The organism is Streptomyces sp. NPDC048644 (assembly GCF_043199105.1).
GTDB lineage: Bacteria > Actinomycetota > Actinomycetes > Streptomycetales > Streptomycetaceae > Streptomyces.
Genome location: NZ_JBICVO010000005.1, coordinates 1 through 112,958 on the forward strand (window position 1 = coordinate 1; position 112,958 = coordinate 112,958).

General features: G+C 71.7%; 100 protein-coding genes, 2 tRNA genes and 1 riboswitch (1 of these 103 running past the window's edge). Of the genes, 47 read left to right on the forward strand and 55 right to left on the reverse strand.

Annotated elements, in window-relative coordinates; all coding sequences use genetic code 11:
- On the reverse strand, positions 1–135 hold a 135-nt coding region (locus ACGFNI_RS12385; protein ID WP_393683847.1), incomplete at its 3' end, for a hypothetical protein.
- Positions 136–390: 255 nt separating this feature from the next.
- On the opposite strand from ACGFNI_RS12385, the gene ACGFNI_RS12390 reads away from it, so the two are divergent.
- Positions 391–1,728 (forward strand): diaminopimelate decarboxylase, encoded by a 1,338-nt coding sequence (locus ACGFNI_RS12390; RefSeq protein WP_393683069.1) that lies wholly within the window; start codon positions 391–393, stop codon positions 1,726–1,728.
- Between the two features lie 52 nt (positions 1,729–1,780).
- On the opposite strand, the gene ACGFNI_RS12395 is transcribed toward ACGFNI_RS12390, so the two are convergent.
- From ACGFNI_RS12395 to ACGFNI_RS12410, 4 genes are all read right to left on the reverse strand, one after another.
- On the reverse strand, positions 1,781–2,371 hold the full coding sequence (locus ACGFNI_RS12395; RefSeq protein ID WP_393683071.1) for a hypothetical protein: 591 nt from the start codon (positions 2,369–2,371) through the stop codon (positions 1,781–1,783).
- Positions 2,372–2,507: 136 nt separating this feature from the next.
- Positions 2,508–3,602, reverse strand: coding sequence for a MurR/RpiR family transcriptional regulator (locus ACGFNI_RS12400; protein WP_393683073.1), 1,095 nt, complete (start codon positions 3,600–3,602; stop codon positions 2,508–2,510).
- Between the two features lie 119 nt (positions 3,603–3,721).
- Positions 3,722–5,266 carry an aromatic amino acid ammonia-lyase gene (locus tag ACGFNI_RS12405; RefSeq protein ID WP_393683075.1) on the reverse strand — a complete coding sequence of 515 codons (1,545 nt, stop codon included), beginning with the start codon at positions 5,264–5,266 and terminating at the stop codon, positions 3,722–3,724.
- Positions 5,267–5,466: 200 nt separating this feature from the next.
- Positions 5,467–6,501, reverse strand: a complete 1,035-nt coding sequence (locus ACGFNI_RS12410) for a LacI family DNA-binding transcriptional regulator (RefSeq protein ID WP_393683077.1) — start codon at positions 6,499–6,501, stop codon at positions 5,467–5,469.
- A 248-nt stretch (positions 6,502–6,749) separates the two neighbouring features.
- On the opposite strand from ACGFNI_RS12410, the gene ACGFNI_RS12415 reads away from it, so the two are divergent.
- The 4 genes from ACGFNI_RS12415 (at position 6,750) to ACGFNI_RS12430 (ending at position 10,253) form a co-directional block, all read left to right on the forward strand.
- Positions 6,750–7,664, forward strand: coding sequence for an amidohydrolase (locus tag ACGFNI_RS12415; RefSeq protein ID WP_393683079.1), 915 nt, complete (start codon positions 6,750–6,752; stop codon positions 7,662–7,664).
- On the forward strand, positions 7,661–8,206 hold the full coding sequence (locus ACGFNI_RS12420) for a cysteine dioxygenase (protein WP_393683081.1): 546 nt from the start codon (positions 7,661–7,663) through the stop codon (positions 8,204–8,206). The genes ACGFNI_RS12415 and ACGFNI_RS12420 overlap by 4 nt, the downstream gene beginning before the upstream one ends.
- 127 nt (positions 8,207–8,333) lie before the next feature.
- A complete protein-coding gene (locus tag ACGFNI_RS12425; RefSeq protein WP_393683082.1) occupies positions 8,334–9,761 on the forward strand; it encodes a purine-cytosine permease family protein in 1,428 nt (475 codons plus the stop codon).
- A 72-nt stretch (positions 9,762–9,833) separates the two neighbouring features.
- Positions 9,834–10,253, forward strand: coding sequence for a hypothetical protein (locus ACGFNI_RS12430; RefSeq protein ID WP_393683083.1), 420 nt, complete (start codon positions 9,834–9,836; stop codon positions 10,251–10,253).
- Between the two features lie 285 nt (positions 10,254–10,538).
- Here the strand turns inward: ACGFNI_RS12430 and ACGFNI_RS12435 are convergent, their stop codons facing one another.
- Positions 10,539–11,927, reverse strand: a complete 1,389-nt coding sequence (locus tag ACGFNI_RS12435; RefSeq protein WP_393683084.1) for a cystathionine beta-synthase — start codon at positions 11,925–11,927, stop codon at positions 10,539–10,541.
- 186 nt (positions 11,928–12,113) lie between these two features.
- Between ACGFNI_RS12435 and ACGFNI_RS12440 the strand changes: the two genes are divergently transcribed.
- The 3 genes from ACGFNI_RS12440 (at position 12,114) to ACGFNI_RS12450 (ending at position 16,090) form a co-directional block, all read left to right on the forward strand.
- The gene (locus tag ACGFNI_RS12440) at positions 12,114–13,127 is read left to right on the forward strand and encodes an SGNH/GDSL hydrolase family protein (RefSeq protein WP_393683086.1); all 1,014 of its coding nucleotides are present in this window, start codon (positions 12,114–12,116) and stop codon (positions 13,125–13,127) included.
- Positions 13,128–13,321: 194 nt separating this feature from the next.
- Complete coding sequence (locus ACGFNI_RS12445; protein ID WP_393683088.1) at positions 13,322–14,542, forward strand: acetyl-CoA C-acetyltransferase; 1,221 nt, start codon at positions 13,322–13,324, stop codon at positions 14,540–14,542.
- Between the two features lie 618 nt (positions 14,543–15,160).
- A complete protein-coding gene (locus tag ACGFNI_RS12450) occupies positions 15,161–16,090 on the forward strand; it encodes a hypothetical protein (protein WP_393683090.1) in 930 nt (309 codons plus the stop codon).
- A gap of 22 nt (positions 16,091–16,112) precedes the next feature.
- Here the strand turns inward: ACGFNI_RS12450 and ACGFNI_RS12455 are convergent, their stop codons facing one another.
- Complete coding sequence (locus ACGFNI_RS12455) at positions 16,113–16,433, reverse strand: hypothetical protein (protein ID WP_393683092.1); 321 nt, start codon at positions 16,431–16,433, stop codon at positions 16,113–16,115.
- 97 nt (positions 16,434–16,530) lie between these two features.
- On the opposite strand from ACGFNI_RS12455, the gene ACGFNI_RS12460 reads away from it, so the two are divergent.
- Positions 16,531–16,758: a DUF4287 domain-containing protein gene (locus tag ACGFNI_RS12460; RefSeq protein WP_393683094.1), complete on the forward strand. Its 228-nt coding sequence runs from the start codon at positions 16,531–16,533 to the stop codon at positions 16,756–16,758.
- A 100-nt stretch (positions 16,759–16,858) separates the two neighbouring features.
- Here the strand turns inward: ACGFNI_RS12460 and ACGFNI_RS12465 are convergent, their stop codons facing one another.
- The 9 genes from ACGFNI_RS12465 to ACGFNI_RS12505 form a co-directional block, all read right to left on the reverse strand.
- The gene (locus tag ACGFNI_RS12465; RefSeq protein WP_393683096.1) at positions 16,859–17,725 is read right to left on the reverse strand and encodes a Bax inhibitor-1/YccA family protein; all 867 of its coding nucleotides are present in this window, start codon (positions 17,723–17,725) and stop codon (positions 16,859–16,861) included.
- Between the two features lie 213 nt (positions 17,726–17,938).
- A complete protein-coding gene (locus ACGFNI_RS12470) occupies positions 17,939–19,192 on the reverse strand; it encodes a CynX/NimT family MFS transporter (RefSeq protein ID WP_393683098.1) in 1,254 nt (417 codons plus the stop codon).
- Positions 19,193–19,304: 112 nt separating this feature from the next.
- On the reverse strand, positions 19,305–20,087 hold the full coding sequence (locus ACGFNI_RS12475; RefSeq protein ID WP_393683100.1) for an MBL fold metallo-hydrolase: 783 nt from the start codon (positions 20,085–20,087) through the stop codon (positions 19,305–19,307).
- Positions 20,088–20,198: 111 nt separating this feature from the next.
- Positions 20,199–21,017, reverse strand: a complete 819-nt coding sequence (locus tag ACGFNI_RS12480; protein ID WP_393683102.1) for an SAM-dependent methyltransferase — start codon at positions 21,015–21,017, stop codon at positions 20,199–20,201.
- Positions 21,018–21,048: 31 nt separating this feature from the next.
- A complete protein-coding gene (locus tag ACGFNI_RS12485) occupies positions 21,049–21,519 on the reverse strand; it encodes a MaoC family dehydratase (protein WP_393683103.1) in 471 nt (156 codons plus the stop codon).
- Positions 21,519–21,758 (reverse strand): acyl carrier protein, encoded by a 240-nt coding sequence (locus ACGFNI_RS12490; RefSeq protein ID WP_393683105.1) that lies wholly within the window; start codon positions 21,756–21,758, stop codon positions 21,519–21,521. Before ACGFNI_RS12490 ends, ACGFNI_RS12485 begins: the two co-directional genes overlap by 1 nt.
- Positions 21,730–22,143 carry a holo-ACP synthase gene (locus ACGFNI_RS12495; protein WP_393683107.1) on the reverse strand — a complete coding sequence of 138 codons (414 nt, stop codon included), beginning with the start codon at positions 22,141–22,143 and terminating at the stop codon, positions 21,730–21,732. Before ACGFNI_RS12495 ends, ACGFNI_RS12490 begins: the two co-directional genes overlap by 29 nt.
- An 11-nt stretch (positions 22,144–22,154) precedes the next feature.
- Entirely contained in the window at positions 22,155–22,985 is an 831-nt protein-coding gene (locus ACGFNI_RS12500; RefSeq protein WP_393683108.1) for a hypothetical protein, read from the reverse strand.
- Positions 22,982–23,887, reverse strand: coding sequence for a diiron oxygenase (locus tag ACGFNI_RS12505; RefSeq protein WP_393683109.1), 906 nt, complete (start codon positions 23,885–23,887; stop codon positions 22,982–22,984). The genes ACGFNI_RS12500 and ACGFNI_RS12505 overlap by 4 nt, the downstream gene beginning before the upstream one ends.
- A 713-nt stretch (positions 23,888–24,600) precedes the next feature.
- Here ACGFNI_RS12505 and ACGFNI_RS12510 point away from each other — a divergent pair.
- Together ACGFNI_RS12510 and ACGFNI_RS12515 are read left to right on the forward strand one after the other, a co-directional pair.
- On the forward strand, positions 24,601–25,692 hold the full coding sequence (locus ACGFNI_RS12510; RefSeq protein WP_393683111.1) for a LysR family transcriptional regulator: 1,092 nt from the start codon (positions 24,601–24,603) through the stop codon (positions 25,690–25,692).
- A gap of 32 nt (positions 25,693–25,724) precedes the next feature.
- Positions 25,725–25,946, forward strand: a complete 222-nt coding sequence (locus ACGFNI_RS12515) for a DUF2180 family protein (RefSeq protein WP_393683113.1) — start codon at positions 25,725–25,727, stop codon at positions 25,944–25,946.
- Between the two features lie 162 nt (positions 25,947–26,108).
- On the opposite strand, the gene ACGFNI_RS12520 is transcribed toward ACGFNI_RS12515, so the two are convergent.
- On the reverse strand, positions 26,109–27,200 hold the full coding sequence (locus tag ACGFNI_RS12520; RefSeq protein WP_393683115.1) for a trypsin-like serine peptidase: 1,092 nt from the start codon (positions 27,198–27,200) through the stop codon (positions 26,109–26,111).
- A gap of 393 nt (positions 27,201–27,593) precedes the next feature.
- Positions 27,594–27,675: transfer RNA gene (locus ACGFNI_RS12525), tRNA-Leu, on the reverse strand.
- A gap of 456 nt (positions 27,676–28,131) precedes the next feature.
- Between ACGFNI_RS12525 and ACGFNI_RS12530 the strand changes: the two genes are divergently transcribed.
- On the forward strand, positions 28,132–28,914 hold the full coding sequence (locus ACGFNI_RS12530; protein ID WP_393683116.1) for an ABC transporter ATP-binding protein: 783 nt from the start codon (positions 28,132–28,134) through the stop codon (positions 28,912–28,914).
- Positions 28,915–28,968: 54 nt separating this feature from the next.
- The gene (locus tag ACGFNI_RS12535) at positions 28,969–31,503 is read left to right on the forward strand and encodes an ABC transporter permease (RefSeq protein ID WP_393683118.1); all 2,535 of its coding nucleotides are present in this window, start codon (positions 28,969–28,971) and stop codon (positions 31,501–31,503) included.
- 84 nt (positions 31,504–31,587) lie between these two features.
- Here the strand turns inward: ACGFNI_RS12535 and ACGFNI_RS12540 are convergent, their stop codons facing one another.
- Together ACGFNI_RS12540 and ACGFNI_RS12545 are read right to left on the reverse strand one after the other, a co-directional pair.
- A complete protein-coding gene (locus tag ACGFNI_RS12540) occupies positions 31,588–32,898 on the reverse strand; it encodes a class I SAM-dependent methyltransferase (protein ID WP_393683120.1) in 1,311 nt (436 codons plus the stop codon).
- Between the two features lie 198 nt (positions 32,899–33,096).
- Positions 33,097–34,473, reverse strand: a complete 1,377-nt coding sequence (locus ACGFNI_RS12545; protein ID WP_393683121.1) for an NAD(P)/FAD-dependent oxidoreductase — start codon at positions 34,471–34,473, stop codon at positions 33,097–33,099.
- 539 nt (positions 34,474–35,012) lie between these two features.
- On the opposite strand from ACGFNI_RS12545, the gene ACGFNI_RS12550 reads away from it, so the two are divergent.
- A complete protein-coding gene (locus tag ACGFNI_RS12550) occupies positions 35,013–35,285 on the forward strand; it encodes a type II toxin-antitoxin system Phd/YefM family antitoxin (protein ID WP_393683123.1) in 273 nt (90 codons plus the stop codon).
- Positions 35,282–35,551, forward strand: a complete 270-nt coding sequence (locus ACGFNI_RS12555) for a type II toxin-antitoxin system RelE/ParE family toxin (protein WP_393683124.1) — start codon at positions 35,282–35,284, stop codon at positions 35,549–35,551. Before ACGFNI_RS12550 ends, ACGFNI_RS12555 begins: the two co-directional genes overlap by 4 nt.
- Positions 35,552–35,607: 56 nt before the next feature.
- On the opposite strand, the gene ACGFNI_RS12560 is transcribed toward ACGFNI_RS12555, so the two are convergent.
- The 8 genes from ACGFNI_RS12560 to ACGFNI_RS12595 form a co-directional block, all read right to left on the reverse strand.
- Complete coding sequence (locus ACGFNI_RS12560; protein ID WP_393683126.1) at positions 35,608–36,561, reverse strand: exopolyphosphatase; 954 nt, start codon at positions 36,559–36,561, stop codon at positions 35,608–35,610.
- Positions 36,558–37,127: a DUF501 domain-containing protein gene (locus ACGFNI_RS12565; RefSeq protein WP_393683127.1), complete on the reverse strand. Its 570-nt coding sequence runs from the start codon at positions 37,125–37,127 to the stop codon at positions 36,558–36,560. Before ACGFNI_RS12565 ends, ACGFNI_RS12560 begins: the two co-directional genes overlap by 4 nt.
- Before the next feature lie 110 nt (positions 37,128–37,237).
- Complete coding sequence (locus ACGFNI_RS12570) at positions 37,238–37,696, reverse strand: septum formation initiator family protein (protein WP_393683128.1); 459 nt, start codon at positions 37,694–37,696, stop codon at positions 37,238–37,240.
- A 252-nt stretch (positions 37,697–37,948) separates the two neighbouring features.
- The gene (eno, locus tag ACGFNI_RS12575; protein ID WP_393683130.1) at positions 37,949–39,235 is read right to left on the reverse strand and encodes a phosphopyruvate hydratase; all 1,287 of its coding nucleotides are present in this window, start codon (positions 39,233–39,235) and stop codon (positions 37,949–37,951) included.
- Between the two features lie 493 nt (positions 39,236–39,728).
- A complete protein-coding gene (locus ACGFNI_RS12580) occupies positions 39,729–40,412 on the reverse strand; it encodes a transglycosylase family protein (protein WP_393683131.1) in 684 nt (227 codons plus the stop codon).
- Positions 40,413–40,416: 4 nt separating this feature from the next.
- Positions 40,417–40,625: riboswitch (cyclic di-AMP (ydaO/yuaA leader) on the reverse strand.
- Between the two features lie 218 nt (positions 40,626–40,843).
- Positions 40,844–41,827: a transglycosylase family protein gene (locus tag ACGFNI_RS12585; protein WP_393683133.1), complete on the reverse strand. Its 984-nt coding sequence runs from the start codon at positions 41,825–41,827 to the stop codon at positions 40,844–40,846.
- Between the two features lie 355 nt (positions 41,828–42,182).
- The gene (locus ACGFNI_RS12590) at positions 42,183–43,535 is read right to left on the reverse strand and encodes a cytochrome P450 (RefSeq protein ID WP_393683134.1); all 1,353 of its coding nucleotides are present in this window, start codon (positions 43,533–43,535) and stop codon (positions 42,183–42,185) included.
- Positions 43,536–43,617: 82 nt separating this feature from the next.
- Positions 43,618–44,493 carry a LysR family transcriptional regulator gene (locus tag ACGFNI_RS12595; protein ID WP_393683136.1) on the reverse strand — a complete coding sequence of 292 codons (876 nt, stop codon included), beginning with the start codon at positions 44,491–44,493 and terminating at the stop codon, positions 43,618–43,620.
- 145 nt (positions 44,494–44,638) lie between these two features.
- On the opposite strand from ACGFNI_RS12595, the gene ACGFNI_RS12600 reads away from it, so the two are divergent.
- A complete protein-coding gene (locus ACGFNI_RS12600) occupies positions 44,639–45,988 on the forward strand; it encodes an MFS transporter (protein ID WP_393683138.1) in 1,350 nt (449 codons plus the stop codon).
- Here the strand turns inward: ACGFNI_RS12600 and ACGFNI_RS12605 are convergent.
- From ACGFNI_RS12605 to ACGFNI_RS12615, 3 genes are all read right to left on the reverse strand, one after another.
- Positions 45,978–47,015 (reverse strand): nucleoside triphosphate pyrophosphohydrolase, encoded by a 1,038-nt coding sequence (locus ACGFNI_RS12605; protein WP_393683140.1) that lies wholly within the window; start codon positions 47,013–47,015, stop codon positions 45,978–45,980. The two genes, ACGFNI_RS12600 and ACGFNI_RS12605, sit on opposite strands and share 11 nt — an antisense overlap.
- Before the next feature lie 86 nt (positions 47,016–47,101).
- Positions 47,102–47,743, reverse strand: coding sequence for a SurA N-terminal domain-containing protein (locus ACGFNI_RS12610; protein WP_393683141.1), 642 nt, complete (start codon positions 47,741–47,743; stop codon positions 47,102–47,104).
- Positions 47,744–48,029: 286 nt separating this feature from the next.
- The gene (locus ACGFNI_RS12615) at positions 48,030–48,779 is read right to left on the reverse strand and encodes an HNH endonuclease family protein (protein WP_393683142.1); all 750 of its coding nucleotides are present in this window, start codon (positions 48,777–48,779) and stop codon (positions 48,030–48,032) included.
- A gap of 181 nt (positions 48,780–48,960) precedes the next feature.
- Here ACGFNI_RS12615 and ACGFNI_RS12620 point away from each other — a divergent pair, with 181 nt between their 5' ends.
- A complete protein-coding gene (locus ACGFNI_RS12620; protein WP_393683144.1) occupies positions 48,961–50,481 on the forward strand; it encodes a DUF2079 domain-containing protein in 1,521 nt (506 codons plus the stop codon).
- An 18-nt stretch (positions 50,482–50,499) separates the two neighbouring features.
- Entirely contained in the window at positions 50,500–51,036 is a 537-nt protein-coding gene (gene cpt, locus ACGFNI_RS12625) for a chloramphenicol phosphotransferase CPT (protein WP_393683146.1), read from the forward strand.
- 46 nt (positions 51,037–51,082) lie between these two features.
- On the opposite strand, the gene mfd is transcribed toward cpt, so the two are convergent.
- The gene (mfd, locus tag ACGFNI_RS12630; protein WP_393683148.1) at positions 51,083–54,679 is read right to left on the reverse strand and encodes a transcription-repair coupling factor; all 3,597 of its coding nucleotides are present in this window, start codon (positions 54,677–54,679) and stop codon (positions 51,083–51,085) included.
- Between the two features lie 367 nt (positions 54,680–55,046).
- Between mfd and ACGFNI_RS12635 the strand changes: the two genes are divergently transcribed.
- A complete protein-coding gene (locus tag ACGFNI_RS12635) occupies positions 55,047–56,753 on the forward strand; it encodes an MFS transporter (RefSeq protein WP_393683849.1) in 1,707 nt (568 codons plus the stop codon).
- A 22-nt stretch (positions 56,754–56,775) separates the two neighbouring features.
- On the opposite strand, the gene ACGFNI_RS12640 is transcribed toward ACGFNI_RS12635, so the two are convergent.
- From ACGFNI_RS12640 to ACGFNI_RS12655, 4 genes are all read right to left on the reverse strand, one after another.
- On the reverse strand, positions 56,776–57,906 hold the full coding sequence (locus tag ACGFNI_RS12640; RefSeq protein ID WP_393683150.1) for a cellulose-binding protein: 1,131 nt from the start codon (positions 57,904–57,906) through the stop codon (positions 56,776–56,778).
- Between the two features lie 154 nt (positions 57,907–58,060).
- Positions 58,061–59,080, reverse strand: a complete 1,020-nt coding sequence (locus ACGFNI_RS12645; RefSeq protein ID WP_393683151.1) for an LCP family protein — start codon at positions 59,078–59,080, stop codon at positions 58,061–58,063.
- Between the two features lie 136 nt (positions 59,081–59,216).
- Complete coding sequence (locus ACGFNI_RS12650; RefSeq protein ID WP_393683851.1) at positions 59,217–61,967, reverse strand: SUKH-4 family immunity protein; 2,751 nt, start codon at positions 61,965–61,967, stop codon at positions 59,217–59,219.
- Between the two features lie 5 nt (positions 61,968–61,972).
- On the reverse strand, positions 61,973–62,950 hold the full coding sequence (locus ACGFNI_RS12655) for an HNH endonuclease (RefSeq protein WP_393683152.1): 978 nt from the start codon (positions 62,948–62,950) through the stop codon (positions 61,973–61,975).
- Positions 62,951–63,231: 281 nt separating this feature from the next.
- Here ACGFNI_RS12655 and ACGFNI_RS12660 point away from each other — a divergent pair, with 281 nt between their 5' ends.
- Positions 63,232–63,744 carry a YwqJ-related putative deaminase gene (locus tag ACGFNI_RS12660; protein ID WP_393683153.1) on the forward strand — a complete coding sequence of 171 codons (513 nt, stop codon included), beginning with the start codon at positions 63,232–63,234 and terminating at the stop codon, positions 63,742–63,744.
- An 8-nt stretch (positions 63,745–63,752) separates the two neighbouring features.
- Positions 63,753–64,322: an SUKH-3 domain-containing protein gene (locus ACGFNI_RS12665; RefSeq protein ID WP_393683155.1), complete on the forward strand. Its 570-nt coding sequence runs from the start codon at positions 63,753–63,755 to the stop codon at positions 64,320–64,322.
- 61 nt (positions 64,323–64,383) lie between these two features.
- Here ACGFNI_RS12665 and ACGFNI_RS12670 read toward each other — a convergent pair whose 3' ends face one another.
- The gene (locus ACGFNI_RS12670) at positions 64,384–65,910 is read right to left on the reverse strand and encodes a sensor histidine kinase (protein WP_393683157.1); all 1,527 of its coding nucleotides are present in this window, start codon (positions 65,908–65,910) and stop codon (positions 64,384–64,386) included.
- Positions 65,911–66,230: 320 nt separating this feature from the next.
- Here ACGFNI_RS12670 and ACGFNI_RS12675 point away from each other — a divergent pair.
- The 5 genes from ACGFNI_RS12675 (at position 66,231) to pth (ending at position 70,493) form a co-directional block, all read left to right on the forward strand.
- Positions 66,231–66,302 (forward strand) — tRNA-Gln (locus ACGFNI_RS12675).
- Positions 66,303–66,433: 131 nt separating this feature from the next.
- Positions 66,434–67,891, forward strand: a complete 1,458-nt coding sequence (gene glmU / locus ACGFNI_RS12680; protein WP_393683159.1) for a bifunctional UDP-N-acetylglucosamine diphosphorylase/glucosamine-1-phosphate N-acetyltransferase GlmU — start codon at positions 66,434–66,436, stop codon at positions 67,889–67,891.
- Between the two features lie 72 nt (positions 67,892–67,963).
- Complete coding sequence (locus ACGFNI_RS12685; protein ID WP_393683161.1) at positions 67,964–68,938, forward strand: ribose-phosphate diphosphokinase; 975 nt, start codon at positions 67,964–67,966, stop codon at positions 68,936–68,938.
- A gap of 204 nt (positions 68,939–69,142) precedes the next feature.
- Positions 69,143–69,730, forward strand: a complete 588-nt coding sequence (locus ACGFNI_RS12690) for a 50S ribosomal protein L25/general stress protein Ctc (RefSeq protein ID WP_393683163.1) — start codon at positions 69,143–69,145, stop codon at positions 69,728–69,730.
- A 175-nt stretch (positions 69,731–69,905) separates the two neighbouring features.
- The gene (gene pth, locus ACGFNI_RS12695) at positions 69,906–70,493 is read left to right on the forward strand and encodes an aminoacyl-tRNA hydrolase (protein ID WP_393683164.1); all 588 of its coding nucleotides are present in this window, start codon (positions 69,906–69,908) and stop codon (positions 70,491–70,493) included.
- Between the two features lie 12 nt (positions 70,494–70,505).
- Here pth and ACGFNI_RS12700 read toward each other — a convergent pair whose 3' ends face one another.
- The gene (locus ACGFNI_RS12700) at positions 70,506–71,108 is read right to left on the reverse strand and encodes a Uma2 family endonuclease (protein WP_393683166.1); all 603 of its coding nucleotides are present in this window, start codon (positions 71,106–71,108) and stop codon (positions 70,506–70,508) included.
- Positions 71,109–71,231: 123 nt separating this feature from the next.
- Between ACGFNI_RS12700 and ACGFNI_RS12705 the strand changes: the two genes are divergently transcribed.
- Positions 71,232–71,756 (forward strand): hypothetical protein, encoded by a 525-nt coding sequence (locus ACGFNI_RS12705; RefSeq protein WP_393683167.1) that lies wholly within the window; start codon positions 71,232–71,234, stop codon positions 71,754–71,756.
- 73 nt (positions 71,757–71,829) lie between these two features.
- Here the strand turns inward: ACGFNI_RS12705 and ppc are convergent, their stop codons facing one another.
- Positions 71,830–74,619 carry a phosphoenolpyruvate carboxylase gene (ppc, locus tag ACGFNI_RS12710; protein ID WP_393683168.1) on the reverse strand — a complete coding sequence of 930 codons (2,790 nt, stop codon included), beginning with the start codon at positions 74,617–74,619 and terminating at the stop codon, positions 71,830–71,832.
- 419 nt (positions 74,620–75,038) lie between these two features.
- Here ppc and ACGFNI_RS12715 point away from each other — a divergent pair, with 419 nt between their 5' ends.
- The 6 genes from ACGFNI_RS12715 (at position 75,039) to ACGFNI_RS12740 (ending at position 80,410) form a co-directional block, all read left to right on the forward strand.
- The gene (locus tag ACGFNI_RS12715; RefSeq protein ID WP_393683170.1) at positions 75,039–76,019 is read left to right on the forward strand and encodes an acyl-CoA desaturase; all 981 of its coding nucleotides are present in this window, start codon (positions 75,039–75,041) and stop codon (positions 76,017–76,019) included.
- A gap of 7 nt (positions 76,020–76,026) precedes the next feature.
- Complete coding sequence (locus ACGFNI_RS12720; protein WP_393683172.1) at positions 76,027–76,713, forward strand: TetR family transcriptional regulator; 687 nt, start codon at positions 76,027–76,029, stop codon at positions 76,711–76,713.
- A gap of 287 nt (positions 76,714–77,000) precedes the next feature.
- Entirely contained in the window at positions 77,001–77,291 is a 291-nt protein-coding gene (locus ACGFNI_RS12725; protein ID WP_393683174.1) for a WXG100 family type VII secretion target, read from the forward strand.
- Positions 77,292–77,330: 39 nt separating this feature from the next.
- Positions 77,331–78,578 carry a WXG100 family type VII secretion target gene (locus tag ACGFNI_RS12730; protein ID WP_393683175.1) on the forward strand — a complete coding sequence of 416 codons (1,248 nt, stop codon included), beginning with the start codon at positions 77,331–77,333 and terminating at the stop codon, positions 78,576–78,578.
- Positions 78,579–78,711: 133 nt separating this feature from the next.
- Positions 78,712–79,737 carry a hypothetical protein gene (locus ACGFNI_RS12735; RefSeq protein WP_393683177.1) on the forward strand — a complete coding sequence of 342 codons (1,026 nt, stop codon included), beginning with the start codon at positions 78,712–78,714 and terminating at the stop codon, positions 79,735–79,737.
- A 40-nt stretch (positions 79,738–79,777) separates the two neighbouring features.
- Positions 79,778–80,410, forward strand: a complete 633-nt coding sequence (locus ACGFNI_RS12740) for a hypothetical protein (protein ID WP_393683179.1) — start codon at positions 79,778–79,780, stop codon at positions 80,408–80,410.
- Here the strand turns inward: ACGFNI_RS12740 and ACGFNI_RS12745 are convergent.
- Together ACGFNI_RS12745 and ACGFNI_RS12750 are read right to left on the reverse strand one after the other, a co-directional pair.
- Complete coding sequence (locus ACGFNI_RS12745) at positions 80,400–80,774, reverse strand: VOC family protein (RefSeq protein WP_393683180.1); 375 nt, start codon at positions 80,772–80,774, stop codon at positions 80,400–80,402. The genes ACGFNI_RS12740 and ACGFNI_RS12745 overlap by 11 nt on opposite strands.
- 64 nt (positions 80,775–80,838) lie before the next feature.
- On the reverse strand, positions 80,839–81,654 hold the full coding sequence (locus tag ACGFNI_RS12750) for a trans-aconitate 2-methyltransferase (RefSeq protein ID WP_393683182.1): 816 nt from the start codon (positions 81,652–81,654) through the stop codon (positions 80,839–80,841).
- Positions 81,655–81,819: 165 nt separating this feature from the next.
- On the opposite strand from ACGFNI_RS12750, the gene ACGFNI_RS12755 reads away from it, so the two are divergent.
- From ACGFNI_RS12755 to ACGFNI_RS12765, 3 genes are all read left to right on the forward strand, one after another.
- Complete coding sequence (locus ACGFNI_RS12755) at positions 81,820–82,317, forward strand: MarR family winged helix-turn-helix transcriptional regulator (RefSeq protein ID WP_227046123.1); 498 nt, start codon at positions 81,820–81,822, stop codon at positions 82,315–82,317.
- Between the two features lie 111 nt (positions 82,318–82,428).
- The gene (locus tag ACGFNI_RS12760) at positions 82,429–83,223 is read left to right on the forward strand and encodes an SDR family NAD(P)-dependent oxidoreductase (protein WP_393683184.1); all 795 of its coding nucleotides are present in this window, start codon (positions 82,429–82,431) and stop codon (positions 83,221–83,223) included.
- A 125-nt stretch (positions 83,224–83,348) separates the two neighbouring features.
- Positions 83,349–85,346, forward strand: coding sequence for a beta-galactosidase (locus tag ACGFNI_RS12765; protein ID WP_393683185.1), 1,998 nt, complete (start codon positions 83,349–83,351; stop codon positions 85,344–85,346).
- On the opposite strand, the gene ACGFNI_RS12770 is transcribed toward ACGFNI_RS12765, so the two are convergent.
- From ACGFNI_RS12770 to galT, 4 genes are all read right to left on the reverse strand, one after another.
- Positions 85,343–86,116 (reverse strand): LuxR C-terminal-related transcriptional regulator, encoded by a 774-nt coding sequence (locus ACGFNI_RS12770; protein ID WP_393683187.1) that lies wholly within the window; start codon positions 86,114–86,116, stop codon positions 85,343–85,345. The two genes, ACGFNI_RS12765 and ACGFNI_RS12770, sit on opposite strands and share 4 nt — an antisense overlap.
- 299 nt (positions 86,117–86,415) lie before the next feature.
- A complete protein-coding gene (gene galK / locus ACGFNI_RS12775; protein ID WP_393683188.1) occupies positions 86,416–87,648 on the reverse strand; it encodes a galactokinase in 1,233 nt (410 codons plus the stop codon).
- A gap of 16 nt (positions 87,649–87,664) precedes the next feature.
- Complete coding sequence (gene galE, locus ACGFNI_RS12780; RefSeq protein WP_393683190.1) at positions 87,665–88,633, reverse strand: UDP-glucose 4-epimerase GalE; 969 nt, start codon at positions 88,631–88,633, stop codon at positions 87,665–87,667.
- On the reverse strand, positions 88,630–89,703 hold the full coding sequence (gene galT, locus ACGFNI_RS12785; protein WP_393683191.1) for a galactose-1-phosphate uridylyltransferase: 1,074 nt from the start codon (positions 89,701–89,703) through the stop codon (positions 88,630–88,632). The genes galE and galT overlap by 4 nt, the downstream gene beginning before the upstream one ends.
- Before the next feature lie 279 nt (positions 89,704–89,982).
- On the opposite strand from galT, the gene ACGFNI_RS12790 reads away from it, so the two are divergent.
- Positions 89,983–91,653 (forward strand): sodium:solute symporter family protein, encoded by a 1,671-nt coding sequence (locus ACGFNI_RS12790; RefSeq protein ID WP_393683192.1) that lies wholly within the window; start codon positions 89,983–89,985, stop codon positions 91,651–91,653.
- Between the two features lie 19 nt (positions 91,654–91,672).
- Complete coding sequence (locus ACGFNI_RS12795) at positions 91,673–91,981, forward strand: hypothetical protein (RefSeq protein ID WP_393683193.1); 309 nt, start codon at positions 91,673–91,675, stop codon at positions 91,979–91,981.
- A gap of 52 nt (positions 91,982–92,033) precedes the next feature.
- Here ACGFNI_RS12795 and ACGFNI_RS12800 read toward each other — a convergent pair whose 3' ends face one another.
- Complete coding sequence (locus ACGFNI_RS12800) at positions 92,034–92,708, reverse strand: response regulator transcription factor (RefSeq protein WP_393683195.1); 675 nt, start codon at positions 92,706–92,708, stop codon at positions 92,034–92,036.
- Positions 92,709–92,880: 172 nt separating this feature from the next.
- The gene (locus ACGFNI_RS12805) at positions 92,881–94,677 is read right to left on the reverse strand and encodes an ABC-F family ATP-binding cassette domain-containing protein (protein WP_393683197.1); all 1,797 of its coding nucleotides are present in this window, start codon (positions 94,675–94,677) and stop codon (positions 92,881–92,883) included.
- Positions 94,678–94,839: 162 nt separating this feature from the next.
- On the opposite strand from ACGFNI_RS12805, the gene ACGFNI_RS12810 reads away from it, so the two are divergent.
- Positions 94,840–95,217, forward strand: a complete 378-nt coding sequence (locus ACGFNI_RS12810; RefSeq protein ID WP_393683199.1) for a hypothetical protein — start codon at positions 94,840–94,842, stop codon at positions 95,215–95,217.
- Positions 95,218–95,445: 228 nt separating this feature from the next.
- On the forward strand, positions 95,446–95,730 hold the full coding sequence (locus ACGFNI_RS12815; protein WP_393683201.1) for a hypothetical protein: 285 nt from the start codon (positions 95,446–95,448) through the stop codon (positions 95,728–95,730).
- A gap of 403 nt (positions 95,731–96,133) precedes the next feature.
- Here ACGFNI_RS12815 and ACGFNI_RS12820 read toward each other — a convergent pair whose 3' ends face one another.
- Complete coding sequence (locus ACGFNI_RS12820; RefSeq protein ID WP_393683202.1) at positions 96,134–96,349, reverse strand: hypothetical protein; 216 nt, start codon at positions 96,347–96,349, stop codon at positions 96,134–96,136.
- Between the two features lie 235 nt (positions 96,350–96,584).
- Between ACGFNI_RS12820 and ACGFNI_RS12825 the strand changes: the two genes are divergently transcribed.
- Together ACGFNI_RS12825 and ACGFNI_RS12830 are read left to right on the forward strand one after the other, a co-directional pair.
- Positions 96,585–97,439, forward strand: a complete 855-nt coding sequence (locus ACGFNI_RS12825; protein ID WP_393683204.1) for a helix-turn-helix domain-containing protein — start codon at positions 96,585–96,587, stop codon at positions 97,437–97,439.
- Positions 97,440–97,449: 10 nt separating this feature from the next.
- Positions 97,450–97,650 carry a DUF397 domain-containing protein gene (locus ACGFNI_RS12830; RefSeq protein ID WP_393683206.1) on the forward strand — a complete coding sequence of 67 codons (201 nt, stop codon included), beginning with the start codon at positions 97,450–97,452 and terminating at the stop codon, positions 97,648–97,650.
- Here ACGFNI_RS12830 and ACGFNI_RS12835 read toward each other — a convergent pair.
- From ACGFNI_RS12835 to rsmI, 5 genes are all read right to left on the reverse strand, one after another.
- A complete protein-coding gene (locus ACGFNI_RS12835; protein ID WP_393683208.1) occupies positions 97,647–98,546 on the reverse strand; it encodes a 4-(cytidine 5'-diphospho)-2-C-methyl-D-erythritol kinase in 900 nt (299 codons plus the stop codon). The two genes, ACGFNI_RS12830 and ACGFNI_RS12835, sit on opposite strands and share 4 nt — an antisense overlap.
- Positions 98,543–99,460 carry a 16S rRNA (adenine(1518)-N(6)/adenine(1519)-N(6))-dimethyltransferase RsmA gene (gene rsmA / locus ACGFNI_RS12840; protein ID WP_393683210.1) on the reverse strand — a complete coding sequence of 306 codons (918 nt, stop codon included), beginning with the start codon at positions 99,458–99,460 and terminating at the stop codon, positions 98,543–98,545. The genes ACGFNI_RS12835 and rsmA overlap by 4 nt, the downstream gene beginning before the upstream one ends.
- Positions 99,461–99,592: 132 nt before the next feature.
- Positions 99,593–100,462 (reverse strand): TatD family hydrolase, encoded by an 870-nt coding sequence (locus tag ACGFNI_RS12845; RefSeq protein ID WP_393683212.1) that lies wholly within the window; start codon positions 100,460–100,462, stop codon positions 99,593–99,595.
- A gap of 88 nt (positions 100,463–100,550) precedes the next feature.
- Complete coding sequence (locus ACGFNI_RS12850; RefSeq protein WP_393683214.1) at positions 100,551–101,021, reverse strand: hypothetical protein; 471 nt, start codon at positions 101,019–101,021, stop codon at positions 100,551–100,553.
- 201 nt (positions 101,022–101,222) lie between these two features.
- A complete protein-coding gene (rsmI, locus tag ACGFNI_RS12855; protein ID WP_393683216.1) occupies positions 101,223–102,104 on the reverse strand; it encodes a 16S rRNA (cytidine(1402)-2'-O)-methyltransferase in 882 nt (293 codons plus the stop codon).
- Positions 102,105–102,278: 174 nt separating this feature from the next.
- Between rsmI and ACGFNI_RS12860 the strand changes: the two genes are divergently transcribed.
- From ACGFNI_RS12860 to ACGFNI_RS12875, 4 genes are all read left to right on the forward strand, one after another.
- Positions 102,279–104,006 carry a dolichyl-phosphate-mannose--protein mannosyltransferase gene (locus tag ACGFNI_RS12860; RefSeq protein ID WP_393683217.1) on the forward strand — a complete coding sequence of 576 codons (1,728 nt, stop codon included), beginning with the start codon at positions 102,279–102,281 and terminating at the stop codon, positions 104,004–104,006.
- 216 nt (positions 104,007–104,222) lie between these two features.
- Positions 104,223–105,863, forward strand: a complete 1,641-nt coding sequence (locus ACGFNI_RS12865; RefSeq protein ID WP_393683219.1) for a penicillin-binding transpeptidase domain-containing protein — start codon at positions 104,223–104,225, stop codon at positions 105,861–105,863.
- A gap of 100 nt (positions 105,864–105,963) precedes the next feature.
- Entirely contained in the window at positions 105,964–106,473 is a 510-nt protein-coding gene (locus tag ACGFNI_RS12870; RefSeq protein WP_393683221.1) for a YbaK/EbsC family protein, read from the forward strand.
- Positions 106,470–107,321, forward strand: a complete 852-nt coding sequence (locus ACGFNI_RS12875) for an EamA family transporter (protein WP_393683223.1) — start codon at positions 106,470–106,472, stop codon at positions 107,319–107,321. The genes ACGFNI_RS12870 and ACGFNI_RS12875 overlap by 4 nt, the downstream gene beginning before the upstream one ends.
- 286 nt (positions 107,322–107,607) lie before the next feature.
- Here the strand turns inward: ACGFNI_RS12875 and ACGFNI_RS12880 are convergent, their stop codons facing one another.
- Positions 107,608–108,807, reverse strand: a complete 1,200-nt coding sequence (locus tag ACGFNI_RS12880; RefSeq protein WP_393683225.1) for a serine hydrolase domain-containing protein — start codon at positions 108,805–108,807, stop codon at positions 107,608–107,610.
- Between the two features lie 237 nt (positions 108,808–109,044).
- Between ACGFNI_RS12880 and ACGFNI_RS12885 the strand changes: the two genes are divergently transcribed.
- Positions 109,045–112,356: a S41 family peptidase gene (locus ACGFNI_RS12885; RefSeq protein ID WP_393683853.1), complete on the forward strand. Its 3,312-nt coding sequence runs from the start codon at positions 109,045–109,047 to the stop codon at positions 112,354–112,356.
- Between the two features lie 84 nt (positions 112,357–112,440).
- Here ACGFNI_RS12885 and ACGFNI_RS12890 read toward each other — a convergent pair whose 3' ends face one another.
- Positions 112,441–112,958 carry the 3' portion of an SDR family oxidoreductase gene (locus tag ACGFNI_RS12890; RefSeq protein ID WP_393683227.1) on the reverse strand. The gene runs 364 nt beyond the window's last position, so only the last 518 of its 882 coding nucleotides appear in the window; the start codon falls outside the window, past its right edge; it ends in the stop codon at positions 112,441–112,443.

The window sequence follows — 112,958 nt, forward strand, 5'->3', positions numbered from 1 at the left end:
CACCAACTTCTCCGGATGCTCAGCCACCTCCGGATCCAAGTTGTTCTGCAACATCCGCAACGCAGCCTCCTGCTGCCACCCCAAGGTGTTCAGCTTCGTTCCGCGCGGTGCTTGCACGGGTCGCGGTCCCGACATGGCTGGTGCCTCCCTGACGTCGAATGGATCGAGCTATTCACATAGTGGCTTCGCTGAATATGCCCAGTCAACAGGGTGCCGCGCCCGGCGCCCCCGAGGCACACCTACCGGCCACCCGGACATCGGCCACCCGCCACCACATACCGCGCCTGCCGCGCCGGCCACGCATCCGCCCGTACATTCACCCGGCCCCCATGGCGCTCCGGCCGGTGGCAGTGATGGAGTAGCGGCATGACTGGCCTCCAGACTGGTTCCATGACCGGCCCTGTTGCGACGGACCGGGACCGTGCCGTACAGGCAGCCGTGGCGCAGGGGCTCATCGGCCCCGCCCAGCCCGTCGCCGGGCTCCTGGATGTGGCGGGTATCCGCCGCTCGGCGGCCGAACTGCGGTCCGCCTTCGAGGAGTTCACCGCACCCGGCACACCCGTGCTGCACGCGTTCGCGGTGAAGGCCGCCTCGCTCGTGCCGGTGCTCCGGCTGCTCGCCGACGAGGGCCTTGGCTGTGAGGTGGCCAGCCCCGGCGAGCTGGCACTGGCCCGCGCGGCCGGGGTGCCGACCGCCCGCACGGTGCTGGACTCCCCCGCCAAGACCCCCGCGGAGCTGCGCGAAGCGCTCGCCCTCGGCATCGCGGTGAACGCCGACAACCCCGAGGAGCTGGCCCGTATCGACGGTCTGGTGGCCTCCGCGCCGACCGGCGCTCCCCTCGGCCTGCGCGTCAATCCGCAGGTCGGCGGCGGCAGCATCGGCGCGATGAGCACCGCGACCGAGACCTCCAAGTTCGGTGTGGGGCTACGGGACGCGGGGGCCCGCGACTGGGTCGTGCGGGCCTACCTGGACCGCCCGTGGCTGACCCGGCTGCACGCCCACGTCGGCTCGCAGGGCATGCCGTTGCCGCTGATGGCCGAGGGTGTGCGGTCCCTGTTCGACCTCGCCGAAGAGATCAACGCGAAGGCCGGGCGACCGCAGATCGACACCCTCGACATCGGCGGCGGGCTGCCGGTGAACTTCGCGTCGGACGTGGCCGCCCCGACGTACCGGGCGTACGCGGAACTGCTCAGCACGGCCGTGCCTGGCCTGTTCTCCGGGCGGTACGGGCTGGTCACCGAGTTCGGCAGGTCGCTGCTCGCCAAGCACGGCACGATCGTGGGCCGCGTCGAGTACGCGAAGTCGGCGGGCGGCCGGCCCATCGCGGTCACCCATGCCGGCGCCCAGGTGGCGACCCGTACGGTCTTCGTCCCGGATGCCTGGCCGATCCGGGTCGCGGCGTACGACGCGCGGGGGCTCCCGAAGACGGGCGAACCGGTCGCCCAGGACGTCGCGGGTCCTTGCTGCTTCGCGGGCGACCTGGTCGCCGAGAACCGCACGCTCCCGCCGCTGGAATCCGGCGACCACGCCGCCCTGCTGGACACCGGCGCCTACTACTTCTCCACCCACTTCGCCTACAACTCCCTGCCGCGCCCCGGGGTTTACGGCTATGTGGCGGACCCGTCGGGCGCCGTCCGCTTCACGACCGTGCGCACCCCGCAGACCCTCCAGGAACTGGCGGCGGAAAGCGGCGCGGCCCACGCCGACGGCATGCGCACGTTGAAGTGAGGTGACGTGACGAGGCGGGTCAGCGGGAGGTGAGGTGAGTCGGCGCCGTCGGCTACCCTCGCCCGCCCCTGCCTCCCGCACCGCCCCGGAGACGGGCACCCCCCGGCCCCGCGTCCCCGGCGGCCACCCCCGTCGTCAGGTAGCCGCTGACCTTCTTGCCCGCCGCGCCGCCGTGCGCCGCGGCCTCCGTGCGGACCCACAACAGCGCCTCGTGTTCCCGCTCCCAGCGGCCCAGCCACAGGGACTTGGCCCAGAGTCCGACGGCGCTGCCCGCCATCAGCAGTCCGCCCGCGGCGGGCAGCGCCCACGACGAGCCGACCGCGGCCAGGAAGGCGAGCAGCAGCCACCAGCGGTGGGCCCGGCGCCAGATCCGTACGGTGACCCCGCGGTCCTGGAGGATGACGGACCTGCCCGCCCGGGAGGCGCCGCCCGCCAGGGCCGTCAGGCGGCGGCGCCGCGTCAGGAACACGGCGCAGGCCGCGATCAGGGCGAGCGCCGCCCCCGCGAGCAGCCCGATGCGCCGTCCGGTCAGCCCCGGCAGCAGCGCCCCGATGCCCGCCGCCAGCAGTCCTGGCCACCACAGCAGGCCGGCCGGTGCCCGTACGATCACGGCCACCCTCGCCAGCGCATACGCGCGCCCCACGTCGGTCCTCCTCACGTCGAGCCCGCGACGTCACACCGGGCGTCGCGGCGCTACGTCACACCTGTACGGCGGCGGATCGTAGCCAGCCCGGATGAGGATTTCCTGAGACGGCCGGAGGACGGCCCGAAGGCGGGCCTCACTCCACGAACAGCCCCCTGGCCGCCGCCTTCGCGTCGAACTCCTCCAGGCGGGACTGGGCGTCGGGCAGCGCGTCGCACATCGCCTCCAGCAGGACGCGGCCCAGGAGCATGGGGGCGCAGACCGTGTCGAAGGCCAGGCCGGTGCCCACCGGGGCGGGCAGCAGGAGATCGGTGTGCCGGGCGACGGGTGCGAAGGCGCTGTCGGCGACGGTGACGACGGTCAGGCCCGCGGCGCGCGCGTACTCCAGGGCTTCGACGACCTCGCGCGGGTGGCGGGGCAGCGCGAAGCAGAGCAGGGTGCTCGCGCCGGCCCGTACGGCGGCGTCGATGCGGTCGGCGAGCAGGGTGCCGCCCTCGTCCAGGAGGCGGACGTCCGGGTGGACCTTGCGGGCGAAGTACACGAATCCGGCGGCCTGTGCGGTGGCCGCGCGCAGGCCGAGTACCGGCAGCGGCCTGGACGCGGCGAACAGCCGGCCCGCGCGGACGACCGGGGACGGGTCGGCGAGTGCGGCGGCGAGGTGGCGGAGGTTGTCGATCTCCGCCTGGACGGCCTGCTGGTATTCGTTGGCGGTGCCGTCGCCGCCCGGCGGTTCGGCGGGGGCGACCTCGCGCAGGTGGCGGCGGAGCGCGGGGTAGCCGTCGAAGCCCAGGGCGACGGCGAAGCGGGTGACGGACGGCTGGCTGACGCCGGCGAGTTCGGCGAGTTCGACGCTGGAGAGGAACGGCGCGTCGGCGGCCCTGCGCACCATGCAGTGCGCGATGCGCCGCTGGGTGGGGGTGAGCCGGTGCCCTTCGAAGAGTTTTTGCAGGCGGGCGGCGGTGCCGGCGGCGGCGTCCGGGAAGGCCGGTGCCTTCGCTTCGGGTCCGTGGTCCGTCCCGGCGGCCCGCTCCGCCGCGTCCGCGTCCGCCTCGGCCCTCGCCGCCTCGGCCCTCGCCGCGTCCGCGCGCCTGCGTGCCCGATCGGCGGGTGTGCCACCGGTCCCGGCCTGCGCCGTCGGCGTCCCCTGAACCGCTCCTGTCACGTCCGGCTCGCCGGCCGCCCGTGCCGCGCCCGTCGCCCCGGCCGCCGCGCCGCCGTTGTCCCCGCTCATCGCCTCTTCCTCCCGGCCCGGTCAAGGCCGTCTCGTGTACCGACCGACTGTACGGACCTCCTGGCCCGCAGCCGCCCTCTCCGCCCGTCGCGGGGCCCCGCGAGGCCGCGCCGCCCGCGCTACACCTCCGCCAGGCGGTCCAGCAGCCGCTCGGCCACCGCGACGTCGTCCGTCAGGGGACGGTCCGCCATCCTGGCGTCCAGCGCCTCGGCCGCCAGGGCGTAGCCGACGGCGACCGGGGTGCCCGGTTCCGGTTCCAGCGAGCGCATCCGCAACGCCCGTACGCAGGCGACGAGTTCGCAGGCCAGGACGTGCCGGAAGGAGACGCAGGCGCGCAGTGTCTGGCGAGCGCCGAGTGAGGCGAAGCCGGCCTGTTCCTCGACGCCGCGGGAGAGCACGGCGTGCCCGAGGGTGGCGGGCTGGGAGACGGCACGCAGCTCGCCGAGTGCCGCGCCGGCCGCGTACTCCAGGATCATCACGCCGGAGCTGGCGGGCGCCGCGTCGCCGAGGAACGGCCGCAGCCGGGTGAGGCCGGGTTCGGAGAGCGCGGCGAGCCGGGCGGCGGAGAGCTGCGCGGTCTGGAGTACGGCCAGCCGGAAACCGTCCAGGGCGAGCGCGGCGTGGGCGGCGTAGAAGTTGCCGTGGTGGTAGGCGGCCTGGTCGTCGACGCTGATCAGGGGGTTCTCCGCGGCGGCGTTGAGGTCGGCGGTCAGCACCTGTTCCAGGGTGTCGGCGGCGTCCAGCGCGGGGCCGTGGACCTGCGGGATGCAGCGGAATCCGTACGGGTCCTGGATGCGGCCCAGCGGCGGCGCGGGGCGGGCGGGGACGCCGGAGAGGGTGCGGATGCGGGCGGCGGCGGCCGATGAGCCGGCGTGCGGCGCGGCGAGCATGACGGGTTCGGCGAAGGGTTCGTACGAGCCGCCGACCGCGAGGAGGGAGAGCGCGGCGACCGCGAGTGACGCCGCGAGCAGGCCGCGCAGTTCGTCGAGTGCGAGCGATGACTGCCCGAGGGTGAGGGCGTTGCTGCTGATCAGGGCGAGTGCGTCGTTGCTGTCGAGGGCGACGGGCGCGGGGGCGTGAGCGCCGGACGGGCATTGCCAGGGGTGCTCGCCCGCCAGCGCCAGGCCGGTCTGGGCGAGGGCGGCGAGGTCGCCGGTGCCGACCGCGCCGAGTTCGTTGACGACCGGGTGGGCGCCGGTGTCCAGGGCGGCGATGAGTGCGGTGACGACGGCGGGGTTGAGTCCTGCGCCGCCCGCGAGGAGCTGGTTGGCGCGGACCGCGAGCATGGCGCGGACCTCGCGGGCGGGCAGCGGGTCGCCGATGGCTCCGGCGTGGCTGCGCAGCAGCCGGAGTCCGTGTGCGGCGTCGGCGTACTGGACGACCTCGGTGCGGTTGGCGCCGACGCCGGTGCTGCGCCCGTAGACCCGGCCGGTGGCGGCGAGGCGGCGCGCGGTGTGCCAGGACTCCTCGGCGCGGTGCAGGGCGTCGGGGTCGGGGGGTCCTGGGCGTGCGGTGCGGGTGGCGAGGGCGGCGACGTCGGCGGGGCGCAGGCCGCGGCCGTCGAGGGTGATGCGGGGCGTGCCGGGCCTGCGGTCCTGCGGCGCACGGCCGCGAGTTCGGCCGGTACCTGCACCCCGGCCGGGGTCCGCCGCGGGGGAAGGCATCGCGCTCAACTCCCTTCTGGCGCGCCCTTGGTGGCCGGAATCCCGGCACCGCGTCGCGTACGGCGGGCCGGAGCACCGGGCGTTCCGCACCGGCCCACCGACTCCCATTCACTCACCTATGACTCTGCATGAGCATATGCAGACCGGCAAGGAACAGCGATCAATCCCCGCCATCGCGGCCGTGCCGTAGCCACGGCGGCTCAGGCAGGGCCACGTCCCAGCGCCGAGCCCCGCTCCGACAGCCGCGGCGCGCACAGGATGCGCTTGCGACGGACCCGGCGGCCCTCGATGGCCGCGACGGCGAGCCGCGCGGCCTCCTTGGCGATCTGGGCCAGGCCCCAGTCGAGGGTGGTGAGGGGCGGGGTCAGGATCCGCGAGACGGGGTGGTCGTCGAAGCCGACGACGGAGAGGTCACGGCCGACCGCGAGGGACGCCTCGGCAGCCGCCGCGTAGACGCCGTAGGCGATGGAGTCGGAGAAGCAGAAGACGGCGGTGGGCGCGGCGTACCGGGCGCCCCCGCCGCCTGTGCCGTCCAGCACCCGCCGGGCGACCTCGGTCGCCTCCCCCAACTCCTGTGCGCAGGGCAGCACTTCGACCGTGAGGTGCAGCCGGTCGGCGGCCTCGCGGACGTAGACGTCGGCGGGCCGGTCGGGGGTGGAGGGCCCGGTGGGGGTCAGGACCGTGATGCGGCGGTGGCCCAGGGCCCTGAGGTGGTCGAGGACCGTGTCGATGCCGGCGCGGTTGTCGAAGAGCACCTCGCCCGCCGTACGGGCGCGGCGCAGCGAGTCGCCGATGGAGACGACGGGCACCGCGTCGGCAATCGCCGCCCAGCCCTCGGCCGAGGGGTCGACCGGCGACACCAGGAGGCCGTCCACGCGCTGGTCGCGCAGCTGCTTGGCCAGCGCGAGTTCGCGTGCCGGGTCGCCGCCCGCGTCGAGGATCAGCGCATAGCGGTCACCGGCCAGCAGCTCGCGGCCTATCGCCGCCATCAGCTGCTGCTGCCAGAGGTCCTGGAGGTCGCCGGAGAGCACGCCGACCATGCTCGTCCGGCCGCCCGCGAGGGCGCGGGCGATCGGGTCGGCCTCGTAACCGAGGTCGGCGGCGGCCTTGCGCACCCGCTGCTCGGTCTCCTTGGAGACGTGCTTGCCGCGCAGCGCGTAGGAGACGGCCGCGGTGGAGAGTCCGGTGGCCTCGGCCACCTCGCGGAGGGTGGTGCGCTTGTTGGGCCTGGCCATGCCGTGAGCCTACCCAAGGCGGGCGGGCGGCCCGTCGGCCACCGGCCCGCGGGCGGCGGGCCCGGCCGTCCGCCGCGCCCGCTCCGGCCCCCGCACCGGCCCGGCCGACCCTTGACACCACCTCACGTTAAGCGATTCACTTAATCGCATCAGTGAAGCGGTTAAGTTCCGTGGCCCAACGGGCGGTCCGCCCCCTTCGCGCCGCCCACGACCGACACCGGGACACCGCCCGTCACCGAGGGAGACGCGTGCCCGCCGACGTCCACCAGCACTTCTGGCCGGCCGAGTTCACCGCCCTGCTGCGCGCCCGCAGCGCACCGCCGCGGCTGGACGGCTGGACGCTGCACCTGCCGGGCGAGGCCCCGTACGCCGTCGACCCGGCCGACCACGACACCGGCGCCAGGCAGCGCCTCGCCCGCGCCGACGGGCTCGACCTGGCGCTGGTCTCGCTCTCCAGCCCGCTGGGCATCGAGTACCTGCCGCCCGGCGAGGCCGGCCCGCTGCTGGCCGCGTTCCACGACGGCGCGCTCGCCCTGCCCGCGCCGTTCGGCGTCTGGGCCTCGCCCTGCCTGTCCGTCCCCCGGCCGGATCCCGGGCCCGTGCGGCGCCTGCTGGCCCGCGGCTGCGCCGGGCTGCAACTCCCGGCCACCGCCCTGCTCGACGCCGCCGGATGGCAGCGCTGCGCCCCGCTCATCGACGCCGCAGCGGAGCTGGAGCGGCCGCTGTTCATCCACCCCGGTGCGGCACAGGCCACGGGCGCGGCGCCGCCCTGGTGGCCCGCCCTGGTCCCGTACGTCCAGCAGCTGCACGCCTCCTGGTTCGCGTTCCGCGCCTTCGGCAGGCCGCGCCATCCGCGGCTGCGGGTCTGCTTCGCCGCGCTGGCCGGCCTCGCCCCGCTGCACGGCGAGCGGCTGGCCGCACGCGGCGGCGGCCGGGACCGCGGCCGGGTCGACACCGACGCGTTCTACGAGACCTCGTCGTACGGGACGCGCGCGGTGGACGCGCTGGTGCGGGCCGTCGGTATCGATGTCGTCGTCAGCGGCAGCGACCGCCCGTACGCCACGCCCACCGACCCCGGTCTCGGTGCCGAGGCCGCCCGGCACGCCCTGCGCACCGTCAACCCGGCCCGCCTGCTGGGGCCGGCGAAAGGAGCCCGCCCATGAACCGTCCCGTCCCCGGCCAGGCCGTCCGCACCCCCGAGCCGTTCGCCGCGCTGCCCGAACGCGCCCTCGGCACGCGCGAGTTGCGGGATCTGGTCGACACACTCGCCGCCCGCCCCGGCCTCTGGCGCGCCCACGTCGCGTTCTCCGACACCGAGCGGCACTACGCCTCGCTGTACCGCGACGAGTACGTCGACATCTGGCTGCTGTGCTGGACCCGGCGCAGCGACACCGGATGGCACGACCACGACCTCTCGTCCGGCGCGGTCCGCGTCGTCCAGGGCGTACTGACCGAGACCAATCCGCGGATCGGCGGGGAGCACCTGACGACGACGGTCGGCGCGGGCGCCTCGTTCTGCTTCGGGCCCGACCACATCCACCGGCTCTCCGGCGCCACCGACGACGCCGTCTCGGTGCACGCCTACTCGCCGCCACTGTGGCGCCTGGGCCAGTACGACATCACCGATGACGGGCTGATGCGCCGGCGCTCGGTGTCGTACGCGGATGAGCTGCGACCGGTCGACACCCCGCCGTCGCCCGTCTGACCTGCGTGGACGCGGGGGCACGGGGGCACCGTCCACGTCCCGGCCGACAGAAATCACGCTCCGCCTATTGACCTTCCATTCACACTGCGTTGATCCTGCATGGATCCATACAGTGAGGCGGCGCAACATGGCAGGCGTGGTGGAACGACGCTCGATCGATGTCGTCCCGGACGGCGAACGGCACGGCAACGCCTTCAGCCAGTTCACCCTCTGGCTCGGCGCCAACCTCCAGATCACCGCCGTCGTGACCGGAGCACTGGCCGTCGTCTTCGGGGCGACGGCCTTCTGGGCGCTGGCCGGGCTGCTGCTGGGCAACCTCGCCGGCGGGGCGGTGATGGCGCTGCACTCCGCACAGGGCCCCCGGCTCGGCCTGCCGCAGATGATCACCTCGCGGGCACAGTTCGGCGTCCGCGGCGCCGTCGTCCCGCTCGCGCTGGTCATCGTGATGTACATCGGCTTCTTCGCCAGCGGCAGCGTGCTGGCCGGGCAGGCGGTCGGCGAGCTGACCCACCTGGGCGCGACACCCGGCATCATCATCTTCGCCGCCGTCACCGCCTTCGCCGCGGCGGTCGGCTACCGCCTCATCCACGCTCTCGGCCGGATCGCCGGTCTGGTCTGCGCGGTGGCCTTCGTCTACCTCGGCATCCGTCTCGTCGGCCGCGCCGACATCGGCGCGCTCCTCCACGACCGCGGCTTCGGCCTGCCCGTCTTCCTGCTCGCCGTCTCCCTGGCGGCGTCCTGGCAGCTGGCGTTCGGCCCGTACGTCGCGGACTACTCGCGCTACCTGCCGCGCCACACCTCGGCGCGTGCCACGTTCTGGTGGACGCTCTCCGGCTCGGTGCTCGGCGCCCAGTGGTCGATGACCTTCGGCGCGCTGGCCGCAGCGGCGGCACCCGGGGCGTTCGTCGGCCACGAAGTGAGCTACATCGTCGGCCTCGGCGGCACGGGCCTGATCGCCTCGGTGCTCTACTTCGTCATCGCCTTCGGCAAGCTCACCATCAACATCCTCAACACCTACGGCGGCTTCATGTCGCTGGTGACCAGCGTCAGCGGCTTCCGCGGGCAGCGCACCCTGTCGCCGCGCGCCCGGTCCGCCTACATCTTCGGGATCATGGTGGCCGGCACCGCCGTGGCCCTGCTGGGCAAGGACTCCTTCCTCACCTCCTTCAAGGACTTCCTGCTCTTCCTGCTGACCTTCTTCACCCCGTGGTCGGCGATCAACCTGGCCGACTACTACCTGATCTCCAAGGAGCGCTACGACATCCCGGCGCTCAGCGACCCGGCCGGCCGCTACGGTTCCTGGAACGTCAAGGCACTCGCCGCCTACCTCATCGGCGTCCTGGCCCAACTGCCGTTCCTGGCCACCGCGTTCTACACCGGACCGCTGGTCGCCCCGCTCGGCGGCGCCGACATCTCCTGGCTCGTCGGCCTGGTCGTGCCCGGCGTCCTCTACTGGGCCGTCACCCACCGCGACACCGCACGGCTGCCGGACGGGCCCGCCGACGGCACCCCGGATGCGACCGCACCGGAGGCACGGGCCACCCCGGCGGGCTGACCAGCGCCGGTACCGAAAAGAGGGGGGCTGGCCCTACCGCGCGGGCCCACCGCCGTCCGTAATCTCGGCTCCATGGCGACCCACGACCCCGAACTGGCCGACGAACTCGACGCGACCCTCAGGGCCCGCAAGGACCTGGGCCCCGAGTACGAGACGGAACTGACCGACGCGTTCCTGGAGAAGCTGGAGCGGACCGTCGACCAGCGCGTACGCCGGGGTCTCGCGCAGGCGCAGCTCCAGGTGGCCCGCTCAGGACGTCCGTACGGCGGCTCCGGCGGCGGCGTGCCCTTCGGCGACGGCACGTTCGCCGCGCGCTTCGGCTTCGCCACGGTCTCCCTGGTGCTGGCCGTCCCGCTGTCCGCAATCGCCGCGGTCAACACCGGTCTGCTCGGACTGCTGGCGTGCTGGGCCGGCATCGTCGGCGTCAACGCCGTGCACGCCAAGGGCTTCGCCGCCCTGCTGCGCCGCGCCCGCCACGACGGCGCCGCGTAGCGCGGCCGGACCCCGCGCCGGGGAAGAAGAAGGCGCGGGGACCGCCTCACCCCGGCCGGAGCCGGGGGCGGGACGACGGCGGTCCCCGCGGGGGACGTGTCCGGGCCAGGGCCGGACGGGACGTCCTGACGATGGCGGAGGCCCGGGAGCCGCTCCGGAGTTCCGTATCGCCGTGGTCAGTAATCTGCCCGACCCGTGTTAAGCCCGTGCTGCGGGCACATGACGCATGCGTACCGCTCGCGCGGGGCCCGCGTTCACCTCGCCCGCGTCCGCGCCCGCAGGACGCTACTTGCCGGCCTCCCGCGCCAGGTACGCCAGCAGGTCCTGCCGGCTCACCACGCCCTTCGGCTTGCCCTCGACGAGGACGATGGCCGCGTCGGCGCCTTCCAGGACCGCCATCAGGTCGGCGACCGGCTCACCCGAGCCGACCTGCGGGAGCGGCGCGCACATGTGCTTCTCCAGCGGGTCGGCCAGGGAGGCCCGCTGGGCGAACAGGGCGTCGAGGAGTTCGCGTTCGACGACCGAGCCGACGACCTCGGCCGCCATCACGTCCGGGTGCCCGGCGCCCGGCTTGACGATCGGCATCTGCGAGACGCCGTACTCGCGCAGCACCTCGATCGCCTCGCCGACGGTCTCCTCGGGGTGCATGTGCACGAGCGAGGGCAGTGCACCCTCCTTGTGCGCCAGCACCTCACCGACCCGGGCCGCGGCGCCGCTTTCCTCCAGGAAGCCGTAGTCCGCCATCCACTCGTCGTTGAAGATCTTGGAGAGGTAGCCGCGACCGCTGTCCGGCAGCAGCACCACGACGACGTCGTCGGGACCGAGCCGGGAGGCGACCTCCAGGCCGGCCACGACCGCCATCCCGCAGGAGCCGCCGACCAGCAGGCCCTCCTCCTTGGCGAGGCGCCGGGTCATCTGGAAGGCGTCCTTGTCCGACACCGCGACGATCTCGTCGGCGACGGTGCGGTCGTAGGCGGTCGGCCAGAAGTCCTCGCCGACCCCCTCGATCAGGTACGGGCGCCCGGAGCCGCCGCTGTAGACGGAGCCCTCCGGGTCGGCGCCGACGACCTGCACCCGGCCCTCGCTTGCGTCCTTCAAATAGCGGCCGGTGCCGCTGATGGTGCCGCCGGTGCCGACACCCGCGACGAAGTGCGTGACCCGGCCCCCGGTCTGCTCCCACAGCTCGGGCCCGGTCGTCTCGTAGTGCGAGCGCGGGTTGTTCGGGTTGCTGTACTGGTCCGGCTTCCAGGCACCCGGCGTCTCGCGCACCAGCCGGTCCGAGACGTTGTAGTACGAGTCCGGGTGCTCGGGGTCCACCGCGGTCGGGCAGACCACCACCTCGGCGCCGTACGCCCGCAGCACGTTGATCTTGTCCGTCGAGACCTTGTCAGGGCAGACGAAAATGCACTTGTAACCCTTCTGCTGGGCCACGATCGCCAGCCCCACGCCGGTGTTGCCCGACGTCGGCTCGACGATGGTGCCGCCCGGCTGCAACTCGCCCGATTCCTCGGCGGCCTCGATCATCCGCACCGCGATCCGGTCCTTGACCGATCCGCCCGGGTTGAAGTACTCGACCTTCACCAGGACGGTTGCCTGGATCCCTCGGGTGACGTTGTTGAGCCGCACGAGCGGGGTGTTGCCGACTAGCTCAATCATCGATTCGTAAAACTGCACGGTGGTCTCCGCGGTCGGGGGCACGCTGTCCTGCGCCCGTCCTGCCAGCCTATTGCCCGTCCCCCGCGTTGCGTTCGGCGCGCTACGGGGCAACAACTTGTTGTACGAGTTCCCGCCGTTTCACGAAGCGCGCCGGCCGTCCCCTGACACGACGCGCCACGCACTGCACGGGGAGGTGCCCGGCCTATGCCGACGACGTTGTCCAGGGCGAGAGTGGCCCGGCGGATCGCCACCGCCGCCGCGCTCGGCGGCAGTGGGATCGGGCTGCTCGGGGTGGCCGCCGCCGGGCTGCTGCTGACCGAGGTCAGGCTGGCCCGCCGTACCGTCGGCGGCTCCAAGGACACCCCGCCGGGCGCCGACGGCCGCTACGGCGCCGCCTTCGGCCACCGCACCGACCGGGCGCCGCTGCGGCTCGGCTTCATCGGCGACTCCACCGCCGCGGGACAGGGCGTGCGCCGCGCCCGCGAGACACCGGGCGCGCTGCTGGCCTCCGGCCTCGCCGCGCTGTCCGAGCGGCCGGTGGACTTCCGCAACGTCGCGCTGCCCGGCGCCCAGTCCGACGACCTGGAACGCCAGGTGGGCCTGCTGCTCGGGGATGGCACCGAGGCACCCGACGTCTGCGTCATCATGATCGGCGCCAATGACGTCACCCACCGGATGCCGATGGCCCGCTCGGTCCGCCATCTGTCGGACGCGGTGCGCAGGCTGCGCGCTGCGGGCTGCGAGGTGGTCGTCGGCACCTGCCCCGACATGGGGACCATCGAGCCGGTCTACCAGCCGCTGCGCTGGGTGGCCAGGCGGCTGTCCCGGCAGCTCGCGGCGGCGCAGACGATCGGGGTGGTCGAGAGCGGCGGCCGTACGGTCTCGCTGGGCGACCTGCTGGGCCCCGAGTTCGAGGCGCGTCCGCGGGAGCTGTTCGGGCCCGACAACTACCACCCGTCGGCGGAGGGCTACGCCACCGCCGCGATGGCCGTGCTGCCCACGCTGTGCGCCTCGCTCGGCCTGTGGCCGGAGAGCGAGCGCCCGGAGGAGGCCAGGCGCGAGGGCATCCTGCCCGTCGAGCAGGCCGCCGCCCAGGCCGCGTCCGAGGGCGGTACGGAGGTCGCCGCCACCCGTGCGCCGTGGGCACTGCTCAAGCACCGCAGGCGGCGCCGGCTGCCGTCGACCGAGGAGACGGACCAGCCGCCGGTCGCCCCGTGACCCGTGCGGGCCCCACCCCTGCATAAGCGCTCGCTTAGAAAAGAGTCCCGCATCACAGCACGCACCCCGTGACCTCTGCGGTACGTACCGGTAACTTCCCTCACAGTCTCTGCCGGACGCCGCGACGGGGCCGCCGCGCCTCCGGTACGCCCAGCACCCGCTCGACCGCACCCTCTCGACCCCATGGAGCCGTGATGCCCGAAGCCGTGATCGTCTCAGCCACCCGCTCTCCGATCGGCCGCGCCTTCAAGGGGTCGCTCAAGGAGCTGCGGCCCGACGACCTGACCGCGCACATCGTCCAGGCCGCGCTGGCCAAGGTGCCCGAGCTGGATCCGGCCGACATCGACGACCTGATGCTCGGCTGCGGCCTGCCCGGCGGCGAGCAGGGCCACAACCTCGGCCGGATCGTGGCCGTCCAGATGGGGATGGACCACCTGCCGGGCTGCACCGTCACCCGCTACTGCTCCTCCTCCCTCCAGACGACCCGCATGGCGCTGCACGCCATCAAGGCGGGCGAGGGCGACGTCTTCATCTCGGCGGGTGTCGAGACCGTCTCCCGTTCCGTCAACGGCAGCTCCGACGGCATGCCTGGCACCCACAACCCGCTCTTCGCCGACGCCGAGTCCCGCACCGCGTCCCGCGCGGAGCAGGAGGGCGCCGGCTGGCACGACCCGCGCGAGGACGGCCTGGTCCCCGACGCGTACATCGCCATGGGCCAGACCGCGGAGAACCTCGCCCGCCTCAAGGGCGTCACCCGCCAGGACATGGACGAGTTCGGCGTCCGCTCCCAGAACCTCGCCGAGCAGGCCATCAAGAACGGCTTCTGGGAGCGGGAGATCACGCCCGTCACGCTCCCCGACGGCACGGTCGTCGCCAAGGACGACGGCCCGCGCGCCGGCGTCACCGTCGAGGGCGTCGCCGGCCTCAAGCCGGTGTTCCGCCCTGACGGCCTGGTGACCGCGGGCAACTGCTGCCCGCTGAACGACGGCGCCGCGGCCCTGGTCGTCATGTCCGACACCAAGGCGCGCGAGCTGGGTCTGACCCCGCTGGCCCGGATCGTCTCCACCGGCGTCTCCGGACTGTCCCCCGAGATCATGGGCTACGGCCCGGTCGATGCCAGCAAGCAGGCGCTCCGGCGCGCCGGCCTCGGCGTCTCCGACATCGACCTGGTCGAGATCAACGAGGCGTTCGCCGCCCAGGTGATCCCCTCCTACCGCGATCTGGGCATCGACCTGGACCGGCTGAACGTCAACGGCGGCGCCATCGCCGTCGGCCACCCCTTCGGCATGACGGGCGCCCGCATCACCACCACCCTCATCAACTCCCTTCAGTGGCACGACAAGCAGTTCGGCCTGGAGACGATGTGCGTGGGCGGCGGCCAGGGGATGGCGATGGTCATCGAGCGGCTGAGCTGAGCCGCAGCGGAGGGTAGGGGTCGCCCGACGGAGGAGGGCGGCACCTGCCCGCAGCGGAGGCGAAGCGCAGCGCGACCACGGGCACGAGCGGCTGAGCTGAGCCGCAGCGGAGGGTAGGGGTCGCCCGACGGAGGAGGGCGGCACCTGCCCGCAGCGGAGGCGAAGCTCAGCGCGACCACAGGCACGAGCGGCTGAGCTGGGCTGGTAGCGGCCGAGGGTGCGCCGGGGCGGGTCAACTCCCGTTCTCCGCGCACCCTTCGGCGTCGCGCGGGTACGTACAGCGATTCCTGGTGACATGGGTCACCCGGTGACAAGATCGCGACCCAATCACCGCCAGGATTGTGACCAACGCCCCGGGTAAATCTGGTTCTTGCAGGTCAGCGAGGGGTCACCCGTCCGCATGAGGCCCTAAGCCCCCTCCATTTCGGGACATAGCGCACTGGGAACGGTCGCCGACGACCGGCAGGCTGATGTAGAAGTCGAGGGACATTCTGCTATCAGGAGTACGCCAGTGAGCGAGCGCAGCAAGGAGGTCCCCGCGGCCGTCGGCCGGGGGCTGACCATCGACAGGCACGCGACCCGCGCATACGGGGCCGCCGAGCGAAGCGGGGAGGACGCATGAGCGTCACCACCGTCGCCCTGCTCCTGGCCGCGGGAGTCGCCGTGGCGCTGGGGGCCGCGGCGCTGCACACCGTCCGCGCGCTGCGCCGGCAGCTCACCGAGCTGCGCGCCGAGCTGACCGCCACCCGGAGCGCCGCCACCGAAGGACTGATCCCGGCCGCCCGGCCGGCCCCGGCGGCACAGACGCCGCTGGCCGACATACGGGCGGCGGTCGCCGAAGCGCTCGCCGACGAGCGGGAGCGCGAACTGGCCGAGGCCCGCGCGTTCTGGGCCGCGCAGGAGGCCAGGGACGCCGCCGACACCCCGTCGCTGCTGGGCGGCCTGACCGGCATCGGCGACGAGGGCCCGCTGGACGCGCGGACCGAGCAGCGTGAGTTCGCCGACCGGCTCGACCTGGACCACTTCGACAACCAGCCGTTCCTGCCCCGCCAGGCGGACCTGGCGGGCCTGGAGCCGTTCGCCTCGCTGGAGCCGTTCACCTCGCTGGAGCCCATCGACGCCCTGGAGTCCCTGGACGCCACGGAGTGGGAGCCGGCCGACGAGGGCGAGTCCGCCGAGCTGGCCGCCGCCCGCCGCCGGCACCCCTCGCATCCGGACTTCTCCCCCGTCCCGGTGGTCGGCGATCACGAGCGCACCGTCGCACGCCTCGAAGAGCTGGCCGATCACAGCGTCCCGCTCGCCGATGTGCGGCCGGGGCCGCTGGGCACCCTGGACGTCTACGTCTTCACCGACGGCACCACGCTGTGCCTGACACCGGGGCACCGCGAGACGTCGGAGAGCGTGGCGGACGCCCTGCGCGACGGCCACACCCCGGTCCTGCTGGGCGGCTCCGGCATCTCGGGCGCCTACGCGCTCACCTTCGCCTGGGGCGAGGGCAGGCAACGACGCGTCTACATCCTGGCCGACCGCGTCATCGCCTCGCTCTGACACGGTCCGGCCACTTCCGGCGCTACCAGCGCCCCGCCGTCTCCCGCACCTTCCGTACGGCCTCCGCCAGTTCACCGGCGGGGGCCGCGCTCGTGTTCCGCAGCGCCTCGGCCAGGTCGTGCCCGGCCACCGCGAGCTGGTCGCCGACCGCGAACATCCCGGCGTCCGGCAGCGCGTACGGCTCCCGCTGCGGGGTCTCGATGCGCTGCGCGCGGTCGGCCAACTCCCGTGCGAGGGCGAGCGCTTCGGCCGCGGCACCGCGGCCGAGCGTGCTCTGCGGCAGCGACCTGAGGCGGTCGGCGAAGGCGTCCACGGCATTCTGCAAAGGCGTTACGTCAAGCACGGCTTGAGCCTATGCGCCACCCACAGGTGGTTGCCAACACCCGAACCCTCAGGCACGGTGTGCTGAAGACCAGCATCGAACGCGTCCGGAGGCGCCGATGTCTCAGATGTTCTCCGAAGAAACCCACCGGAATCTGCTCTCCCGCATCCCGCACTGCACCGGCCGGGAAATCTCCGAATGGCTGCGCACCGTCGATGAAGGCCCCGCACTCTTCCGCTTCGACGAAAGAGTCAGCTGGCTGCGCGGTGAGCACCAGCTCGCGTACGGGCACGCCAAGGCGATCGTCCACGAGCACGACCTCAGGCGCGCCGCCCGCAAGCGCTGAGCCCACGCCGGGAGCAGAACGCCGAAGGCCCCGCGGGCAGTTGCCCGCGGGGCCTTCCGTGCGCTGCGGCTCCCCGTCACCGGGGGCGCGGTCCGCCGGATCAGTCCCGGAGGATCGAGATCAGGCGCAGCATCTCCATGTAGATCCACACCAGGGTGAGGGTCAGGCCGAACGCCGCCAGCCAGGACTCCTCACGCGGGGCGCCGTAGGCGACGCCGTCCTCGACCTGCTTGAAGTCCAGCGCCAGGAACAGCGCGCCGAGCACCACACCCACCAGGCCGAACAGGATGCCCATGCCGCCGCTGCGGAAGCCGAGGCCGTCCCCGCCGCCGAACACCATGAACAGGCAGTTGACCAGCGACAGGAGCACGAAGCCCATGGCCGCGATCATCACGAAGCGGGTGAAGCGGGCGGTGACCCGGACGATCCGCGTCTTGTAGGCGACGAGCATGGTGACGAACACCGCCATGGTGCCCAGCACCGCCTGCATCGGCGCGCCGTTCATCTTCGGCAGGTCGTTGATGAACCCGCTGAGAGCGCCGAGGAACAGGCCCTCCAGCGCCGCGTACGACAGGATCAGCGCGGGCGACGGCTTGCGCTTGAACGACTGGACGAAGCCCAGCACCATCGCGACCAGGCCGGCGCCGATGGCGAAGCCGAGCTGCTCGGTCAGGAAGAGCCAGCCGACGGTGGCGCCCGCGATGACCGTGCCGAGCGTCATGGCGGTGCGCGCGACGACGTCGTCCATCGTCATCGGGCGGGTCTGCGGCGTGTACTGCGGCGGCGCCTGGGTGGCGGCCTGCGGCGCGCCCTGGGCGTACGGGTTGTTCGTGCCCTGGGCGTACGGGTTGGTTCCTGCGTACGGATCGGCTGCGGGGGCCCCGGCCTGCGGCGGCGCGTTGAAGCCCGCGTAGCCGGTGTCGCGGCTGAACCCCCGTCGCGAGAAGACCGGGTTGCTGCTCCTCATCTCACTCCTCCATGGCCGCCCTGCGCGGCCTTCCCCTCAGGGTAATGGCCTGGCAAAGACACTCAGCTACTTCTTGGGCAGGATCTTCCCCTGATTTCCAGGGGCGTATCTACGCCACGAGGAGTACGTACGGGAGCCCGCAAAGGTGCCCGGGGCCGGGGCCGCGGTGCGCCGCCCCCGGGCGGAGGCGGCGCGGAGCGGGGTGGACGCGCCTCAGCGTGCGAGGTGTCCGCCGCGCCCGGCGAGCGCTCCCGTCAGACCCATCGGCACCGACAGGACCACCAGAGCGATCAGCCCCGCGGTCCATGCGCCGGTCAGGTCGCGGGCGGCGCCGAACGCGGTGGGGCCGACGGCCGCCAGCAGGTAGCCCACGCACTGGGACATCGCCGACAGCAGCCCCGCCTCGTGTGTGGTGCGGGCGCACATCGACATGTAGGTGATGCCCAGGGAGAGCACGGCTCCCAGGCCGAGACCCAGCACCGCGGCCCACAGCACCGCCGCTCCGGTCGGCGCCGCGATCAGGCCGATGAAGGCGGCGACGCACAGGACGGTGCCCCATATCGCCAGGTAGCTCTGCTGTGAGGAGCGCTGCGCCCACACCGGCACCAGGACCGACGTGACCACGGCGGAGCCCATGCAGACCGCCAGCAGCACCCCGGCGCCGCCTTCGGTGTAGCCGTGGTCGATGTAGAACGACGGCAGCCAGGTGGTCGCGGTGTAGTACAGCAGCGACTGGAACGCGTAGAACAGGGCGACCGCCCAGGCCAGCTTGGAGCGCCAGATCGAACCGCCCTCGTGCACCTGAACCGGCGGCTGCTCCCGTCCGCGCCGCAGCCGTGGCACCCACACCACCAGCGCCGCCAGTGCCAGGACGCCCCAGACGGCGAGGCCGCCTGCCCAGGACAGCGGCAGCGCGTCCCGCAGCGGGACGGTGGTGGCCGCCGCGACCGCGCCGCCGCCGACCAGCATGGTGGTGTGCAGCCCCGACATCAGCCCGACCCGGTCGGGGAAGTCCCGCTTGATCAGCGCGGTGATGACGACGTTCGCGACGGCCACCGCGGTGCCGACCAGGAACGATCCGGCGAACAGGGGGAACAGTTCCGGGACGAGGCGCACCGCGGTGCCGGCCAGCAGCACCGCGAGCACCGCGACCAGGGTGCGTTCCATGCCCCAGCGGCGGGACAGCCGGGGCGCGAGCGGCGCGAAGATGCCGAAGCAGATCAGCGGCAGCGTCGACAGCACGCCGGCGCCGCCGTTGGACAGGCCGGTGACGTGCCGGATCTCGTCCAGCAGCGGGGAGACCGCCACGATGGCGGGCCGCATGTTGATCCCGACCAGCAGCACCGCCAGCGCGTACCAGATCAGGTGGCGCCCGCTGCGGGGCGTGCCGGGGGCGGGCTCGGCGGTCAGGTCGGCCGCTGCCCGGGGCGGCGTGGCGGGGGCTTCCGGTTCAGGGGGTGGGGTCACGAGCGGTCCTTCCGGGGTGCGGGGGTGCGCACCGCCGGGCCGTCCCTCCGATCGACGCCGGGGAGGCGGGGTGACCGGAGGGACGGCCCGGCGGGCGAGCGGGGTGCTGTCGTCAGGCGGCGGCGGTGAACGGCACGGGTTCCCCGTCGCCGGGGGCGACGGCGTGCACGCCTCTGGCCTTGGCGGCCCGCAGGAAACGCCCCCGTACGTCGTCCTGCTCGGCGTAGTACGGCGGGTTGTCGAACAGCTCGTAGTGGATCGCGCAGGCGGTCTTCGCCCCGAGTACGACCGCGGCTTCGACGGCCTGTTCCGGGGTGAGCGTGGCGGGCTGGTTGGTGGGGGTGAAGCCCTCGCGCTGGGTCAGCACCCCGGCGATCGGCAGGAACGCGACGTCGAAGGGGCCGTGGTCCTTCGCGATCTGCCACCACCGGCCGTGCCAGATGGTGTCGCCGAAGTGGATGACGCGCAGGCCGTCGGTCTCGACGATCCAGGCGACCTGGTCGTCGCCGCGCCAGTCGTGGGAGGCCACCGGGATGGTGGTGAACCGCCCGATCTGCCGCCGCTCGCCCATGTCCTGCGGGGTGGCGGTCACCCCCATCCGGTCCAGGGTGCCGACGATCGGGGTGTGGCAGCCCACGGTGCCGCCGTCGTCGGCGGCGATGCCGGCGAGCAGTTCCCGGTCGCAGTGGTCGGGGTGGATGTGGGTGATGACGGCGTGGGTGCGCACCCCGGGGGGAGCCTCGATGTCGGGCAGGGGCCGCTTCGGCAGTCCCTGGAAGCCCGCGAGGTCCGCGGTGTTCTTGAGGGGGTCGATGACCACCCGCCGGTCTCCGGCGGCCACTTCGACGCCGGCCCAGGCGAGCCGCCGGAGTGTGATGGTCTCGGCTGCACTCATGGTCTGCTCCTCGCGACGCTGTTCGTGATGATTGCTTGCCGTGGACGGACGGTCGGACCACGCGCCGAGAGCGGCACGGCCCCGGGGGCCGTGCCGCTGCACAGGCGGTGCTTACGCGAGTTCGGCGCGGAGCAGCCAGTTGCGCGCCACGCCCTTCACGTCGCGCGGCTGGACGGCGTACGGCCAGCGGGTTTCACCGGCGCCCTGCTCGCCCGGCTCCTTGAGCTCCCGGACGGTCCAGCCGGTGCCCGCCATGAACTCCTCGGGCTCGTCGGTGCCGAAGAGCCACGGAATTCCGTCTTCCTTGAGTGCGGAAAGGAAGATCTGGGTGGCCGGGCCGCGCAGCAGCGACTTGCTCAGGATGTCCACCGTGACCCAGCTTCCGGGGGCGGAATTGGCCGCGAAGGTCCGCATCAGCGTCGCGGACTGCTCCTCGGTCAGGAAGAACAGCAGGGCCTCGGGCACCCACAGCGTCGGCAGCGACGGGTCGAATCCCGCCGCCCGCAGCGTGGGCGACCAGTCCCCCGCCAGGTCCGCACCGACGCGCCGCAGGTTGACCGTCGGCGTCGGCGATCCGAGCTGGGCGAGACGCTTTTCCTTCTCGTCTATCAGGGCCTGGTGGTCGACCTCGTAGACGCGGACGTCATCCGGGAGCTTCAGACGGTAGGCACGGGTGTCCATGCCCGCCGCGATCAGCACCACCTGCCGGATGCCCTTCCCGACGAGGTCGTTGATGGTGTCGTCGAAATAGCGGGTACGGACGGCCACGAACTCGACCAGACCGCCGCCGCCGTACTTGTCGAGCAGCTCGAACCCGCGCGGCTCGGCGAGCGGCTTGGCCAGCGGGTCCTGGAAAAGCGCGTCACTCCGTTCGCTTTCCAGCGCGCGGGCGGCTGCGGTCCACTGCGACGTATAGGACACAGTCTCCATGACTGGCTCCGTTTCTCGAGGTGGTCTCTGGTCAGGAGTTCTTGGGCCGGCAACGGAACCGGGCGTTGAGGATCAGCGTGAGAACCTCGGCTCCGTCCGCGTTCAGAAGGCGTCCGCGGTTGCGGATGATGCGGAAGTCGGGCGCGGAGAGCGACGGCAGGGACGCGACGATCTCGCAGGTGCCGGTCAGTACGTCGCCCGGCCGGACGGGGTGCAGGAAGCGGAGTTCGTCCACTCCGGGCGAGCCCTCGACCGTGCCCTCGGCCGCCGCGTCGGGCAGCAGGGTCGTCACGTACAGGCGCATCCAGATCGCCGCTGTGTTCCAGCCACTGGCAATCAGGCCACCGAAGGACGAGGCGCGCCCGGCTTCCTCGTCCAGGTGGTACGGCTGCGGGTCGTAGGTCCGGCCGAAGGTGACGATTTCCTCGGCCGTGACCTTGTGCGACCCGAGATCGTGCCGGGCGCCTTTCTCGTAGTCCTCTGCATAGAGCAGACGACCCATCAGAAGAACTTCCTCTGGATGGCCTCCAGCGTCCGGAAGTCGGCCAGGTCGATTTCCTCGCGGTCGATTTCCACGCCACTGGCCTCCTCGATCGTCAGCACGAACTCGACGAAGGAGAGCGAGTCGACGAAACGGGCGGCGATGAGGTCTTCGTCCGGGGCGATGGAGTCGCGCTCGGGGTGCTTGGCCAGAAGCCAGTTCCGCACTGCATCAACGTTGGACGAGGTGGTGCTCGGCATGGAACGTCTCCTTATCCGTGGGATATCCCGTCGCGCCTGCGGCGACGGCGACGGCGAACTGGTCTTCGTGGGAAATGCTGACGTCGATGGCTTCGATGCCGGCTTCGGCGGCCCAGGTGCTCGCCGGCTCGCTGAGCCGGACGGTGGGCCATTTCCCTGTGGTCCGCAGAACTTCGATGGACTGCCAGGGAAGTGTGTGGTCGGCGACGTGGAAGAGCTTGAACACCGCTTCCTTGGCCGCGATGCGGCCGGCGACGCCGTGCAGGTCCCACCCGGTGGTGAAGCGGCTCAGCTCCACTTCCTCCGAGGTGAGCATCAGGTGCAGGGGGCTGCGCTCGCCCGCTTCGGCCATGGCCTGCACCCGGGCGAGAGGGACGAGGTCCACACCGACCCGGATCACGAGGCGGCGTCGACCGCGGCGCGGGCGCGCTTGAGATCTCCGTCGAACAGGTCGCTCAGGACCGCGAGCCACCGTTCGAGGCCGAAGGCGACGCAGCCCGTGTAGGCGTGCTCGCCGGTCCCTTCGACGGTGATGTGGCACCGTTCGCCGAAGAAATTGCGGTGGGTGTTGACGGAAGCGATGGCCAGCCCGTCGGCCTGGAATTCGTGTTTGACCGGACTGAGCCGCTGGAGGAGCGCGCGGCCACTGTCGCGTTCGAAGAACGGGTCGGTGGCCACCTCCTTGACCAGCCCGATGCCGAGGTCCTTCGCGAACCTTTCGATCCGGTCGGTGAAGCGGGCGTTGATCTCCTGGGTGTGCTCCAGCGATCCGATCGCCACGATTTCTCTCATCTGGAAGCTGAGCAGCCGCCGCAGCCCTTCGTACTTGTCCTCGTTGCGGAAGCAGCGGTTGATGAGAGTGAGGGTGGTGTCGGGAGCCACCGCCCGGTTCTCGGCGTAGAGATAGGCGCCGTAGCAGGTGGAGTGCGGCAGCCCGAGGAACGGGGGGTCGACATCGCCGGGTGCGAAGGCGCCGTCCACCGGCTTCGGCGGGGTACCTGTCACGTCCAGCGGACCGCCGACGAATTGCAGGTGCGGGAAGTTCTCGTAGACGTCGAACTTCTCCAGGTCGCGGAGCGGATAGACGGGCGGCGGAATGATTTCCCGCGCGCCGGCCTCGTCGGCCCAGCGGGTGATGGTGCGGTCCAGCTCGCGCAGCAGGTCGCTCTGGTCCGGGTCGAGGATGGTGAGCGCGTCGCCCTGAGCCGTCGAGATCGGCGCGGTCACGCGGCACCCCGATCCGCGACCGTCAGGTCCCGGTCCTGCAGAATCCCGGTCTTGGTGAGGAAGTTCAAGGGCTTGCGGAACACCTCCTGCTGGAACTTCGCGCTGCGCGGCGAGGCCAGCAGGCGCCGTCGTACGGCGAACGGCTCGGGAATTCCGGCGTCCTTGTAGACCTGCGGGTTGAACAGCGACTGGAAGCTGTAGTTCAGGTAGCGCTTGATGTATTCCTGGATCTCGCGAAGCTGTTCTTCCGACGCCTTCGACTTCAGGTCGTCGAAGAGCAGGGAGACCAGTTCACGGCCGAAGGCGATGTGCCGGGACTCGTCCTGGTGGTGAATCCGGTTGACCGCGCGAATCGTGTCGTGCAGTTTCTCGTCGGTCGCCATCGTGCTGTTGAAGTGGTCGACCAGCTCCTCGAAGAGGAGAATGCGCACGAACACCAGGAAGCTGGCGGCTTCCGGCCATGCGTCCCCGTCCCCCGCCGGCTCCATCTGCCGGTAGATCTTCTTGCCGTAGCGCAGGCAGAACTCGGCGAAGAACCACATGTGCTCGTTCTCTTCACCGATGAAGTGGTGGAAGAACTCCGACGGAATTTCGAAGCCCCGGGTGTGAATGCGCCGGGTCACCTCGACAATGAGCTCACGGATTCCGTCCACATTGAGGCTGTAGAAGTTGATGCTCTCGCACTTGGACAGGCGGTGGAGCTGCTCCTGGTCCAATTCGGCGGCAACGTCGGTCCCGTACGTGGTGGTGAGCTGAGGACTCATCCACCACCGGTTCTCCGGCAGGGAATCCGGCCAGTCGAACATCCGGTAGGGGTTGTAGTAGTCCTCGACCGACTTGCGATTCAGACGCTCCAGGATCCCCTGGAATCGATCGTCCTTACTGATCAACTCTCCGATCATCTTACCTCCTGCGCTCGGGGAATTACCCTTGGGACGACAGTCTGGAAGGACGGATCAGACTCTGGAATGAAAGGAAGCACTGCCTGCTGTGGTGATTCACCTGGCCGCAGAAATTACCCATGCGGAAGCCGGCACACCGTGCACTCGGCGGCGAGCTACCCGCTCGATACGCCCGTCATTGAAGTCCCCCGTCCGATGACTTTGCAGCGGAATGCCCGGCGGCACTCGGCCCATGCTTGCGACAGCGACAGTTCCATGGGGTGTCTCGAACAGTCCAATAAATCCGCTCTATAGCTCCATAGACGATCGCCAAGAGGGCAGGTCGAACGACTTTTCGCCGCGCAAAATATGACGTGTGTCACATCACGCGGCGGTATGCCGGGGGCACGAAGTTGGCCGACATGCGGCGGCGAGTGCGCCGCGGGGCGCTCAAGGTGTGGGTATCGGCACCGGGCCCGGACCCTGCACCGGAGCCGGACGCCGAACCATCGGGAAAGTGGAGCCATCCCCTCCAACTCACCCCGGAGGGTAAGGAGTTGACTGGACTGAGTCCTTGACTGGACTCTGTCTAATACAGCTAGACTCCTGACCATCTGTGGAAAGGTTTTTTCGTAATGTGGATACCTTGTTAGCGGTCCGCGCCCTCGGGGGCGTCATGCACGACAGGGCATGGGGACGACCGCTCCGAGCTGTCGAGGCGGGAGGCCATACACATGAAAGATGACGGGGGATCCGCACCGAACTTCTCCGGTTTACTGCGCCGGCTGGAGTACTTCGTCGTCGTGGCCGATGAACTTCACTTGGGGAGGGCGGCCCAGCGCTGCCAGGTGAGCCAGCCCACCCTTTCCCATCAAATGAAGGTGCTGGAGGAGGAGTTGGGCGCCAAGCTGCTGAGCCGCGGCAGCCGCCGGATGTCACTGACCCCTCCGGGCGAGGCGCTCCAGGAGGAAGCACCGCTGCTCCTGCAACGCACCTACGCGATCAGGGCCCGGATCAAGGACGCAGCCGCGGGGCACCGGCGCCCGATACGGGTCGCCTTCAGCCTCTCGGGACACGCCCTGCTCCAGCGGGAGATGGTCGCGGAGTTCCGCGCACGCAACACCGCTCCGGTCTCCGTCGAATCCGGCTGGTCGGAACGGAACATCGGCCTGGTGCGCGCGGGCCAGGTCGACTTCGCCTTCGTCAGGCCGCCCGTCGAGGCGGACGACCTGCGGCTTTCCGTGGTGGGCGACTCGGAGATCGTCAAGGTGCTCCCGGGGAGCGAGGCGGCGGGCCGCGCGGCGGAAGGGAAAACGGACCAGGACCTTCCGCTCCTCATGTGGCCCAGACCGCAGGCCCCCGGGCTCTACGACACGGTCCTGGACGCCATCCGGCGGGAACGCTCCCCCCAGGTCGCATGGGAGGAGCCCGACTACATCAACCTCGCCGCCGCCGTGGGCTCCGGCGCCGGCATGTCGTACATGGACCGCGGGATCGCCGAGTGGCTGAGCCTCAGCGCGGATCTGCGCGTCCGCCCGCTGGCGCCGCCAGGGCTACGGACGGACATCGCCGTGGTCTGGCGCCATGACCAGGAGCTGGCGGCACGGTTCATCGCCGCGTGCCGCCGGGTCGGGAGCGCGCCCGGCGCGGACCTCGGCTCCCTGGTGCGGAGGGCGACCGGCGCCGTCGTCCGCGGAGCACAGGCCCCGCCACCGCTACGGACCGCCTCCGCGGACGCCGCGCGGGCGGCGGCGGGCCACCGGGACCGGCCGGCCCATCAGGACACCGGCCACGCTCCCGTACCGCGGCCCCGCGCCCGCCCGTAAGCCACCCCGCCCGCACCGGAAGGAGAACTTCAATGAACTGCTACGACTGTCATGCCTCCGAAAAGGCCGAGACCTCCGCGGTCGCCATGTGCCACTGCTGCGGCTCCGGCCTCTGCCCCGACCACCTCCACATGACCCGCCCGGTGGTCCACCGCCTGAACGGCATGGGCGTCGCCCACGGCCCCGCCCCGGCCCGGCAGCTCCTCTGCGCCACCTGCCACACCGCCCAGTCGACCGGCCTGCCCGCCGCCTAGGGTCCGGTGCGGGTGGCGGTCCCGGCCCAACTCCCGCACCACTACGGAACGTTCAGCATGCTCCGGGGGCGCCACGTCAGGCCCTTGCCGCGGCGCCCCCGGAGAAGGACACGCCCGAGCTGACGAAGCCGCCCGGCCGGTGCCCCCTGGCCGGCGGCCCGGTCAGGTCGTCCGCTGGGCGCGTTCGTAGAGCGGCCCGGTGACGTCCGAAGTGAACTGCGGGCCGACGAGGTGCCGGACGCAGCCCGGGGCGTCGTCGGCGCAGACCTGGCCTGCGCTGTCGAAGAAGCCGCTCGTGGTGTTGTCGCCGACCACCGTGCCAAGACCCGACTTCGGGTCGAAGCCGGCTATCCGCGGGCCCCCGCTGGAGCCGCCGCCCATCACACACGCGGTGCCCCACTGATCCTTCGGCTCCGGCCAGTCCGGGGTGCCCGGGTATTCCTTGGCCTGACCGGTGCAGTACGCGAGCCGCGCTCCGGTGTACTCCGGGAGCCCTTCGCGCGCCGGGTCCGAGGCCGCGCGCGGATATCCGAACTGGTACACCGGACGGTCGCCCGGCTCGTCGAGCCCGATCTTCTGTGCGGCACCGACCACGTCCTGGAGCCGCCCGCCCTGCGCGTCCCGGTTCAGCACCACGAACGCCTGGTCGTACCCGTCGAACTTCTCCGAGTGCTGCGCGTCGTTCTTCAGCCAGGTGGCAGCCGCGACCCCGAGGCGGCCGACGAACTTCCCGTAGGGCGCCGCACCGTCGTGGTACCCGGGGACGAACATCATGTGCGTCGACCACTGGTTGTCCTCGCCGAGGAGGTTGCCGTTGTTCACGCAGTGCCCCGCCGTCACCACGGTGCTGCCGTTGGCGCTGTCGACGACGGTGGCGGTGCAGCTGCTGTCCTCGCCGTGATCGGTGAAGAAGAGCCGGCCGACCGTCCGGGTCAGGGCACTCCCGCTGGTCCACGGCGCACCGTCGGGCCCGCTCCTGGGCGGGTTGTCCGACGGCTTCCCGTTCAGCGCCGCGATCCGCTGCGGCGTCCAGTAGTCGAGTACGGCCTTCTGGTCGGCTTCGCCGACCGCCTGGTCGTGGACGGCCACTTCGGCGGGTGCGGTCGCGGGCCGCGGGCCCGACGGCGCGGCCGACGCGGGTGCCGGCAGTGCCGTCCCCAGGGCGAAGACCGTCACGGCCAGAGCCGCCGTACGTCGTAGCTGCCTGCCTGCCGGGCGCTGCTGACCGCCTGCGCGGTCGAAGAGTGTGGTCATGCGCGGAGAGTATGGACCAGGGGTCAGAAAGCTGTCAGGAAGTGGTCAGCAAAGCTTGAGCCGGGAACGGGCCGGTGAAGAAGTCGTTCCTGAACACCCGGGCCCTTCACCCATCCTGGTGGCCGGTACCGGCCGAACGGCGTTGACGGCTTCCCCGTAGATCCCGGCGGGATGCCCGGAATCAAAGGTCCCGCACTGCCGATGGGCTTCCCGGATACCGTCATCCCGCCACTTGCCCCGGTACCCGGTGACATTTCCGGCCCGGATTCCTCTTGGATACGCGCCCGCCCGGCGGAAGAAAAGGGGCCCGGTGCTCCCACGGTGCTCCCAAGGGCACGGGAGCGGGGCAGGCATCCAGCTGTTTGTGCAGGTCAGGCGGTATGTACTGGGCAGTGCCCGGAGCCGGACTTGAACCGGCACGGCCCGAAGGCCAGCGAGGTTTAAGCTCGCCGTGTCTGCATTCCACCATCCGGGCCTGGGCTCCCCCACGACACCTCAAAGAGGGCAGCACGAGCGTAGCCCGCAGGGCACCACGCACTTCGGCCAGCGACCCCGAGGTTGTCTTATTTTATTGGCAACTGAGGGAGCATCAGCAACGGGTACAGGCCGTTGTCACATGCCTGGTGGCCCCCTCCGACGCAACCATCCGAAACGCATTCCGTGCCCGAATTGACGGAAAGTCGATGCCTGTCCGACAGCCTCCGGGGGCGCCGCCTCCAGGCGCGTACGGGGCGCGTTGTACGTCGGCCGTCCTCGGGGTCGTTCTCCTCCCCAGGGATGACGGCCGACGGGACGGCTACGCCCCAGGGCTGCCCCAGGACGGTCACACGGGTTGACGTCCACGCCGGTTCCGCGGGCCGACGATGGAAGGGCCCGCCGGTACGCCCGGCGGACCGTCCGTACCGCCGCCGTCCGACAGGAGCACTTCCCCGTGACCACCACCCACTCCGGCGTCTCCACCGCCACCCGCGCCACCGCGGTGGCCGCCCGCGCCACAGATCTCACCAAGGTCTACGGGCAGGGTGAGACCCAGGTGGTCGCCCTGGACGCGGTCTCCGTGGACTTCCGCCAGGCCCAGTTCACCGCGATCATGGGCCCCTCCGGCTCCGGCAAGTCGACGCTGATGCACTGCATGGCGGGGCTGGACGCGATATCGGGCGGCTCGGCCCGGATCGGCGACGTCGAGCTGACCGGTCTGAAGGACAAGAAGCTCACCCAGCTGCGCCGCGACAAGATCGGCTTCATCTTCCAGGCGTTCAACCTGCTGCCGACCCTGACGGCGCTGGAGAACATCACGCTGCCGATGGACATCGCGGGCCGCAAGCCGGACCGCGCCTGGCTGGACCGCGTCGTCGAGACCGTCGGCCTGGCGGGCCGCCTCAAGCACCGCCCCAGCCAGCTCTCCGGCGGCCAGCAGCAGCGCGTCGCGGTCGCCCGCGCCCTCGCCTCGCAGCCGGAGATCATCTTCGCCGACGAGCCCACCGGCAACCTCGACTCGCGCTCCGGCGCCGAGGTGCTCGGCTTCCTGCGCAACTCCGTCCGCGAGCTGGGCCAGACCGTCGTCATGGTCACCCACGACCCGGTCGCCGCCTCCTACGCGGACCGCGTGGTCTTCCTCGCCGACGGCCGGATCGTCGACGACATGCCCGACCCGACCGCCGACATGGTGCTGGAGCGCATGAAGGGTTTCGACGCCAAGGGGCGTACCAGCTGACCCGCAGCAGCCGCCGCCCGTACTTCGGACCTCTTCTTCAGGACTGACACACCCATGTTCCGTACCGCCTTGCGCAACGTGCTCGCGCACAAGGCCAGGCTGCTGATGACCACCCTCGCCGTGATGCTCGGCGTGGCCTTCGTCTCCGGCACCCTGGTCTTCACCTCGACCATCTCCGACGCCCTCCAGTCCAGCGCCCAGAAGGGCTACGACTCCGTCGACGTCGCCATCCAGCCGCACCGCTCCGACAGCGCGGCCGGCAACCCCGGCGCCGCACCCGGGCTCAGCCACAAGCTGCTCGACAAGGCCGGGAAGCTGCCGGGCGCCGCATCGGCCACCGGCAACGTCTCCGGCTTCACCGCCGTCGCCGACAAGCACGGCAAGCTGATCGGCAACGGCTTCTCGACCCTCGGCGGCAACTACTACCCCGGCGCGGACGGCAAGGACGCCCGCTACCCGCTGCGCGACGGCGCCGCCCCCCAGCGGGCCGGCGAGATCGCGCTGGACGCCAGGACCGCGGACCTGGCCGGCTACCGCGTCGGCGACACCGTACGGATCTCCGTCGACGGACCCGTCCGCGAGGAGAAGCTGACCGGTGTCTTCACCACCGACGACGGCGCGGTGTCCGCGGGCGGCAGCCTCGCGCTGTTCGACACCGCCACCGCGCAGCAACTGCTCGGCACCCCGGGCACGTTCGACGAGATCGACGTCAAGGCCGCCCCCGGCACCTCGCAGCACGCGCTGAAGACCGCGGTCGACGCGATCCTGCCGCACAACGCCGCCGAGGCCACCACCGGCAAGCAGCTCGCCGACGACCAGGCCGAGCAGATCGCGCAGAGCATGGAAGGCATGAAGACCGGCCTGCTGGCCTTCGCCGGCATCGCCCTCTTCGTCGGCGTCTTCATCATCGCCAACACCTTCACCATGCTGGTCGCCCAGCGCACCAAGGAACTGGCGCTGTTGCGTGCGGTCGGCGCCAGCCGCCGCCAGGTGACCCGCTCGGTGCTGATCGAGGCGTGCGTGGTCGGCGCCGTCGCCGCCGTCGTCGGACTCGCCGCCGGCATCGGCATCGGCGCCGGGCTGCGCGCGCTGATGAACGGCACCGGCGCCACGGTGCCCGACGGCCCGCTGGTGGTCTCCCCCTCGACCGTCCTGACCGCGCTGGCCGTCGGCATCGTGGTGACCGTGCTCGCCGCCTGGCTGCCGGGCCGCAGGGCCGCGAAGATCCCGCCGGTCGCCGCGATGAACAGCGTGCACGCCGCCGCCACCACCAAGTCGCTGGTGGTCCGCAACACCATCGGCGCGCTCTTCGCCGGCGCGGGCACCGCGGCCGTCGTGGTCGCCACGGGCATGGACGACGGCAAGGCCCTGATGGGCCTGGGCGCGGTGCTTCTGCTGATCGGCGTCTTCATCCTGACGCCGCTGCTGTCCAGGCCGCTGATCGCGCTGGCCTCGCCGGTCCTGCGGATGTTCGGCATCTCCGGCAAGCTCGCGCGGCAGAACGCGGTGCGCAACCCGCGCCGTACGGCCGCCACCGCCTCCGCGCTGATGGTCGGGCTGACCCTGATCACCGGTCTGACGGTGATCGCCGGCAGCGTGCAGAAGGGCATCGACAAGATGGCCACCGACTCGCTGAAGGCCGACTACATCGTCTCGATGGCCGGGATGACGCCGCTCTCGCCGGACGTCGCGAAGAAGATCGGCACCCTCGACGAGGTCACCGCCTCCAGCCCGCTGCGCAACTCCCCCGCCCGCATCGGCTCCGCCACCGAGTACCTGACCGGCGTCAACGGCAAGGACTTCGGCAAGCTCACCCGCCTCGACTTCACCAGCGGCGGCCTGTCCGGGCTGCACGGCGACGCGGCCGTGGTGGACACGGACACGGCGAAGGAGAAGGGCTGGCGGGTCGGCTCGCACGTCCCGGTGACGTTCGAGGACGGCAAGAAGGGCGCACTGACCGTCTCGGGTGTCTACGAAGGCAACGAGATGATCAAGGGCATCATCCTGGACAACGGCGTCCTGGCCCCGCACCAGAAGCACGCCGCTGACATGCAGGTGATGGTCAAGACCCAGGCCGGCGTCTCCGAATCCACCAAGGACTCGCTGGTCAAGGCGCTGGGTGACAACCCCGCCATCTCCGTCCAGGACAAGAAGGACGTGTCCGACGGCATCGCGCAGACCATCAACCTGATGCTGAACATGCTCTACGGTCTGCTGGCCATGGCGGTGATCGTCGCGGTGCTCGGCGTCGTCAACACCCTGGCGATGTCGGTCTTCGAGCGCTCCCAGGAGATCGGCATGCTGCGCGCCATCGGCCTGGACCGCTCCGGCATCAAGCGGATGGTGCGCCTGGAGTCCCTGGTCATCTCGCTGTTCGGCGGGGTGCTCGGCATCGGCCTCGGCGTGTTCTTCGGCTGGGCGGCAGGCGAGCTGATCTCCGGGTCGCTCGGCACCTACGAACTGGTGCTGCCCTGGGGCCGGATGGGCCTCTTCCTGGCCCTGGCCGCACTGGTCGGCGTGCTGGCCGCGCTCTGGCCCGCCCGCCGCGCGGCCCGGCTGAACATGCTGGCGGCGATCAAGGCGGAGTAGCCACCGCCTCGTTACGGATGAGGGCCCCCGCACCACGAGCTGTGGTGCGGGGGCCCTCATCCGTACAGCGGTGGGGCGGCGGCCTCAGCCCCGCCACTCCCGCACCCGCAGCGGCAGCCCCGACGCGCCTGATTCCGGCGTACGCACCGCGAGCACCTGGTTGATCCCTATCCGGTTGCGCTCGAAGGACAGCGCGGACGCGGCCATGTAGAGCCGCCACACCCGGGCCCGCCCCGGAGACGTCAGCTTCACCGCCGCGCTCCAGTGCTTCTCCAGATTGGCGACCCAGCGGCGCAGCGTCAGCGCGTAGTGCTCGCGCAGCACCTCGACGTCCCGCACCTCGAATCCGGCGTCCTCCAGGGCCCCGGTGGTCCGGCCGACCGGGGCCAGCTCGCCGTCGGGGAAGACGTACCGGTCGATGAACTCGTCGACGTGGTACGCGTCTTCGTCCTCCAGGGGCCGCCGGGCGATCTGGTGGTTGAGCAGCCGGCCGCCCGGCTTCAGCAGGGCGTACAGGGCGCTCGCGTACTCGGCGTAGAGCGCCCGCCCGACGTGCTCGGCCATCCCGATCGAGGAGATCGCGTCGAACGGCTCGTCGTGGATCTCGCGGTAGTCCTGCACCCGGATCTCGATACGGTCCGCGAGCCCGGCCTCCGCGATGCGCTTGCGCCCGTAGGCGGCCTGCTCATCGGAGAGGGTGATGCCGACCGCCCGCACGCCGTACTCGCGGGCGGCGTGCAGCACCATCGAGCCCCAGCCGCAGCCCACGTCCAGCAGCCGCTGGCCTTCCTTGAGGCCGAGCTTGCGGCAGATCAGGTCGAGCTTGTCGCGCTGGGCGTCCTCCAGGGAACCGTCGGGGCCGTCCCAGTACGCGCAGGAGTAGACCATCGACGGGCCGAGCACCAGCTCGTAGAAGTCGTTGCCGACGTCGTAGTGGTGGCTGATGGCTTCCTTGTCGCGCAGCAGGGTGTGCAGCGGGCCGCGGCGGTGCCTGGCCTCCTCGGCGGGCGGCGTCGGCGGGATCGGGGCGCCCGCCAGGGTGACCAACTCCTTGGCTGCGGCCCGGATTTCGGGGCGTGCCAGGGCGCGCAGCAGCGGCGCGCGCTGCGGGGCGGGAGCCGCGGTGCCGCGCTCCCAGATCAGCCCGGCCAGCTGGTCGAGGGCTTCGTAGAGGTCGCCTTCCACCTCGATGTCGCCGGCCACCCAGGCGCGGGCAAGACCCAGCTCGCCCGGCTTGAACAGCAGGCGGCGCAGCGCCCTGCGGTTGCGGAAGACGAGTACGGGTGCGCCCGGAGGGCCGGACTCGCTGCGGTCCCAGGCGCGGATACGGACCGGGAGGGGTGCTCCCAGCACCTCCTCGGCGAGCTTGGTGAGCCGTCCAGCGGCGTCGGCCATGTCGCACACCTCCGTGTTGACGTGGGGCAAACAAGTTTCACCCACCACGTAAACGCCAATTGGGCGCCGAAATAGTCCCGTTCCCGCGTAAGGGAACAGCAAAAGGCACGGCGCACGCTACGGCGCACACGCCGAAGGGCGCCCGCCCCACGGATGGCGGACGCCCTTCGGGCTGGTCGGATGACCCCGACCGAGGTATCAGGAAGCGTTGGCCTTCGGCTTGTCGGCCGCGGGCTTCGGCGCCGGCTTCGCCGCCTCGTAGAACTCCTCGCGGGGGTTCTGCATGGCGCTGAGCGACACGACCTCACGCTTGAGGAACATCGCGAGGGTCCAGTCGGCGAAGACCCGGATCTTGCGGTTGAACGTCGGCATGGCCATGCCGTGGTACGCGCGGTGCATATACCAGGCGAGCCGGCCCTTGAGCTTGATCTTGGTCTTGCCCAGGACGATCATCGCGACGCCCTTGTGCAGACCGAGACCGGCGACCGCACCCTTGTTGGCGTGGCTGTAGTCCTTCTGCGGGAAGCCGCGCATGCCGGACACGACGTTGTCGCCGAGCACCTTGGCCTGGCGCAGCGCGTGCTGGGCGTTCGGCGGGCACCAGGCGTTCTCGTTGCCCGCCTTGCGGCCGACCATGTCCGGGACCTGGGCGTTGTCGCCGGCGGCCCAGATGTAGTCGGTGCCCTGCACCTGGAGGGTGGTGCCGGTGTCCACGTGGCCGCGCGGGCCCAGCGGCAGACCGAAGCGGGACAGCGCCGGGTTCGGCTTGACACCGGCGGTCCACACCAGGGTGTTGGAGTCGACCTCAAGGCCGTTGTTCAGCACGATGTGGCCGTCGACGCAGGAGTCCATGCCGGTCTTGAGGTAGACCTCGACACCGCGGCCCTCAAGGTGCTCCTTGCCGTAGGCGCCGAGCTTCGGGCCCACCTCGGGGAGGATCTTGTCGGCGACGTCGACCAGCAGGAAGCGCATGTCTTCGCGCTTGACGTTGTTGTAGTACTTGGCGGCGTCGCGCGCCATGTCCTCGACCTCGCCGACGGTCTCCGCACCCGCGAAGCCGCCGCCGACGAACACAAAGGTCAGCGCCTTGCGGCGGACGTCTTCGTCGGTCGTGGAGTCAGCCTTGTCCAGCTGCTCCAGAACGTGGTTGCGCAGGCCGATGGCCTCTTCCACGCCCTTCATGCCGATGCCGTTCTCGGCCAGGCCGGGGATCGGGAAGGTACGGGAGACCGCGCCCATCGCGATGACCAGGTAGTCGAAAGGCAGCTCGTACGCCTCGCCCACCAGCGGGGCGATCGTGGCGACCTTGCGGTCCTGATCGATGGTGGTCACCCGGCCGGTGAGCACCTCTGCCTTGGGCAGCACGCGTCGTAGCGGAACCACGACGTGGCGGGGAGAGATGCTGCCGGCCGCAGCTTCAGGGAGGAAGGGCTGGTACGTCATGTACGAGCGCGGGTCGACGACCGTGACGGTCGCCTCGCCGTACCGCATCTTCTTGAGGATGCGGCGTGCCGCGTACAGGCCTACGTACCCACCGCCTACAACGAGGATCCTGGGACGCTCCGTGGTGCTCATGCAATCGAGTATCCACCCCTGCTCGGGGGGTCGCTCGTGAGCCCCTTCACAAGCACTCGGGGGGTATCTGCTACACTCCGCCACCCCCGTGACGGACGCCATAGCGCATCACGGGAACCACTGGGCCGGGCAAGGCGTTGGATACCCCTGTTGATCAGGGATTGTGAACGCACGGGCGGCTGAACCACACACCCCGTAAGCACGGACAAGACCCTCCGGAACCCGGACTTTCACCGGCTCCAGAGGGCCTAGGACCTTCGAATGAGGGCCCTAGGACCGCTTTGTTCGGCCATCGGGCACTTTTTTCATGTGAAGAGTTTCACGAACTTTCCCGCCGGCCCCGCACCGCGAGCCCCCCAGGAACCCTCAAACCCCGTTTCCCGGCGCTCGGATGGACCCCGGCGCGCTCGGAAACGGACGGCCCAGGGGGCTGACTCCCGGACCCCGTCAGGCGAGGCTCCGGGCGTCCCGTCGGGCATCACCTTCAAAGCGTCATTCATTTCCCGGAGCGTGTACACAAAGAAGCGTACACTTCCCTTATGGCTGAGAGCACTGTGACCGTACGGGAAGCCCGTGCACACCTGGCGGACCACATCAATCGTGCCGAGGAGGGCTCACCTACGGTGATCACCCGCAATGGCATACCGGTGGCAGCCGTGGTGCCGATCGCGGACTTCGACGCGCTCGAGGAGGCGGCCGATGTACTGCTGGCCCGGGAAGCGGAAGCGGTCCTGGCCGAGGGCGGCCCGACCGTGACCATGGCTGAGCTGCTGGCGGACCTGTTCGCCGAGCGCTCCGAAGGCGCGGCGTGAAGTACGCGTTCCGATTCACCACAGCGGCACAGCGGCAGCTTCGAGCCATCGACCGGCCTGCCGCCATGCGCATCCTGGCCGCGCTGACCGCGCTCGGCGACGATCCGTACCGCGAGGACGCCGACATCAAGAAGCTCACCGGCCCGTCGGGCCTCTATCGGCTTCGGGTCGGCAACTACCGGATCGCCTACCAGGTCGAAGACGACGAACTCATCATCCTCGTTGTCGAGGTCGGCGACCGGCGCGACGTCTACCGCAACATCTGAGAGCGGACAGCCCGGAGCCCGAAGGATCCGTCCGGGCTGTCTCGCCAGTTGGAGGGTCACTCGTCGTCGAGTGCGGCGTGCCAGCCGATCCCGTCCAGGATGTCGTGTTCGCTGACGACGACCTCCGCGGCGCCGGTCCGTTCCATGATGGCGAGCAGGACGAGGGCGCCGGCGGCGATCACGTCGACCCGGCCTGGGTGCATGACCGGGCTCGCCGCGCGCTCCGCGTGGGTGGAGGCGAGCAGCCGGGCGGTGATCTCCTGGACCCTGGCCAGCGGGATCCGCGCGTGGTGGATGGCCTGCGAGTCGTAGTGGTCCAGGTCCAGGGCGAGGGCGGCGACGGTGGTCACCGAGCCCGCCAGGCCCACCAGGGTCGCCGCTTCGGCCAGCGGTACGGCCTCCTCGGCGTGGTCGAGTGCCGCGTCGATGTCCGCTCGTATCGCGGCGATCTGCTCGGCGCTCGGCGGGTCGCTGACCTCGCCGTCCCGCAGCAGGTGCCGCTCCGTCATCCGGACGCAGCCGATATCGACCGACCGCGCGGCCCGCACGGAGTCCGAGCCGAGCACGAACTCGGTGGAGCCACCGCCGATGTCGACGACCAGGTACGGCTTGGTGAGATCGGTGCGGCCGGTCAGCTCCTTGGTGGCGCCGGTGAAGGAGAACTCCGCCTCCTGGTCGCCGGTGATCACCTCGGGCTCGACGCCCAGGATGTCCAGCACGCCGCGGACGAAGTCGTCGCGGTTCTCGGCGTCCCGGGAGGCCGAGGTCGCCACGAACCTGACCTGCTCGGCGCCCAGTTCCTTGATCACCGCCGCGTAGTCCCGGCAGGCGGCGAAGGTGCGCTCCAGCGCCTCGGGCGCCAGCCGCCCGGTGCGGTCCACGCCCTGGCCCAGCCGGACGATCTGCATCCGGCGGTCCAGCTCCTTGAGCTCACCCGTCGCCGGATCGGCGTCGGCGACCAGCAGGCGGATGGAGTTCGTACCGCAGTCGATGGCGGCTACCCGCTTCATTCCGCGTCTCCTTCGGGGGCGCCGGCGTCCCGCGCCGCATCCGGGGTGTCCTGGCACGGCGAGACGCACGGGCCCTTGCGCCACCACTCCGGCAGCATCGCGATGGCCTCGTCGCCGAGCGGGTTGACGCCGGGACCTGCCGCCAGCGAGTGGCCGACCAGGACGTGCAGGCACTTGACCCGGTCCGGCATCCCGCCGGCGCTGGGGAAGCCCTGGAGCACCTCGATGGCGTCCCTGCGCCGGATGTAGTCCTCGTGCGCGGCGCGGTAGGCGGCGGCCAGTTCGGGGTCGGTCGCCAGCCGCTCGGTCATCTCCTTCATCACGCCGTTGGCCTCCAGCGTGCCGATCGCGGAGGCCGCGCGCGGGCAGGTGAGGTAGTAGAGCGTGGGGAAGGGCGTGCCGTCCTCCAGGCGCGGGGCGGTCTCGACGACGTCCGGCTGTCCGCAGGGGCAGCGGTGCGCGATGGCCCGCAGGCCGCGCGGCGGGCGGCCCAGCTGCTCCTTGAAGGCGGCGATGTCAGCGGCGGTGGGTTCGGTGGGCTCGGTCTGGGGCGGGGCGGTGTCCATGTGCGCTTTCGGTGGGATCGGGGTCCGCGGGCGGGCGGGGGCCGGTGCGGCACGTGCGCCGCCTGCGGCGGGGACAGGTCGGGTCGGGGCGGGCGGGACGGTCCGGTCGGTCACCTCTTGTCGGCCGAGTCGACGCCGTCCCAGAGATTCTTGTACCAGGGCCGCTCGGCCGCCCCCGCGCCCTTGCGCCCGGCGCCCGTACCGGCGCCGGTGCCGTCCTGGACGAGGTAGCCGGTCTCCCCCGGCCTGACGAAGTGCAGATGCAGCCTGGCCTGCTGCTCGACGTACGCGGGGTCCTGCCAGCGCGCCTTCTCGTCGCGCAGCCGGTCCAGCGTCCGGCCCGCTTCCTGGGCCTTGCGGCGCTGGTCGGCGATGTCCGAACGCTGCGACACGTACTGCCTTATCGGGTACGCGAGCGCCACGACGAGGGAGCACATCACCAGGGCCAGCAGGGCGGCGCGGCCGGTCAGCCGGTTGCGGCGGGGCCGCCGGGCGCGGTAGACGCGGGCCGCCGCCTGTTCACCGAGCGCCTTGAGCCGGGTCGCGGTCGAGAACCGGTCAGCGGGCACGTCGCCTCCCCTGGATTGCCGTCTTCGCGGAGGTACGAACGTACGCTCCGCGGCCACGCTCCGCGCCGGTCCTGGCCGTTCGGAGACAAAGCCGTCCCCGGCAACGGTACGGGACCGCTGCCGGGGACGCTGCGAGGCGGGACGCCACGCTCGGGCCGATCGGCCCTGCCGTTCCGGTCAGTTCGCGGGGCGCCGCGGCTGATCGGTTCGCAGGGTGCTGTGCCTGATCAGTTCGCGGGGCGCTGTGCTTGATCAGTTCGCAGGGCGAAACCGGGGGAAGGCGGAGCGGCCGGCGTAGACGGCGGCGTCGTCGAGGATCTCCTCGATGCGCAGCAGCTGGTTGTACTTGGCGACGCGCTCGGAGCGGGCCGGGGCGCCGGTCTTGATCTGGCCGCAGTTGGTGGCGACGGCGAGGTCGGCGATGGTGACGTCCTCGGTCTCGCCGGAGCGGTGCGACATCATGCACTTGAAACCGTTGCGCTGGGCCAGCTCGACGGCGTCCAGGGTCTCGGTCAGCGAGCCGATCTGGTTGACCTTCACCAGCAGCGCGTTGGCGGAATTCTCCTCGATGCCGCGGGCCAGGCGCTCGGGGTTGGTGACGAACAGGTCGTCACCGACGAGCTGGACCTTGGCGCCGAGCTTCTCGGTGATGACGTGCCAGCCGGCCCAGTCGTCCTCGAACAGCGGGTCCTCGATGGACACGAGCGGGTAGTCGGCGACGAGGCCCTCGTAGTACTCGGTCATCTCGGCGGCCGAGCGGTCCGAGCCCTCGAAGGCGTACTTGCCGTCCTTGTAGAACTCGGACGCGGCGACGTCGAGCGCCAGCGCGATGTCCTGGCCGGGGACGTAACCGGCCTGCTGGATGGCCTCCAGGATCAGGTCGAGCGCCTCGCGGTTGGAGCCGAGGTTCGGGGCGAAGCCGCCCTCGTCACCGAGACCGGTGGAGAGGTTGCGCTCCTTCAGGACCTTCTTGAGGGTGTGGTAGACCTCGGCGCCCCAGCGCAGCGCCTCGGAGAAGGACTCCGCGCCGATCGGGGCGATCATGAACTCCTGGATGTCGACGTTGGAGTCGGCGTGCGACCCACCGTTGAGGATGTTCATCATCGGGACGGGCAGGACGTGCGCGTTCGGGCCACCGAGGTAGCGGAACAGCGGCAGGTCGCTGGCCTCGGACGCGGCGTGCGCGACGGCGAGGGAGACGCCCAGGATGGCGTTGGCGCCGAGGGAGCCCTTGTTGTCGGTGGCGTCCAGGTCGAACATGGCCTGGTCGATCAGCCGCTGCTCGGTCGCGTCGTAGCCGACCAGCTCCGGGCCGATCTGCTCGATGACGGCGAGGACGGCCTTCTCGACGCCCTTGCCCTGGTAACGGCCGGGGTCGCCGTCGCGGAGCTCGATGGCCTCGAAGGCGCCGGTCGAGGCGCCGGACGGAACCGCGGCACGGCCGGTGCTGCCGTCGTCGAGGCCGACCTCGACCTCGACCGTGGGATTACCTCGCGAGTCGAGAATTTCGCGGGCTACGACGACGTCGATGGACGGCACGTTGTCTCCTTCATGGGTGTCTGGAGTTCTGCAGCACGAGCCTAACGGCCTGTTGCCGTTCCGCTCGCCCTCAGCCCCCTCGGCGGGAGGAAGAGTGACCCAAAGGCCCAGTTCGCAGGAGTTCGGGCAGCTTCGTCCGCCGGGCGGGAGAGCAGCTGTAAGGGGCGGTCACGTCGCTGTGTCCGGCACCAGGGTACGGAACGGAGAGACCCCGCCGCGGCGCGATGCGGGGACGAACGCGCCGGACGGGGTATCCCGCGGGGAGAAAACGGGCAGAGCGGGATGAGTAGGAGCGAGAGGGAACTCAATGCGCATTGCGTGCATTTGATGCAGCCCGGGAGATATGAGCGAACTCCCGGGCGCGCTCCGGCTCTTCGGCCCTCGCCGCCTCCCGGGCGAGCGGTTCGCGCGGACCGCCGTACGCGCGAACCGCTGCGGTCATCCGGGAGGAGGCACCGGGCACGGAGCCCTCAAGGCCCTGCCAGGGGTGGGCTCAGATGCTGAGCTTCTGGCCCGGGAAGATCAGGTTGGGGTTGCCGCCGATGACGGACTTGTTGTTCGCGTAGACGGACTTCCAGTTGGTGCCGTGCGCCTTGGCGATCTTGGCGAGGGTGTCGCCGGACTTGACGGTGTAGTTGCCGTGCGGGTCGGACTTCGGCACCGGCTGGGACTTCTGCTGCTGCGGGGCCGGAGCCTGCGGGGCGGGGGCGCTCTTGTGCTGCGGGGCCGGGGTCTCGGCCTTCTGCTGCGGGGCGGCCTTGGTCGTGCCGGAGCCCGAGGAGGTGTCGACGCTGGCGGCGGGGCCACCGGAGGTCAGGTTGCCGGCGCCGGCGCAGGACCAGGCACCCGGGCCCTGGATGGCGAGCAGCTTCTCGGCGGCGGCGATCTGCTGGCTCTTGGTGGCCAGGTCGGCGCGGGGCGCGTACTGGGTACCGCCGGCGGCGGCCCAGCTGGACTGCGAGAACTGCAGGCCGCCGTAGTAGTTGTTGCCGGTGTTGATCGACCAGTTGCCGCCGGACTCGCACTGGGCGACGGCGTCCCAGGTGGCGACCGAGGCGGCGGAGGCGGAGGAGGCGCCCATCAGCGGGACGGCCACAGCGGCACCGGCGACACCGGCGAGGGTGGCGACGCGGACGGCCTTGGACGGACGACGGTGCTTGCCCTTGTTGATCAGCATGGTTCGTTTTCCTCACCGACGCCTACGAGGTGAGCTGTCGGGTTCGGGCTGTGAGCTGCCCGGCCGTGTGTGCTTCACACACGTCTTCACCCCAAGCCGGCTGACCCGCTTTCACGGGCGGGGCCGGCACTTACCTTGGTTCCCCCGCTCCTGCCTTCGGCGCTTGCGCGTCGACCGCCTTCACCCACCGGCAGGATTCGGCGTGTGAGCGAAGGGCCCGCTTTGGCGAGCGGTCCTGACCGTAGACATGAACCCCTGTGCGGTTCAAACCCCGTTTTCTGCACCCAGTTGACCGCCAATAACCGCAGAGCGCTCATATTTCCGCAGGTAGGGCGCGGTATGGATTCAGTGGACGGGTCGGACACCGCAGGCGTCAACGAGAGCCATGTCTCACTTTCACCAAAAGGGGCAAAAGCCGACTAACTACCCGCTCAGCGCCCGAGATCGAGATGCTGTCCGGGGTGGATGAGGTCCGCGTCGGAGCCCACGACCTCGCGGTTGCGCTCGTACAGCGCGGGCCAGCCGCCGGGCAGCTCCCGGGCCTCGGCGATGGCTGACAGGCTGTCACCGGGGCGCACGGTGTAGTCGCCGCGAGCCGGCTGCGTACGCTCCCCGTCACCCCGCGAGGCGTGCCGCCCCGAGGTCCTGCCGCCGTCGTCCGTACCCTCGCCGCCGCGGTGCTTGCCGGGCGGCGTCGGGTCGGGGCTCCCGCTGCCGGGCGTCGCGGAGTCGCCGGAGCCGTCGGACGCGTCGGAGTCGCCCGCGCCTGGCGCCTCGTGATCGCCGTTCGCGCCCTCGCCCTTGCCGTCGTGGCCGCTGCCGTCGCCCTCGGTGTGCCCGGAGTCCGGTGCACCGGGGCGGGGGGTGGCGTCGGACGGGTCGGTGGCGGGGTCGTGCGAGCCCGAAGTACCGGACGGGTCCGAGGTGTCCGACGGGTGCGACGGGTCGGACGGGTCAGGTGAGGGGGGTGAATCGTGTGAACCGGAAGTATCGGTCGGGTCGGCCGGATCGGTCGCGTCGTCCGTGCCGCCTGCGCCCTGGCCGTCGTGGTCCGTGGGGGCGGGGGTCGGCGCGTCGGTGCTGCCCGGATCGACGTCCGGTGCGCGGCCTCCCCGGGAGAGGCCGGCGTCGACGGCGCAGCCCGGCCAGGCGCCTGGGCCACGGTCGTCCAGGATCTTTTCGGCCACGGCTATCTGCTGGGCGCGGCTGGCCATGTCGGGGCGCGGCGCGTACGCCAGGCCGCCGTACTCCTGCCACAGGTCCGCGGTGAGCCGGAGACCGCCGTAGCCGTCGCCTGACGCACCGCTCCACACCCCGCCGCTCTCGCACTGGGCGACGCGGTCCCAGGCGGCGGTGTCGGCGGCGTGTGCGGAGCCCGCGCCGAGCAGTGGCATGGCGATGCCGGCGCCGGCCACTCCCGCCGTGACAAAGAGGGCCGGTGCCTGACGGGGTCGACGATGGCGGCCGTTCCCGGAGCGCATGCGGTTGCCTTTCGAGCGGCGTTGAGTTGTCGCACCGGCGGATGCCGGCCGGCCGAGGCTTCGGCGCGGCCGTCCCGCCGGGGCGGTCGAGCACAGGTTCGGTCGAAAGGTAGCCGGGCTCACGGGTCGTCACAAGCCGGTGTAGCGGAGATCACGTAGAGGTCACGTAGCTGACGCACCGTCAAGAAATCGGCTGTCACGGCCCTCATCAGGCACGTCGCCGAGCCGGTAGCAGACCGGCCCGCGCGGCCGTCAACCGGGCCCGCCGCCGGGCCGGTTCCCGGCCCCGTCACGGTGCCGGGGTGAACTCCACCGGGAGGGACCGCAGTCCGCGCATGATGAGCCCGCCGCGCCAGCGCAGCTCGTCGGGTTCGGCCGCGAGCCGGATGTCGGGCAGCCGGGTCAGCAGCGTCGCGAGGGCGGCCTGGCCTTCGAGCCTGGCGAGCGGGGCGCCCAGGCAGTAGTGGATGCCGTGCCCGTACCCCAGGTGCGGGTTGTCGCGCCTGGCCAGGTCGAGGGTGTCGGGCTCGTCGAACCGCTCGGGGTCACGGTCGGCGGCGGCCAGCACGACGAGTACGGGGTCGCCCTCGGCTATCCGCGCCCCGCCGATGGTCAGTTCCTCGGTGGCGAACCGCCAGGTCGCCAGCTCCACCGGGCCGTCGTAGCGCAGCAGTTCCTCGATGCCGGTGGCGAGCAGGCCGTCGTCGCCCGACGCCAGGGACTTCTGGAGCAGGGCGCGCTGTTCCGGGTGGCGCAGCAGGGCGTAGGTGCCGTTGCCGATGAGGTTGACGGTGGTCTCGAAGCCGGCGAAGAGGAGGATGAACGCCATCGCGGCCACCTCGTTCTCGGTGAGGTGCTCGCCGTGGTCGGACGCGCGGATCAGGCCGGAGATGAGGTCCTCGCCTGGGGCCGCCTCGCGGGGCAGTTCGGCGCGCTTGCGGTGGATCAGCTCGGCGAGATAGCCGCGTATCTTCTTCACCGCCTTGGCCACGCCGCCGCGCGGCCCGCCCGCCTGGCCCGCCTTGGTGTGCCGCAGCATCATCCCGGCCCAGTCGCGGAAGTCGTCCTGGTCCTCGCGCGGTACGCCCAGCAGGTCGCAGATCGCGTAGATGGGCAGCGGGAAGGCGAACTCGTGGATCAGGTCGGCCTCGCCGCGGGCCGCGAAGGAGTCGATGAGCGCGTCGGTCAGCTCCTGGACGCGCGGGGCGAAGGCGGCGACCCGGCGCGGGGTGAACGCCTTGGAGACCAGGCGGCGCAGCCGGGTGTGGTCGGGCGGGTCGATGTTGAGGAGGTGGGTCATCAGGTTGGCGCTGCGCTCGCCGGGGATGCCGACCTTGCCCTTGCCGTGCGCGGCCTCGCTGTGGTGCACCGGGTTCTTGGAGAGCCGGCCGTCGGCGAGCGCCTGCCTGGCGTCGGCGTACCGCGTCACCAGCCATGCCTCGACGCCGCTGGGCAGCGCGGTCCTGCGCACCGGCGCGTGCTCCCGCAGCCAGGCGTACGCCGGGTAAGGATCGGCGGCGAACTCCCAGGTGAACAGCTCGGGGGCGGGCGGCGGCGCGGAGGCTGCGGGGCAGCGCGCGGGCGGGCCCGCGGGGGCGGCGCCGGGGACGGTGTCGGGGGTGGTGTCGGGCTTGTCGTGCACCTTTCGACGGTAACCGCTGCGGCGCCCGCGCCTCGCCGGGCGCCCGCGCCGTACGCCCGCGCCCCGGCCGCGCGGGCCGTGCTCACCCCGGGTCCACCCCGAGGCCCGCCAGGAACGCGGCGGCTGCGGGCGACGGGCCGAGCGCCTGCCACACCACCCGCTCGATGCGCCGCGGCGCCGGGCGGACACGGACGACGTGCAGCCCGGTCAGCTCCCCCGCGATGCCCTCGGGCACCATGCCGACCCCGAGCCCCGCGCGCACCAGCTTCGCCAGGAGTTCGACGGTGGTCACCTCGAAGGCCACGTCGGCGTTCAGCCCCGCGGCACGGAAGGCGTCGTCGCGCTGCCTGCGGGCGGCCGAGCCCGCCGTGAAGTCGACGAAGGTCTCCCTGGCCAGCCGCGCCAGACCGGTCCGCTCCTGCCCGGCCAGCGGATGGCCCGGCGGCACCACCGCGACCAGCTCGCCGCGCGCCAGTTCCCTCTCCCGTACCCCGGTGACCCGCGCGCCCGGCACCAGGCCGACGAAGGCGACGTCCAGCGCGCCCTGCCGCACCTTCTCGATCAGCTCGTCGCTCATCTCCATCCGGAGGCCGACCCGCACCTGGGGATAGCGGGTGCGGAACGCGCCCAGCTCCTGGGCGAGATCGACGGCCGACAGGGTCGAGATCGCCCCGACCGCGAGCTGCCCGCGCACCTCGCCCGCGACCGCCTCCACCTCGGCGCGGGCCCGCTCGGCCGACGCCAGGGCCTGCCGGGCGACCGGCACGAACGCCTCGCCCGCCGCGGTCAGCCGCACGCTGCGACTGGTGCGCTGGAAGAGCCGGGCGCCCAGCTCCTTCTCCAGCCTGGCGATCTGGTGGCTGAGCGCCGACTGCACCACATGGCAGCGCTCGGCGGCCCGGGTGAACCCGCCGGTCTCGGCGACCGCGACGACGTACCGCATCTGCTGCAACTCCATCCGCGGAGGATAACGATCCATCGCGATCGGCGATGGATGCGATGACGACAGTGTGTTGGACTCATCGATGCGCAGCCCGCAGGCTGGGACCGTCCGCCACCGGGGGGAGGCGGGCACGGAAAAGAACCAACTGGCAGGAGGGGACATGGAGTCCGAGGGGGAGGCGCCGCGCACGGCGCCCGAAGCGGCGAGTGCCGCGCAGGCGGTGCCACCGGCGGCCGGGCCGCAGCGGCTGGGCCGCGGCACGCTGCTGCTGATGTCGGTCGCCACCGGCCTGTCCGTCGCCGGGAACTACTTCGCCCAGCCGCTGCTCGACGTCATCGGGCAGGATCTGGGGCTGTCCGCGTCCGCCGCCGCGCTGGTGGTGACCGTCGCCCAGATCGGCTTCGGCCTCGGGCTGCTGCTGCTCGTGCCGCTCGGTGATCTGCTGGAGCAGCGCCGTCTCGCGGTGACGCTGTGCGTGGCGACGTCGCTGTTCCTGACCGTCACGGCGAGCGCGCCGAACGCCGCGCTGCTGCTGACCGGCACCGCGCTCACCGGCCTGGCGTCGGTCGCCGCGCAGGTGGTGGTGCCGTACGCGGCGACCCTCTCAGCTCCCGAGGAGCGCGGCCGGACGGTCGGCACGGTCATGACCGGGCTGCTGCTCGGCATCCTGCTGGCCCGCACGGCGGCGGGGCTGCTGGCCGAACTCGGCGGCTGGCGCACCGTGTACTGGGTGAACGCCGTGCTGATGCTGCTGATGGCGGTGCTGCTGCGGCTGCGGCTGCCCGTCCTGCACACCACGGCGGGGCTGCGCTATCCGGCGCTGCTGCGCTCGACGCTGGCGCTGTTCGGACAGCAGCCGGTGCTGCGGTGGCGGGCGGCGCTCGGCGCGCTGGCGTTCGGGACGTTCAGCGTGCTGTGGACGGCGCTGGCCTTCTTGATGTCCGGGCCTTCCTACGGCTGGTCGGAGTCGGCGATCGGACTGCTGGGGCTGGTGGGCGCGGCCGGTTCGCTGTCCGCTTCGGCGGCCGGACGGCTGGCGGACCGCGGCCTGGTGCACCGGGTGACCGGCGCGGGGGCGGTGCTGCTGCTGGGGTCCTGGGGACTGCTCGCGGCCGGCGGTGCGGGCGGTACCTGGGCGCTGGTGGCCCTGCTGGCCGGGGTGATCGTGCTGGACCTGGCCGTGCAGGCGGTGCACATCAGCAACCAGAACCTCGTCTACGCGGTCAGCCCCGAGGCCCGCAACCGCCTCAACTCGGCCTACATGACCGCCTACTTCGCCGGCGGGGCGGTCGGCTCCGCGCTCACCTCCGCGGTCTGGAGCGCGGCCGGCTGGTCCGGGGTGTGCGCGGTGGGCGCCGCGCTGTCGGCGGCGCTGGTCGTGGTGTGGTGCGCGGAGCGGCTGAGCGACAGGCGCCGGGGCGGTGGCGGGACGCGGACCGGGGCCGTGGCGGGCGCGCCCACGGCCGCCCCCACGACCGCCCCCACAGCCGCCTCTTCGGTCACTCCGTGACGGTGTCCCGCCCCGCTCCCGCGCCGCCCTCGGCCGCCAGTACGGCGTCGCGGTAGGCGCGGGCCGCGGCCCGCAGCGCCGCCTCCGGGTCCACCCCGTCCGCCTCGGCCCTGATGGCCAGCGCCAGCAGGGCGTAGCCGACGCCCTGCCCGTCGGGCGGTGTGACGTCGAGGCCCGCGGTCCGCACCCGGGAGGCGAGCTTCGCCGCGAGCGCCAGTCCCGGCTGGGCCACCGGAACGCCTTCGGTCACCGAATCCCGCTGCTTCTCCTCGGCCTTCGCCCGCAGCCAGTGGGCCTTGACCTCCTCGGGGGTCTCGGCGCTCTCGGCACCGAAGACGTGCGGGTGGCGGTGGATGAGCTTGTCGACGATCGTGCCCGCGACGTCGTCGACGGAGAACGGTGCGTCGGGGTCGTCCTGGGCGATCCTGGCGTGGAAGACGACCTGGAGCAGGACGTCGCCCAGCTCCTCGCGCAGTGCCTCGCGGTCGCCCTCCTCGATGGCCTCGACGAGTTCGTACGCCTCCTCCAGGCCGTACTTGGCGAGGTCTTCGTGGGTGCGGATGCCGCTCCAGGGGCAGGCGACGCGGATCCGGTCCATGACCTGGACGAGATCCAGCAGCCGGGCGCCGGGAAGGTCGTAGGAGCCGGGCAGCAGCTCCAGGTCGGGCATGGTCTCGCGGCCCGACCCGGCCAGCCTGGCCAGTCCGTCGGTCAGCGCGCTCTCGCCGTCGGCCGAGGTGAGGACGACGACCGTACGGTCCGCCGCGACGCAGTGGTCGACCAGCTCGCGGGCGGTCGGTACGGCGGCGTCGACGGTGATGCCGGCCTCGCGGAGGTAGGGCAGCTGCGGGTGTTCCGTGTCGGCGCACAGCACCGCGTCGGCGGCGCGCAGCGTCTGCCAGGCGTTCCAGGACAGCAGGCCGGGGGCGACGCGGTGGCTGGTGGTGAGCAGGACGAGGCGTCCGGTGCCGCCGCCCTCGGGGCGGGCTTCGGCGCCGGCGTCGGCGGAGGAGGCGTCAGCGTTCACCCCTTGAACGTAACGCACGCCACTGACAACGCCCCGCGCCGCCCGTGCCCGCGGGGAACGCCCCGGGGCACGGGAAGGCGCCGCCGCTACGCCTGCTGCCTGGCGGCCGGGGCCTTGGTGATCCAGGGGTCCTTGGCCTGGCCGAGGATGACCTGCTTGTCGTTCCACTTGCCGAAGCGCGGGTTGACGTCGATGCCCATCGCGCGGGAGGTCGTGGCGAGCGCGTCGGCGAGCTTCTGCTGGCCCTGGGGGCTGCCGCGGTCCGCGCCGATCTTCTTGGCGAGGCCGTCCAGGAGGAGTTGGTTGCGGACGGTCGCGTCGATCTCGTCCGGGGCGATGCCCTGTTGGAGCCACATCGCCTTCAGCCGTGCGCCGCCGCCCGCGCGTTCCTCGGCCGCCGACCGCCACTTCTGCACGCCGTCGCGGTGGACGGTGACCCCCGCCTGCCGGGCGCCGCGCTCCAGGACCCGGTCGAAGATCATGCCGTTGAGGGTCGCCAGGCTGAGCCGGCCGGTGCTCGCGACGAGCTGGGCGCCCTGCGCGGACCTGCCCTGGGCCTCCCGTACGTCCTTCACCTTCGCCTGGAGCTGGGCGACGGTGATCCGCTTACCGTCCACGATGGCGGCGGCACCGGGGTGTGCGTCGCTGCCGCAGGCGGTCAGCAGCGGGACCGCGGCGAGCAGACCCGCGGCGAGGGATACGGAGAGCGCTGTCCTACGGCGGAACACTTGGCCTCCCGGCAAAGATCGTGAACGAGGCGGCGCTGGGGATGCGCCCGTGCGGTGGTGGTCGAAAGGGGCGGCCCCAGCGGTCACCGGGGCGGTGGCTCATCGATCTGGCGTGCGAGCCTGCGTCTGAACCCCGGTCGGGCGCAGGCTCTGATCGATGGTAAGGAGTCCCCGTGGTCCAGGCCACTGTTTGGCCAACGATTGCCCGCGAATTCGGATGCGGACCGCGGGCGCAACGGCCGTGCCGGACCGCGAAGTTCCGCCGCCCGCCCCGTCCCCGCCGCCGCTACTTGGCGGAGAACCGCGCCGGCGCCTCCGTCGGATTGCCGCCGCCCGGCAGCTTCTCCTGCGGGCAGGCGGTCAGCACCTGCCGCATCGCGTCCTTCTCGCTGCGCGTGACCCACAGCCCGTACTTCTTCTTCACCGCCACCTGGCGCGCCACATACGTGCAGCGGTACCCCTTGTACGCGGGCAGCCAGGCCGCCGCGTCGCCGTCGCTCTTCTGCCGGTTCGCCGACGCGTCCACCGCTATGAGGTTCAGCGGGTCGTTGGCCAGCGCGATGCGCTTGCGCGCCGGCCACTTCGCGGCGCCCTTCTTCCAGGCGTCGGACAGCGCCACCACGTGATCGATGTCGACCTTGCTGCTGCCGCGCCGGTAGCGCACGCTGTGCCCGGTGTACGGGTCCTTCTTCAGCGTCCCGGCGACGACTACGCAGTCCCCGCCGCGGAACGAGGGCGCGCGCAGGTCACGCTTGAGTATGTCGTCGCGGGTTCCGCAGCCGTTGCCGTCGGTGTCGGCCCAGGCGCTGCCGAACCTGTCCCTGGCGTAACCGGTCTTCGGCGCGGGGCGCTTGACGTGGAGCGAGGTCACGGCGGACAGGGCGCTGCCGGGCTGCGCGGTGGCGGACCCGTCCCCCTTGGCGTCCGTGCCGCCGCCGTCGGGCGAGCAGCCGGTGAGGGCGAGCAGCGCGGCCAGGGCGGTGGCCGCGGTCGCGGTGAGGGTGGCGGGGCGGGCGCGGAGCGCGGTACGTATCAAGTCGGTTGTCCCATCCGGTGGCTGAGGTCGCGGGCACGGCCGCGGCACCGGACGGACGGGGTCCGCCGGGCCGGTGACCGGTCCCGGCGCGGGCACGTACGCACGGCCGGGTGCGCGTGCGCCGGACCGTCCTGTTCGACGGCTTCGAGTATCTTTCCGGAAGTTGAGAGTGAGGACCCTGATGGAAACGGCCGCAGCAACGGCGAGGGGCGACGCGGGGCCCGCCACCGGAACCGCAGCCCCCGGCGGCCCCGCGACCGCCCTCCCCCCGAAGCCGCGCACCCCGCCGCAGGACACCGGTCCGGTACGGCGCAGCGCACGCCGGATCGGGGCGCGCACGGCGGCCCTGCGCGCGCCCCGACTCGACCCGTACTGGACGGCCGCGCTCCTCTTCGTCGCGTACGCCGTGATCTCCCTGAGCCGCTACCGCACGATGGGCACGGCCTCCTGGGATCTGGGGATCTTCGAGCAGGCCGTCCGCGGCTACGCCCACTTCCGGGCGCCGATAGTCGATCTGAAGGGCCCCGGAAGCAACATCATCGGCGACCACTTCAGCCCGGTCCTGATCCTGCTCGCGCCCTTCTACCGCCTCGTCCCGTCGGCGATGACGCTGCTGACCGCGCAGGCCGCGCTGTTCGCGCTGTCGGCGCTGCCGGTCACCCGGGCCGCCGCCCGTCACCTCGGCCGCGGCAGGGGCCTGGCCGTCGGCGTCGCCTACGGGCTGTCCTGGGGCGTGCAGAAGGCCGTCGACTTCGACTTCCACGAGATCGCCTTCGCGCTGCCGCTGATCGCGTTCGCCCTCGAAGCGGTGCTGCGCGGCCGGTGGACCGCCGCGGTGTGCTGGGCCGCGCCGCTGGTGCTGGTCAAGGAGGACCTGGGGGTCACCGCTGCCGCCATCGGGGCGCTGGTGCTGATCCGCTCCCGCCGTGCGGTGCCGCTCGCCGTCGCCCTGGTCGCCTTCGGCGTCACCGCGACCGCCGTCACCCTCGGCGTGATCATCCCCGGCTTCAACGGCTCGGGCTCGTACGACTACTGGACCAAACTCAGCGGCGACGGCGCGGGCGGCCCGGTCATTCCCTTCGGCACCGCCGTCCGCACCCTCCTGTGGATCGTGCTGCCCACCACAGGACTGCTCGCGCTGCGCTCCCCGCTCCTGCTGGTCGCGCTGCCCACGATCGGCTGGCGGTTCCTCTCCCACGAGCCGCACTACTGGGGCATCGACTGGCACTACAGCGCCGTCCTGATGCCGGTGGTCTTCCTCGCCCTCGTCGACGCCCTGCCGCGGGCCCGCACCGCCGCCCGCCCGTGGCTGCGCTCCTACGCGCTGCACCTGCCGGCCGCCGTGCTGTCCGCGGCGCTCGCGCTGACCTGCACCCTCCCGCTGTCCCGGCTCACCGAGGCGGCCACCTACCGGGTGCCGCCGGACGTCACCGCGGCCGAGCGCCTGCTGGAGACGATCCCGGACGGGGCGACGGTCGAGGCCGACATCAGGCCGCTGAGCCATCTCACCGGCCGTACCCGCGTCTTCTGGATCGGCGACACCCGCGGCATCTCGCCCGACTACGTCGCCGTCCAGCTCCGCGACGGCCGCACCCCGCAACAAGCACTCGCCGACGCCGCGCACCGCCACCCCGGCTCCACCTACGTCCCGGCGGGTGAGGCGGCGGGCCTCGCGGTATTCCACCGGACATCGGCCCGCTGACCGGCCTACGGTGGCGCGATGACCTTCGACGTGATCGTTCTCAACGGCGGATCGAGCTCCGGCACTTCGTCCCTCGCCCGCGCCCTCCAGGACGCGCTCCTGCCCAGGCCCTGGCTGACCTTCGGCGTGGACACCCTCGTCGAGGCGCTGCCGCCCACCTTGATGAACACCCCGGCGGGCCTGGTGCTCGCGCCGGACGGCACGGTCTCGCCGGGGCCGGCCTTCCGCGCCCTCCAGGACGACTGGATGCGCGGCATCGCCGCGATGGCCCGCGCCGGCACCGGCATCATCCTCGACGAGGTCTTCGTCGGCGGCCGGGAATCCCAGCAACGCTGGCTCACCGCCCTGGACGGCCTGCCCGTGCTGTGGGTCGGCGTGCGCTGCGCGCCCGCGGTCGCCACGGCCAGGGAAGCCGCCCGCGGCGACCGGATCGCGGGCATGGCCGCCTCCCAGGCCGACCTCGTCCACCACGGCGTCCACTACGACATGGAGGTCGACACCGGCCACCGCTCGGCGGCCGACTGCGCACGGGAGGTCGCGGGGCGGGTGGGGTGAGGGCCGGCCGGAGCTTCTCGCGGGACGACCGGGGCCGTCCCGCCCCTCACCCTCCCAGGATCGTCGTCAGGAACTCCCCCACCCACGCGAGCAGTTCGCGGCCGACCAGCGGCTTGCCGCCGATCTTTCCGGTGGTCGGGCGGGGGACCAGGATCTGCCGGGTGGCCGGCTTCAGGACCGTGCGCGGGTGCAGGCGCTTGAGCCGGAGTTCCTGGGACTCGCGCAGCTCCACCGGACCGAAGCGGATGTTGGAGCCCTGGAGGGTGATGTCGGCGACGCCGCAGGAGCGGGCCAGCATCCGCAGCCCGGCGACCAGCAGGAGGTTCTCGACCGGCTCGGGCAACTTGCCGTAGCGGTCGGTGAGTTCCTCGCGGACGGCGGCGATGTCCTCCTCCGTGGACGCGGACGCGATCGCGCGGTACGCCTGGAGGCGCAGCCGCTCGCCGGGCGCGTAGTCGTGCGGGACGTGCGCGTCGACCGGCAGCTCGATCTTGACCTCCAGCGGCGGTTCCTCCTCCACGCCGCCTTCGAGCGAGGCCCGGTAGTCCGCGACGGCCTCGCCGACCATCCGGACGTAGAGGTCGAAGCCGACACCGGCGATGTGGCCCGACTGCTCGCCGCCCAGGAGGTTGCCCGCGCCGCGGATCTCCAGGTCCTTCATGGCGACGTACATGCCCGCGCCCATCTCGGTGTGCTGGGCGATGGTCGCCAGCCGCTCGTGGGCGGTCTCGGTGAGCGGCTTCTCCGGCGGGTAGAGGAAGTAGGAATAGCCGCGGTCACGGCCGCGGCCCACCCGGCCGCGCAGCTGGTGGAGCTGGGAGAGGCCGAAGTTGTCGCCGCGTTCGACGATCAGGGTGTTGGCGTTGGAGATGTCGATGCCGGATTCGACGATCGTCGTCGAGACCAACACGTCGAACTTCTTCTCCCAGAAGTCGACGACGACCTGCTCCAGCGCCGTCTCGCCCATCTGCCCGTGAGCGGTCTGGATGCGCGCCTCGGGCACGATCTCCCGCAGCCGCGCGGCGGCCCGGTCGATGGACTCGACGCGGTTGTGGATGTAGAAGACCTGGCCCTCGCGCAGCAGTTCACGCCGGATCGCCGCGCCGATCTGCTTCTGCTCGTACGGGCCGACGAAGGTCAGGACCGGGTGCCGCTCCTCGGGCGGTGTGGTGATCGTGGACATCTCGCGGATGCCGGTGACCGCCATCTCCAGGGTGCGCGGGATCGGCGTCGCCGACATGGTCAGGACGTCGACGTTGGCGCGCAGCTTCTTCAGCTGCTCCTTGTGCTCGACGCCGAACCGCTGCTCCTCGTCGACGATGACCAGGCCCAGGTCCTTGAACTTGGTCTCGGACGAGAACAGGCGGTGGGTGCCGATGACGAGGTCGACGGAGCCGTCCCGCAGGCCCTCCATCGTGGCCTTGGACTCGGTTTCGGTCTGGAAGCGGGACAGCGCCCTGACGTTGACGGGGAACTGGCCGTACCGCTCGGTGAAGGTGCCGTAGTGCTGCTGCACCAGGAGGGTGGTGGGCACCAGGACCGCGACCTGCTTGCCGTCCTGAATGGCCTTGAAGGCCGCGCGCACCGCGATCTCGGTCTTGCCGTAGCCGACGTCGCCGCAGATCAGCCGGTCCATCGGGACCGACTTCTCCATGTCCTCCTTGACCTCGGCGATGGTGGTGAGCTGGTCGGGGGTCTCCGCGTACGGGAAGGCGTCCTCCAGCTCGCGCTGCCAGGGGGTGTCGGGGCCGAAGGTGTGTCCTGGGGCGGCCATCCGGGCGGAGTACAGCTTGATGAGGTCCGCCGCGATCTCCTTGACCGCCTTCTTGGCGCGTGCCTTCGTCTTGGTCCAGTCGGCGCCGCCGAGCCGGTGCAGCGTGGGGGCCTCGCCGCCGACGTACTTGGTGACCTGCTCCAGCTGGTCGGTGGGGATGTAGAGGCGGTCGCCCGGCTGGCCGCGCTTGGCGGGCGCGTACTCGACGAGGAGGTATTCGCGGGTGGCGCCCTGGACCGTGCGCTGCACCATCTCGATGTAGCGGCCGACGCCGTGCTGCTCGTGCACGATGAAGTCGCCCGCCTGGAGGGTCAGCGGGTCGATGGTCTTGCGGCGGCGGGCCGGCATCCGGCCGAGTTCCTTGGCGGCTGCCTTCTGCCCTGACAGGTCCGTCTCGGTGAGCACCGCCAGGCGCAGCGCCGGGTCGATGAAGCCGTTGTCGAGGGAGCCGCAGGCGACGTGCACGACGGAGGGGGCGAGCGCGGTCAGGGTGGCGTCGAGGCGGGCGGCGATGCCCTCGCCGCCGAGCACCTCGACGGTGCGGGCCGCCGTGCCGTGCCCTTCGGTGACGAACACCGTGCGCCAGCCGTCGGCCAGCCATCCCTTGGTGTCGGCGAGGGCCCGCGCGGTGTCACCGCGGTAGGTGTCGGGCGCGTGCATGCCCAGCTTGAGGGTGTCGCCCGCGTCGGGCACGGTCTCCTCGTCGGCGGCGAACGGGCTCACCGACCACCACATCATGCCCAGTTCACGGGCGTGCTCGCGGACGTCGGCGATGCCCCACAGGGAGGCGGCGCCGACGTCGATCGGCGCATCGCCCACCCGTCGCCCACCACCACCCTTGCCTGAGCGGGCTTCGCCCGCGCTGGACATCGCGCTCGCCGCCCAGGACGCCTGGAGGAATTCCTGGCTGGTCGCCACCAGGTCGGCGGCCCTGGTGCGCACCCGCTCCGGGTCGCACACCACCGCCATGCTCCCGGCGGGCAGCACGTCGAGCAGCAGCTCCATGTCGTCGACGAGGACCGGGGCCAGCGACTCCATGCCTTCGACGGCGATGCCCTCGGCGATCTTGCCGAGCAGTTCGCCCAGTTCCGGGTGCTGCTCGGCGAGGGCGGCGGCCCGCTCGCGCACCTCGTCGGTCAGCAGCAGTTCCCGGCACGGCGGCGCCCACAGTCCGTGCTCGGCGACCTCCAGGGACCGCTGGTCGGCGACCTTGAAGTAACGGATCTCCTCGACGTCGTCGCCCCAGAACTCGACCCGGAGCGGGTGCTCCTCGGTCGGCGGGAAGACGTCCAGGATGCCGCCGCGCACCGCGAACTCGCCGCGCTTCTCGACCAGTTCGACGCGCGCGTACGCGGCTGCCGCAAGGCCGTCGACGATCTCGCCGAGGTCGGCGCTTCCGCCCGTGCGCAGGCTGACGGGAACCAGGTCGCCCAGCCCCTTGACCTGCGGCTGGAGCACCGAGCGGATGGGCGCGACGACGACCGACACGGGTCCTGCCGTCGGGTCGTCCGCGCGCGGGTGGGCGAGGCGGCGCAGCACCGCGAGGCGGCGGCCCACGGTGTCCGAACGCGGCGAGAGCCGTTCGTGCGGCAGCGTCTCCCAGGAGGGGAACTCCACGATGGTGTTCTCCTCGCCGGCCGGCACCATGCTGCGCAGCGCCGCCGCGAGGTCCTCGGCCTCCCGGCCGGTGGCGGTCACCGCGAGCACCGGGCGTCCCGCGTCCCTGGCGAGGGCGGCCACCGCGAACGGGCGGGCGGCGGGCGGGCCGACCAGATCCACGTGCGGCCGGTGTCCGTCGGCCGCGGCCTGCACCGCTTCGGCGAGCGCCGGGTCCTTGACGACGGCGTCGAGCAGTCCAGCAAGGCTCATGAAAGGTTCCGTCCCAGCGAGGCGAACAACGCGAAAGGCCCGACACGTCGTACGGGCCGGGGTTGCCCACCTTACGCCCGCCCTCCGGCATCCCGCCCCGCGAGCGGACGCCGCCCCGGGTCGGTGCGCCCCTGCCCCCGGGAAGCACCGTTTCGCACACCGGCCGGGCGTGGAAGGGTGTCCGCTACACACAACGGCGCCGGTGCACCGCACCGGCGGGGCACAGGGGGGCCGGGTGAACCGCAGTACCGGGGACAGCGCCGTCGGCGGCAGGGCACGCCGCGAGGGCACGGGCCGCACGGCCGGCGGGCAGGGCACGGCGGCGGGCGCGCCCGCCGGGCGGCGCGGCCCGGTCGTCGCCGCCCTGATGCTCGGGATGGCGCTGGCCGCGCTGGACTCCACGATCATCGCCACCGCCATCCCGCAGATCGTCGGCGACCTCGGCGGCTTCGCCGTCTTCTCCTGGCTGTTCTCCGGCTACCTGCTGGCCGTCACCGTGACGCTGCCCGTCTACGGCAAGCTCTCCGACACCTTCGGCCGCAAGCCGGTCCTCGTCACCGGCATCGCCCTCTTCCTCGTCGGTTCCCTCGCCTGCGCCGGCGCCTGGGACATGGCCTCCCTGATCGCCTTCCGCATCGTGCAGGGCCTGGGCGGCGGCGCGCTCCAGGGCACCGTGCAGACCATCGCGGCCGACCTCTACCCGATGGCGCAGCGCCCCAAGATCCAGGCGAAGCTGTCCTCGGTCTGGGCGGCCTCGTCGGTCGCCGGGCCCGCGCTGGGCGGGCTGCTCGCCGGCTACGCCGACTGGCGCTGGATCTTCCTGGTCAACCTGCCCGTCGGCGCCCTCGCCCTGTGGCTGATCGTGCGCTACTTCACCGAGGACCCCCGCAGGGCCGCAGCCGGGGAAAAGGGGCGGACGGCGGACGGCGGTTCCGGTACCGGCGGCTCCCCCGGCGCCGCGAAGCCGCGCGTGGACTGGCCTGGCGCGCTCGCCGTCTTCGCCTGCGGCGGGCTGCTGCTGACGGCCCTGGTCCAGGGCGGCACCGCCTGGCCCTGGCTCTCGACGCCGTCCCTGCTGCTCTTCGGCGGCAGCGCGCTGTGCGCGGCGGCCACCTTCTTCATCGAGCGGCGCGCGGCGGAACCGATCATCCCCGGCTGGGTCTGGCGGCGCCGCACCATCGCCGCGGTCAACCTCGCACTCGGCGCCCTGGGCCTGCTGATGGTCGCACCGACCGTCTTCCTGCCCACCTACGCCCAGTCGGTGCTCGGCACAGGACCGACGGCGGCCGGGTTCGTACTGTCCGTGATGACCCTGAGCTGGCCGGTCTCCGCCGCGCTGAGCAGCCATGTCTACCGCCGCATCGGCATCCGCAACTGCGCGGTGCTCGGCATCTCGGCCGCCGCCCTGATCCTGCTCGCCTTCCCCCTGCTGCCCTACCCGGGCGCGCCCTGGCAGCCCGCCCTGATCATGCTGGCGCTCGGCGCCGCACTCGGCCTCTTCCAGCTGCCGCTGATCATCGGCGTGCAGTCGTCCGTCGGCTACGCCGAACGCGGCACCGCCACCGCCTCGATACTCTTCTGCCGCCAGGTGGGGCAGTCCATCGGCGCGGCCCTCTTCGGCGCCCTCGCCAACACCACCCTCAACGACCGGCTGGCCCACGCCCCTTCGGACATCCGCCCCGGCCTGCCCGGTGACCTCGACGCGGTCTCGCACGCCCTGGAGCACGCCGGAGGGCTCACCGTCCGCGCCGCCGACTACCTGCGCCGCTCCGTCGCCCTCACCGTCGACCACGTCTACCTGGGCGCCGCGGCGGCAGCCGCCCTCGCCCTGATCGCCCTGCTCCTGCTGGCCCCGCGCCGCTTCCCGGTCCACGCGGACGCCCGCACGGGGCAGGAGCCGGGTTCCCGTACGGGGCAGGAGTCCGGTTCCCGTACGGGCCAGGAGTCCGGCTCCCGTGCGGAAGCGGAGTCCGGCTCCCGTACCGAAGCGGCGGCAGGGCCCCGTACGGGGGACGAGACCGCTGGGGGCGACGGGGGTGCGGGCGGGCCCGGCGGCGGCCCTGCCGGCTGCTGAGCCGCCGCCGTGCCCGGCCCCGTCAGCCGGGTACGCGGGGCAGCTTGGTCTCGATGGTGTCCTCGTTGTCCGGGTCGACGGGGGCACGGCGGTCAGCGCCCTCATCCCCCTCACCGACCTCCGGGGGCGCCTCGGCATCAGCCGTCGCCACAGCCTCCGCGGCCTCCGCGGCCTCCGCGACCTCAGCGGCCTCCGCCGTCCTCGGGTCCTCCCCCGCCGGCGGGACATCCATCGTGCCGTCCGCCGGGCCGTCCGTCGGGCCGTCCGGCTCCTCCACCGGGTCCTTCCCGGTCAGCGCCGCGAGGGTGTTGCGGACGTGCTTCATGTGAGAGCGGACCTCGTCGAGCTGCCCCTGGTGCTCGCGCACCACCCGTTCGGTGGCCCGCTCGATGCGCTCCACCTCGACCTGGGCCTGGGCCAGCAGTTCGGCGCCGCGGGCCTCCGCGTCCTCCTGGCGGTGCCGCGCCGCCTCCTGGGTCTCGGCGTGCCGGCGCTCCGCCGCGGCCACCACCGCGCGCCCCCGCTCCTCAAGATCCGCGACCCGCTGCGCCATCTCCGCGTCATACCCCGCCAGTTCGCGGCCGACGTCGTTCCACTCCTCGGCCTGCCGACGCTCCTGTTCCTTGAGCATCTCCGTGGTGCGCCGGCCCATCTCCTCCCGCGCGGCCACGGCTTCGGCGCGCCACTCCTCGGCGTCCTTCTGCGCCGCGGCCACCCGCGCCACCGCGTCCGCCTGCGCCGCGTCCACGGCCTGCCGCCCGCGCTCCTCCGCGTCCTTGCGCCGGGCGTGCGCGACCTCGTCCGCCGCCTCCGTGGTCTCGCGCACATACGCATCGGTCCGCGCGCGCAGCTCTTCGGCGGCCTCTTCCGCGTCGGCGCGCAGCCGCGCGGCCTCGGACTCCGCCGTGGTCAGGATCAGCCGGGCCTGGTCGCCCAGGGACTCGTACGTCTGCGGCGGCATCTTCGCGAGGTGCGCGCGCAGTTCCGCCAGCTCCGCCTCCATCTCGTTGGCGAGCACCGTGAGCCGCGCGGCACGCTCCCAGCACGAGTCGCGGTCGATGGAGAGGCCCTCCACCCGGCGGTCCACGTCGTCCTGCCGGTAGCCGCGCCCGCGTACGGTCTCGAAGCCGTGCGGCGAAACCGATGCACTCATCGTTCAAGCCCCTCTCCGGCGCGCGATCCCCTCGCCCGCCTCCGCGCCGTCCCGCCCGGTCCGTTCGGCCCGGTCAGTCCCGCACACATCTCTCTGGATAGGTCCGAAGTGGCCGCAAAACGACACTCCGCCCTTCTCATCCCACCAGGATGCGTCAATTGTTGTCAGAAGTCGGAATTGGATCATCATCGCGCAGGGCCTGGAACAGCCGCCGCGCGCCCTGTTCGTCCCACACCAGGACCTCGCCTGCGCCCGCCACCGCCACTCCTGGCCGTGCCACCGGCACCGTGACCGCCCGGCCGCCCTCGTCGGTGATCTTCCGCATCGACCGTCCCATACCCACCAGTTCGGCGACACCCGACCCCTCGTCCACCCGCACCGCGGACAACGCGGTTCCCGCCACCGGCCTCCATCGGAACGGATTGAGGTACACCCCGGGCCTGAGCATCCCGTCCGCCACCGCCGATATCAGCTGCCGCTGCCGCTTCACCCGCCCGATGTCGCCCTCCGGGTCGCTGTACCTGGCCCGCGCGTACGCCAGCGCCTGCCGGCCGTCCATCTCCTGGCAGCCGGCCCGGAAATCGGCCCCCGACCTCGCGTCCTCGATCGGCTTGTCCGGGCACATCCGCACCCCGCCCAGCGCGTCCACGACCCGCACCAGGCCCAGGAAATCCACCTCGGCATACCGGTCGATCCGCAGCCCCGTCGCCTGCTCCACGGTCCGCGTCAGCAGCTTCGGGCCGCCGTCCGCGTACGCCTCGTTGATCTTGGCGCGGCCGTGCCCCGGCACCGGTACGTAGCTGTCCCGCGGAATGCTGACGAGATACGGGCCGTGGCCGCCGGAGTGCAGCACCATCACCGTGTCGGTGTTCCGCCCGCCGTCGTTGCCGACGTGCAGGTCCTTGCGCTGCGCCGGCGTCAGCCCGGCCCGGCTGTCCGACCCGACCAGCAGCCAGTTCGTGCCCTGGCCCGCGACCGGCCTGCCCGCGTACGCGCCGAACGCGGCCACCTGGCGCACCTGCCGGCCCGCCCACACGTACAGCGCCGCGCCGCCCGCCGCCACCAGCACCACGACGACCAGCAACGCCACCAAGGTCCACCGCCACCACGGCCGGCCGCGCCGGCCCGCCCGGTACAGCGTCGACGACGACGGTGGCGGTATCGGCTGGCCCATATACGCATCGTCAGGGCCCCGGGCCCGTCCCGCAGCCCGAGCGCCCCCGCGCCCGGCACCCGTCACACGCGGCGCACGCCCCCGGCGGTACGGGCGCCGGGCCCCCGCGAGCCCGGCGCGCTCCGCACGAAAGGCCCTACAGCAGCCCGTCCCACATCTGTTCCAGCAGGACCGACCACCACGTCTCCGGCGAACCCAGCGCCGGCGGATCCAGCGCGACCAGCTGCGCCTGGAAATCGACCGTCCAGTGGCCGGCCTGCTCCGGCGTCAGCCCGTACCGCAGCCGCCACATCCGCCCCAGCATCGCCAGGCAGCGCATGAACTCCGGCAGCCCGCTGTTCACGAACTGCGGTGCCGCGGGCTGCCCGCCGGGCCCCGCCTCCACCGGCACCGCGACGATGTTCGCCGTGCCGTACTGCACACACAGCTGACGGCCGAAGTCGTTGCCCATCACCAGATACGAGCCCGCGTCCGGCGCCGGCTGCACCCCGCGCTCCGCCGCCAGCTCCGCCAGCGTCGGCACCGGACGCCCCGGCTGCGCCTGCGCCCAGAAGAACGGCCCGAAGTCGACCGGCAGACCGGCCCACACCAGCATCTGCGCGACCACGTCGGGCACACCCTGCCGGGACACCGCCCGCTGATCGAAGCGGAAGATCCCCTGCGGGCCGAACGACTGCTCCAGCTCCTGCCCGATGACCTGCGGCGGCGCCGGGGGCACCGGCTGCACCTGCGAGGGATGCGGCAGCGGCACCCGCACCGGCGCCGGCCGCGCGGGACCGTCCGCCACCTGGTGCAACTCGCCCTGATGCTCGACGAGATGACGTACGCCCTGCTGCCGCGAGGCGTGATCCCTGCCGTACGCGGCGGTGTGGCTGATCCGCACCTGCGGCCAGGTGTCACGGACCATCCGGGCGCAGTAGCCACCCGGCAGCTCGCAGCACTCCAGCTCGGTGTGCAGCTCAAGCACCTGCTGCGGCGGAATGTTCATGCCGCGCAGCTCGTGCAGCAGCTGCCACTCCGGATGCGGCAGACCGGGCGCCGACCTGCGCACGATCTTCTGCTCCGAGCCGTCCGGCGCCCGGTAGCTCAGCACCGCCATGTAGCCGGGCCCGACGGTCGGCAGTCCACCGGGCGGCGGCGGATATCCGTACCCGCCCGGGGCGCCACCCTGCCCGGCGGCGGGCGGAACGGGCGGCCCCGGAGGCGGACCCGCGGGCCCGGCCCCCTGCGGCCCTGCCTGACCGACAGGCCCCTGAGCAGGCCCGTGAGCAGGCCCGTGACCACCGGGCCCCGGTACGGCCGCGCCACCGGCCAGCATCGTCGCCGCCGCGTGCACCCCGCCACCGGCACCGGCCGACGGCACGGGCGGCGGCGGAGGCGGCGGACCGCCCTGCCCCGAGGCACCACGGCCCCCCGCCTGCGCACCGGGCACACCCGGCGGCTTCGGCGCACCAGGAGGCGCGGGCGGCGGCACACCGGGCCCGCCCGCCGCACCGGCGGAGCCCGAAGCCCCGGCCGACGCGTCCGGCAGCACGACGCCACCGGCGAGCATCGTCGCCGCGGCGTGCACCCCGCCACCGGGGCCCGCGCCCTCACCACCGGACGGCGCGCCCGCACCACCGGCCCCACTGCCCGCGCCGGACGCACCCGCATCACCAGATCCGTCCACCGCGCTCAAGTCCAGCCCGCCCGCGTCCAGTTGGGACACCAGCTGCGTCGGCACGTACCCACCGGCCGGCGCGCTCGCACCCGGCGACGGCTCCCCGCCCGCTGCCGCGGACCCCGCACCGGGCGTACCCGGAGCCCCGGGCGGCGGCGGAACAGCCGCACCCGCACCGGCCCCCGCGGCACCGCCGGGCAGCGCCGCACCGTCCGCGAGCATCGTCGCCGCCGCATGCACCCCGCCACCGGCACCGGCCGACGGCCCTGGCGGAGGCGGCGGCGGACCACCGGACCCCGGACCGCCCTGCGCCCCCGCGCCCTGCGGCACGGCCCCACCGGACGGCACCGCGCCATCCGGCGGCGGCACATCGGTGACCGGCGCACCGGACGGCGGCGGCAGCTCCGAAAGCCCCGGCACACCGGGCGGCGCCGGAGGCATCGGCGGCACGGCCCCCGGCCCGCCCGCACCCGCACCCGACGGCCCACCGGCACCCGGCCCGCCCGCCGCCGGGGCGACCTGCGTACGCGGCAGCTGACTCCCGCCCCGCAACAACTCCGTCTTCGCCTCGGGACGCGCCTGCGGCGCCGCCCCGTCCCCCTCACCGGCCTCATCGACCTCGTCGATACCGGCGAGCGGCGGCGCGAACACCGTCTCGGGCAACCCCACCGAACGGTCCTCGTCACCCTCGCCCGCGCCCGGCTCCCCACCGGCCCCCGACGTCACATTGACCTCGGCCCACGCATCGGCCGAGCCACCGGTGTCCGGAACCGCCGACGGCACCGGCGCAGCGGCCGACGACGGCGCCCCCGCCTGCGCCGCACCACCGCGGTCCGCACCACCGCGGTCCGCACCGCCGGCCGCGTCCGCCACTTGCTGCAACCACTCCGGCGGCGTCAGCAGGAACGACGTCGCCTCCAGATCGATCCGCTGCGGCGGCTCCGCGACCCCGCGCCCGCCGTCCGCGACCGCGCCGTACTCCTCCTCGTACCGCCGGATCACCTCGCCCACCGGCAGACCGGGCCACAACGTCGTCTCACCGCTGTCCCGCGCGATCACCAGCCGGCTCCGCCCGCCCTCGCCGCGCGGACCGCCCTCCCGGTCCTCCGCCCAGGCCACGAAGCCCAGATCGAACTCCCGCACCCGCACCTCACGTTGCTGCGGCCCCGGCACCTCGCCGTTCACCCACAGCTCGGCACGCTCCTGCGCCTGCGCGAACGTCACCACCGCGCTCACCCCTCCACCGGAACGGCCTGCGCGAAGCCACCGTCCACCATCAGGTTCGCCACCGTCTCCAGCTCCGGCGGATTCCCCGCGAGCCGCACCAGGAACTCGTCGAAATCCGCGCCGCACGGCAACAACAGCCGCTCGACCCGCTCCTGCACCGACCAGCCGTCCTGGTCCCGCGCATCGTCATACGGGCAGAACCACACCGAACCCGGCGCCGAGCCCCGCACCTTCACCGCGACCACGCCGCCCTGCGCGAACGCCACACCCAGGAAATCCTTGGTGAAGTGGTCCCGCAGGCACTTGTTCACATAGACCAGATCGTTCACCGCCGCGTCATCGCGCACCGTGAAGAACGGCTGGTCCACCAGCAGCCCCAGCTCCGCGTCGAGCGCCGCCCCCACCGGAGCGCACCCGCCCGCCGCCTTCAGGAACGACCGGTACGCGCCGGGCAACCGGTATCCGAGCGACTCCTCGGCCTGCGCCACCTGCTCCTCGCCCACCGAAAGCCCCCGGTGCGGCAGCCCGAAATGCACCGGCCGGGTCTCCTGCAACGGCCGTGTGCCCCGCTTGTCGTGCGCCACCGCCGCCGTCGCCAGCCCGCCGTGATGCCGCAAAAGCGCCTTCACCTCGACGGGAACCAGCTCCAGGCGCCGGGTACCCGCGACGTGATGCCACGTCCAGCCGTGCGGCGTCGCCACCGCGCAGCCGTCCGCCCACAACTCGTGCCCCTGCGCGTGCATCGCCGCGTTCGCCGACACGTAGTCCGTCAGCCGCAGTTCATCGACGCCGAAACCCTCCGGCGGCTCGGCGATCTCCACCGCCGCCCGCGCGTACGGCGAGAACGCCGGGAAACCGTTCCCGTCCATCCGCACACCAGCAGGATGCCGCGCAGCACGGACCGGGTCCGGAAAATGCACAACCTGCCCGGCATAAGCGGTGTTCGGTGGCGCGGCATGCTGCCCGAGCCGACCATTCGTCATCGCGGTGCCCCCTGGCTGATTCTGGCTACTGCGCACAGCCTATGCCGTGCCGCAAGACCGGACGCCGCGCCCGCCCACCCGCGCGGACACGCCCGCGCACACCCCGAACACCCCTCCGCACCCCACCCGCACCACCCCTCCCGACCTGCCCAGTTGTCCCCCGCACAACGAACCGTCACCCACCGGTGAACGCGCCGAAGGCCCCCTCGACTACCGCAACGCCCGGCATATTTGGCAGGCTGACCCCCGCAACCGGGGGGTTTGCAGGGAGGGAAAGCACCATGAGCACCACGGCACACCACACCGCCACCTCAGGCGACCCCCGCATCGGCTGGAGCGGCACCGCCGACACCGAGCGCACCCCCGCGCTCCGCCACCGGCGCGACGGCATCCTCCCCACCGTCGGCGCCGCCCTCTCCGTACGCGGCCACACCCTCACCTGCACCGCGAGCAAGGGCGAACATCCCCCGGCCCTGCACCCCCTCGTCCAGGACTTCCTCGACACCCTCGCCACCGCACAACGCGAACGGTTCACCGGACGCTGCCCCGAAGCCGTCCTGCTCTCCCGTCACCTCACCGCCGTCGAAGGCAACCGCGGCAAACGTGCCTCCCGCAAACCCCTCACCAATGGCGAAGCCCGACGCTCCCTGAAACACTCCAAGATCACCGCCCGTCACATCCGCGAGGACGGCGACCCCCTGCACGGCAGCTACGCACCGCCCTGCCGCTCCTGCGACGCGCTCCTCGCCCACTTCGGCGTCATGCCCATCGGCAGCACGCCCACAGGGAGCTGACCCACACCATGCCGCCCGCCGACCCCCGCGACCAGGGCTCGACCCGCTTCCCGCCGCCCGTCGACATCGCCCTCCACAACGCCGGCTGGACCCCGGGACGCTGGAACATCAAACAGGCCGAGCAGTGGGCCGACGCTCTCCGCGACCACGCCTCACCCGCAGGCCACCGCCACACCGTCTTCCCCGCGGCCGTCGAAGCCTGGGCCGAGTTCGGCGGCCTGCACATCACCGCCACCGGCCCCGGCCGGCACATCGCCCCCACCCCCTTCACCGTCGACCCGCTGCACGGCCTCCACCTCGCCCGCACCCTCGGCGACCTCGGCCGCGCCCTCGACACCCACGTCGCCCCCCTCGGCCAGGAACTCCTCAGCAGCAGCCAGGCAGCGGGCTCCCCCCAGGCGCTCCTCGCCATCGACACCGAGGGCCGCGTCTACAGCCTCGACCACACCGGCGACTGGTACCTCGGCCCCGACATGGACCACGCCCTCGGCACCCTCGTCCTCGGCACCCGCCCCGCCCGCCTCACCATGCCCCCGGCACCCGAGGCACACGACACCGCGGTACCGGCCGGCACCTAGGACGCCCGTCCCGGCACCCGGCCGGAACCGGGCCCGGCCCACGAACGGGGCCCGGCTCGCCCTAGCCCACAGCCTCCACCGGGCCACCGTCCGCAGCGGCCCTCTCACCGGCAACGCCGCCCTCACCCTCGAAATCCCCGGAGTCCCCGGAGTCCCCTGAGTCCCCGGACGACGCATCCGCCGCAGCCACCCCCGCCGGCACCACGGCCGACACCCGGAAGCCCCCGGCCTCCGTCGGCCCCGCGACGAACACGCCGCCCAGCGCCGTCACCCGCTCCCGCATCCCGACCAGCCCGTTCCCCCCGCTCGGCAGCCCGGCGTCCACCGTCCCGCCGTCCGACAGGCCGTTCTCCACCTGCACCGCCACCTCACCCGCACGGTGCGCCAGCCGCACCCGGGCCCGCGCTCCCGGGGCGTGCTTGTGCACGTTCGTCAGCGCCTCCTGCACCACCCGGTACACGGCCGGCTCCACACCCGCCGCGTACCGCCCCTCAGTGCCATCGACCGACAGCTCCACCGTCATCCCCGCCGCACGCGACTGCCCCACGAGATCCGCCAGCAGCGCCAGCGACGGCCCCTCGGCGTCCCCGCTCCCGGCAGCCGCCGCCGCACCGGCATCCGGCACCCCCGCCGCGTCCGCCACCGCCGTCACACCCGACGCCGCCCCGGCCTGCGAAGTGGTCGCCTTCGACGCCACCGCGACCAGCCGCTCCGGCTCGTCCGACGGCGGCGCCACCCGGCCGCCCGAACCCTCCGCCGTACGCAGCACGCCCAGCATCTCCCGCAACTCGGTCAACGCCTGACGCCCCATGTCCCCCACCAGACCCGCGTTCCTCGACGCCTTCTCCGGGTCCTTCAACGCCACCGCCTGCAACGCCGCCGCGTGCACCACCATCAGGCTCACGCGGTGCGCCACCACGTCGTGCATCTCCCGCGCGATCCGCGTCCGCTCCTCGTTACGGGCCCACTCCGCCCGCTCCTCGGCACGGTCCGCCAGCAGCGACAGCTCACGCTCCAGGCCGTCCGCCCGCTCCCGCAGGCTCTCCACCAGCCGCCGCCGGGCGCCGACATACAGCCCCCACAACACCGGCGGCGCCGTCACCACCAGCCCCACCGCAACCGACATCACCGGCACGAACCACAGCGGCGGATGGAAATTCTCCGTGGCCAGCACGTCCTGCCGCAGGTTCAAAAACGTCGAGACCAACGTCCCGACGACCGTCATCCCCGCGAGCAACCCCGTGATCCGACGCGGCACATCCGACGCGGCGAGCGTGTACAGCCCCACCATGCCCAGCAGCGCACCCATCTCCGCCGGCATCACCGCGATCGACACCAGCACCACGGCAACCGGCCACCGCCGCCGCACCAACAACACCGGGCCGACCACAAGACCCAGCAGCATCCCCACCCACACCGGCAGCCGCGCCTCGTCCGAGAAACGCGCCCCCTCAATCACACACTCGAGCGCCGAGGCCACCGCCAGCAACACGTCGAACACGGCACTGCGCCGACGCCCCCACCACCACGGCCCGCCCACGGGCGCACCTCGCACGCCCTCTCCTGCACTTGCCCCCGTCGCGGTCATACGGACCAGCGTACGGGCGCCCGACCCGGTTCCCCCGGGCAGCGCCCGAGCACGTTCCCGAGCCGTTACGGGCGCTTACCCACGGTTATCCCTCGAACTATTGAATCGCCCACATTTCCGCCCGTCTCGCACACGCGTACCCGACACCCTGTCCCCATGCCGCACCCCCACGGGAAACCCGGCCACGAATCCTTACGCCCGCCCGCCTGCCGGATCCCGCAGAGCGCTGACCTATACCGTCGCGTCGAAGGCTGGTGGTACGGCATAGTGTTGGGGGCCAGGCGATCGAACTGACAATACGTCCGTTTCGTCCGGCTTATTCCCCCGTGGTGTAATTGGCAGCACTGTGGCTTTTGGTGCCATCTGTCCGGGTTCGAGTCCTGGCGGGGGAGCAATATCTCGAAGTACGGACCCCGGGCCCTGACGCGCGCGTCAGGGCCCGGGGTCGTTTCGGCAACAAAACGCACCGGTATCCTTCGGATGACCACCACCCGAAGTAGCCAAGAAGCCGAAGGGCATCCCCGTGAGCGCCAACAGCCCGGCAGCCATCGTCGTTCTCGCAGCGGGTGAGGGAACCCGCATGAAGTCGGTGACCCCCAAGGTTCTGCACGCGATCTGTGGTCGCTCCCTTGTGGGGCATGTGGTCGCCGCCTCCCGTGAGCTGGATCCGGAACATCTCGTCGTGGTCGTCGGCCACGCCCGCGAGCAGGTGCAGGCGCACCTGACCGAGATCGACCCCGGGGTGCGCACCGCGGTGCAGCACGAGCAGAACGGCACCGGGCACGCCGTGCGGATGGCCCTGGAGGAACTGGGCGCGGACGACGCGGCGCTGGACGGCACGGTGGTGGTCGTCTGCGGTGACACTCCGCTGCTGACGGGCGAGACGCTGCGGCGGCTGAGCGAGACGCACGCGGCGGACGGGAACGCCGTCACGGTGCTGTCGGCCGAGGTGCCGGACGCGACGGGGTACGGGCGGATCATCCGCGACGGTGCGAGCGGCGCGGTCACCGCGATCGTCGAGCACAAGGACGCGAGCGAGTCGCAGCGGGCGGTCCGGGAGATCAATTCCGGGGTGTTCGCGTTCGACGCGCGGCTGTTGGCCGAGGCGCTGGGCAAGGTGCGGACGGACAACAGCCAGGGTGAGGAGTACCTCACGGACGTGCTGGGGATTCTGCGGTCGGCCGGGCACCGGGTGGGCGCGGCGGTCGCCGGCGATCACCGGGAGATCCTGGGGATCAACAACCGGGTGCAGCTGGCCGAGGCGCGGCGGTTGCTCAACGAGCGGCTGCTGGAGCGGGCGATGCTGTCCGGCGTGACGGTCGTGGATCCGGCGACGACGTGGGTGGATGTGTCGGTCGGTTTCGGCGCGGACGCGGTGGTGCACCCGGGGACGCAGCTGCTGGGCGCGACGCAGGTGGCCGCGGGCGCCGAGGTGGGTCCGCATTCGCGGCTGACGGACACGGTGGTCGACGAGGGCGCGATGGCGTCGTTCACGGTCGCGGACGGCGCGCGGATCGGCGCGGGCGCGAGCGTGGGCCCGTATGCGTATCTGCGTCCGGGAACGGTGCTGGGTGCGCGCGCGAAGGCCGGTACGTACGTCGAGATGAAGAACGCGTCGATCGGCGAGGGCACGAAGGTGCCGCATCTGTCGTATGTGGGGGATGCGACGATCGGTGAGCACACGAATATCGGTGCGGCGAGCGTGTTCGTGAACTACGACGGCGAGGCCAAGCACCACACCACCGTCGGGTCGCACTGCAAGACGGGGTCGGACAACATGTTTGTGGCTCCTGTCACGATCGGGGACGGCGCGTACACCGCGGCCGGCTCGGTCATCACCAAGGATGTGCCCCCGGGTTCGCTGGCGGTCGCGCGTGGCCAGCAGCGGAATATCGAGGGCTGGGTCGCGCGTAAGCGGCCCGGGAGCGCCGCCGCGCAGGCCGCTTCGACCGCTCGTCCGGAGTCCGAAGGCGAGCGGTGACCGTGCAGGGGGTGCGCCGTGCGGGGCGTACCGTGATTAGCGCACGCAAACAGGGATTCGAGGAGATTTGCTGTGACCGGGATCAAGACGACCGGCGAGAAGAAGCTGATGCTCTTCTCCGGCCGCGCCCACCCCGAGCTGGCCGAGGAGGTCGCGCACCAGCTGGGTGTCGGCCTGGTCCCGACGAAGGCGTTCGACTTCGCCAACGGTGAGATCTACGTCCGTTATCAGGAGTCGGCGCGTGGTGCGGACTGCTTTTTGATTCAGAGCCACACGGCTCCGATCAATAAGTGGATCATGGAGCAGCTGATCATGATTGATGCGCTGAAGCGGGCTTCGGCCCGGAGCATCACCGTGGTCGTGCCGTTCTACGGCTATGCCCGTCAGGACAAGAAGCACCGTGGCCGTGAGCCGATTTCGGCGCGGCTGATCGCGGACCTGATGAAGACGGCGGGTGCGGACCGTATCGTCACGGTCGATCTGCACACGGACCAGATCATGGGCTTCTTCGACGGCCCGGTGGATCATCTGTTCGCGCTGCCGGTGCTGGCGGATTACGTCGGCGCGAAGGTGGACCGGGACAAGCTCACGGTGGTCTCGCCGGACGCGGGCCGGGTGCGGGTCGCGGACCGCTGGTGCGACCGTCTGGGTGCGCCGCTGGCGATCGTGCACAAGCGGCGCGACAAGGACGTGGCGAACCAGGTCACCGTGCACGAGGTCGTCGGCGATGTGAAGGACCGGGTGTGTGTGCTGGTCGACGACATGATCGACACCGGTGGCACGATCTGCGCGGCGGCGGACGCGCTGTTCGCGAACGGTGCGTCTGACGTGATCGTGACGGCGACGCACGGTGTGCTGTCGGGTCCTGCCGCGGACCGTCTGAAGAATTCGAAGGTGAGTGAGTTCGTCTTCACGAATACGCTGCCGACGCCTTCGGAGCTGGAGCTCGACAAGATCACGGTGCTGTCGATGGCGCCGACGGTGGCGCGGGCGATCCGTGAGGTGTTCGAGGACGGTTCGGTGACGAGCCTCTTCGAGGAGCAGTGACGCGGGTCGTGTCACCGCTGTGATGTAGGTCGGCATTGATCGACTTTGGGGCGGCCTCCCGGCCGGGTAGACTCACGGAGTTGCTCGGCGAGGGAGGCCGCACTTTTTGTGTGTGGCTGGTCCGTAATCGACGCGCTCTTCGTAGCAGGTCTGTCGTGGGCCGGGTAACGGTCAGCAGTTTCCTGAGATACGAGGAGTGCAGTCATGGCTGAGGTCAAGCTTGCCGCCCAGGTGCGTACCGATTTCGGTAAGGGTGCGGCGCGTCGTGCGCGTCGTGCGGACCTGGTTCCCGCGGTCATCTACGGTCACGGCGCCGAGCCGAAGCACGTGGCGATTCACAACCACGCGCTGATGATGGCCCTGAAGACCCCGAACGTGCTGCTCCGCCTGGACGTGGACGGCAAGGACGAGCTGGTCATCCCGAAGGCCGTGCAGCGCGAGGCCATCCGTGGCTTCCTGGTGCACGTGGACTTCCTGGCCGTCAAGAAGGGCGAGAAGGTCACGGTCGAGGTGCCGATCCTGACCGAGGGTGACCTGGCGCCGGGTGCGAACCTGCTGGAGCACCTGCTGAACACGCTGCCCATCGAGGCCGAGGCGACGCACATCCCGGAGTCGGTCACCGTGTCGATCGCGGGTCTGGACGCCGGCGACTCGGTGCAGGCCAAGGACATCACGCTGCCTTCGGGGTCGACGCTGGCCGTCGACGAGGACGCGGTCGTGCTGCAGGTTGTCGCGGCGCAGGCCGAGGCGCCGGAGCCGGCCGCCGATGGTGACGCCTCCTCCGAGGGCTGAGCCGTCGTCCGGTAGGACGTTTTCCAACCGCTGCCGCGCGCCTTTGGGTGCGGGGTGGCGGTTGGGTTGTTTGGTGGCCTGGTGCCGTGTGGTGCGGGTGGGTGGCCGGCTCGGCGGTGGCCGGGCCGGATTCGTGGCTCGGTGGTGTCGCCGGGCGGATGTGGGAGACGTGGAGATGACGGACGCCGATCCGTGGCTTGTGGTGGGGCTGGGCAATCCGGGTCCGGAGTATGCGGGCAATCGTCACAACGTGGGTTTCATGGTGGCGGACCTGCTGGCGGAGCGGATGCGGGGACGGTTCAAGGCGCACAAGGCGCGGGCGCAGGTGGTGGAGGGGCGGGTGGGTCCTCCGGGCACTGCGGGGCGTCGGGTGGTGGTGGCGAAGCCGCAGTCGTTCATGAATCTGTCGGGCGGTCCGACGACGGCGTTGCGGGACTTCTACAAGGTGCCGGTGTCGCAGATCATCGCGGTGCACGACGAGTTGGACATCGATTTCGGCGCACTGCGGCTGAAGTCGGGCGGCGGGGACAACGGCCACAACGGCCTGAAGTCGATCACGAAGTCGCTGGGTGCGGACTATCACCGGGTGCGGTTCGGGATCGGGCGGCCTCCGGGCCGTATGCCGGTGGCGGATTTCGTACTGAAGGACTTCGCGTCGGTGGAACGCAAGGAGCTGGACTACTTCGTGGACCGCGCGGCGGACGCGGTGGAGGCGCTGGTCCTGGAGGGTCTGGAGCGGGCGCAGAGCACGTACAACACGTAGCGGTTCAGGGCTTCACGGCTGCTGGAACATGTCCTTGGGGCTGTAGCGGGGCAGGTCGGTGGTGTCGACCGTCCAGTCGCCGAGGGCCGTGCTGAGGGTGACCGGTGTGCCGTACGGGAGGTGCAGCCGGTTCTCATACGCGGGGCGGCCCTCGGTGCGGCCGATGGCCCACTGGTAGGTGGCGGTGCCGTCGCGCGGGTCGAGGATGAGGTAGTGCGGGATGCCCATGGCGGGGTAGTCGCGGGCTTTGTCCTCGTATTCGTTGTCGGGGTTGGAAGGGGAGACGATCTCGATGGCGAGGACGATTTCGCGGGGGTCGAGGGGGGCGTCGGTGTCCATGGCGGCGCTGGGGCAGACGAGGATGTCCGGGATGCGCAGCTTTCCGAGACCGGCGTCGTCCGTGTCGGTCGCCCCGAAGGCGAAAACGTCGTCAGGGAGCTGCGGGTCGAGCTGCCGGGTGACGCGCTTGGCGGTCAGCTGATGCCGGGGCCGCGGGCTCATCATCATGAGGAGTTTGCCGTCGCTGATCTCGGACCAGGTGAAGCCGGGCGGCGGCGTGAAGTGATCGCGCAGCTCGCGTAGTTGCCGGTAGACGATCTGCTCCGTCGAGTTCATGGATCCTCCTGTTCCCAGTATGGGGGGGCCGCGGCTCCCCGGTGCGTACGGGCAGCGGGGCCGTGCCGGGTGGGTGCCGGCGGGAGGTTGACCGAGTGCGGGTCGATGGCCAAGGATCCCGCCATGTCCAGACGGAATTCGCGCACCAGTGCGGTCAAACGTAGTCGTACCCGGCGGGCGGGTGAGAGCGCCTATGGAGTGGTGCTGCTCGTCCGGACCGGGGTGTTGGCGTTGCTGGCGTTGTTGTTGCTGGTGGCGGGGGTGTGGACGTCGTGGGGTACGGCGCAGTACGCGATGCTGGTGAAGGCGCGGGAGCGCGGCACGATGACGGTGGTGGCGTGTGCGGATGACCGGTGTACGGGGCCGTACGTGCCGACGGAGGGGGACGGGCGGCGGCGCGCGAAGGTGTCGGTCGCGAAGGTGGCGGCGCCGGACAAGGGGGAGCGCGTCGAGGTGACGATGAGGTCGGGTACGGCCGATGCGGTGCGGACCGGGCCTGCCGGGATCCTGTACGCGTGGGTGCCGTTCGGGGGTTCGTTGTTGCTGGCGGCGCTGGTGGTGGCCGGGGGGCTGCGGTGGCGGCGGACGGCGTGGGCGATGGGGTGGTGCGGCGCGGCGCTGCTGGTGGCGGCATTCGTGGCGTTGTAGCGGGGCGGCTGAGACCGACGGCCCGCCTCCTGGTTCGTGCCAGGGGGCGGGCCGTTGTGGTGTGCGGGGCGGGTCAGCCGGTGTTGCGCAGGCCGGCGGCGACGCCGTTGACGGTGAGCAGCAGGGCGCGGGCGAGGACCGGGTCGGCTTCTTCGCCGCGGGCCGCGGCCTCGCGCTGGCGGGCCAGCAGGGAGACCTGGAGGTAGCTGATCGGGTCGAGGTAGGCGTCGCGGATGCGGAAGGTCTGGCGCAGGACCGGGTTGGAGTCGAGGAGTTCGCTCTCGCCGGTGATGCGCAGGACTTCCTGGACGGTGAGTTCGTGCTCGGCCTTGATGACGTCGAAGACGTGCTTCAGCTCGTCGGGGACGAGGGTGTCGACGTAGTGCTGGGCGATCCGCAGGTCGGTCTTGGCCAGGGTCATGGCGACGTTGGACAGGAAGTTGCGGAAGAAGTGCCAGTGTTCGTGCATTTCGTCGAGGACGGTGCCGAGGCCGGCTTCGCGGGCGGCCTTGAGGCCGGTGCCGACGCCGTACCAGCCGGGGACGATCTGGCGGGACTGGGTCCAGCCGAATACCCAGGGGATGGCGCGGAGTCCGTCGAGTCCCGCGCCGGAGTCGGGGCGGCGGGAGGGGCGGGAGCCGAGGTGGAGTTCGGCGAGCTGGTCGACGGGGGTGGAGGCGAAGAAGTAGGCGGGCAGGTCGGGGTCTTCGACGAGGTGGCGGTAGGAGCCGTGGGCCGCTTCGGAGACGGTCTCCATGGCGGCGTCCCAGCGGGCGAGCGCCTCGTCGGACTGGCGGGGTTCGGTGTGCAGGGCGGATGCCTGGAGCGTTGCGGCGACGGTCAGTTCGAGGTTCTCGCGGGCCAGGGACGGCACGAGGTACTTGTCGGAGATCACCTCGCCCTGCTCGGTGACCTTGATCTCGCCTTCGAGGGTGCCGTAGGGCTGGGCGAGGATCGCGTCGTGGGAGGGGCCGCCGCCGCGGCCGACGGTGCCGCCGCGGCCGTGGAAGAGGCGCAGGCGTACACCGTGCCGGTGGGCGACGTCGCGCAGCAGGCGCTGGGCGCGGTGGATCTCCCACTGGCTGGTGGTGATGCCGCCGAACTTGGAGGAGTCGGAGTAGCCGAGCATGACTTCCTGGACGTCGCCGCGGAGGGCGACCAGGCGTCGGTAGGAGGGGTCGGAGAGCATCTCGTCGAGGAGCTGGTCGGCGATCTTCAGCTCGTCGGTGGTCTCCAGGAGCGGCACGATGCCGACCTTGGCCCAGCCGGCGTGCAGGTCGATCAGACCGGCTTCGCGGGCGAGCACGGCGGCGGCGAAGACGTCGTCGGAGCCGGCGCACATGGAGATGATGTACGACTCGATGACCTCGGGGCCGAAGGTCTTCTTGGCCTTGAGGATGGTGCGGAAGACGCCGAGGGTCTTGGCGCCGGCTTCGTCGAGGGGCGCGGGGGTGGGGGCCAGGGGCCGGCGGGAGCGCAGTTCCTTGGCGAGGAGCTTGCGGCGGTAGTCGCGGGGCATGTCGACGTAGCGCCAGGATTCCTCGCCGAGGCGGTCGAAGAGCTGGCCCAGTGCGTGGTGGTGGGCGTCGGCGTGCTCGCGGATGTCCATGGTGGCGAGCTGGAGGCCGAAGGCGGCGATGGTGCGCAGGGTGCGCTCCAGGCGGCCGTCGGCGACCAGGCCGCCGCGGTGGGCGCGCAGTGAGGTCTGGATGAGGGCGAGGTCGTCGAGGAGTTCGGCGGTGCCGAGGTAGTCGCGGCCGGGGACGTGCGGGGTGTCGCCGGCGAGCCGGTCGCGGGTGTTGACGAGCTTCTGCCGGATGCAGGTGGCCTTGAGGCGGTAGGGCTCTTCGGAGTTGAGCCGCTTGTAGCGGGGGCTGATCTCCGGGAGGAGTTCCAGGTCGCGCTGGAGGGAGGCGAGGAGTTCTTCGGTGGCGCCGCAGTTGCGGATGGAGTTGGAGAGGGCGCCGCGCAGTTCGTCGATGTGTTCCAGGGCGTCGGTGATGCCGTGATCGTGCTGGAGGATCAGGACGTCCCAGGTGACCTGGGGGGTGACGTTGGGGTTGCCGTCGCGGTCGCCGCCGATCCAGGTGCCGAAGGTCAGCGGGCGGGTGCCGGCGGGCAGTTCGGTGCCGGCCCGCTCCAGTTCGGCGGCGAGGTCTTCGAGTACGTCGCCGACGGCGCCGCGGCCCAGTTCGTCGAGGTAGTAGATGGCGTTGCGGGCCTCGTCGGTGGGCTCGGGACGGGCGACGCGCAGTTCGTCGGTCTGCCAGATGAGGTCGATGCTCTCGGCGAGACGGAGGTCGGTGCGGCGGCGCTCGGTGGTGTCCGTGTGGTCGAGGAGTTCGGCGACCTTGCGGAGCTTGGTGAGGACGGAGCGGCGGGCGGCTTCGGTGGGGTGTGCGGTGAAGACGGGGCGTACGCCGAGGTGGGCGGCGGTCTCCCGCAGGTGCTCGGGGTCGGCGTCCTTGAGCATGTCGGCGGTGCGGCTGAGGATGCCGCCTTCCGCGGCGCGCCTGGCACGCAGCTCGCGGCCACGGTGGACCTGCTCGGTGACGTTGGCGAGGTGGAAGTACGTCGAGAAGGCGCGGACGAGCTTGGCTGCGGTGGCGAGGTCGGTGTCGCCCAGGAGCCGGGCGGCGGCCTCGCCGTCGGAGCGGGTCAGCGCGCGGACCTGCTCGACGAGGTCCAGGAGTTCTTGTCCTTCCTGGCGGACGAGGGTCTCGCCGAGGAGATCGCCGAGGCGGCGGATGTCGGCGCGCAGGGCGATGTTGTCGCCGCGCTCGGCCTCGGTGGCGAGCCCGTTGGCCCGGCCGTTTCCGCTGGAGGTGGGCTCGGCGGCGGAGGTGTTGTCGGCACTGCTCACAGGTGCGGCTCCTTGCATCTCTTTAGGAGGGGACGTCACACCGCGACGGTTTCCAGGGGTGGCGGGCGGCGCTCCCTGGGGGCGGCGCCTGCGTCTCCTGCGTGTGGCGGGTGACGGGTGGGCACGTCTGGGCTTTGTGGGCGGGATGCGGACCGCGCTGTCCGACGCCCCCAGGATAGGTCTCCCGTTCGGAGGGTGGTCACACCGTCCGCTGTGTGGGCATCTGTGCGGATGGGGCCAAGGGGCGGGCCGTGCTCGCAGGTCACGGCTGTGCGGGGTGGGGGTAGGGGTGCCCGTGTGGTGGGTACTGGCCTGTCACAGCCTTGTCCGCGGTCTCGGCGCTGCCATACTTACGAGACCGTAGGTTACGGTCCCGTAGCCGTAGCCGTGCCCCCGAGCCCCCGACGAGGGACACCAACATGACCGCTGGTCCAGAAGCCGTCGAAGAGTCACCCACACCGGCCGGCGCATCGCTGCCGTCCGCGACGCTGGGCGGTGACAGCAAGCGATCCCTTGAGCAGATCACCCTGCTGCTCTTCATCACGGTGCCGTTCCTGGCGCTGCTGGCCGCGGTGCCGCTGGCATGGGGGTGGGGGGTGAGCTGGCTGGATCTGGGCCTGATGGTGGCGATGTACTACATCGGCTGCCACGGCATCACGATCGGCTTCCACCGGTATTTCACGCACGGCGCCTTCAAGGCGAAGCGCCCGCTGCGCATCGCGCTGGCGGTCATGGGGTCGATGGCGGTGGAGGGGCCCCTGGTGCGCTGGGTGGCGGACCACCGCAAGCACCACAAATTCTCGGACGCGGAGGGCGACCCGCATTCGCCGTGGCGGTTCGGCGAGACGGTGCCGGCGCTGATGAAGGGCCTGTGGTGGGCGCACATCGGCTGGATGTTCGACGAGGAGCAGACGCCGCAGCACAAGTACGCGCCTGATCTGATCAAGGATCCGGCGATCCGGGCGGTCTCCCGGCAGTTCATCGTCTGGACGACGGTGTCGCTGGCGCTGCCGCCGCTGGTGGGCGGCCTGGTGACGATGTCCTGGGCGGGTGCGCTGAGCGCGTTCTTCTGGGGTTCGCTGGTCCGGGTGGCGCTGCTGCACCACGTCACGTGGTCGATCAACTCCATCTGCCACGCGGTCGGCAAGCGGCCGTTCAAGTCCCGTGACCGTTCCGGGAACGTGTGGTGGCTGGCGGTCCTCTCCTGCGGTGAGTCGTGGCACAACCTGCACCACGCGGACCCGACATGCGCGCGTCACGGCGTGCTCAAGGGGCAGCTGGATTCCAGTGCCCGGCTGATCCGCTGGTTCGAGAAGGCGGGCTGGGCGTACGACGTGCGGTGGCCGAACGCGTCCCGGCTCGACGCCCGGCGCAAGGCGAAGACGGCCCAGGCGGCATGATTGACGGGTGGCGATCGACGGCAGCAACGTGAGCAACGGCAGCAAGGGCACCTCCTCCGGCGCGGGTACCAGGCGGACCCGGCGCGTCCGGATGACCGGAGCGGAGCGCCGTGAGCAGCTGCTCGACATCGGTCGCACCCTCTTCGCCGAGCGTGGCTTCGAGGGCACGTCGGTCGAGGAGATCGCCGCCAAGGCAGGCGTATCCAAGCCCGTCGTCTACGAGCACTTCGGCGGCAAGGAGGGCCTCTACGCGGTGGTCGTGGACCGCGAGATGCGCCAGCTGCTGGACATGGTGACCGGTGCGCTGACCGCAGGGCACCCCCGCGAACTCCTCGAACAGGCGGCGTTCGCGCTCCTCGACTACATCGAGACCTTCACCGACGGCTTCCGCATCCTGGTGCGCGACTCCCCCGTCGCCCAGTCGACAGGCACCTTCGCGTCCCTCATCAGCGACATCGCCACCCAGGTCGAGGACATCCTGGGCCTGGAGTTCAAGGCCCGCGGCTTCGACCCGAAACTGGCCCCCCTCTACGCCCAGGCCCTCGTCGGCATGGTCGCCCTCACCGGCCAGTGGTGGCTCGACGTCCGCAAGCCCAAGAAGGCCGAGGTCGCCGCCCACCTCGTCAACCTCGCCTGGCACGGCCTGGACGGCCTGGAGGCGAAGCCTCGGCTGATCGGGCATCGGAAGAACTGAGGGCGGGGCGTGCGCCGACGAGCGTGCCGACGGCCTCCAGGCCCAAGCATGTGATTTCCCGTACGGCCGATCATGGGAAATGTTTCGGTTTCCCCGTACCGCCGCCATAATTCTCTTTCCGGGCACATCGACTGCTTCTTCTTGGCCGAATATCAACAGATCTCGATGAGGGCCACGCCACTCGTCACGATACGGTGACGGCGACGTCGACACCGGGCGCACATCCTTGCACCGACCCTTCATTCGACTGTCGTCGAAAACACCGGGCGAGCGCGAGGAAGTCAGACATGTCCACCGATTTCAAAATCGATGTCGGGCGCATACAGGAAATACTGAATAAGCTCGCGAATGCGGACGAACGCATGCGGGACGCCCAGCGACGCTTGAACAAGGTGGGGCCGAAGGCGTTGGGTACCGATGGCCTGGACGACGCCTGCGATGAGTTCCAGGGCCAATGGGGCGATGGCATCAAGCGCATCGCGGACGCCGCCAAGGACATCCACGAAAAACTTGGGCTGACGCTGGACGCCTACAAGGCGGGCGAAGAAGAGAACGCCAAGATGCTCGGCAAGAAATAACTGCGAAACCAGCGAGAAGACCAGTCCAGAGGGGCACCCATGTCGTGGCGCAGCATGTTCATCGAAGACGACTCGACCTGGCCCGGCGTTGGGTTCAATCCCGCGAAGGGAGATCTGCACGCGATTCAGGCCCTGGCGTCCGACGTGAAATCCGTCGGTGACGAACTGGACGAACTGGATCACCTCCTCAAGACCGTCGGGAAGAGCGACGGCGCCTGGGAGGGAGAGGCGGCCCAGAATTTCGCGAAGAAACTCGGCGAGCTGCCCAAATTCCTCAAACAGGGCACCGATTCCATGCACGACTGCGCGAAGGCGTTACGCGGCTGGCACACGCATCTCCATGGGTTCCAGGACAAGGCCGGAAAGATCGAGGCGGAGGCGGCTTCGGCTCGTAAGCAAGCGGACGCAGACCACGATCACTACACCGACCTCTATCAGAAGTACCTCCCGTACTTCGGCCGGCCCATGGAGCCCGAGAAGGCCAAGAGGATCAACGACGAGATGGATGCGGCGTCCGACAGGGCGAAGCATTCCAAGGAAAAACTCGACGACCTCATCCGCGAAGCGGAGCGCATCCAACCCCAGTGGAAGGACCGCGCCGGCGAGGCCGAGCGCGCCATCCTCAAGGCGTCGGAGAACCATCCACCGGACATTCACTGGTGGAACCGGGCCATCGACGGTCTCAAGGAAGGCTGGCGGGACTTCAAGGACTGGCTCGTCGACCATGCCGACCTCTTGTCCACCATTTCGGCGGGCCTGGCCGCAGCCGCCCTGGCCTGCCAGGTCGTACCTGTCGGTGGCCAGGTCGTCGGCGCTCTCCTCGGCGGGGCTTCCGCGGCCTGCGCGGCCGGAGCGATGGCCGGCCACTGGATGGGGAACGCGCGGGGCAATGGCACGCCGGGCTGGAAGATCGGGCTGGATGCGCTGGGGATGGTCCCGGGGGTGGGGGGCCTGGCCAAAGGCGCCACCGCGGGCTTCAAGGGAGCTGCCACAGGCGCGAAGCTCACGGGGAGACTGGGTGCGGGAGGCGCGAGAACAGCCGAGGAGATTGCCAAGGGGCTCGGGCAGCCGTTCAGCATGAGGGCGGTCAACTGGGGCCTGAAGAAATCGTTCGGCGAAGCGGCCCAGCTCTCGGACAAGGCGCAGGCCGCCACGCAGTTGGTCATCAAGGGCGGCTCCACGATCAACGGCACCGTCCATCAGGTTGCGGAGCACCTCGGCGGCGACAAGCAGACGGTCGCGCCGGCACCGTCCGGGCAGCAGTTCCACAAGACCCTGGCAGCCTGAGCAGAGAAGAGAACAACAGGTGTCGTACGCAGTCGCCGACGACGGCGGAACCGCGACAGCGCTGCCGCCCGAGCGGCAGCCCTCCCGGCTGCACATCGGCTGGATCATGCCGCCCTTCATCCACGAACTCCCGGTGGACGCACCGGACGCGGACACCGCCGCCGAACGCCTGCACGCGCTGGCCACGGAGCTTCTTCCCGACCACTCGGTGGACGATCAGTACCTCTTCGCCCTCATGCTCGGCGCGCAGCTTGAGCCGATGACGGAAGCCGACGTGATCTATGCCGGTCTCTGTTTCCTCGAATCGGACGGTCGGCCCAGCGCCTCCACCATCGTCGTCAGTCAGGTCCCGCACGAGAGCGAGGACGACGAGCAGTTGCTGCGGCAATTACACGAGCTCCTTGAGCGCAAACACCCGCAGGACGAATACCGGCGGGTGGAACTGCCTTGCGGCCCTGCGTTCACCCGGATCGGTTCATCGGACGTCATTCTTGCCGCGGGCGTGTCACCCACCGGCCAGGATCTCCCCGTCCAGCAGTCGCAGATCCAGGTGTACATTCCTCTGCCCGGCAGCCGGGAAATGTTGATTTTCGCGCTCGACTGTCCCTCGCCGGACGCCTGGGACCTGCACTCCGAACTGTTCGCCGAGATCCTCAAAACGATCGGCTGGGGCACGGATCAGGAGATCGAGGACTACCGGGCCATCCGGCAGGGCGGCCCGGCGGCTGCCACGGAGCCGGATCCTGCGGTGGAGCAGGAACTGTACTGGCACTCCAGTCGCCTGCTGGACGTGGTCGCGCTGCGCGGAATGGTGGACGGGGACCGGAAGGTCAACTCGATTACCTGCGAAGCGTGTTGGGTCAAAGGGCTGCGCACCCCTTGTTCGACTCAGCACAACTGGCGCGTTTCCGGGGTGGATACCGGCGCGCTCCCGGAGGCGCTCTCCCGGATCACGGCGTCGTTCACCGCCCAGGGGTGGCAGACGGAATCCGCGGGAGCGGGCCAGGGCATACGTGCGCAGGCCGGGGGTTCCGCGCCGCAGCGGTCGCGGGGATTCACCTTCACGGTGTCCGTGGAGGCAGCGGACGGCGCGCTCACGGCCATGGTGCGGTCCCCGTGCAGCCGCGTTGCCACGGCCGTTGATTCGCTGTTCGGCTGACGGCACAGGCAGCAAACGACATTTCAAGGGGCTGACTTACATGTGGAACAAACTGGAGCGAAAAGTTGTGGAGGCCCTGGAGGGCGGCGGGTGTGGGGCCTTCGCCGGTGGTTTCGCCATTGAACGGGCCACCTCCACCAACGGCGTGGCCTCCGGCGACGTGCCGCGGGCGAGACGGCCTGAAGTCCTGGTGGGGCACGGTGGGGCCGGGGCGCCTTTTGCCAAGCTCGGAAGAGTGCTTTTCGGCATCCTGACCAATGATGTGCCGGCCCTGTCAGCCGCCACGGCCACCGACGACCTTGCGGTACGGAAGAAGCGGCAGGCGAGCAACGGCGCATTCTTCGGCACGTGGGACAGCCTGGCCGGGCGGTGGCTGGCGGCCGGGCAGCCGCGCAGCTCATCGGGTGTGACCACGGCCGTGGCACTGACCGACGGGACGATGCGCTTTGTCTATGTACAGTCCCGCCGCCTGTCGGGAAAGCTTGGAAACGCCGTGGAACTGGGGGCAGCGTTTCCGCGGGACGCGCTTGTCTGGACCCGTCGAAGTGGCGTGTTCCGGGACGTCCAGTTCGGATTTGCGGACGGGTCGTGGGGGACGTTGTTCGTGGCCGAGATGGAGGATTTCCTGCAGCAATTCCCGGAGACGCTCAGCCACAAGCAACCTATTCCGTAACAGCCCCCACCGCCTCCAAGAACTCCAGTCGGTTCCCCACCGGGTCGGTGATGTAGAAGCGGCGGTGGCCCGGGAGGTTGTCGTCCCAGGTGAGAGGGGTGCCGGTGGTGGTGAGGCGGGCGGCGAAGGCGGTGATGTCGTGGACGCGGATGCCGGGGTGGGCCTTGGGGGACGGGTGGTGGTCGGGGTCGATGCCCAGGTGGAGGTGGGCCGTGCCGGACCGGAACCAGCAGCCTCCGCGGGTGGCGAGTGCCGGGGGTTTGGGGACTTCGGTCATGCCGAGGGCGCCGGCGTAGAAGGCCCGCAGGGCGGGTTCGCTGCCCGGGGGCGCGGCGAGCTGGACATGGTCGAGGCCGGTGATCACGGCGCACCTCACTGGTGGGGATTGCGGTGGGCGGGTCAGGGTGCCCCACGTGGTGTGGGCCGTCTCACGGCTTGTGGGCCACGGCGAAGATGCGGCGGAAGGGGAAGGCCGTGCCGTGGCGGCCGGGCGGGTATGCCTTGCGCAGCAGGTCGCGGTATTGGGAGAGGAATTCGTCGCGGGCGGACGGGTCGTCGGCGAGTGCGGTCAGGACGGGGCGCAGGGCGGTGCCCTTGACCCAGTCGAGGACGGGGTCATCGCCCTGGAGCAGTTGGACGTAGGTGGTTTCCCAGACGTCGGTCGTGCAGCCGAGGTCGGTGAGGAGTTCGAGGTAGCCGGCGGGCTGGAGGATGTGGACGTAGCGGCGGCCGTGTTCGCCGAGACGGGCGCGCCATTCGGGGGCGTCGCACAGCTCGCCGAGGAGGGCGTGGCTGGGCGAGGTGAAGTTGCCCGGTACCTGGAAGGCGAAGGTGCCGCCGGGGGTGAGGGCGTCGATCCAGCGCTCGAAGGATTCGGGGTGGTTGACGACCCATTGGAGTGCCGCGTTGGAGACGATCAGGTCGTAGCGCTCCGTGGGGGCCCAGTCGGTGGCGTCGGCGGGCGCGAAGTCGATGAGGCCGCCGCCCGGGGTCGGTCCTGCGTAGGAAGCGGCCTGTTCGAGCATGTGGGGCGAGCTGTCCAGGCCGGTGATGTGGGCGTCGGGCCAGCGGTCGGCGAGGAGGACGGTGACGTTGCCTGGGCCGCAGCCGAGGTCGGCGATGCGGGCGGGGCGGCCGGGCGCGGGCAGTTCCGGTATGCGGGTGAGCAGGTCGCGGAACGGTCGGGTACGGTGCTCGGCGTGCCGCAGGTACTGCTGTGGATCCCAGGTGGGTGCAGCGTGCATGGGCAAAACCCCTCTGCTGATACAGGGCCGGTACTGGGCCGTCGCGGGTTCGGTTCTGGCCAACCCGCCGGAATCACGGGTTCCCGCCGACATGCCCAATAGTCGGCGAAAATATATCTCGACGTCAAGAGACTTCATGTCGACAGACCCTTTACACTGATCGTCATGGAGGACGAGGTCGACCGACTGGTCGCAGCATGGCGCCGAGAGCGCCCGGACCTCGACGTGGAACCGCTTGAGGTCCTCAGCCGAGTCTCCAGGCTGGCCAGGCATCTCGACCGGGCCCGCCGCATCGCCTTCTCCGAGGTCGGCCTGGAACCCTGGGAGTTCGACGTACTCACCGCTCTGCGGCGGGCCGGCGCACCGTACCAGCTCTCACCCGGCGCGCTGCTGACGCAGACCCTGGTGACCTCCGGCACGATGACCAACCGCATCGACAGGCTCGCCAAGAAGGACCTCGTCGAGCGGCTGCCCGACCCCAGCGACCGGCGCGGCGTGCTGGTCAGACTGACCCCCGCAGGACGCGACAAGGCCGACGAGTCGCTGGCCGGACTCCTCACCCAGGAACGCGCCATTCTCGCCGAACTCTCCCGCCAGCAGCGCGCCGAACTGGCCGGTCTGCTGCGCCGGTTGACCGGGCCTTTCGACAACATCCCCGGGTGAGCTGCGGGGCGCCACCGGTATCCGTACGGCGCCCGGCCCCCGCCCCGGAGCGGGCACTCACCGCCCTGACGGCCCCTTGCCCGCCGCCGCCCGGTGAGCTTGGATCGCGCCATGAGCCCGCGCGCACCACACCCGGCATCCGGTGGCCCCCACGGCAGGCGGTTCCAGGGCCGTACGGTCGTGGTGACCGGTGCCGCCGCCGGCATCGGGGCGGCCACCGCCGACCGGCTGGCCGCCGAGGGCGCCGCGGTGCTGCTGCTTGACATCGACGACCCGCGCGGCGAGCACACCGCGCGGCGCATCCGGGCGGCCGGCGGAGTGGCCTCGTTCGAGCACTGCGACGTGGCGAGCGAGGACGACTGGCGCCGTGCCGTGGACGCCGCGCGGCAGCGGTACGGGCCGGTCGACGGGCTGGTCAGCAACGCGTTCTGGCCCTACGTGGCGGCTGCGGGCGACACCCCGCTCGCGGACTGGGAACGGCAGCTCGCGGTCAACCTCACCGGCTCCTTCATCGGCGTCCGCGCCGCCCTGGACGACCTGCGCGAGAGGGCCGGATCCGTGGTCCTCACCTCGTCCGTGCACGCCCTGATCGGACTGCCGGGACGGCCCGCGTACGCCGCGTCCAAGGCCGGGCTGACCGGTCTCGCCCGCCAACTGGCCGTCGAGTACGGGCCCGAGGTGCGGGTCAACAGCGTGCTGCCCGGCCCGGTGCTCACCGCCGCCTGGGACGGCATCGGCGAGGAGGAGCGGCGGGCCAGCGCCGGGGAGACCGCGGCGCGGCGGCTCGGCCGGCCCGAAGAGGTCGCCGCGGCCATCGCGTTCCTGCTGTCGGGGGAGGCGTCGTTCGTGACCGGCGCGAGCCTGGTGGTGGACGGCGGCTGGAGCGTCTACAAGAACTCCTCCTGAACATCCGCCCCCGGGCCGCGCCGCGCCTTGAAGCCGGACGCCGGAGGCTGAATGCTGAGCCGGAGCTGAGCCTGCATCCGCGACCGGCGGGCCGCGACCCGCCGGATCCCGACCCAGGGGGTCCGATGGGCATCCGATTCGGCGGCGACTACAACCCCGAGCAGTGGCCCGAGGAGGTGTGGGCCGACGACCTGGAGCTGATGCGGAAGGCCCGCGTCTCGATGGTCACCGCCGGGATCTTCTCCTGGGCCAAGGTCCAACCCCGGCCCGACGTCTGGGACTTCGGCTGGTTCGACCGGGTCATGGACGGCCTCGCCGGGGCCGGCATCGACGTCTGCCTGGCGACGATGACCGCGTCCCCGCCGCCCTGGCTGAGCCACGCGCACCCTGAGATGCTGCCCGAGGACGCGGACGGGCGGCGCCGCTGGCCGGGAGCCCGGCAGCACTACTGCCCCTCAAGCCCCGTCTACCGCAGCCACGCCGTCCGCCTCGTCGAACGGCTCGCCGCCCGCTACGCCGGGCACCCCGCGCTCGCCCTGTGGCACATCGGCAACGAGTACGGCTGCCACACCCGGCAGTGCTTCTGCGAGGTGTCGGCCACCGACTTCCGGCGCTGGCTGCGGGCCCGCTACGCCACCGTCGACGCGCTCAACGACGCCTGGTCGACGGCCTTCTGGTCGCAGGCGTACGGCGACTTCGACGAGGTGCTGCCGCCGCGCACCGCGCCCACCTTCCCCAACCCCGCCCAGCAGCTGGACTACCTACGGTTCGGCGACGAGGCGCTGCGGGCCTGTTATCTGGCCGAAAAGGAGGTGCTGGACCGCCTCGCGCCCGGCGTTCCCGTGACCACCAACCTGATGCCGCAGCACAAGCCCGTCGACGCGTTCGCCTGGGCGCCGCACCTGGACGCGATGGCGCTGGACTTCTATCAGGACCCGTACGTGCCCGACGACCACATCAGGGCCGGGTACGCCTTCGATCTGATGCGCTCGGCGGGCGGCGGGCGGCCCTGGCTGCTGCTCGAACAGGCGCCGGGCGCGGTCAACTGGCGGCCCCGCAACGGCCCCAAGCCGCCGGGCGCGATGCGGCTGTGGAGCTGGCAGGCGGTGGCGCAGGGCGCGGACGCGGTGCTGTTCTTCCAGTGGCGGCAGTCGCTGGGCGGGGCGGAGAAATTCCACTCGGCGATGCTGCCGCACGCCGGGAGCGACACCCGCATCTTCCGCGAAGTCACCGCCCTGGGCGCCGAGTTGGCCGCCGTCCCGGAGATCGAGGGCACCAGGTCGCGGGCCGACGTGGCGCTGCTCGCCGACTGGAACAACTGGTGGGCGCTGGAGCTGGACTCCAAGCCGTCCACCGCGCTCGACCTCGCGCAGCTCTCGATCGAGCACTACCGCCCGCTGTTCGAAGCCGGTGTGGCCTGCGACATCGTGCCGCCCGGACGGGACCTGACCGGCTACCGCATGGTCGTCGTCCCCCACCTGTATCTGCTGACCGCCGAGGACGCGCGGCGGCTGACCGAGTACGTACGCGACGGCGGGCGGCTGCTCGTGTCGTTCTTCTCCGGGATCGTCGACGCGCACGACCGGGTGCATCCCGGCGGCGCCCCCGCGCCGCTGCGGGAGGTGCTGGGCCTGCGGGTGGAGGAGTTCTGGCCGCCGGCCGCCGGGGTGTCCGTCGCGGTGGGCGGCACCTACACCGGACGGGCGGACCTGTGGTCGGAGGCGATCGACCTCGAAGGGGCCGACGCGGTGGCGCACTTCACCGACGGTGACCTCGCCGGGCGGCCCGCGGTGACCCGGCACAACTACGGGCGGGGCACCGCCTGGTACGTCGGCACCCGCCTCGAAGCCGGCCTGCGGCGGGCCCTGTGGGACGACGTGCGGGAGGCGGCGGGTGTGACCCCCGTCCTGCCGGGACTGCCCGACGGGGTGCAGGCGACGGTCAGGGAGGGCGCTGGCGGGCGGTTCCTGTTCCTGCTCAACCACGGGGGCGCCCCGGCCGATGTCGCGCTGCCAGGCCCGATGCGGGACGCGCTGGCCGGGGACGCGGCGGCCCTGGAACGGGTCACGCTGGATGCCCGGGGGGTCGCGGTGCTCACCGACCTGCCGTCGGGCACCCGTTAGGCCAGCGGCACCGGCGCCGCGGTGCCCGTCGGCTCCGCGGGGCCCACTCCGGCGCGGCGGGCCAGTGCCACGGCGGCCAGGGTGGAGTGCACGCCGAGCTTGCCGAGGACGTTCTGCATGTGGGTGCGGACGGTGTGCGGGGAGAGGAAGAGGCGCTCGGCGACGGCCTTGCGGCCCAGGCCCGCCACCATGCAGCGCAGCACCTCGCGCTCGCGCGGGGTCAGCGACTCCACCAGCCGCTCGCTCTCCGTACGGTGCTTGCGGGCCGCGGTCAGCTCGCGCAGCACGCCGGTCAGCAGGGCGGGCGGCAGATGCGTTTCCTCGCGCAGCACGCCACGGATGACGGCCAGCAGCCTGGAGAGCGAGCAGTCCTTGGCGACCCAGCCCCGGGCGCCCGCCAGGAGGGCAGCCGCCGCGCGGCGCGGGTCGTCGCGTTCGGCGAGGACGACCGTGCGCAGCGCGGGATGGCCCGCGCTCACCGCGGAGACCAGCGTGATGCCGTCGAAGGACGCGGCGCGTACGGCGCCGTCCCTGGCCGCCGGCTGCGGGGGCACCGCGGTCAGCTGGGGCGCGGCGCCGCTGAGGTCGGCGTCGGCCAGCAGGACGTCGAAGGGGCGCCCCTCGGCGGCCGACCTGTCGAGGGTGCGCAGCGCGGCGTGGCCGCTGCCCGCCGCCGCAGCGCAGACGTCCGCCTCCGCCGCCAGTGCGGCGGCCAGGGATTCGGCGAAGATGCGGTGGTTGTCGACCACCAGTACCCGGATGCGTTGCACGAAGACCCCCTGTCTTAGGGGAACGGACCATAGCGGGCACGGGGCCCGGGGGACAGTTCGCCGCAACCGCACAGCCGCCGCCGTGCCGACATGGCTACCCCGCCCCGGACGCCGTACCCGCACTCCGCGACCGCGTTCGGCGCCGAGGGGTACCGCTCTCCCCTGATCAGCACCGGCCCCCACCGGCACTGATCTCAGCATACGGACAGGTACGTGCGGCGGGGGAAGATTGCCGAAACTCGTGGCGCGCGGCGCCTTTTCGCGCCCGCGCGCGGGACCGGCCCGTGCGCCCGCCGACGTCAGGCGAGGCGGCGCGCCCCGGGCCCAGGCACCGCGGTGAAGATCCGCGGCGCGGCATGTCCCGCCGCCGCGAACGCCGCGGTGACGGCGGCGCTCACGGTGTCAGCCGCCGCCTCGTCGACGAGCACGATCGCCGAGCCGCCGAAGCCGCCGCCGGTCATCCGCGCCCCGACGGCGCCCGCCGCGAGCGCGGTGTCGACGGCCAGGTCCAACTCGGCGCAGGAGATCGCGAAGTCGTCGCGGAGCGAGGCGTGGCCCGCGGTCAGCAGCGGCCCGATGGCGCGGATGTCGCCCGCGTCCAGGTGCGCGACGACCTCTTCGACCCGGTGGTTCTCGGTGACGATGTGCCGCACCAGCGCACGGGTGTCCGGCGCGTCCGGTGTATCCGTCAACGCGACGAGCGCGTCCGCGAGTTGAGCGTGGGGGACGTCGCGCAGCGCGGGCACGCCGAGCGCCCGCGCGCCGCGCTCGCACCCGGTGCGCCGCTCGGCGTACGCGCCGTCCCCCAGGTCGTGCTTGACGCGGGTGTCGACGACCAGCAGCCGCAGCCCCTGGGCCGCCACGTCGAACGGGACCTGGCGGCTGCGCAGGTCGCGGGTGTCGAGGAAGAGGGCGTGGCCTGCGGTGCAGCAGGCGGCTGCGGTCTGGTCCATGATCCCGCAGGGCACGCCGACGAACGCGTTCTCGGCGCGCTGCGCCAGCTGGGCCAGGCGCTGCGGGGTGAGGCCGAGCGCGTAGAGGTCGTTGAGGGCGAGTGCGGTGACGACCTCCAGGGCGGCCGACGAGGAGAGTCCGGCGCCGGTCGGCACCGTGCTGTCGACGTGCAGGTCGGCGCCGCCGACCGGCAGCCCGGCTTCCCGCATCGCCCAGACGACGCCGGCCGGGTAGGCGGCCCAGCGGCCGTCCGGTGCGGCCCGGCTGCCCGCCGCAGTGTCCATTGGCGCGGGCCGCAGGGTGTCGGTGTGCAGTTCGACGATGCCGCCTTCGGCGTTGCCCGAGTGCAGCCGCAGGACGCCGTCGGTGCGGGGGGTGACGGCGGCGATGGTGGTGTGCGGCAGGGCCAGGGGCATCACGAAGCCGTCGTTGTAGTCGGTGTGTTCACCGATGAGGTTGACCCGTCCGGGCGCCGCCCAGATTCCTGCGGGGGCGGCGCCGTACACCGCGCGGAAGGCCGCTTCGGTGGGCGCGGCGCCGTGCTCCGCGGCCGGGGTGGCGGCTTCGTGCGCGATCATGCGGGGCTCCTTGGGTTCAGGACTGCTCGGCCGGGCGCCGGGCGAACTCCCAGGCGTCCGCGACGATTCCGGCGAGGTCGGTGCGGGTGGGCCGCCAGCCGAGGCGGTCGATGGCGGTCTGCGCGGAGGCGACCAGGACGGCCGGGTCGCCCGGCCTGCGCGGGGCGGCGGTCTCGGGGACGGGGTGCCCGGTGACCTTGCGGACGGTCTCGATGACCTCGCGGACCGAGAAGCCGTTGCCGTTGCCGAGGTTGCAGATGAGGTGCTCGCCTGGGGTGGCCGCGTCCAGCGCCAGCAGATGCGCATCGGCGAGGTCGGCGACGTGGAGGTAGTCGCGTACGCAGGTGCCGTCGGGGGTCGGGTAGTCGTCGCCGTAGACGGAGATCGCCGCGCGCCTGCCCTGGGCGACCTGGAGGACGAGCGGGATGAGGTGCGACTCGGGGTCGTGGCGCTCGCCGCAACTCCCGTACGCGCCCGCGACGTTGAAGTAGCGCAGCGATACGGCGGCCAGGCCGTGGGCCGCGGCCTCGCCGCTGATCATGTGGTCGACGGCGAGCTTGCTCGCGCCGTAGGGGCTGGTGGGCGCGGTGGCGGCGGATTCGGTGATCGGGGTGGTGGCCGGCTCGCCGTAGGTGGCGGCGGTGGAGGAGAAGACGAGCGTGCCGACGCCCGCGTCGCGCATCGCGGCGAGCAGGTCCATGGTGCCGCCGACGTTGTTGCGCCAGTACTTCTCCGGGTCCGCGACGGACTCGCCGACCTGGGAGAACGCGGCGAAGTGCAGGACGGCGTCGTAGGAGGCGTCGAGGTGACGGGCGGCGTCCTGGATGCGGCCCTCGACGAAGCGGGCGCCGTCGGGGATGCCCTCGCGGTGGCCCGTGGAGAGGTCGTCGAGCACGGTCACGTCGTGGCCGGCCTCCAGCAGATGCGCGGCGACGACGCTGCCGACATATCCCGCTCCGCCTGTGACCAGGTACTTCTTGCTCACTTGCTGGCTACCTCTCGCAGTCGCTCGGCCGCGGCTTCCGGCGGCACGTCATTGATGAACACATTCATGCCGGATTCGGAACCCGCGAGAAACTTCAGCTTTCCTGGAGTGCGGCGAATGGTGAAAAGCTCAAGGTGGAGCGCGAACTCGGCGCGGTCGGCGGCACGTACGGGCGCCTGGTGCCAGGCGGCGATGTACGGGGTGCGAGCGGCGTCCGGCGTGCGCGGTCCCCGTCCGTCACCCTCGTCGAAGATCCGGTCGAACCTCCGCAAGAGTTCCAGGTAGATCTGTGGGAACTCTGTGCGTGCCGCGTCGTCCAGGGCGGTCAGGTCGGGCACCCGGCGGCGGGGGTAGAGGTGCACCTCGTAGGGCCAGTGGGCGGCGTACGGGACAAAGGCGGTCCAGTGGTCGCCCTCCAGAACGATGCGGCGGCCCGCGGCGCGTTCGTCGGCGAGTACGTCGTCGAAGAGGTTGCGGCCTCCGGTGGCCTCGCGGTGGGCGGCGAGCGAGGTGAGCATCCGCTCGGTGCGGGGGGTGGTGAAGGGGTAGGCGTAGATCTGGCCGTGCGGGTGGCCGAGGGTGACGCCGATCTCCGCGCCGCGGTTCTCGAAGCAGAAGACCTGTGCCACCTGCGGCAGTTGGGACAGGGCCGCGGTGCGGTCGGTCCAGGCGTCCAGGACCAGGGCGGCCTGAGCGGGGGTGAGGTCGGCGAAGGACGCGTCGTGGTCGGGGGTGAAGCAGACGACCTCGCAGCGGCCACTGTCGCCGGCGAGCGAGGGAAAGCGGTTCTCGAAGACGGCGACGTCGTAGTCGGCCTCGGGGATCTCGGTGAGCCGGCCCTCACGCGTGGGGCAGAGCGGGCACTGGTCGGCCGGCGGGTGGTAGGTGCGGCCCTGGCGGTGCGAGGCGATGGCGACGGCGTCGCCGAGCAGCCGGTCGTGCCGGATCTCGGACGCGGTGGAGACCGGGTCGAGGGGGCGGCGGTCGGTGGCGGTGCGGGCGGTGTCGTCGCGGGAGTCGTAGTAGATGAGCTCCCGGCCGTCCGCCAGCCGGGTCGTCGTCTTCTTCACGGGAGCTCCTCACCAGCGACCAAACACAAACAAACACAATGAAGCACAACCCAACAGCCCCGTCAACACGGAACCGAGACAGGGGGGTTCGGCGCTCCTCAGCAGGTGTTATCCGGCTTTTCCGGCCAAACGGGCCGAGGTGATCTCCCTTGTCCAAACTGAAACGAACAGAAGTGTTCAGTTTCCGGAACCTCGCGCGTAGGTTTTTGTGCGTTCCACGCGAGCACAACGATGTGTCCTCTGGGGGCCACCCCCAGACCCCCGGAAATGAGTGCCCACATGATCACCTTGGCCGAAGGGCTCCGGCTCCCCACCAACGCGCTCGACTACACGATCCTGGCCCTCTACTTCGCCGTCGTCCTCGGCATCGGCTTCGCCGCCCGGCGCAGCGTCAAGACGAGCCTGGACTTCTTCCTCTCCGGCCGGTCACTGCCCGCCTGGGTCACCGGCCTCGCGTTCGTCGCCGCCAACCTCGGCGCCACCGAAATCCTCGGCATGGCCGCCAACGGCGCGCAGTACGGCGCCTACACCGTCCACTGGTACTGGATCGGCGCCATCCCCGCCATGGTCTTCCTCGGCCTGGTGATGATGCCGTTCTACTACGGCTCCAAGGTCCGCTCGGTGCCGGAATTCCTGCTGCACCGCTTCGGCCCTTCCTCGCACCTGCTGTCGTCGGTGATCTTCGCCGTCTCGTCCGTGCTGATCGCCGGCGTGAACCTGTACGCCATGGCGATCGTCCTCCAGGCGCTGCTCGGCTGGCCGCAGTGGGTCGCGATCGTCGTCGCCGGCTTCTTCGTCCTCGCGTACATCACCATCGGCGGCCTCTCCTCGGCGATCTACAACGAAGTGCTCCAGTTCTTCGTCATCCTCGCCGCGCTGATACCGCTGACCATCGTCGGACTCAAGCGCGTCGGCGGCTGGGACGGCCTGACCGACTCGCTGTCCTCCTCGCACGGCGACGCGTTCCTCACCGCCTGGAAGGGCACCGGCATCGGCGAGGCCAACCCGCTCGGCGCCAACTGGCTGACCATCGTGCTCGGCCTCGGCTTCGTGATGAGCTTCGGCTACTGGACGACCAACTTCGCCGAGGTGCAGCGCGCCCTGTCCGCGAAGAACCTGTCCGCCGCCAAGCGCACCCCGCTGATCGCCGCCTTCCCCAAGATCTTCATCCCGCTGGTCGTGGTCGTGCCCGGCCTGATCGCGCTGGTCATGGAGCCCTCACTGGGCAAGTCCAAGGACGGCCTCCAGTACAACGACGCCATCCCCGTCCTGATGCGCGACCTGCTGCCCAACGGTGTGCTCGGCATCGCTGTGACCGGCCTGCTCGCCGCCTTCATGGCCGGTATGGCCGCCAACGTGTCGTCCTTCAACACCGTCTTCACCAACGACATCTGGGCCGCGTACCTCAAGAAGGGCCGCCCGGACGGCTATTACCTCAAGACCGGACGCGTGGTCACCGCCGTCGGCGTGCTGATCGGCATGGGCACCGCCTTCATCGCGTCCAGCTTCAGCAACATCATGAACTACCTCCAGACGCTGTTCTCCTTCTTCAACGTCCCGCTGTTCGTGGTGTTCATCATCGGCATGTTCTGGAAGCGGACCAGCGCCGCCGCCGGATTCTGGGGCCTGCTCTCCGGCACCGTCGCCGCGATGATCAACTACTTCTGGCTCTACAAGCAGGGCATCATCGCCATCCCGTCCGAGCAGGGCGCCAACTTCGTCTCCTCGATCGTCGCCTTCGTCGTCGGCGCCGTGGTGATGCTGATCGTCACCCTGATCACCAAGCCCGAGCCCGCCGAGAAGCTCGCCGGACTCGTCTACGGCACCCGGTCGCCCGACATGGAAGAGCTGCCCGCGGAGGGCGACGACGCCTGGTACCGCAAGCCGGCCCTGCTGGGCTGGGGCGCGGTCGCGCTCGCCGCCCTCTGCTACATCCCCTTCTCCTTCTGAGTCTGCCGAGGACTGCACCATGAGCGACTACCAGCACGAAGTCGAGGAACTTGAACGCGAGTCCGCGACCGCCGCGCGACTCTTCGACGTACGGCGCATCATCGGCGGCCTCTTCGTCGTCTACGGCGTGATCGTCACCATCGCGGGCATCACCGCGTCCGACGCCGACCTCAAGAAGGCCCAGGACATCAACATCAACCTCTGGACGGGCCTTGGCATGCTCGCCCTCGGACTGTTCTTCCTGATCTGGCTCACACTGCGGCCCGCCGTCCCGCCGACCGCCGACGAACTCCGCGAGGAGATGGCGGACCGCCCTCCGTCGCACTGACCGGAGCGGCGCCTGAACCCCGGCCGCCCGGCCGGGGTTCAGGCGCAGGGTCTCAGCCCCCGCAGCCCGTCATCCGCTCCAGCAGCCCCGTACGCGCCGCCAGCGCCGCCGCCTCCAGGCGCGAGCCCACCTCAAGCTTCATCAGCACCCGCTGCACATGCGTCCGCGCGGTGCTCGGCGCCGTCCCCATCCCCGCCGCGATCTGCCGGGTGTCCTCGCCCTCGGCGACCCGCATCAGCACCTCGATCTCGCGCGGGGTCAGCAGCGCCAGCAGCCGCGCCCCCTCGTCGTCCGGCTGCGCCACCGGATGCAGCAGCTCGTGGAACGCCTGCTGCAACAGCTGCGGGGCGACAGCCGCGTCACCGGCCCGCGCCCGCAGCATGGCGCGCTCCACACCCTCGATCCGCTCGTCGTGCCGGACGTAACCCGACGCCCCGGCGGCGAAGGCGGCGCCGATCCCCCGCGGGCTCGGCACCGGGCCCAGCACCACCACGGCGATCTGCGGTCGCTCCCTCTTGATCCGCGCGACCGGGTCGAACGCGCCCTGCGCGGCCGGCTCCGCCGTCCCCAGCAGGCACACCTCCGGCGCCCTGCTGATCACCAGATCCGCGGCCCCGGCGGACGGCGCAGCCGCCGCGAGTACCCGGTGCCCCCGCAGTTTCAGGGCCGAGGCGAGCGCCTCGGCCAGCAGACGGTGATCGTCGACCACCATGAGCCGCACGCCCATCCAGCACCCTCTCCATCCCGGCGGGGCCGGCCCCGGCCCCCGCCGGGCCCCTCCGTCCACGGGAAGCTACACGCTCGTCGGTCGATGCGCGCCCCCGTCGGACGGAAGTCGGCCGGAATACCGGGATGCGGCAGCCACCGGGCCGATTGCGGCCGGTGGCCCCGCACGCGGCTCAGGCGTCCTCGGCCAGCTCCAGCCAGCTCATCTCCAACTCCTCGCGCTGCCCCGCCAGTTCACGCAGCTGCGCGTCCAGACCCGCGACCTTCTCGAAGTCGGTGGCGTGCTCGGCGATCTGCGCGTGCAGCTTCGCCTCCTTGTCACCGATTTTGTCCAACTGCCGCTCGATCTTCTGGAGTTCCTTCTGCGCCGCGCGGTTGACCGCCGCCGCCTTCTTCGGCGCCGCCGCCTGCGCGGGCGCCGGAGCCGCCGCCTCGCTCATCCGCTGCCTGCGCTCGATGTACTCGTCCAGGCCACGCGGCAGCATCCGCAGCGCCGCGTCACCCAGCAGCGCGAACACCCGGTCGGTGGTCCGCTCCACGAAGTACCTGTCGTGGCTGATGACGATCAGCGAACCGGGCCAGCCGTCGAGCAGGTCCTCCAGCTGCGTCAGCGTCTCGATGTCGAGGTCGTTGGTCGGCTCGTCAAGGAACAGCACGTTCGGCTCGTCCATCAGCAGCCGCAGGATCTGCAACCGCCGCCGCTCACCACCCGACAGATCGCCGACCGGCGTCCACTGCTTCTCCTTGCTGAAGCCGAACTGCTCGCACAGCTGCCCCGCGGTCATCTCCCGGCCCTTGCCGAGATCCACCCGCTCCCGCACCCGCTGCACCGCCTCCAGCACCCGCAGCGCCGGATCCAGCTCGGCAACCTCCTGCGAGAGATACGCCAGCTTCACGGTCTTGCCGACCACGACCCGGCCCGCCACCGGCTGCCGCTCGCCCTGCGAACGGGCCGCCTCCGCCAGCGCCCGCAGCAGCGACGTCTTGCCCGCGCCGTTCACACCGACCAGACCGATCCGGTCACCGGGCCCCAACTGCCAGGTCAGATGCTTCAGCAGAATCTTCGGGCCCGCCTGGACCGTGACGTCCTCCAGCTCGAACACCGTCTTGCCCAGCCGGGAGTTGGCGAACTTCATCAGCTCGGCGGTGTCCCGCGGCGGCGGCACGTCCGCGATCAGCTCGTTCGCCGCCTCGATCCGGAACCGCGGCTTGCTGGTACGCGCCGGAGCGCCGCGCCGCAGCCACGCCAGCTCCTTGCGCATCAGGTTCTGCCGCTTGGCCTCTTCGGTGGCCGCGATCCGCTCCCGCTCGGCCCGCGCGAAGACGTAGTCGCTGTAGCCGCCCTCGTACTCGTGCACATCACCGCGCTGCACGTCCCACATCCGGGTACAGACCTGGTCGAGGAACCACCGGTCGTGCGTGACGACCACCAGCGCGGAGCGGCGGGCCTGAAGGTGCCTGGCCAGCCAGGAGATGCCTTCCACGTCGAGGTGGTTGGTCGGCTCGTCGAGCACGATCAGATCCTGCTCGGCGATCAGCAGCTTGGCCAGCGCGATCCGGCGCCGCTCACCACCCGACAGCGGCCCGATGACGGTGTCCAGACCCTGCCCGAAACCCGGCAGGTCGAGGCCGCCGAAGAGACCGGTCAGCACGTCACGGATCTTGGCGTTGCCCGCCCACTCGTGATCCGCGAGATCACCGATGACCTCGTGCCTGACCGTCGCCGCCGGATCCAGCGAGTCGTGCTGCGTCAGCACCCCCAGACGCAGCCCGCCGGAGTGCGTCACCCGGCCGTCGTCCGCGCCCTCCAGCTTCGCGAGAATCCGGATCAGGGTGGTCTTGCCGTCCCCGTTGCGCCCGACGACGCCGATCCGGTCCCCCTCGTTGACGCCGAGCGAGACACCGTCGAGCAGGGCACGCGTCCCGTAGACCTTGCCGACGGCTTCCAGATTGACGAGGTTGGTGGCCATTGCTCTCCTGCGCTTCCCCACGATGCGCTTCACATCGATCGACCGTTCCAGCCTAGTCGGCGCGGGAAAGGGCCCCGCCCGGACGTGAGCACCGGTCGTGAGCGCCGGACGTGAGCATCCGTACCGATGCCCGGCAGGGCCCGACGGACATAGCGTTCCCCCATGAGCAATGAGCAGATACCCGCCGTCCGTCCGCCGTCGGCCGGGGACCGGTCCGCACCCGTGGTGCCGTCCGTCGCGGGCCGCTTCGTCATCGGCCTGCTCCTGCTGGGGTTCGCCGGGGTGACGGCGCTGTTCGGGCCGATGCTGGTGATGGCGGGCGACAGCTGCTTCGACGGTGACGCCCGCGCCATCTGCTCGCTGGGCGGGCAGCGGACGGTCGGCACACTGCCGGTAGCGGCCGGTTTCGCCGCCGCCGTCCTCACCATCGCGGGGCTGAGCAGTCGCCGTCGCCGCACGGCGGGCGGGATCTGCCTGGCGGCTGCGGCGGTCCTGCCCGCCCTGGCGTGGGTGGTGTCGCTGGCGATCGTGGGGGCCTGAGGCACGACGGGACCGATGAGGATTCCTCGCCCCTACCAGCTCTTACAGCTCAGCATTTCTTCTCATTGAAGGGGCGAATTCCGGCCTGAACGCATAGTCGCATTTCTTCGTTCGATCGCGTGAAACACGGAAATCTGCCTCCCTTTCGAGAAATTGTCCGGGCACCCTTTCGCTGCGGACCCTCTACCGATGGTCTGCGCATTGCGAGCTTCGTGAAGGGGTGGACGAATGGCCAAGCTGCGTGCTCCTCATTGGGTAGCGGTGGCACTGGCCGGCTGTGCCGTGGGGATCGGTGCCGCATGGACCGTTCCCGCGCTGGCCAACCAGTCGGCCGTGCAGGCGGCTCCGCAGTACAAGCTCGTGCTCAGCAGTCCGGGCACCGAGGTGAGGGCCTTCTGCCCGGCGGGCTACACCGTCACCGGCGGAGGGTACGCCGGTAGCAGCAGCCCGGCGCTGGCCAGCGTGCCGTTGGGTGGCCTGGACGGCTGGTACGCGAGGGCCCCCAGTCCGTGACCGCCTGGGCTATTTGCGTCTCAGGCGGCTGATTTCCTCCGCCGCCCGCAGAGGTCCCGTCCGTAATTCTTCCGGGCGGGACCTCTGTCATGAATCCGTCCGAAGAAACGAATTCCCCCGCCGACCGCCCTTCGCGAATATCTCGCCGGGCCCGTACGGGTAGGTGCGGGGACTGCCGATTACGGGCGGCCTCAGCAGCGCCCGCCTCCGCCGGACGACCATGCGTTGAGTGTCCTCACGGCATCCTCCAGTGCCTGGCGCCTGGCGTTCTGATCCGCAGGACACTGCCGCTCCTCGGGCGGGGGTACGTACGCGGGTACGTACGGGCGGACGAGGCGGTTGCCCTCGCCACACAGGAGAAGCAGGCCGGGCGGCACCCGGGAGACGTATACGAGCTGCCGCCTCAACGGCTGGCTGCCCTGCGCAGAACCTCGGTGAGCTTGCGGGCGGTGGCCGCGTTGCAGTTGCCGAGGGCGACGAGCGGGACGCCGTAACTGCCCGCGAATCCCGGCAGATCGATGCCGAGCGACGGCAGCGTGATGCCGTTGTCCTTGAGCGCGGTACGCAGCTCCTCGGCGCTGTCGTGTACGTCGTCGGGGGTGGTGTGGTGAATGGGCATGCGGCTACACCTTCCTGTGCGCCGCGTTCGGCGCACTGACGCTTGGAACATCCCTTGGATTGCCCAACGGGCATGCAGATGGCGGCACTTGGGGAGCCCCCGCGTGCTGCACGGCACTACTTGGACCGTAGGGGCATGTATGCGCCGTGGCAAGGTTGGCGCCCAGCATTAGCTAGGTTGGGTGGACCGTCCACACCGTTACGCGCGAAACTGTGCGCAAAAAGGGGAAGGTGACATGCCACCGAGGGACAACCCAACGGCCCGCCAAGCTCGACTCGGCGGCGAGCTACGCAAGTTGCGTGAGCGCGCGGGCAAGACCGCCCGAGAAGCGGCGGGGATGGTTTCGACCGACCAGGCCAAGATCAGTCACATCGAGGCAGGTCGCATCGGAGTCAGCGAGGACCGCATCCGTCGGCTCGCAGTCTTCTACGCCTGCGACGACGAGGCCCTTGTCGAGGCGTTGTGCGCCATCGCGCGTGAGCATCGCGGACAGTACTGGTGGGACGACTATCGCGGCGTGCTCGCTCCCGGATTCCTCGACATCGCTGAGCTTGAACACCACGCAACCGAGCTGCGGTGCCTACAACCCATCACGTTTCCCGGCATTCTCCAGACCGAGGACTATGCACACGCCCTGTTCGCCGGCGCCATTCCGCAGCTTCCCAAAGATGAGCTGAAGGCCCGGGTGGAGCACCGGATGAAGCGTCGGAACATCCTGGAACGCGAATCCCCGCCGAAAATCCACGCCATCATGCATGAGGCAGCAGTTCGTATGCGCGTAGGCGGACGAAAGGTTGCGCGCGGGCAGCTCGAACATCTCTTGTCCATGTCCGACCGCCCCGACCTAACCCTCCAGGTCATCCCCTTCGCGAGCGAGGAATTCATCGAGGTAACGCTGACGCTGATGTACGCGAGCGGCGTCGTCCCGCAGCTCGACACCGTCCACATCGACGCCCCGATCGGCGACAACCATTTGAGTTCAGCCGCCGACCTCGACCGTTATCGCACGCTGCTCGATCGTGCCGAGCAGGCGGCACTCACGCCCCAAGAGTCACTAAATTTCATCCATCACATCGCAAGAGAACTGTGAGAGTCAGGATATGAGCAGCGAAATCAAGTGGCAGAAGTCAAGCTTCTCTGGGGCGGACGGCCCCCAGTGCCTTGAAACCGCCATAGCCGACGGTGAAGTCCTCTTGCGCGAAAGCGACGACCCCACCATCATCGTCAAAACCACCCCCGAAAAACTCGCCGCCTTCATCCTCGGCGTGAAGAACGGCGAGTTCGACCACTTCGTCAGCTAGAGGACGGTCGCCCCAGGCGCCGGCGCCACCGCCGTACGCACCGCGCGGCAGGTGCCCGACGCGGTCAGGGCCGCCGCCACCCGCTGTGCCGCCTCCTGGTCCTTGACCAGGAACGCCGTCGTCGGGCCCGAGCCCGAGACCAGGGCGGCCAGGGCGCCCGCCTCCGTACCGGCGTCGAGGGTCGCGGTGAGGGAGGGGCGCAGGGACACGGCGGCGGCCTGGAGGTCGTTGGTGAGGGCGTCGGCGAGCGCACCGGCGTCCCCGGACTTCAGGGCGGCCAGGATCGCGGGCGACGCCTCGGGGGCGGGGACCTCCGTGCCCCGCGTGAGGCGGTCGAACTCGCGGTAGACGGCGGGGGTGGACAGGCCGCCGTCGGCGACTGCGAAGACCCAGTGGAAGGTGCCGCCGACGGTGAGCGGGGTCAGCAGTTCGCCGCGGCCCTGGCCCAGCGCCGCGCCGCCGACCAGGCTGAACGGTACGTCGCTGCCCAACTCGGCGCAGATGTCGAGGAGTTCGTCGCGCGAGGCGTGCGTCGACCAGAGGGTGTCGCAAGCCAGCAGGGCGCCGGCGGCGTCCGCGCTGCCGCCTGCCATGCCGCCGGCGACCGGGATGTCCTTGGCGAGGTGGAGGTGGACGTCGGGTGCGATGCCGTGCCGGGCGGCGAGGAGTTCGGCGGCGCGGGCGGCGAGGTTCGTGCGGTCCAGGGGGATCTGGTCGGCGCCGCGGCCATCGGCGGTGATCCGCAGGGTGTCGGCGGGGGTCGCGGTGACCTCGTCGTAGAGGCCGACGGCGAGGAAGACGTTGGCCAGGTCGTGGAAGCCGTCCGGGCGGGCGGCGCCGACCGCCAGCTGGACGTTGACCTTCGCCGGCACCCGGACCGTGACCGATGCGCTCACGCCGCGCCTCCCTTTGCCTGACGGATGCCGGGCGCCCCGCCCAAGCCCTTGTGCTCGGCGATCCGCGCGAACTCCTCGACGGTCAGCGACTCGCCACGGGCCTGCGGCGAGACACCGGCGGCGACCAGCGCGTCCTCCGCTGCCGCCGCCGAACCCGCCCACCCGGACAGCGCGGCCCGCAGCGTCTTGCGGCGCTGCGCGAACGCGGCGTCGACGACGGCGAAGACCTCGTCCCGGGTGGCGGTGGTCTCGGGCGGCGCCGTACGGCGGACCAGCGAGACCAGTCCCGAGTCGACGTTCGGGGCGGGCCAGAAGACGTTGCGGCCGATCGACCCGGCGCGCTTGACCTCGGCGTACCAGTTCGCCTTGACGGACGGCACGCCGTAGACCTTGTTGCCGGGACGGGCGGCGAGCCGGTCGGCGACCTCGGCCTGGACCATGACCAGGGTGCGGTCGATGGTCGGGAACGTCGCCAGCATGTGCAGCAGCACCGGCACCGCCACGTTGTACGGCAGGTTGGCGACCAGCGCGGTGGGTGCGGCCCCCGGCAGCTCGGTGACCTGCATCGCGTCCTGGTGGACCAGCGCGAAGCGGTCGGCGCGGCCTGGCATCCTGGCCGCGACGGTGGCAGGCAGCGCGGCGGCCAGCACCTCGTCGATCTCGACGGCGGTGACCCGGTCGGCGGCCTCCAGCAGCCCCAGGGTCAGCGACCCGAGGCCGGGGCCGACCTCGACGACGACGTCGTCGGGCCGCACCCCGGCGGTCCGTACGATCCGGCGGACGGTGTTGGCGTCGATGACGAAGTTCTGGCCGCGCTGCTTGGTGGGACGCACGCCCAGCGCGGCGGCCAGCTCGCGGACATCGGCGGGGCCCAGCAGGGGGCCGGACTCGTCGCTGGTGCTGCTCTCACTCATCCCGAAGCCTCGCCGCGCGCCGCCGTGGTCACCCACGGTGCGCGCCTTTCCGTTGTTCGCTCGCTGCGCTCGTTCACCCGGTGAAGCTTACGGGCGCGCGGCGGCGTCCGGCTCCCGGCGGCCCGGCCGCGGTCAGTAGCCGAAGGCGCGTGCCGTGTTGGCCGCGACCGCGGTGGCCAGCGCGTCCTCGGTCACGCCCTTCACCTCGGCCATCGCCCGGAGCGTGACGGGGATGAGGTAGGGCGCGTTCGGCCGGCCGCGGAACGGTGCCGGGGTGAGGAAGGGCGCGTCGGTCTCGACGAGGATCAGCTCGGCGGGGGCGACGGCGAGCGCGTCGCGCAGCGGCTGGGCGTTCTTGAAGGTGACGTTGCCTGCGAACGACATGAAGTAGCCATCGGCGGCGCAGATCCTGGCCATCTCGGCGTCGCCGGAGAAGCAGTGGAAGACGACGCGCTCGGGTGCGCCCTCCTCGCGCAGGATCCGCAGGACGTCGTCGTGCGCCTCCCGGTCGTGGATGACCAGGGCCTTGCCGTGCCGCTTGGCGATCTCGATGTGGGCGCGGAACGAGCGCTGCTGTGCGGCCATGCCGTCGGGCCCGGTGCGGAAGTGGTCGAGGCCGGTCTCACCGACGCCGCGGACCTGCGGCAGGGCGGCCAGCTCGTCGATGCCGGCCAGCGCCTCGTCGAGTGCCGCGGCGCCGCCGGGCTCACGCGCGCCCTGCCGCGGGGTGCCGTCCGGGTCGCCCAGGACGATGCGGGGCGCTTCGTTGGGGTGCAGGGCGACGGTGGCGTGCACCGCGTCGTGGGCGGCGGCCGTCCGCGCGGCCCAGCGTGATCCTTCCAGGTCGCAGCCCACCTGGACGACGGTGGTCACGCCGACGGACGCGGCCTTGGCGAGGGCCTCTTCGACGGTGCCCGCCTGCATGTCGAGGTGGGTGTGCGAGTCGGCGACCGGCACCCGAAGCGGTTCGGGCAGCGGCGGCGGGGCGTCTTTCCGGTCCATGGCCGCGATCCTATGAGGACCGCGGCCGTGGCCTCACGTCCGGGCGCCCGGCACCGTGGCCGGGCCGTGTGCCCGGCGGGTCACCGCGTCACTTGCGGTGGTGGTGCTGGAAGGGGTGCAGCAGGTCGGAGAGGTGCCAGTGGTGGTCTTCCGCGCTCTCGGCCGCCGTGCTGCCCGCGCCCTGCGCCGACTGCTCCGCGCCGGTGGACGCCTCGGTCCCACCGGCCGGCTTCTTCGCCGCACCGCCGGTGTGACGCTGGTACATGCTCTCCATCGCGTGCGACACCGTCGAGACCCGGCCCGCACGCATGATGCGCACGACGTTGCTGGTGCAGTTGCCGCACTTCGGGCTGGTCAGGGGCGACGGCACCCGTTCGCCGTCCGCGTAGTAGACGACGTGCGTGGCACCGGTCGCGTCTATGTGGTGCTCTATCTCGTACGCCTGCTCCCAGCCGTATCCGCATCGCATGCACGCGAAGGCGTACGCCTCGTGCGCCGCGGGCTCGGTACGGGGGCCGGGGTGGGTGCCGGTGGTGGGAATGTCCGCGATGTCGCTCATGTGCCGCTCCTCTTGTCCGCAGGACAAGGTCTCCGGGGACCGTGCGTCCCACCTCCCAGTGGACGCCCATCCCGGCTGCGGTGCAGCTGAGGTTCTTACCTATTGGCCCAGATTTGGCCGGACACAGGGAAAACGTCTCACTGTGCGGCCCTTCTTTTACCTTCCAGGGTAGTCATTTACCCGTCCGAGGGCAGATCGAGATCATTTCCCCGCGGAAGGGTCGGCCCTGGCCGCGTTCTTGGCCGCGTTCTTGGCCGCCACGACGGCGTCGAAGACCTCGCGCTTGGGCAGTTTCACCTCGGCGGCGACCGCGGCGATGGCCTCCTTGCGCCGCTCCCCCGCCTCCTCGCGGACCTGTACCCGGCGCACCAGTTCCTCGGGCCCCAGATCCCCGGGACCGGCGTCCGGCGCGCCCTCGACGACGACGGTGATCTCGCCGCGTACGCCCTCGGCCGCCCACGGCGCCAGCTCGCCGAGCGTGCCGCGCTTGACCTCCTCGTACGTCTTGGTCAGCTCGCGGCAGACGGCGGCCCTGCGGTCGGCGCCGAAGACCTCGGCCATCGCGGCGAGGGTGTCGTCGAGGCGGTGCGGGGCCTCGAAGTAGACGAGGGTGCGGCGCTCGTCCGCGACCTCGCGCAGCCGGGACAGACGCTCGCCCTGCTTGCGCGGCGGGAAGCCCTCGAAGCAGAAGCGGTCGACGGGCAGCCCCGACACGGCGAGCGCGGTCAGTACGGCGCTCGGGCCCGGTACGGCGGTGACCTTGATGTCGCGCTCGACGGCGGCGGCGACGAGGCGGTAGCCGGGGTCGGATACGGACGGCATCCCGGCGTCGGTGACCAGCAGCACCCGCGCGCCGCCTGCCAGCGCATCGGCCAGTTCGGGTGTCCTGGCCGCCTCGTTGCCCTCGAAGTAGGACACGATCCGCCCGGTCGGGGTGACGCCGAGCCCCTGCGTCAGCCGGCGCAGCCGCCGGGTGTCCTCGGCGGCGATCACGTCGGCGGCGGCCAGCTCGGTGGCGAGCCGCGGCGGCGCGTCCGCCAGCTCACCGATGGGCGTCCCTGCAAGTACCAGCGTTCCAGTCACTCCCCCATCCTCCCAGCCGTGGGGTGCGCGCCCCTAGGGGATGCCGTCAAAGTCCCGTCGTCCGCCCGTAGGGCGGGGCGAGCCAGGCGGGACTTTGACGGCATCCCCTAGCCCGTCGGTGCCTGCCGGGCGGCGTACGGCGCCCTCCACAGGCCGCTTCCCTACGATGGCCGGGTGACCAGTGACACCGCGACCGACGCCGTAGCCCGCAGCGCCGACGAGCAGGCCCGCCGGCCGCCCGCGTGGCAGCGCAGGCTGCGCCGCTTCGGGTACGCCGGGTGGCCGCAGGCCGATGTGCGCACCCGGCTGGTGCCCGCGTTCCCCGAGCCCGGTACCCGGCTGTGGGAGCTGTGCGGCGCGGGCCCCGCGCTGGCCGGCCGGCTGGCCCGCTGGTCGGGCTGGGGCGGGCCGCTGCTGGTGACGCTGCTCGCCGGGGTGCTGCGCTTCTGGAATCTCGGCAGCCCGGACAAGGTGATATTCGACGAGACGTACTACCCCAAGGACGCCTGGGCGCTGCTGCAGTTCGGGTACGAGGGCACCTGGGACAAGAGCGCCAACGACGCGCTGGTCGGCCACCCGGCGCACATCCTGCTGAACTCCGACCCTTCGTACGTCGTGCATCCGCCGATGGGGAAGTGGCTGATCGCGGTCGGCGAGTGGGCGTTCGGGATGAACCCCTTCGGCTGGCGTTTCATGGTGGCGCTGCTCGGCACCCTGTCGGTGCTGCTGGTCTGCCGGATCGGGCGGCGGCTGCTGCGGTCGACGGCGCTGGGCTGCCTGGCGGGCGGGCTGCTGGCCGTGGACGGGCTGCACTTCGTGATGAGCCGCACCGCGCTGCTCGACCTGATCGTGATGTTCTGGGCGGTGGCCGCGTTCGGGGCGCTGCTACTGGACCGGGACCGTACCCGGGCCGGACTCGCGGCGGCGCTGCCGGTCGACGAGGACGGTCTGACGCGGCCCGACGGGCAGGTCGCCGACCGGCTGCGGCTCGGCTGGCGGCCGTGGCGGCTGACGGCCGGCCTCTGCCTCGGCCTGGCATCGGCCACGAAGTGGAACGGCCTGTACTTCCTCGCCGCCTTCGCCCTGATGTCGGTGCTGTGGGACGTCGGCGCGCGCCGTACGGCGGGGGCGCGGCGGCCGATCCGCTCGGTGCTGCGGCTCGACGTGCTGCCGGCCTTCGGCGCCACCGTCGTCCTCGCGCTCGCCACCTATCTCGCGTCCTGGTCGGGCTGGATCGCCACCAAGGGCGGCTACTACCGCAACTGGGCCACCACGCCGGACGGCCGCGGCGGTTCCTGGACCTGGCTGCCGGACTGGCTGCGCAGCCTGTGGCACTACCAGACCGAGGTCTACTCCTTCCACACCGGACTGACGACCCCGCACACCTACCAGTCCAACCCGTGGAGCTGGCTGGTCCTTGGCCGCCCCGTCTCGTACTTCTACGAGGACCCCAAGGCCGGGCACGACGGCTGCACGGCGGCGGAGGGCTGCGCCCGCGAGGTGCTGGCGCTGGGCACCCCGCTGCTGTGGTGGGCGGCCTGCTTCGCGCTGCTGTACGTCCTCTACCGCTGGCTGTTCAAGCGGGACTGGCGGGCGGGCGCCATCGCCTGCGGTGTCGCGGCCGGCTATCTGCCGTGGTTCCTCTACCAGGAGCGGACCATCTTCCTGTTCTACGCCGTGGTGTTCGTGCCGTTCCTGTGTCTGGCGGTGGCGATGATGATCGGCGCGATCGTCGGACCACCGGGCTCGACGGAACGGCGGCGCACCGTGGGTGCGGTGGGCGCGGGCGTCCTGGTGCTGCTCATCGTCTGGAACTTCATTTATTTCTATCCGCTCTATACGGGGCTGCCGTTGCCCAAGTCGGCTTGGCATCAGCGGATGTGGTTCGACAGCTGGGTCTAGGGTCTGCCGTTTGGGTCGGGTCGGACCCCGCGAGCCCGACCTGGCCCGAACGACAGACCCCAGGGGGCGTCAACACCCGTGGTGTCACAGGCTGTCGACTGTGTGTCACCCGACCGTGCCCTGATCGAGACACACCGGCCTCTCGTGTCCCATAGAGTGCGAAGCACGTTCTTGTGTGCGTATTCAGGAACGAGGATCTGGGAGGGGAACGGACGCATGCGCCGTGAGGTGAAGTACGGGCTGATCGGCGGATCGGCGGCGCTGGTCGCGGGTGTGGTCGGCGGGTTCGTCCTGTTCGACAGCTCCGGCGGGTCGTCGCAGGACGCGCGGGCCGCGTCCGGTGACCCCAAGGCCGCGGTGCAGGCCGGGCCGCTGAGCGCCAAGGAAATCCGCACCACGGCGCAGGAGTTCCTCACCGCCTGGCAGTCGGCCGACGCCGCGAAGGCCGCCGGGCTGACCGACGACCCGGGCTCCGCGAAGAGCGCGCTGGGCTCGTTCGCCCAGCAGGCGCACTTCTCGAAGGTCACGCTCACGCCGGGCGCCCCGGCCGGCGAGAAGGTGCCGTACACGGCCACCGCCCAGATCGCCTACAAGGGCCATCAGGCGCCCTTCTCGTACACCGGGACGCTCCGGATCAAGCGCGACACCACGACCGGCAAGCCGCAGGTCGGCTGGGCGCCCGACGTGCTCTACCCGGGCCTGGGCACGGGCGATTCGCTGCGTACCGGTGCCGCCGAGGCACCGCCGGTCAAGGCCGTGGACCGGCACGGCAAGGAGCTGACGGCCAAGGAGTACCCGGAGCTGACCGGCATCCTGGCGAGTCTGCGGGACAAGTACGGCGACAAGGCGGGCGGCAAGCCGGGCCTTGAGCTGGCCGTCCACCACGGCGACGGGTCCGCGAAGGCCAAGCAGCCGGGCAAGACGCTCAAGGAGCTGACCAAGGGCACGCCCGGCACCCTGAAGACCACGCTGGACGCCTCGCTCCAGGCGACGGCGCAGAAGTCGATCGACGCCAAGAAGGGCGCGGCGGCGGTGGCCATCAAGCCCAGCACCGGCGAGATCCTGGCCATCGCGCACTCCCCCGCGACGGGCTTCAACGTCGCCATCGGCGGTGCGCTGGCACCCGGCTCGACGATGAAGATCGTCACGGCCGCGATGCTCATCGACAAGGGCATGACCTCGCCGGACAAGCCGCACCCGTGCCCCAAGTACGTGACGGTCGGCGGCTTCAAGTTCCACAACGACGGCATGAGTTCCTACCCGCACGGCACGTTCCGGCAGAGCTTCGCCGCGTCCTGCAACAACGCCTTCATCGGGCAGGCGAAGGACCTCAGCGACGACGACCTGACGAAGGAGGCGCGGGACGTCTTCGGCATCGGCCTGAACTGGCAGACCGGCATCCCCACCTACGACGGCGCCGTGCCGGTGCAGAGCGACGCCCAGATGGGGGCCTCGCTGATCGGCCAGGGCGGGGTGCGGATGAACCCGCTCAACGTCGCCTCGCTCGCCGCCACCGCCCAGTCCGGCACCTTCCGGCAGCCCTACATCGTCTCGCCCGACGTGGACCACAGGACGCTGGCCACCGCGCCGCGGAAGATGAAGCCGGACACCGCCGCCGCGATCAAGTCGCTGATGCGGACGACCGCGACGTCCGGTACCGCCGTCGAGCCGATGTCCGGGCTCAGCGGTGACATCGGCGCCAAGACGGGGTCGGCCGAGGTCGACAACCAGAAGAAGCCGAACGCCTGGTTCACCGCCTACCGCAACGACCTCGCGGCGGCGGCGCTCGTCCCGGCGAGCGGGCACGGCGGCTCCAACGCGGGGCCTGTGGTGCGCGCGCTGCTCTCCGCCGGCTGAGCGACCGGCTGCGCGGTGTGCGCTGCCCGTCTCCGGGGCGGCGCACACCGTGGCACAACTCACTCGCGTGGCCTGTACAGCCTTCGCTAGCGTGCAGGGCATGAGCGATAGCGATCCCGTGTCAGAACCCGCCTCCGACCAGGCTCACCCCCGATTCGCCGAAGCGCTGCGGGAGTTGGGGCTGAGTGTGGAGGTCCGTCGCTTCCCCGATGCCACCCGCACCGCCGTCGAGGCCGCCACGGCGGTGGGCTGCGACCTCGGCCAGATCGTCAAGTCCCTGATCTTCTCGGCGGACGGTGAGCCGGTGCTCGTCCTGATGGACGGTGCCTCCCGCGTCGACGTGGAGCGGGTGCGCGCCGAGCTGGGCGCGGCGAAGGTCGGCCGCGCCGACGCCGACGTCGTACGCGAGACCACCGGGTACGCCATCGGCGGCGTACCGCCCTTCGGGCACCGCACCCGCACCCGGGTGCTGGCCGATCGCGGGCTGCTCGCCCACGGCACGGTCTGGGCCGCGGCCGGCACCCCGCACACCGTCTTCCCGCTGGATCCCAAGTCCCTGGTGGAGTACGCCCAGGGCCGCATCGTGGACGTGCGCGAGCGCACCGCATGACGCCGCTCGTCGTTGTGGCCGTGCTGATCGCCGCGGTCACCCACGCCAGTTGGAACGCCATCGCCCACGGCATACGCGACCAGCTCATCGCCTTCACCCTCGTCGGGGGCGGCGGGGCGCTCTGCGGTCTGGTCATGGCCGTCTTCACGCCGATGCCCGCCGCTGCCGCCTGGCCGTTCCTCCTCGGGTCGGCCGTGCTGCACATCGTCTACCAGGCGCTGTTGATGCAGTCGTTCCGGCTGGGCGAGTTCGGGCAGATGTATCCGATCGCGCGCGGTACCGCGCCGCTGGTCGTCACCGTCCTCGCCGCCGTCTTCGTCGGGGAGGTCCCGGACCGCTGGGCGCTGGCCGGTGTCGCGCTGGCCTCGGCCGGGCTGGTCGGCGTCGCCCTCTGGGGCATCCGCGGCTCCGGCAGCCGGCCGCACTGGCCGGCGATTCTGGCGGCGCTCGCCACCGGTCTGGCCATCGCCTCGTACACCACCGTCGACGGTCTCGGCGTCCGCGCGTCCGGTACCTCGCTCGGCTACATCGCCTGGCTGATGATCCTCGAAGGCATCGCCATACCCGCCTACGCGCTGGCCACCCGGCGTCGCGAACTCCTCGTCCAGCTCCGTCCGATCGCCCTGCGGGGGCTGGCCGGCGGGGTCCTGTCGGTGTTCGCCTACGGCCTGGTGCTGTGGGCCCAGACGCGGGCGCCGCTCGCCCCCATCGCGGCGCTGCGGGAGTCGTCGATCATCGTGGGGGCCGCCATCGGGGCGCTGTTCTTCAAGGAACGCTTCGGTGCGCCGCGGATTGCTGCGGCCGGGTTGATGGTGGTGGGGATCGGGTTGATGCTGCACGCGGGGTGAGGCGGGGGTCGGTGGGTCGCGTGGTGTTTGTGGGTGGGGTGGGTCGGAGGGGCCGCACCGGGTCGTCTCCTCGACGCATGTGCCCTCGGGTACCAGTCAAGAGGCTGCCGGTGTTGGCACCTGTCGCTGCGGGGAGCGACCCGGTGCGGCCCCTCCGACCCACCCGGTCTCGTACGCGGCTGACCGCCGGTGGGTGTTCCCTGTCCTCGTCTCGCCCTTCGGGCCTCGGGGGTGGCGTCTGGGGCGGGGAGCAACTGCCTTGGGGGTGCGGCCCGTTGGCCTGGGGTCAGGTTGTCGGGAGGGCCTTTACCAGGGACTGGGCTCTTGGGTCGGCGGTTACGCCGCGTTGCATGCCGTTGGTGATGTAGCCGAAGGCCAGGCCGGATTCGGGGTCGGCGAAGGCCAGGGCGCCGCCGCGGCCGGGGTGGCCGAAGGAGCCGGGGGCCAGGAGGGGGGAGGCGGGGCTGTGCAGCATGAAGCCCAGGCCGAAGCGGGTGTTGACGACGAGGGTGCGGTCGGGGCCTGCGGATTCCTCGGTGCGGGCGAGGGTGAGGGTGGCGGGGGCGAAGAGGCGGGGGTGGCCGTCGACGGGGCCGGTGAGGGCGGCGTAGCAGCGGGCCAGGGAGCGGGCCGTGGCGATGCCTGCCGAGGCCGGGAGTTGGGCCGCGCGGTAGGCGGGGGCGTTCTCGTCGGGGGACGGGGTGATGGCTCCGAAGGCGCGGCTGGTGAGGGAGTCCGGGTCGCCGTACGCGTCGGCGACCGAGCGCTTGGGGCGTACCCGCAGGCCGCCCGATGCGGGCTGGGTCGGCGGTTCCACGGCGGTCAGGCGGCCGACGCCGGACTGCTGCGCCTGCGGGAGGCCGAGCCACAGGTCGAGGTCCAGGGGGGTGGCGATCTCCTCGGCGATCCAGTCGCCGATGGTGCGGCCGGTGACCCGCACGACGAGTTCGGCCAGCAGCCAGCTGTAGGTCTGGGCGTGGTAGCCGTGGTCGGTGCCGGGGGTCCAGGCGGGGGCCTGGGCGGCGAGTGCGGCGGGGCCGCTTGTGCCGTCGATGGCCTGGGCGGGGGTGAGCGGGGTGTCCAGGACGGGCAGTCCCGCGCGGTGCGAGAGGAGGTGGCGGACCAGGACGCGATCCTTGCCCGCGGCCTTGAACTCCGGCCAGTACGTGCCGACCGGCGCGTCCAGGTCGAGCAGTCCGCGCTGGTGGAGGAGGAGCGGGACGATCGCGGCGATGCCCTTGGTGGCGGAGCGGATGACCTGGGTGGTGTCCGCCTGCCAGGGGGTGTCGGGGTGGCCGGCGTCGCGGGGGCCGAGGTCGTCGCCGCCGTCGCCGTGCTTGGTGCCGGCCCACAGGTCGACGACCTTGCGGCCGTGGCGGTAGACGGCTACGGCGGCGCCACGCTCGCCGCGGTGCGTGAAGTTGGCCGTGAATGCGTCCCGGACCGGCTCGAAGCCGTCCTCGACCGTGCCCTGGACGTCCACCACTGTTTCCCGCTTCCCACTGTTCCGTCGCTTTGGTGACCCATCAATGGTGCAACGCGCGGATCAGTGCTGATGACCAGGGCGGCACGGCGTGGGCTTCGTCACAGTGGATTCGGCGGGGCGGGCCGAGTTGCCGCGCTCCGGCCGCGCCGAAACGATGGGTGGGTGAGCGACGCACGCGAGGCCGTCGGGCCGCACTCGGAGCCGAATCCCGCGCGACCTCCCGGACGGCTGCGCAGAATGCCCGCGCCGCCGGGCCCGCCGCCCCCTTCGTATCTGCGGTTTCCGCATCTGCACGGCGACACGGTCTGCTTCACCGCCGAGGACGACCTGTGGGTGGCGCCGATCGTGCCGGACGGCGCGGAGCCGGAGCGGGCCTGGCGGCTGACCGTGGACCGCACCCGGGTCGGCCACCCGCGCTTCTCCCCCGACGGGCGGCACATCGCGTTCACCACCTGGCGCAGCCTCGACCCCGAGGTGCATCTCGCGCCGGTCGACGGCGGTCCTGCCAGGCGGCTGACGTACTGGGGCAGCACGGATGCCCGGGTGTGCGGCTGGACGCCGCCCGACGCGGACGGCAACGCGCAGATCCTGGCGGTCTCCTCGCACGGTCAGCCGTTCTCGTACTACTCGTGGGCGTACAGCCTGCCGCCGGACGGCAGCCCCGGCGGGCGGCTGCCGTGGGGGCCGGTGTCCGACATCTCCGTCGCGGATGTCGACGGGGAGCGCCGCACGCTGCTGCTGACCGGCAAGCCGCCGCACGAACCGGCCTCCTGGAAGCGATACCGGGGCGGTGCGATGGGCCGGATGTGGCTGCACGGCACCCGGCTGATGCCGAAGCTGCGGGGGCATCTCGACGCGGTGATGTTCGTCGGCGGCCGGATCGCCTTCCTCTCCGACCACGAGGGTGTCGGCAACGTCTACTCCTGCCTGCCGGACAGCACGGACCTGCGGCGGCACACCGACCACGGCGCCTTCTACGCCCGGCACGCATCGACCGACGGCACCCGCATCGTCTACCAGTGCGGGGGCGACCTCTGGCTGATCGACGACCTGGGCCCGCGGGCGCTGCCGCGGAAGCTGGCGGTGCGGCTCGGCGGCCCGCGCGCCGGGCGCCGTACGTACCAGGTGCCGGCCGCCTCGCACGTCACCTCACTCGCGGTGGACACCACCGGACGGGCCAGCGCGGTTGGGGTCCGCGGCAGCCTGTACTGGCTCACGCACCGCGACGGCCCGGCCCGCGCGCTGCACGACGTGCCCGGTGTGCGGGTCAGGATGCCGGAGATGCTGGGGGCCAGCGGCCGGATCGCGTACGTCACCGACGCGGAGGGCGAGGACGCGATCGAGATCGCGGGGCTGCCCCGGGCCAGCGGGGTGGGCGAGCCGCGCCGGCTGGCGGCCGGGGAGCTGGGCCGGGTCCAGGAGATGGTCGCGTCCCCGGACGGCGAGCGGGTCGCGGTGGCCTCGCACGACGGCAGGCTGCTGCTGGTGGACGTGCGGCGGCCGGAGGAGCGGGAGGAGGGAGGCGGTGAAGTCGTCGGGGAGTTGATCAGGTCGGCGAACGGGCCGGTGCGTGATCTGGCGTTCTCGCCCGACTCGGGGTGGCTGACCTGGTCGCATCCGGGGATCGGCCGGTCGCTGCGGCAGATCAAGATGGCCAAGCTGTCCGATCGGGCGATCGTGGACGTCACCAACGGGCGCTTCGAGGACGAGCAGCCGGTCTTCACCCGCGACGGCCGCTATCTGGCGTTCCTGTCCTGGCGGGGGTTCGACCCGGTCTACGACGTGCACACCGGTGATCTGTCGTTCCCGCTGGGCTGCCGCCCCTATTTGGTGCCGCTGTCGTCGGCGACGCCTTCGCCTTTCGCGCTGTCGCCCGAGGGGCGGCCGGCCGCCGGGGGCCTGGATCCGGCGGAGAACCCGCCGGCGGGTGAGGGTCCGGTGCTGGTCGAGGTGGAGGGGCTGGCCGAGCGGGTCACGCCGTTCCCGGTCGCCGCGTCCAAGTACTCCTCGCTCTGTCCGGTCAGCGGCGGCGGTCTTGTGTGGCTGCGCTGGCCGATCTCCGGTGCGCTGGGCGAGACGTTCGCCAACCCCGACAACACCTCGGGCCAGCCCACCCTGGAGCACTTCGACCTGACGAAGGCCCGGCGCACCGAACTCACCAGCTCCCTGGACTGGTTCGCGCTCAGCGGCGACGGTTCCCGGCTGGTCGTCAACGACGAGGGCGAGCTGCGCGCGGTGCCCGCGACCGAGCCGCCGGACAGCGATACGACGGTCTACCTGGATCCGCGGCGGATCCTGCACGAGGTGCATCCCGAGGCGGAGTGGCGGCAGGCGTTCGAGGAGGCGGGCCGGATCGTCCGGGCGTACTTCTGGGATCCGAAGATGTGCGGGATCGACTGGGACGCGGTGCTGGCGCAGTACCGTCCGCTGCTCGAACGGGTCGCGTCGCCGGACGAGTTCGCGGATCTGCTGCGCGAGGTCCTGGGCGAGCTGGGCACCTCGCACGCGTACGTCGTCGGCGCCCGGCGCAACGAAGGGCCGCCGCACTACCAGCGCGCCATGGGCCTGCTCGGCGCCAACCTCGTGCCGCGGGAGGGGCGTTGGGTGGTCAAGCGGATCCTGCCAGGCGACTCGTCGGACTCCAAGGCCCGTTCGCCGCTGGCCGGTACCGGCATCCGCGAGGGCGCCGCGCTCACGCATGTGGACGGCCGCCGGGTCGATCCCGTGAGCGGGCCGTATCCGCTGCTGGCGGCGACCGGCGGCACCACCGTCGAGCTGACCTTCGCGTCCGCCGACGGCTCCGGCCCGCCGCGCCGGGTCGCGGTGGTGCCGCTGGTCGACGAGCGTCCGCTGCGCTATCAGGACTGGGTGGCCAAACGCCGGGCCGTGGTGCGGGAGTTGAGCGACGGCAAGTGCGGCTATCTGCATATTCCCGACATGGGTGGGTCGGGCTGGGCGCAGTTCAACCGCGACCTGCGGATGGAGGTGTCGCGGCCCGCGCTGATCGTGGACGTACGGGGCAACGCGGGCGGCAACATCTCCGAGCTGGTCATCGAGAAGCTGACCCGGACCATCATGGGCTGGGACCTGACCCGCGACGCCCAGCCGGTGTCGTACACCGGCAACGCGCCGCGCGGCCCGGTCGTCGCGGTGGCCGACGAGATGACCTCGTCCGACGGCGACATGATCACCGCGGCGTTCAAGCTCCAGGGCATCGGCCCGGTGGTCGGCATGCGCACCTGGGGCGGGGTGGTCGGGATGACCGGCAGGCACCGGCTCGGGGACGGCACCGCGATCACAGTGCCGATGAACGCCGCCTGGTTCAAGGTGTACGGCTGGGGCGTGGAGAACCACGGGGTCGAGGTGGACATCGAGGCGCTGCGCTCGCCGCTGCACTGGGCCGAGGGCCGGCACCCGCAGCTCGGCGTCGCGGTGCGCACCGCGCTCGACCTGCTGGAGCGGCACCCCGCCGCGTCGCCGCCCGACCTCACGGACGTGCCCGACCTGCGGCGGCCCGCACTCCCGCCCCGTGGGTCCGACTTGGCGTAGAGCCGACGCCGTAGAGCCGACTGCGTAGAGCCGATGGCGCAGGGCGCGCCCGGTTGCCGCTCCGGGCGCGCCCTTCCCGGCCGGTTACCGGTCCGCGCGCGCCTTCTCGTCGGCCTCGCCGCCCGCGCCGACCAGGCCGGTCCGCATTCCGTCGACCCGGTCGCCGAAGCGCCGCATCTCGCGCTGCCCGGCCGTCCCGATGACGGTGGGCAGGTATCCGCGGACCGACTGCATCCCGCGCAGCCACCACTGCCCGTAGACGTGCGCGGAGCGCCGTTCGATGCCGTCCACGATCCGGTCGACGGCGGGGCCCAGCGGGTAGGTCTTGTTGGACGGCCAGGGCAGCCTGGCGCGCAGTTCGCGCATGATGTCGTCCTGGTCGGCGCCGCGCACCATGTCGGTGTCGGTCCAGCTCAGGTAGCCGACGCCGACCCGTACGCCCTTGTATCCGACCTCGGCGCGCAGGCTGTGCGCGAAGGCTTCGACACCCGATTTGGACGCGCAGTACGCGGTCATCATCGGCGCCGGGGTGATCGCGGCGAGCGAGGCGATCTGGAGGAAGTAGCCGCGGGACTCCATCAGGACGGGCAGGAAGGCCCGTC

What these genes read in the sequence shown, in the direction of transcription:
- ACGFNI_RS12405 (WP_393683075.1), bottom strand. Translation starts at nt 5,266, where the DNA reads ATGCCTTCCCCCGCGGCGGACCCCGGCCGGGGTGCAGGTACCGGCCGA.
- ACGFNI_RS12400 (WP_393683073.1), bottom strand. Translation starts at nt 3,602, where the DNA reads ATGAGCGGGGACAACGGCGGCGCGGCGGCCGGGGCGACGGGCGCGGCA.
- ACGFNI_RS12655 (WP_393683152.1), bottom strand. Translation starts at nt 62,950, where the DNA reads ATGACGAATGGTCGGCTCGGGCAGCATGCCGCGCCACCGAACACCGCT.
- pth (WP_393683164.1), top strand. Translation starts at nt 69,906, where the DNA reads ATGACGGACGCCGATCCGTGGCTTGTGGTGGGGCTGGGCAATCCGGGT.
- ACGFNI_RS12715 (WP_393683170.1), top strand. Translation starts at nt 75,039, where the DNA reads ATGACCGCTGGTCCAGAAGCCGTCGAAGAGTCACCCACACCGGCCGGC.
- ACGFNI_RS12515 (WP_393683113.1), top strand. Translation starts at nt 25,725, where the DNA reads ATGAACTGCTACGACTGTCATGCCTCCGAAAAGGCCGAGACCTCCGCG.
- ACGFNI_RS12420 (WP_393683081.1), top strand. Translation starts at nt 7,661, where the DNA reads ATGAACCGTCCCGTCCCCGGCCAGGCCGTCCGCACCCCCGAGCCGTTC.
- ACGFNI_RS12820 (WP_393683202.1), bottom strand. Translation starts at nt 96,349, where the DNA reads ATGCCCATTCACCACACCACCCCCGACGACGTACACGACAGCGCCGAG.
- ACGFNI_RS12700 (WP_393683166.1), bottom strand. Translation starts at nt 71,108, where the DNA reads ATGAACTCGACGGAGCAGATCGTCTACCGGCAACTACGCGAGCTGCGC.
- ACGFNI_RS12825 (WP_393683204.1), top strand. Translation starts at nt 96,585, where the DNA reads ATGCCACCGAGGGACAACCCAACGGCCCGCCAAGCTCGACTCGGCGGC.
- galK (WP_393683188.1), bottom strand. Translation starts at nt 87,648, where the DNA reads ATGATCGCGCACGAAGCCGCCACCCCGGCCGCGGAGCACGGCGCCGCG.
- ACGFNI_RS12865 (WP_393683219.1), top strand. Translation starts at nt 104,223, where the DNA reads ATGCGCCGTGAGGTGAAGTACGGGCTGATCGGCGGATCGGCGGCGCTG.
- ACGFNI_RS12830 (WP_393683206.1), top strand. Translation starts at nt 97,450, where the DNA reads ATGAGCAGCGAAATCAAGTGGCAGAAGTCAAGCTTCTCTGGGGCGGAC.
- ACGFNI_RS12705 (WP_393683167.1), top strand. Translation starts at nt 71,232, where the DNA reads ATGTCCAGACGGAATTCGCGCACCAGTGCGGTCAAACGTAGTCGTACC.
- ACGFNI_RS12440 (WP_393683086.1), top strand. Translation starts at nt 12,114, where the DNA reads ATGCCGACGACGTTGTCCAGGGCGAGAGTGGCCCGGCGGATCGCCACC.
- ACGFNI_RS12535 (WP_393683118.1), top strand. Translation starts at nt 28,969, where the DNA reads ATGTTCCGTACCGCCTTGCGCAACGTGCTCGCGCACAAGGCCAGGCTG.
- ACGFNI_RS12565 (WP_393683127.1), bottom strand. Translation starts at nt 37,127, where the DNA reads ATGGACACCGCCCCGCCCCAGACCGAGCCCACCGAACCCACCGCCGCT.
- ACGFNI_RS12795 (WP_393683193.1), top strand. Translation starts at nt 91,673, where the DNA reads ATGAGCGACTACCAGCACGAAGTCGAGGAACTTGAACGCGAGTCCGCG.
- rsmA (WP_393683210.1), bottom strand. Translation starts at nt 99,460, where the DNA reads ATGAGTGAGAGCAGCACCAGCGACGAGTCCGGCCCCCTGCTGGGCCCC.
- ACGFNI_RS12425 (WP_393683082.1), top strand. Translation starts at nt 8,334, where the DNA reads ATGGCAGGCGTGGTGGAACGACGCTCGATCGATGTCGTCCCGGACGGC.
- ACGFNI_RS12665 (WP_393683155.1), top strand. Translation starts at nt 63,753, where the DNA reads ATGCCGCCCGCCGACCCCCGCGACCAGGGCTCGACCCGCTTCCCGCCG.
- ACGFNI_RS12885 (WP_393683853.1), top strand. Translation starts at nt 109,045, where the DNA reads ATGCCCGCGCCGCCGGGCCCGCCGCCCCCTTCGTATCTGCGGTTTCCG.
- ACGFNI_RS12560 (WP_393683126.1), bottom strand. Translation starts at nt 36,561, where the DNA reads ATGAAGCGGGTAGCCGCCATCGACTGCGGTACGAACTCCATCCGCCTG.
- ACGFNI_RS12540 (WP_393683120.1), bottom strand. Translation starts at nt 32,898, where the DNA reads ATGGCCGACGCCGCTGGACGGCTCACCAAGCTCGCCGAGGAGGTGCTG.
- ACGFNI_RS12805 (WP_393683197.1), bottom strand. Translation starts at nt 94,677, where the DNA reads ATGGCCACCAACCTCGTCAATCTGGAAGCCGTCGGCAAGGTCTACGGG.
- ACGFNI_RS12550 (WP_393683123.1), top strand. Translation starts at nt 35,013, where the DNA reads ATGGCTGAGAGCACTGTGACCGTACGGGAAGCCCGTGCACACCTGGCG.
- ACGFNI_RS12755 (WP_227046123.1), top strand. Translation starts at nt 81,820, where the DNA reads ATGGAGGACGAGGTCGACCGACTGGTCGCAGCATGGCGCCGAGAGCGC.
- ACGFNI_RS12390 (WP_393683069.1), top strand. Translation starts at nt 391, where the DNA reads ATGACCGGCCCTGTTGCGACGGACCGGGACCGTGCCGTACAGGCAGCC.
- ACGFNI_RS12520 (WP_393683115.1), bottom strand. Translation starts at nt 27,200, where the DNA reads ATGACCACACTCTTCGACCGCGCAGGCGGTCAGCAGCGCCCGGCAGGC.
- ACGFNI_RS12545 (WP_393683121.1), bottom strand. Translation starts at nt 34,473, where the DNA reads ATGAGCACCACGGAGCGTCCCAGGATCCTCGTTGTAGGCGGTGGGTAC.
- ACGFNI_RS12760 (WP_393683184.1), top strand. Translation starts at nt 82,429, where the DNA reads ATGAGCCCGCGCGCACCACACCCGGCATCCGGTGGCCCCCACGGCAGG.
- ACGFNI_RS12740 (WP_393683179.1), top strand. Translation starts at nt 79,778, where the DNA reads ATGTGGAACAAACTGGAGCGAAAAGTTGTGGAGGCCCTGGAGGGCGGC.
- ACGFNI_RS12690 (WP_393683163.1), top strand. Translation starts at nt 69,143, where the DNA reads ATGGCTGAGGTCAAGCTTGCCGCCCAGGTGCGTACCGATTTCGGTAAG.
- ACGFNI_RS12445 (WP_393683088.1), top strand. Translation starts at nt 13,322, where the DNA reads ATGCCCGAAGCCGTGATCGTCTCAGCCACCCGCTCTCCGATCGGCCGC.
- ACGFNI_RS12505 (WP_393683109.1), bottom strand. Translation starts at nt 23,887, where the DNA reads ATGATCGGAGAGTTGATCAGTAAGGACGATCGATTCCAGGGGATCCTG.
- ACGFNI_RS12645 (WP_393683151.1), bottom strand. Translation starts at nt 59,080, where the DNA reads ATGGGCCAGCCGATACCGCCACCGTCGTCGTCGACGCTGTACCGGGCG.
- ACGFNI_RS12750 (WP_393683182.1), bottom strand. Translation starts at nt 81,654, where the DNA reads ATGCACGCTGCACCCACCTGGGATCCACAGCAGTACCTGCGGCACGCC.
- ACGFNI_RS12580 (WP_393683131.1), bottom strand. Translation starts at nt 40,412, where the DNA reads ATGCTGATCAACAAGGGCAAGCACCGTCGTCCGTCCAAGGCCGTCCGC.
- ACGFNI_RS12660 (WP_393683153.1), top strand. Translation starts at nt 63,232, where the DNA reads ATGAGCACCACGGCACACCACACCGCCACCTCAGGCGACCCCCGCATC.
- ACGFNI_RS12475 (WP_393683100.1), bottom strand. Translation starts at nt 20,087, where the DNA reads ATGAGTGCAGCCGAGACCATCACACTCCGGCGGCTCGCCTGGGCCGGC.
- ACGFNI_RS12490 (WP_393683105.1), bottom strand. Translation starts at nt 21,758, where the DNA reads ATGCCGAGCACCACCTCGTCCAACGTTGATGCAGTGCGGAACTGGCTT.
- mfd (WP_393683148.1), bottom strand. Translation starts at nt 54,679, where the DNA reads ATGAGCCTTGCTGGACTGCTCGACGCCGTCGTCAAGGACCCGGCGCTC.
- ACGFNI_RS12730 (WP_393683175.1), top strand. Translation starts at nt 77,331, where the DNA reads ATGTCGTGGCGCAGCATGTTCATCGAAGACGACTCGACCTGGCCCGGC.
- ACGFNI_RS12850 (WP_393683214.1), bottom strand. Translation starts at nt 101,021, where the DNA reads ATGAGCGACATCGCGGACATTCCCACCACCGGCACCCACCCCGGCCCC.
- ACGFNI_RS12600 (WP_393683138.1), top strand. Translation starts at nt 44,639, where the DNA reads ATGGAGTCCGAGGGGGAGGCGCCGCGCACGGCGCCCGAAGCGGCGAGT.
- ACGFNI_RS12465 (WP_393683096.1), bottom strand. Translation starts at nt 17,725, where the DNA reads ATGAGGAGCAGCAACCCGGTCTTCTCGCGACGGGGGTTCAGCCGCGAC.
- ACGFNI_RS12815 (WP_393683201.1), top strand. Translation starts at nt 95,446, where the DNA reads ATGGCCAAGCTGCGTGCTCCTCATTGGGTAGCGGTGGCACTGGCCGGC.
- ACGFNI_RS12765 (WP_393683185.1), top strand. Translation starts at nt 83,349, where the DNA reads ATGGGCATCCGATTCGGCGGCGACTACAACCCCGAGCAGTGGCCCGAG.
- ACGFNI_RS12670 (WP_393683157.1), bottom strand. Translation starts at nt 65,910, where the DNA reads ATGACCGCGACGGGGGCAAGTGCAGGAGAGGGCGTGCGAGGTGCGCCC.
- ACGFNI_RS12640 (WP_393683150.1), bottom strand. Translation starts at nt 57,906, where the DNA reads ATGAGTGCATCGGTTTCGCCGCACGGCTTCGAGACCGTACGCGGGCGC.
- ACGFNI_RS12450 (WP_393683090.1), top strand. Translation starts at nt 15,161, where the DNA reads ATGAGCGTCACCACCGTCGCCCTGCTCCTGGCCGCGGGAGTCGCCGTG.
- ACGFNI_RS12620 (WP_393683144.1), top strand. Translation starts at nt 48,961, where the DNA reads ATGGAAACGGCCGCAGCAACGGCGAGGGGCGACGCGGGGCCCGCCACC.
- ACGFNI_RS12480 (WP_393683102.1), bottom strand. Translation starts at nt 21,017, where the DNA reads ATGGAGACTGTGTCCTATACGTCGCAGTGGACCGCAGCCGCCCGCGCG.
- ACGFNI_RS12800 (WP_393683195.1), bottom strand. Translation starts at nt 92,708, where the DNA reads ATGGGCGTGCGGCTCATGGTGGTCGACGATCACCGTCTGCTGGCCGAG.
- ACGFNI_RS12725 (WP_393683174.1), top strand. Translation starts at nt 77,001, where the DNA reads ATGTCCACCGATTTCAAAATCGATGTCGGGCGCATACAGGAAATACTG.
- ACGFNI_RS12460 (WP_393683094.1), top strand. Translation starts at nt 16,531, where the DNA reads ATGTCTCAGATGTTCTCCGAAGAAACCCACCGGAATCTGCTCTCCCGC.
- ACGFNI_RS12410 (WP_393683077.1), bottom strand. Translation starts at nt 6,501, where the DNA reads ATGGCCAGGCCCAACAAGCGCACCACCCTCCGCGAGGTGGCCGAGGCC.
- ACGFNI_RS12790 (WP_393683192.1), top strand. Translation starts at nt 89,983, where the DNA reads ATGATCACCTTGGCCGAAGGGCTCCGGCTCCCCACCAACGCGCTCGAC.
- ACGFNI_RS12635 (WP_393683849.1), top strand. Translation starts at nt 55,047, where the DNA reads ATGCTCGGGATGGCGCTGGCCGCGCTGGACTCCACGATCATCGCCACC.
- ACGFNI_RS12845 (WP_393683212.1), bottom strand. Translation starts at nt 100,462, where the DNA reads ATGGACCGGAAAGACGCCCCGCCGCCGCTGCCCGAACCGCTTCGGGTG.
- ACGFNI_RS12810 (WP_393683199.1), top strand. Translation starts at nt 94,840, where the DNA reads ATGAGCAATGAGCAGATACCCGCCGTCCGTCCGCCGTCGGCCGGGGAC.
- ACGFNI_RS12870 (WP_393683221.1), top strand. Translation starts at nt 105,964, where the DNA reads ATGAGCGATAGCGATCCCGTGTCAGAACCCGCCTCCGACCAGGCTCAC.
- cpt (WP_393683146.1), top strand. Translation starts at nt 50,500, where the DNA reads ATGACCTTCGACGTGATCGTTCTCAACGGCGGATCGAGCTCCGGCACT.
- ACGFNI_RS12430 (WP_393683083.1), top strand. Translation starts at nt 9,834, where the DNA reads ATGGCGACCCACGACCCCGAACTGGCCGACGAACTCGACGCGACCCTC.
- ACGFNI_RS12595 (WP_393683136.1), bottom strand. Translation starts at nt 44,493, where the DNA reads ATGGAGTTGCAGCAGATGCGGTACGTCGTCGCGGTCGCCGAGACCGGC.
- ACGFNI_RS12875 (WP_393683223.1), top strand. Translation starts at nt 106,470, where the DNA reads ATGACGCCGCTCGTCGTTGTGGCCGTGCTGATCGCCGCGGTCACCCAC.
- ACGFNI_RS12485 (WP_393683103.1), bottom strand. Translation starts at nt 21,519, where the DNA reads ATGGGTCGTCTGCTCTATGCAGAGGACTACGAGAAAGGCGCCCGGCAC.
- ACGFNI_RS12510 (WP_393683111.1), top strand. Translation starts at nt 24,601, where the DNA reads ATGAAAGATGACGGGGGATCCGCACCGAACTTCTCCGGTTTACTGCGC.